Here is a 112863-nt window from a genome sequence, read left to right on the forward strand (position 1 = left end):
GCCTACTACGAGGCGATGAAGCCCGAGCTGAGCCTGACCCGCGACAGCGCTGAGACGGCCCTCTTCCTCACTGTTCCGCCGGTGCCGGCGTCGTGGGGCAGCCGTCCGCTGCGCCTCGGGCTGACGCTCGGGCCGACACGCTGGGCATACTTCGGCATCGCCGCCACGGCGATCGGCCTGCTCCCGCCTTGGGCGCGCAAGATTTATGGCGGTCTCGGCTGGGCGACCACCGACCTGTCGGCCGACCTCTCCGTGCGGGGACTCCGCCTGCTGCTCAAGGCCGGCATTTCCGCCCTACCCGAGCGCTACCGCGTCGCTCCCAAACGCCGCGAAGCCCTCACCCGCGCCGGCCTCGCCTAACCACCCACGGACAGCGCAGGCCCGGACGGAGTCCAGTCTGAAGAGGCCAGCCAGCAAAGGACCCAGCCCGCGAAGTTCAGCGGCCCGGAAAGCTGCCTTTACTCAGCCCGCTCCAGATGCTCCACGGCCGCCCACGGCTCCTTGCCCTGCGCCTCCGCGCCTCCCGGACAAACCCGCCGGAAGTCACACCACCCACATAACGTCCCGGGGTTCACCGGGAACTCCGCGTCCGGATCCGCCCCCGCAGCGACCGCCTTCTCCGCGGCCATGATGTCTCGGGCAGTGTCTTCCGCCCGGCTGAGCTGACGGGCCAGTGACTCGTCCGTGTGCTCATGCGCCGCCACCGTGCCGCTGGGCAGATGGTGCAGCTCGACGCGGCGGCACGGGCGGCGGAACACGCGCTGTGCCGCGTACGCGTAAAGGGCTAGAGCTTGGGAACCGCGGGCATCGTCCGCGTCGAGGCCGGAACGGCCGGTTTTGTAGTCGACGATCACGGCCTCGCCGGCGCGGGCGTCGATACGGTCAGCGCGGCCGTTGAAGGCGAGGACGCCGGTCTTGGTGGCGACCACCCGCTCCACGCCTAGTGGCTCGTCCTCCGGGTCGATGCCGGCGACATAGGTGTCGAGCCAGTCGAGAGCCTTGCGATAGGCGACGCGTTCCTGGTCGACGTCGCGGTAGCCCTCGCGCACCCAGGTTGCCTTGAGAAGTCCGGGCAACGCATCGGTGCCACGGCGGGCGGCCGGCAGGGCATACCAGTTTTTCAGGGCGGTGTGCACGCTCGCGCCGAGCGAGTTGTGCGCCCAGGGCGGGCCTTTCTGCGGGCTGGGCCGGTCGACATACGTGTAGCGGTAGCGCCGGGGGCAGTCGGCGTAGGAGCCGAGTTTGCTCGGCGTGCAGACGAAGAGGCGCTCGGGCATGCCGGCGAAGCCCAACTGTTCGGGCACGGCGGCGGTTCGCTGCGAGATCCTGGGCACGGCTCCATCCTGCCAGGAGGGTCCGACAACCCGATCAGGCGTAATGCTTGACGAACGCCGCCACGGAGTCCGCGACCAGTTGCACGGCGATCGCGGCCAGCAGCAGACCGGCGATTCGGGTCAGCACCTCGATGCCGGCCGGGCGGAGCAGCTTGACGATGCCGCCCGAGAATCGCAGGACGAGCCACACCGTGAACATGACCGCGAGAATGGCGAGTCCGATCACCGTGTAGTCCATCGCCGTGTCGGTCTTCTCGTCTTGGACGAACAGCATGGTCGCCACGATCGCGCCGGGTCCGGCGAGCAGCGGGGTGCCGATCGGGACGAGCGCCACATTGGCCGTTCCGCCCTGGTCCGAGGCCTCGTCGACCTTGCCGGTGAGCAGTTGCAACGCCACCAGGAGCAGCAGCAGACCGCCGGCACCCTGCAGGGCCGGGAGCTCCACGTGCAGATAGTCGAGCAGCGTCTGCCCGGCGACGGCGAACACGACGATCACGCCGAGCGCCAGCAGCACTGCCTGGGTGCCGGCCCGTGTGCGTTCCTTGGTCGGCATGGTGCCGGTCAGCGCCAGGAAGACGGGGACCATGCCCGGGGGGTCGACGATCACCAGGAGGGTCACGAAGACCTCGCCGAACAATTTAAGATCCACGCGCCCAACCTAGGCGGCGCGCCGATTTCCCGCGTTGAACTGCGAGGACCGTCACCCCAGGACGGGCACTCCGGTCGCGGCAGCGACGATTTTTTCGTACGCGGCAAGCTCAGTCGTGAACGCCCCGAGCCGGACGGTCTTGTGCGTGCCGTGGAAGTCGGACGATCCCGTGACGACGAGGCCGAGCTCACCGGCCAGTGCCCGCATGTGTGCGCGCTGTTCCGGGGTGTGGTCCTCGTGGTCGGCTTCGAGCCCGAACAGTCCCGCAGCGGCCAGGTCCACGATGAGCTGGTCCGGCACGATCCGGCCCCGTTTGGTGGCGTTCGGGTGGGCGAAGACGGTCACCCCGCCTGCGGCCCGCACCGCCTGCACCGCTTCGAAAACATCAAGATCAGCCTTGGGTACGAAGTAGCGCGAGCCCAGCCATCGGGACGCGAACGCCTCGTCCGTGGTGCGGACCAGCCCGGCCCGGATCAGCGCCTGGGCGATGTGCGGGCGCCCCACCGACCCGCCGGCCGCATAGCCGCTGACCTCGGGCCAGCTGATGTCCACGCCGTCGGCACGCAACCGGTCGACGATCTGTTCGGCCCGCTGTTCCCGGTCGCGGCGCATGCGGGCGAGGTCGGCGGCCAGCCGCGGCTCCGCCGGGTCGAACAGGTACGCGAGCAGGTGCAGCGGGATCGCCGGTTCGACGCCGTGCCAGCGGCAGGACAGCTCGGCTCCCCGTACCAAAGTGAGGTTGGCCGGCCGTGCCGCTGCGGCCTCGGCCCAGCCACCGGTGGTGTCGTGATCGGTGATGGCCAGCACGTCGAGACCTGCTTCGGCGCCGGCACGGACCAGTTCGGCCGGGGTCAGCGTGCCGTCGCTGGCGGTCGAGTGGCAGTGCAGGTCGATTCGGGTCACCCGGAGAAGTTAGCGGGTACGCGCCAGAATCCCCGGACCGACGTCAGGCGTCGTCGCCCGCGTCACCGTCCTTGCCCAACCGGGCCTCGACCGCCTGCGGCTCGTACATCTCCTCGACGACCCGCAGGTAGAGCTCGTTGGGGTTGGGCAGGTGTTTCACCTCGCGCAACGCCTGGTCCTGGCCCGCCGACTCGAGCACGAACGTGCCGTAGCTCAGCATCCGGCCGAGCGCGGACTGTTCGTATTTCATGTCGGTGACCCGGAGCAGCGGCATCATCGCGACCCGACGGGTGATGATTCCGTTCACCACCATCACCCGTTTGTTGGTGAGGATGAACCGATCGAAGTACCAGTCGCCGACCTTCCACGCGACCCAGCCCATCACACCCAGCCAGATCAGCACGGCCGCGGTGACCAGGCCGTCGATCTCTTGGCGGGTGAGGAAGCCGGCGAGGTAGCCGAGCAGCAGGGTGGCGCCGATGCCGATCAGCAGCGGTGTGGACAGATGGATCCAGTGCCGCTTCCACTCACCGCGGTACCGCTCGGTCGGGAAGAGGTAGCGAGAGACCAGTGTGGTCGGCTCGTCTTCGAGCGGCAGCACGCGCCGGGGTCCACCCGGGACACCGCCAGCGCCTCCGTCACCACCGCCGAGGCCTTGCAGCTCTTCCTCGGTGAAGACCGGCGCCTCGTATTCGCCGGGATCCCGGTAGCGCTCCTGCTCACGGGTCTCGTAGTCGTCGCCGTAGCCCGCGCTGGGCGAGTAACCGGCGTCCGAAGAGTATCCAGCGCTGGGTGAGAAGCCGGGACCGCTCGTCGAGGCGCGGCCGGGCCGATACTCCGGACCGTCGTCCGTGAAGGCAGGATCGTTGTACCCGAAATCGTCGTCGTCGTCCCGAGGGCGGCGCGCACCCTCACCATCAGGCTGCTGCGGCTCACCAGGACCCATACGGCGATGTTAGGCGACGAGGTTGGTGAAGAACGTTCCGAAACCGCGGGCGATGTCTCCGATGGTGGAACCGAGCGACTCGAAGACCGCGGCGGCCGAGTTCGGGTTGAACGCAATGAAGAAGATCAAGAATGCGATGCCAAGCCAGGTGAGAACCTTCTTGATCATGGCGGGCCTGCTCCTCCGTTGCGGGTACGGTCGACGCCGCAGCAACACTCACGGTATCAGTTTCGCTGCACAGTGTGAACAATGTGGCCGAAAAGCCGATACCGTTCCCGCAGGTCAACCGGGGTGAGGGTCAGACCCGACCGTGCAGATACGGCGACGGCGCTCCGAACACGAGCTCGGGCGGAATCCCGTCGGACAGGTCGTGCAGCACGACATGCTCGGCGAGGAAGTAGCCCGCGCTTGCCGGCCACGCTACCGCATAGAGCCACATTCCTTTGGCCTCACTCACATAGGCGCTTCGGTCCTCCGGGGACTTGACGCACCACAGTGGAGTGGGGTGACCGCCCACTTTGATCTTGGCATGCGGCCCCGGGCGGCTCCCGCCCTCACCCAGCGCCTCGGCGATCAGGTAGCCCGGATCGATGCCCGGAATGCCGGCGAAGCGGGTGCCCAACCCCACGCCAGGCTGCTCCGCGATCAACACCAGGTCGGCAGGCCCGCCACCCAGTGGGTCCGGACCGGTGCAGGACAGTGCGGTCGCTCCGACACCCGATCGGTCGTCACCCGCCCACCCCACGCCGGTGACCATCCAGCCCGGCGGCAACGGCCAAGGACACCACCAAGGAATCCGTTCGACCGTACGGACCGGCTGCCGCAGGGCACTCTCGAGGATTTCCGGCCCGATGTGCTCAGCCACATGGAAAGGATGGACGTCGCCACAGTTGTCGCAGCGCCATTCACTGTGCATCAGGTCCGGCGGCCGGACCTGAGCAGCACAACGGGGGCAACTCACCGTGACACCCACCCTCTAAAGGTGCGGGTCCGGGCGGCCCCCGTCAAGCGGATCGGCAGAACCCGAGCGGATGGAAAGCTATCCCCCGCCGCGAGCGTCAAGCGGCGGGCTGGCGGCGCGGTCCCTACGGCCCGATCGGCTCCCGCCCAGTCAGGTGCTGCACCCTGCGACCCAGTCGGCTCGCGGTTCAGGCAGGCGGCGGGCCAGCGTGGGCTCGCACCCACGAATGCATGGCTATGCCGCTCGCGACGCCCGCGTTGATCGAGCGCGTGGACCCGTACTGTGCGATGGAGAAGAGTGCGCTGCACGCAGCGCGGGCGGAGTCGGACAGGCCCGGGCCCTCCTGGCCGAAGAGCAGGACGCACCGCGCCGGCAGCGTGACCGTTTCCATCGGGCGCGCACCCGGCAGGTTGTCGATCCCTACGATCGGCAGGTCGGCGCCCGTCGCCCAGTCGGCAAACTCCTCGATCGTCGCGTGGTGCCGGACGTGCTGATAGCGATCAGTGACCATCGCACCCCGCCGATTCCACCGCCGGCGGCCCACGATGTGCACCTCAGCCGCGAGAAAAGCATTCGCGTTGCGCACCACGGTCCCGATGTTGAAATCATGCTGCCAGTTCTCGATCGCCACATGGAAGCCGTGTCGCCGCAGGTCGAGATCGGCCACCACGGCTTCTCGCCGCCAGTACCGATATCGGTCGACGACATTGCGACGGTCTCCGCACTCGAGCAGTTCGGGGTCGTAGTGCTCGTCGTCCGGCCAAGGTCCCGACCACGGTCCGACACCGACCTCGGTCTCCGCCAGCGCGCTGCCGGCTGGCAGGACTTCGCCGCCGTTGCTGGTTTTCGTGCTCGCGGGAGCGCCGCCTGCCAAGTCGTTGTCGTCCGCCGCCATGCTCGAGGACGGTAGTTGCGGAGACTGAGCGGCCTTCGGGCAGCCCTGCTCGTTTGCCGGGCGCAGCGGAGCCGGGTGAGCCAAGGTAGCCAAATGCTGGAAAAGGGTGGGCCGGTGATGTCACGGCCTGAGTCGTCGATTCGACGGGAGACGCAATGAGCGGCGGGGCCCTCCCCGGCACCCGCCGCCCACGCTCTGTTGGGAATGAGTTTGCCTTACCGTCCGTGCACATGTGAAGAGTTTTCAAAGTGACCCAAGTCACAGAAAGGTTTGTTATCTATTACCAGACATTGCGACCTTGTTGTTACCCAGGTCAGGTAGGCATGCCTTGCACCGGAGTAAACACACAGTGGACGCCGGCGATTTCGCAACATCTGAAAGCGGCTCCCCTACTTTCGGTTACGATCGGGGTCGCGCGTCCGCCGACGGGCTGAGGGAAAATCGTGCCGTAGACCACGTGTCCCCCCGCCTTCACGTGGGAATTGCCGAGGTGGACGATCGGTTGTAAGGCCACGTAGCCCCAATCCCGTGGACGGAGAGATCATGGCGACCGTTGCGCTGACTGCAGAGAACTTCGACGAGGTGACCAGCCAGGACGGCATCGTGCTGGTCGACTTCTGGGCAAGCTGGTGTGGGCCGTGCGTGCGCTTCGCCCCCACCTATGAGCGGTCTTCGGAGAAGCACACCGAGATCACCTTCGGCAAGGTCGACACCGAGGCGCAGCAGGAGCTCGCCGCGAAGTTCGACATCCGCTCGATCCCGACGATCATGGCCGTACGGGACGGCGTCATCGTCTTCTCGCAGCCGGGCGCCCTCCCGGAGTCGGCCCTGGAGTCCCTGATCGACCAGGTGGAAAAGCTCGACATGGACGATGTGCGCAAGCAGCTGGCAACCAGCAGCGCCGAGTAACCACACCTCAGCAAGCAGCTTGCCGAAGCGCCACGGATCGCCCTCGATCCGCGGCGCTTCGCCGTTTCCACAGGTCGAGTGAACCGGCTGGACAGTCGACTCGTACATGTGTTCGAATCTTCGCCATGCGATGGTCTCACCTGTCGGCATCGGCCGGCGACGACTCGCTCTCGGACGCGGCGCTGGCGGCCTCACCCCTGCCGCTGGCGCTGCCCGAGGCGACCGTCCGCACCTTCGACACCCCGGACTTTGCCGGCATGACCTTCTTCGAGATCCGGGCCAAGTCGATCATCAACCGGGTGCCGGGGACCGCACGCGTTCCGTTCCAGTGGACCCTCAACCCCTATCGCGGCTGTTCCCACGCCTGCTCCTACTGCTTGAGCGGCGATACGCCGATCCTGCTCGCTGACGGGTCCACCAGACCGTTGTCGCAGCTGCGGCCCGGCGACGCGGTGCTCGGCACCAGCGGCACCGGCGCACACCGGCGATACGTGCAGACCACGGTCCTCGACCACTGGACCACGGCAAAGCCGGCCTACCGGGTCATCCTCGCCGACGGCACCCGGCTCGTGACCAGCGGCGACCACCGGTTTCTCACCGACCGCGGCTGGCGCCACGTCAGCCCGGCGGCACCACAGCTGCCCGCGCTGGCCGTCGGAGATCGGATGTCCGGCGTGGGGCACTTCGCCGACCCGCCCAAAGAATCGCCCGACTATCAGACCGGTTACCTCTGCGGCCTCATCCGCGGCGACGCCGGCGCCGCGGCCACCCCGTTTCCTCGCGAGGGCGACCCGTGGATCCGCGCTGACGCTTACTTGGACGACATAGCGCTGCATGAGGCCCTGCACTGGCCTGAGCTGCCCACCGGCGCGTGGCACCGCGGCTTCCTCGCCGGCGCGTTCGGGGCCGCCGGCTCGGTGGACGGCCTGGGCATCGTCTTCACCAGCCGTGACCACGCTTTCCTTGATCGGGTGACCGACGCTCTCACGAACCTGGGGCTGCCCAGCCGACGCCCACCCCACCCGCAGCTCGGCGGCGTTCACTCCGTCGAGATCGCCCGCGACCTGTGGGCGGCTCTCCGCTTCCGGCACCTCACCGGCGTCTGCGATGCGCCGCTGGATGCCAGCGGGGTCGATGTCCGCAGCGACGCCCATCTGACGGTCGCGGACATCGAGGAGCTGGGCCTCACCCTGCCCCTCTTCGACATCACCACTGGCACCGGCGACTTCATCGCCGACGGAGTGGTGAGCCACAACTGCTTCGCCCGTAACACCCACACCTACCTCGACCTGGATGCCGGCCACGACTTCGACTCCAAGGTGATCGTGAAGGTCAATGCCGGCGAGCTCATCCGGGCCGAGCTCGCCGCCCCGGCCTGGACCGGCGCACCCATCGCCATGGGCACCAACGTGGACGTCTACCAGCGCGCCGAGGGTCGCTACCGCCTGATGCCCCAGATCCTGTCTGCGCTGCGGGACTTCGCCAACCCCTTCTCCATCCTGACCAAGGGCACGCTGATCCTGCGGGACCTCGCGCTGCTCCGCCAGGCGGCCAAGGTCACGACCGTCGGGCTGGCGTTCTCCGTGGGCTTCCTCACCGAGTCCGTCTGGCGAGCGGTCGAATCCGGCACGCCCAGCCCCCGACGCCGGCTCGATGCCGTCCGGCGCCTCACCGATGCCGGCTTCTCCGTGAGTGTGTTGATGGCCCCGATCCTGCCTGGCCTCACCGACACCGAGGAGTCCATCGACGAGACCGTCCAAGCGATCGCCGCCGCCGGCGCGACCAGCGTGAGCCCCCTCGCCCTCCACCTGCGACCCGGCGCCCGCGAGTGGTACGCCGCCTGGCTCACCCGAACCCACCCGCACCTCGCTGCACGCTACCGGGAGCTGTACGCCAACGGCTCCTACCTGCCGCAGTCATTTCAGAAAGAACTCGCCGCCCGCGTCCGCGTGGCCGCCCGACGTCACGGACTCCACCGGGCCACCCCGACCGCAGCCCGGCAGGTGCCTTTCGACGGCGAAAACGGCCCGCGGCCCCACTCCGCGTCCTCGACTGGCCCTGAATCACACCAACTCACCCTGCTGTGACAACTCCGCACAGACCCGCTGCGCTAGCCACCCCGGGCTCCGGCAGCCCCCATCGATAGAGTCGAAGCATGAGGAATGCACAACAGATCCTGGCGGAGGCCGACGTCATCGCGGTCGTTGGCGCGTCCCGAGACCCCCGCAAGCCCGCGCATTCCGTGCCACTGGAGCTGCTCCGGCACGGCTGGAAGATCATTCCGGTCAACCCGTTCGTCGACGAGGTTTTCGGCATCAAGACCGTGCCGACGCTTGCCGACCTGCCCGGTTCGGTCGACCTGGTCAACGTCTTCCGCCCCGCAGCCGACGCCATCGAAGTCGTCCGGCAGGCCGCCGCGATCAAGGCCCCTGCGGTCTGGCTGCAGACCGGCATCTTCTCCGCCGAAGCCCGCCGCATCGCCACCGAAGCCGGCATGGACTATGTCGAAGACAGCTGCCTCGCAGTCGAACGCGCAGTTGGCCGCCTCACCAAGCTCACCTGATCTCGCCCGCCACTGAATGCCGGCTGTACCGAAATAACGCCTCTTGGGCGGTTCGGGTCGGGTGACTTGCGCCGAAGGGGTGACTAGACACGCAGTATCGGGGGTCACCCGATACCGCGCCGGCTAGTACGGTGCCGGGTGAACTAGGAGGACCTTTAATGACCTACCCGCCGCCCGGTGGCACCCCGGACCCGTACCAGCCGCAGCAACCGTACGGGCAGCAGCCGTCCTACGACCCCACCTCGCCGTACTCGCAGGACCCGTACGCGACTCCGTCCAGCGGTGCGCCGTCGAGCGGCCAGCCGTACGGGCAGCAGCCCCCGTATGGCGCGCCCTCCAGCGGTCAGCCCTACGGGCAGCAGCCGTACGCCCAGCCCGGCTACGGTCAGCCCGGCTACGGTCAGCCGTACGCCCAGCCGGGGTACGGGGCGATGCCGGCGCCGACCAACACCATGGCCATTCTCAGCCTGGTCCTTGCCTTCTTCTTCGCGCCGGCCGGGATCGTGTGCGGCCACATCGCCAAGAAGCAGATCCGCATGACGAACGAGTCCGGTGAAGGGTTGGCGACCGCTGGCCTGTGGGTGAGCTACATCATCACCATCTTCTACGTGCTGATCTGCACCTTCGCCATTCTGGTGCCGATCATCGCGGCGGGCAGCTCTTCGACCTACTGACCGGCCAGCGAGCAGCTTCTCGGCCTACTGACCGACCAGCAAGCGGCGCCTCGCCCTGCTGACCGGCCAATGAGCAGCTTCTCGGCCTACTGACCGACCAGCAAGCGGCGCCTCGGCCTGCTGACCGGCCAGCGAGTGGCTGCTCGGCCTACTGACCGACCAGCGAGCTGCTCGTCGATCGTCACGGGCGGCGCCGGCACGGCGGCCTTCTCGACCTGCTGAATGACCATCGCCCGGTGGACCTCTGGTGTCCACCGGGCGAACGGGATGCGCGGCGGCCTCAGCGAAACTCTGCCTCGCGGACGCTGTTGCCGCCGTCCACCACCAGCATCTGCCCGGTGATGTACGACGCTGCCGGTGAGCACAGGAAAGCGATCGCCGCCGCGACCTCATCGGGGGTGCCTGGGCGGCCGATCGGCGTGCCGAGGCCCTGCTTGATTTCGGTCACCGTGGAAGCCGCCGTGTAGATGGTGCCCGGGGCCACGCAGTTGACGTTGATGCCGTCGGCCACCAGTTCCATCGCGAGAGCCCGGGTGAGGCCCACCACACCTGCCTTCGCGGCCGCATAGGCGGCTTCGGTCGGCAGGGCGTTGATCGGGCCCGCGGTGGCCGCGAGGTTGACGATGCGGCCCCAGCCCTGCTCAGCCATGCCGCCCACGAAGGCCCGGCTGCACAGGAAGGCCGTGCTCAGGTTGCGGTCGATCTCCGCGCGCCACTCGTCGTACGTGAGCTGGGCAACCGGCCGGAGCACCTCCGGGCTGGTGCGGCTCGCCAGGCCGGCGTTGTTGACCAGGACTTCGACGTCGCCGAGCTGGTCGGTGATGGCGTCGGCGAGGGCACCCACCTCCGATTCGTCGGTCAGATCGGCGACGAAGCCGGTCACGCCGAGCTCGGTGGCGCGGTCGTGGATCCGGCGGGTGGTGGAGACGATAGCCACGCGGGCGCCGAGGTCGCGCAGCCGGCGGGCGGTGGCGTACCCGATGCCGTCCGGGCTGCCTGCGCCGGTGACCAGGGCGACCTTGCCATCCAAGCGCAGGGTCACCGGGGCTTCGTCCGCTTCGGGCGCGGTGTCCTCGGTCGCCACCGCTGCGGACTCCGCGGCGAGCGGCTCGGCCTCAAAGGCGGGCGCGGCGGATCGGGGCCGGCGACCGGCTGCGGGGCGCGTCGCGTCGCGCCTCGACCGGCTACCAGTAGTGGAACGGGCGTCGAAGACCATGCGGCGATCCTGCCCGCTCGCACGCAGAGGGGCAAACATAGCCCCAATCGTGGCGCAGATCAGGTACCGCCATGGCGTTATCCACAACCTCAGGCGGCCGGACAGCCGATCGTGACCAAGCCTCCTATCCTTGGGGCCGGATCGTAGGCTCCGGATGCGCCGAGCTCGTCCCAGCCGACCAGCGAAGGAAGGGCTGTTCATGACCTACCCACCGGTGCCCGGCCCAGACGGCAGCCAGCCCCCGCCGCCGGACTCGCCCTTCCAGGCCTATGAGCCTCCGCAGCCCTACGCTCCCCAGCCCCACGGTCCGCAGCCCCACGGTCCGCAGCCACTTGCGTCCCAGCCGCCTGCGTCCCAGCCGCCTGCGTCAGAGCCGTTCCCCCCGCAGTCTTACGGTCCGCTGCCACCTGCGTCCCAGCCGCTTGCGTCAGAGCCGTTCGCGCCCCAGCCGTTCGCGCCCCAGCCGTTCGGCTCGCAGCCGCCTTACGGCCCGTCGGCTTACTCGGCCCCGGATCCCTACGCTCCGATGAATTCCCAGGCCTACGGGTATGCCGGCCCGCAGGGACCAGCCGGCTACCCCGCAAGCCCGTATTCGTATCAGCAGTTTCCGCCGCCCGTCGCCCCCTCGACGGACAACATGGCGATCGCTTCGCTGGTCGTTTCCTGCGCCTCTGTCCTGGGCCTTTGCGGCTTCTGGGTCGGCGGCCTGCTGGGCATCGTCGGCGCGATTCTGGGCCATGTCGCCCGCAGTCGCATCGCCCGCACGGGGGCTGGCGGCGGCGGGATGGCGCTCGCCGGGATCATCGTCGGCTGGATCGTGGCCGCCCTCACCGTCCTCACCATGGTGGGCCTGGTCGCCCTCATCGCCAACGACTCTTCGAGGACCTTCTGACGCCCGTCCTGCTGCAGGACCATGGGGATGCCAGGGCTCGGGGGTTCTCAGCCGCCCGGCTGCGGGGCGGTGGGGATGCCGGGGCCGCGAATCGGGGTCACCGGGCCTTCTTCGACGAAGATCAACGGCGCGGTCTGGCCGTAGTGGCGGGGTAGTTCGCGGCGCGCTCGGTCGATGTCTTGGGTGCCGACCTCGACGCCGACACCGTCGTGCCGGGCGGAGATCGTGGAGATGCGGACGCCCCGGTTTTTCCACGTATCCAGGTCGGCGGTGAGGTGGGCGGACCAGCCGGCGAGCTCGGAAAGGCTGTGTTGCGCGTCGCGGACGAAGACGCAGGTGTCTTCGGCGGCGCGGCGGATGAAGGTATCGAAGGCAGCTGAGGGGATGCGGTAGACGATGGCTCGTACCCGTTCCTGGTCGACCTCGACACCCGCATAGCTGGCGGCGAAGTCTGCACGGCCGCCAGCGTCGATGCGGGCTATCGCCGCGGACAACAGCGCGGGCGTCACCGGAAGCTGTTTGCCGGCGACGTCCATCGTTTCGGGGGTACGGGCAAATTCGCAGCCCGCCGTGGTCCAGCCGCCGATGAGGCCGGGCGCGTCCGGCTCCGAGTCTTTGCAGGAGCCGGTCAAGAGCACCATCCCGAGCAGCAGTCCGCCCAGCAGACATCGAAAACGGCGCATCGCATCTTCCCTCTCTACCGCGTACAGCGGCAGTTCGACAAGGGGTTCAACGACGTTCGCCCGGCGCTGGGACGCGGCCCGGCCGCCGATCGTTGCCTGGGGGGCAACGGCGGGGCGAGCCCCAGGGTGCGTCTTTCGGATCATGTGGACGCCGAGCCGAGGTCCAGGTTTCGTCTCGCAAGTGGGCCGAGCAGGCGAATACCGGTGTTGTATTCGCCCCGTTCGGACCGCGCCGCGAGGCGGACGCTGGGGCCGGCGCAGGCCGTCATGATCCGTAAGACGTGCCCTAGTCCGGCAGCAGCGCGGCAGCCCGACGGGTACGCGCTCCCGCAAAGATCACCACTGCGACGCCGGCAACCAGCACACTCAACCCGGGCAACGCTGCCATTCGTGGGGTCTGTCCCAGCCACGCCCAGGCCAGCAGCGCCGCGCCGGGCACCTCGAGCAGGATGAGCACGCTGACCGTCGTGGCTGTGACGTGCTGCAATGCGTAGTTGAACAGCGAATGCCCGAGGAGTTGGGCGCCGACTACCAGGGCGAGGATCGCCGCCCAGGTTTGGCTGTCGAAGCCGGTCATGGGTACGCCTGCGATCACGCATACCGGCAGCAGCAGCGCTGCACAGGTCCCGTAGCAGGTCCAGGTGTAGGTGGTGGTGCTCAGCCGGGTACGCGCCCGCTCGCCGAAGGCCGTGTAGACCGCGGCCGCCATGGCGCCGAGCAGCGCGAGCAGGTCCGCCACGACGGCTTGGGCGGAGACGCCGACGTCTACGCCGGTGGCCCAGGCGACTCCGGCCACGGCGAGCAGAATTCCGGCCCAGCCGAGGCGGGACGGGGGCTTGCTGGCGGAGAGGCGGGGAAAGGCGGCAGCGAGCAGGCCCTGCCAGACCGGCTGGGTTGCCACCAGTGCGGTAGCCGTGGCGACCGAGCCGAGTTGCACGCTCGGCATCCAGGTGGCGAAATGCGCGGCCAACGCGACACCCGCCAAGACGGAGAACAGACCGTCCGGGCTCACCAGCGTGTGTACCTCTGCGCGCCGGGGTCCCACGCTGATGGGCGTCAATACCGCGAAGGCCAGCGCCGTCCGCCAGAACGCCACTGCCAGCGCGGGAGCTGCAGCGAAGGCGATCAATGGTGCGGACGAAGAGACGGACACCACAGCGATGACTAAAGCCGCGACTGTGAGGTATGCGGGTGATGCGCGCATATTCCTCCCCCACCGTCGCTTGTTGCATATGTGCACGTCACAGTTAGTTGACCTCAGTTGAGCGGAAAGTGAAGCGCTCGTTACGCTCACCGCCGATGTCCATCGGTCAATCCCCCTGGAGAGTGGTTCTCGATGCCCGCCTACCAAGCGGTGCTGTTCGACTTCTTCGGCACGTTGACGCGGTCCGTCAAGCGCGGACCGCAGCACGCCGAAATCGCGCGGGCGCTCGGCTGCGATCCCGACGCCATCCTGAGCGTCCTGGACCGTACCTTCCAGGTCCGCGCCCGGGGCCAACTGGGCTCCGCAGAGGCCACCCTGCGGTGGGTTACCGAACAGGCGGGCGGCAGCCCGCGCCAGGCACAGCTGCAGGCCGCGGTCCCCGCCCGGATTGACGCGCTGAAGGCGGACACCGAGCTGCGGGCCGATGCGGAAAGCGTCCTCGCCGCCGTGAAGCGCCGCGGCCTGCGCACCGCGCTGATCAGCGATTGCACCCACGAACTGCCGGCGTTCCTGCCCAGCATGTCGATCGCACCCCTGCTGGACGTCAGCGTCTTCTCCGTCGAGGTCGGACGCTGCAAACCGGACCCGCTGATCTACCTCGAGGCCTGCTGGCGACTCCAGGTCGCGCCGGAAGACTGCCTCTACGTCGGCGACGGCGGCAGCCAGGAACTCACCGGAGCGGCGGCGGTGGGCATGACACCGGTGCGCCTGAGCGCCCCCGACCTGGCCGACCACCTCGTCTTCAACCGCGATGACGACTTCGCCGGCCCGAGCGTCTCCTCCCTGTCGGCCATCGTCGACCTGCTCGACCGCGTCCCGGTGCTGAACTGACGGCCGGCCCGGACCGGCTAAGCCGACGGCTAGCGCGCGGACCAGCTGAACTGACGGCTGGCGCGCGGACCAGCTGAACTGACGGCTGGCGCGCGGACCAGCTGAACTGACGGCTGGCGCGAGGACCAGCTGAACTGACGGCGGCGCGGCCCGCGAATTCAGTGCGGGCACACAGGCTGGGAACGCCTGGGCGACGAACGCCGCGCCGAGCTGAGAGGATGGGCCGGTGACGACCGAGCTCGTGGCCGAGGCGATCAAGAAGGCCGGCATCGCCTGGATCAGCGTCGACGGCCAACCCGCCCGCGGCCTGTGGGTCATGCCGCACGACGGCGGCCTCGTCGTGCTGAGCGGGCCCGGCGAGCAGGCCGCGCCCAGGCTCGCCGAGGCAGCGACCGCACAGGTGCGCCTGCGGGGCGACACCGGCGGGCTCATCGTGATCACCGAGGCCCGGGTGGAGCGACTGACCCCCGGCACTGACGCCTGGACCGAGATCGCCCCGCAGGTCGCCGCCAAACGCCTGAACGCCGCCGGCACGGCCGAGGAGCAGGTCGCCCGGTGGGCGGAGGCCGGTTGCGCGCTCGTCCGACTCACCCCGGCGGACACCGCGCCGATCGCCGCCCCGGACCTACCCACGGAGGCGGGCGCGGCGCCACCCCGAGAAACCCCAGCTCGGGTCCCGGTCCGTCGCCCGTTCCGCCTTCATCGCGTACGCAAGAAGCGCTAGCCGACGAACGGCGGCACCATGATCTGGCCCTTGGCGATCGGCACGATGTGGCCCGCCACCGTCGCCGAAGTCGCCGCGCCGCCGCTGGCAGTCACCGTGCATTCCAGCAGGGACGGTCGGTGCATTTCGTAACCCTGGTGCACCGTGTACGCCGTCGTGCCCTCGCCCGGCAGCCAGCCGTTGGCGACCAGCCACACGCCCAGCCCCAGCGCCGCCGAGCCGGTCGCCGGGTCCTCCGGCACCGACACTCCCGGCGAGAACACCCGGGCGTACGCGGAGCGCGTCGAGCTGTCCCAGGCGAACACGCTGATCTGCGAAATGCCGGCTCGGGCTGCCCGGTCCGACATCGCCCACGCCCGGGCCAACGCCCGCCGCTCCACCGGCAGGTACACGAACTCGAGGCCGCAGCCGGCCGCGGTCAACGTGGCCGAAGCACCGGCGAAGTCGTCGGCGGCGAGCCCGGTGACGTCAAGCAGTACGGCGGGCGAGTACTGGCCGCTGAGTGTGGGCGTACCACCGGTCAACGTGGCCGAGTCCGCATCCGACACCACGATCGGCAGCAGTCCTGCGCCGCATTCCTGGACGAGGCGGCCAGCTGCGGCACGTCCCCGCCGTACGGAAGTCACTGCCGCGCCGATGCTGGGGTGACCGGCGAACGGCAGCTCGGTCTCCGGGGTGAAGATCCGGGCCCGGTAGGTGGCCTCGATGTCGGTCGGCGGCAGCACGAACACCGTCTCCGAAAGGTTGAACTCGCGGGCCAACGCCTGCATCTGGTCGCCGCCCAGCCCCTCGGCGCCGAACACCACGGCCAGGGGGTTCCCGGCGAACGGCCGGTCGGTGAAGACGTCGACGATCTCGTACTCCAGGCTGGACATGGCATGACGCTAACCCAGACGGGAGCGGGGGTTGGCGCAGGCCGTCATGATCCGCAAGACGTGCCCTAGGCTGGGCTCGTGACCATGGGGACGAGGGTTTATCTGGCGCGGCTCGCCGCACTGCCGGTGTTCGACCCCAACGGCGACCGGGTGGGCCGGGTGCGCGACGCCGTGGTGCGGCTGCGGACCACCAACCGCCCGCCGCAGGTCGTCGGGCTGGTGGCCGAGATGGCGCTGCGGCGGCGGATCTTCCTGCCGATCGGGCGAGTCACCTCGATGGACGCCGAAGCGGTCGTGCTCAGCTCCGGCACGCTCAATCTGCGCCGCTTCGAGAAGCGACCCAACGAGCTGCTGGTCCTGGAGGACCTGCTGGACCGGCGGGTCACCATCGGCGCCGAGAACGGCAGCGAGGCAGCCAAGTCCGGAACCGTCGTCGACCTCGGTATGGAGCTGCACCGCAACGACGAATGGCTGGTCACCCGGGTCGCCGTCCGCCAGCACACCGGCCGCCTCGCCCGCCGCGGGCACACCTACCAGGTGGAGTTCGACCGGATCCGTGGGCTGGTCGGGCCGACCGACACGCAGGGCAGCGCCAACCTCGTCGCACTCCTCGAGCAGATGCGGCCCGCCGACATGGCGAACGCCCTGCAGGACCTCTCCGACGCCCGACGCAACGAGGTGGCGGCGGCGCTGAGCGACCGTACGCTCGCCGACGTTCTGGAAGAGCTGCCCGAGCATGACCAGGTGGAAATTCTGGTCCGCCTGGACCGCGAACGGGCCGCTGACGTGCTCGAACGGATGGATCCGGACGACGCCGCCGACCTGCTCGCCGAGCTGCCGAAGGCGGAGCAGGCGGTCCTGCTCGACCTGATGGAGCCCGAGGAGGCCGGGCCGGTTCGGCAGCTCATGAGCTACACCCCGGGCACGGCCGGGTCGGTCATGACCTCGGAGCCGGTCATTCTGCCGCCGGATGCGACCGTGGCCGAGGCGCTGGCCCGGATCCGCGAACCCGAGCTGTCCCCGGTCGTCGCCGCGCAGGTTTTCGTCGCCCGGGCGCCGTCGGCGACACCCAGCGGGAAGTATCTGGGCATGGTCCACTTCCAGCGGCTGCTCCGTGAGCCGCCGTCCTCGATCCTGGGTGGGCTCATCGAGACCGACATCGACCCGTTGCAGCCGGCCACCAACCTCACCGAGATCACCCGCCGCATGGCTACCTATGACCTGGTGGCGATGCCGGTGGTCGACAGCGCCTTCCGCCTGGTGGGCGCGGTCACGGTCGACGACGTCCTGGACCACTCCCTGCCCCGCGATTGGCGTGACCGTGACGTCGAGCACCACGACACCAGCATCCTGCCCGGGGCCACCCCATGAGTGAGCAGCGCCGGGACCGCCTCGATCAGCCTGTCGAGCCGGGACGGGTCCGGCTGCCCCGGTTCGACCCGGAGGCCTTCGGGCAGTGGTCCGAGAACATCGCCCGCTACATGGGTACGGCCAAGTTCATCGTCTACATGACCGTGGTCATCGCCGCGTGGTTCGCGTGGAACACGATGGCGCCGGAGTCGCTGCGCTTCGACCCGTACACCTTCACCTTCTTGACTTTGATCTTGTCTTTGCAGGCGTCCTATGCGGCGCCGCTGATCCTGCTCGCGCAGAACCGGCAGACCGATCGGGACCGGTTGGGGATGGAAGAGGACCGGCGCCGAGCCGCGATGCAGAAGGCGGACACGGAGTTCCTGGCCCGGGAGATCGCCTCGCTGCGGATCGCGCTGGGCGAGGTCGCCACCCGCGACTTCCTACGCTCCGAGCTGGCCCGGCTCGCCGACGAACTGGACGAAGCGGCCCATCGGCGCCAGAAGCTGGAACGCAAGGAGTGGGAAGAAGAGCACTCCTGACGCCGACGTAAGCTGGTCACCATGTCAGCACCCGCCCCCACCATCGAGGAAGCCGTTCAGGCCGCCCTCGCCACGGTCGACGATCCCGAGATCCGCCGGCCGATCACCGAGCTCGGCATGGTCAAGGGTTTCACCGTCGCCGGCGGCAAGGTCATGGTCGAGCTGCTGCTCACCGTCGCCGGCTGCCCGCTGCGGGACAAGCTGACCACCGACATCACCGCCGCCGTGACGAAGATCCCCGGCATCGACACGGTGGAGATCGACTTCGGCGTGATGAACGAAGAGCAGCGCAAGGCCCTGCAGGCCACGCTGCGCGGCGGCGGCCAGACCGCCGAGCCGGTCATCCCGTTCGCCCAGCCCGGCTCCAAGACCCGGGTGTACGCGGTGGCAAGCGGCAAGGGCGGTGTCGGCAAGTCCAGCGTCACCGTGAACCTCGCCGCGGCGCTCGCCAAGCGCGGCCTGTCCGTCGGCGTCGTCGACGCGGACATCTACGGCCACTCGGTGCCCCGCATGCTCGGCGTCGACGGCAAGCCGACCCGGGTCGAAGACATGATCATGCCGCCGCAGTCGCACGGCGTGAAGGTCATCTCGATCGGCATGTTCACCGCGGGCAACGCCGCTGTGGTGTGGCGGGGTCCGATGCTGCACCGGGCGCTCCAGCAGTTCCTGGCCGACGTGTTCTGGGGCGAGCTGGACGTCCTGCTCCTCGACCTGCCCCCGGGCACCGGCGACGTGGCGATCTCGCTCGCCCAACTCCTGCCCAACGCGGAGATCCTGGTCGTGACCACTCCCCAGGCCGCGGCCGCCGAGGTCGCCGAGCGGGCCGGCGCGATCGCGCTGCAGACGCATCAGCGCCTGGTCGGCGTGATCGAGAACATGTCCTGGCTCGAGCTGCCGGACGGCTCCCGCATGGAGGTCTTCGGCGCCGGTGGCGGCGAGACGGTGGCGGCGTCGCTGACCCAGACCGTGGGGGCTTCGGTGCCGCTGCTGGGGCAGGTCCCGTTGGACACCCGGGTTCGTGAGGCCGGGGACGGCGGCACGCCGATCGTGCTCGCCGAGCCTTCTTCGCCGGCTGCCGCGGCTCTGGACGCTATCGCCGAGCGGCTTGCTGTGCGGCGGGAGTCTCTGGTCGGAAAACCACTCGGCCTGATGGTCAACAGCAAGCGCTGAGGCTTGGGAGTTTGGCGGTGATCCCCGCCCAAACGCCGGTCAGGTGGCGTCGATGTCGAAGGCCGCGGCGGCTGGCTTGGGAGCGACCGGGGCGGTCGAGGTGGAGCGGTTCTTGATGTCGGCGGAAGCGGCAACATCGTCGAGATCGGCTTTGACGGCGCTGAGGTCGTTCTTGACGTCGTCGAAGAGGCCTTGAAGCGGCTTTCGGATGGCGGCCTCGTCCTCTTCCGACATGATGTGCTTGCGGATGAAGGCCTTGGGGTGCAGGTCTTCGAGCTGGATGTCGGTGCCCAATTCCCGGCTGAGGTCCGAGGTGGCGTTCTGGGCCATGGCGCGCAGGCCGCGCAGCATGCGCAGACCGTCGCCAATCACCTTGGGCAGGCGCTCACCGAAGACGAGCAAAGCAAGGGTGAGCAGGAGGAAGATCTCCAGCCAGCCCAGGTTGTCGAACATCGCCCCTCCCCCAGCCCGTGCGGGCGTTTCACTTCGCGTCGGCTGCCAAGGTTACTGAGGCGGTCTGGGTGCTCGTGCCCCGGCGGTACTCCACGGCGACAGTGGAGCCGGGAGCGTACTTACGGACCAGGGCAATCAGGTCGGTACCGTCTTCCAACGGATGCCCGTCGATCTTGGTGATGACGTCGCCGGTCTTCAGGCCGGCGGAAGCGGCCGGGCCGGGTGACTGGACCGTGCGGAGGCGGGCGCCCCCCGCGCCGCTGGTGCCGGTGGAGCCGCCGGCGGAGACCTCGGCGCCGATGACCGTGCGGCGGGCCTTACCGGTGTCGATGATGTCCTGGGCGATGCGTTTGGCCTGGTTGATCGGGATGGCGAAGGCCAGGCCGATGTTGCCGGCCTCAGTCTCCGTGCCACCCACGGAGCGAATCACCGAGTTCACGCCGATGACGCGGCCGGCGGCGTCGACCAGCGGGCCGCCCGAGTTGCCCTGGTTGACGGCCGCGTCGGTCTGCACTGCCGCGTAGTAGCGGGTCGTGCCGCCCGGGTCGCCCGCTTGGATCGTGCGGTCCAGGGCGCTGACGATGCCATAGGTCACCGTGTTGTTGAGGGCGAGCGGGGAGCCGAAGGCCAGCACCGGGTCGCCCACGGCGATCGCGTCGGAGTCGCCGAACTGCACCGCGGGAAGATCACTCTTGGAGACTTTGATCACTGCGACGTCCGACTCGGGGTCCCGGCCTACGAGGGTCGCGGCCGCCGCGGAGCCATCGCTGAACGAGACCGACAGGGTGTCATCGGCTCCCTCCACGACGTGATCGTTGGTGATCACATAGCCGTCCCGGGTTGCCACGAAGCCGGAACCGATAGCGCCGGAGACCCGGACCGTCACCACACTCGGCTGCACCTGCTTGGCGACGCCGGACAGCGAATCGGGCGCGCGCTGGGCCGCCTCCGGGGCCGCGAGCGGGCCACCGAGCTGGGTGCCGGCGTTGCCGGTACCGTTCGATTGAGCGGCCAGGTAGCCGAGCGCACCGCCGACAGCGCCGGCAAGCAACGCCGTGACCAGGCAGATCAGCAGGACCGGGGTGAGCGGACGGCGCGGCGCGTCAGGGTCGGTGACCCGCTCGGGCTGCGGCACGCCCGCGACCGGCACACCAGGCACCACGACGGCGGACGGCGCGTACGGGTCCCGCCACGGATCGGCGAGCGCATCGGACCACCACGGTGAACCACCCGCCGGGGGCGGACCGGCCGGCGGATGATGCGGCTGGCGCCAGTTCCAGCCGTCGGTCACGTCGGAGCCTCCACTCGTCGTCGCGAAGCCCGGAGGCTCCCACCCCAGGATGACACGGATCCCCCGCGATCATCCGCGCAGTCGGTCCGGGAAGGTCCACTCGCCGCTTTCCGCCGCGAAAGCCCCGGTGCGCGAAGGGTGACCATCGCTCTACGCTCATACCCGATGTGCACCGGTTCTCCATCCGCGCATCTGGTCGAAAGGAGGTTCGTCATCGTCACCGCAGCCCGCCAGCTCGGCACCCCCAGTGCGCAGTCGATGCAGTTCGCCGAGGCATACGCCGCCGAGGACATCGTTCTGCAGACCGCCCGGAACCTCGCCCTCGAAGTCGGGCTCCCGTCCGTCACCCCCGGCGCGGGCTCTGTGCTCGCCCTGCTCGCTGCCGCGGGCAACGCCAAAGCGGTCGTGGAGATCGGCACGGGTACGGGCGTCAGCGGCGTCTGGCTGCTCCGCGGCATGCGTCCCGACGGTGTCCTGACCACGATCGACGTGGAGAACGAACACCAGCGCATCGCCCGGCGCATCTTCCAGGAGGCGGGCTTCGCCGCTTCCCGGACCCGCATCATCACCGGCCGGGCGCTCGACGTCCTGCCGCGCCTCGCCGACGGCGTCTACGACCTGGTCTTCGTCGACTCGGACGCCACCGAGTTCGGCGCCTGCGCGGAAGCCGCCCAGCGCCTGCTTCGCCCGGGCGGCAGCCTCATCGTCAACGGCGCGCTGGCCGGCGGCCGGATCAGCGACCCCGCCGCCCGCGACGCGGACACCATCACCATCCGCGAAACCGTCAAAGCCATCCGCGAAGCGGACAACTGGATCCCCGCCATCATCCCCGCCGGCGCAGGGCTGCTAGCAGCCGTCAAGAGATAAACCCGGACGGGGTCAAAAGCAACCCAAGCCCGACGGGGTCAAGAGCAACCGAAGTCGGCCCGACGCCGGCTCCTCCGGGGCGCAATCCACGCCGAGCGAAGCGAGGCCATCAGCTCAAGTACCTGATCAAGGTTCGGGCGCCCCAGCCGGTGGCGCCTTTGGTCAGGTCGGCGGTGTCGGCTTCGGACCAGGCGGGGGCGGACATGTCCAGGTGGGCCCACCGGTCCACCCGGTCGCCGAGGAACTCGCGGAGGAACAGGGCTGCAACAACCGAGCCGGCGCCCTGGGTGGGGGAGCTGTGTCGGTCGGCGATGTCGCTGTGCAGGTATTCGGTGTACTCGGCGGGCAGCGGCAGCCGCCACATCTGCTCGCCGGCAGCCTGGCCTGCGGCTGCCAGCTCGGCGGCCAAGGCGTCGTCGTAGCTGTAGAGGGCGGCAGTGCGCTTGCCCAAGGCGACGGAGTTGGCCCCCGTCAGGGTCGCGAGGTCGATCACCACGTCAGGGTGCAGCTCGGCGACCGCGTACGCCAGGACGTCAGCCAGGACCAGGCGACCCTCGGCGTCCGAGTTGGTGGTCTCGGTCGTGGTGCCGTCCCACTGGGTGATCACGTCGCCGGGGCGGTACGCGGAGCCGCTGATCGCGTTCTCGGCCAGGGGCACGAGCGCGGTGATGCGGACCGGCAGGTTCAGGTCCGCGGCCCCGAGCGTCGCGGCGACGATGGCCGCAGCGCCGCCCATGTCCTTCTTCATCAGCTTCAAGCCTTCGCGGGGCTTGATCGAGATGCCGCCGGTGTCGAAGGTGATGCCCTTGCCGACCAGCACCACGTGCCGGGTGGCGCCCTCCGGCGTCCAGGTGAGCTCGAGCAGGCACGGCGGGTTGGCGGAGCCACCACCCACGGCGAGTAGCCCGCCGAAGCCCTCGGCCCGCAACCGCTCGGGGTCACGAATGGTCACCTCGACGCCCGGGCGGGTGGCGGCCTCGGCTGTCGCCTGTGCGGCGAACCAGGCCGGGTTCTTCACCGACGGGGGCATGTTGGTCAGGTCGCGGGCCAGCCAGGTCGCCGCGGCCGTCACCCGGGCGGCTTCGAGGCTGTCGGCGTACCCAGGAGAGGTCTGCAGGGTGACCTCGACGGACCTGGCGCTGTCGGGGGCGTCACGGAAGCGGTATGCGGCCAGCCACAGGCCTTCGGCGAGGCCGCGAATCGCGGCCGGAGCGAGGTCGGGGGGCAGCACGATATGAAGTGGTTCGGTGGACGGCACCGCCCGGACAGCGGCGGCGCCGGCGGCTCGCCAGCCGGCTTCGTCGCCGGCACCGATACCGACGATCACCATCTTTGCGGGGGTACGCAGCGGGCGCGGCAACACGAGCACGGCGCCGGCCCCGCCCGGGTCGTCGGATCCGCGGAACAGCTCTGCGGTTTCGTCGTCGTTGCCGGCCAGAACGCCCGACTTGTCCGCGACGAGCACGTGCGTGCCCGCCTGCGCCGAGTCGACCAGGCGAATCACGAACACTGGAGGATGACCCTTCCTCATCAGACATGGAAAGCCCGCCGGTACGGCGGTACCGTACCGGCGGGCCACGTGAAACGTCAGCCGGCGATCGCCTTCAACGCGTCACCCAGCGCGTTGGCCTCGTCCGGAGTCATCTCAACGACGAGACGGCCACCACCCTCCAGCGGGACGCGCATCACGATGCCGCGCCCTTCCTTGGTGACCTCCAGCGGACCATCGCCCGTCCGCGGCTTCATCGCCGCCATCTTGTCTCCCCTCAGACCTACATCAGGGTCGGTGGGTTACCCCACAGCCACTTGCTTCTCGAACAGCTCGGCAGTTGCCCCGTGCTCAGCCCCACGACGCCCCGTACCTTCGTCTCCGACCGCCGGAGTCGCCCCCCGCTGGATCGACCCGAGCCGCAGCGCTGCGGGCCTCGCCGAAGGGTTTCCCGGCGCGGCCCACCGTGCCGATCAAACATTTTCCCTGATGAACACCGGCGATCCCAAACCCAACCCGGGCTGATGTGACAGCGTCTAGCATATCCTGTTTCGGGCTGTCACAATGTGCGGTCATGCAGGCGCGGTCGGCACTCTTCGACCTCTACGGCGACTACCTTCGCCCGAGAGGCGGCCGCGCGCCGGTTGCCGCCCTCGTGAAACTGCTCGCACCGCTGGGCATCGCGCCGCCCGCCGTGCGCACCGCGGTCTCCCGCATGGTCCGCCAGGGCTGGCTGCATCCGCTGCGCCTGGTGTCTGGACCAGGCTATCTGCTGACCCCCAAAGCGGCCCGCAGGCTCGACGAGGCATCCGCCCGGATCTACCGCACCGGCCGCGCGACCTGGGACGGCCGCTTCGATCTGGTCCTGCTCGGCGCGGCCGCGCCGCGGCGCGAGGCCCAACGACTCGCCTTCCTCGGGTACGGGATGCTGGACGAGCGCGCCTGGGTCGCACCCCGGGCGGCGGAGGAGATCGACGTCATCCTGCTCGAGGCCGGCATGGCGTACGAGCGGTTCAGCGCCAGCCACGCCGCGGGCTCCCCGGGCGCCGCCGACGTGGTCGGACGGGCCTGGAACCTCGACGAAATCGGTCGCGCGTACGACGAATTTGTCGAAACACAGCGTCCGGTGATGTCCGCGGTGAACGCTCGCAGTTCGGACGAAGATGCCTACGCCGCGCGGTTCCAACTCGTGCACGCCTGGCGGACTTTCCTGTTCCGCGACCCGCAACTGCCCCCTTCGCTGCTGCCCGCGCGCTGGCCGGGCGCGAGCGCGGCGAACTTTTTCGACAAGCACGCCACCCGGCTGCGCCCGGCCGCCGACCGGTTCGTGGAACACAGCCTGCTCTCGGTCTCCCGTGGGGGACGTGTGGGATTCTCAGACTCATGACGGACTCGCTGCTCGTCGACCGCACGGATGCGGTCGTCACCCTGACCCTCAACCGCCCCGACGCCATGAACGCGTTCGACGTCCCGCTCAAGGAGGCGCTGCGCGACACGCTGGCCCAGATCGAGGTCGACAAGTCCGTCCGGGCGGTCGTCCTGGCGGGCGCGGGCAAGGCCTTCTGCGTCGGTCAGGACCTGCGCGAGCATGCCGGCGTCTTGGCGAGCGGCTCGACCGACCTCGACACCGTGCGCGCCCACTACAACCCGATCGCGCAGCGGCTGGCCGCCCTGCCCAAGCCGGTCATCGCCGCCGTACGCGGCACGGCCGCGGGCGCCGGCGCCTCGCTGGCCCTGCTCGCCGACTTCCGCATCGGTGGCCCGAAGACCACGTTCCTGATGGCGTTCGCGAACGTCGGCCTGGCCGGGGACTCGGGCATCTCCTGGTCGCTGCCGCACATTGTCGGCCGCGCCCGGGCGCTGGAGCTGCTCCTGCTGGCACAGCCGGTCCGGGCCCAGGAGTGCTACGAGTACGGCCTGCTCACCCAGCTCGTGGACGACGACGAGAAGGTCCTGCCCGCCGCACAGGAGTTTGCGGCTCGGCTGGCCGCGGGTCCGACCGTGGCGTACGCGGCCATCAAGCGTGAGCTGTCGATCGGCACGGCGGGGTCGTTGTCGGACGCTCTCGCGGCCGAGGCGCAGGCGCAGGCGATCTGCGGTGCCACGACAGACCACAAGAACGCGGTGTCGTCGTTCGTCGCCAAGGAGAAGCCGGTCTTCGAGGGCCGCTGAGCAGGCTTCTTCCGAACCTCTCCTACGGGGCCGGGCCTTGGCGGCCCGGCCCTTGCTTTTGTCGGGTGCCGCCCGGTTGGCCGGATCCTCGGTCGCAGCCACTTGTTACGTAGCTATTTCCGGCGCGTGCGGTTTCGGAGAGTAATTTTTCCCGTCCACCCCTGTCCGACGGTATGAGTGTTTCGAGATGGTCGAATTCATGCGTCTAAATGTTTGACTCTCCGCAACACTTTCGTTGGGGAGGCCGGGATGGTCAAGTTGCGCAGGATTCTGGGCGGTGTGGCGGTCGCTCTCACGGTTGCCGCGATGGGCACCGTGGGGAACGTTTCGCCGGCGGCAGCCGCTCCGGACGGCCCGCAGAACGTGGTCGGCGGCACCCGCGCCAGCCAGGGCGAGTTCCCGTTCATGGTGCGCCTGTCGATGGGCTGCGGCGGTGCCCTCTACAGCCCGACCCTGGTGCTGACCGCCGCGCACTGCGTGAACCGTACGGGCAACAACACGTCGATCACTGCGACGATGGGCGTGACCGACCTCAACTCGTCGGCCAAGATCACCCGCAAGTCGAACTACGTCCTCCGCGCGCCGGGTTACAACGGCAGCGGCAAGGACTGGGCCCTGATCCGCCTGTCGAGCCCGGTCACCGGCTCCAACGTGGCGACTCTGCCGATCGCCACGACCACCGCCAACGACACCGGTAACTTCACCATCGCCGGCTGGGGTGCAGCCCGTGAGGGTGGCGCACAGCAGCGCTACCTGCTCAAGGCCACCGTGCCGTTCGTCAACGACACCACCTGCAACTCCAGCACCATGTACAACGGCGACATCATCCCCGCCGAAGAGATCTGCGCCGGCTACACCCAGGGCGGCACCGACACCTGCCAGGGCGACTCCGGTGGCCCGATGTTCCGCCGCGACGCCGCCAACGCCTGGATCCAGGTCGGCATCGTGAGCTGGGGCGAGGGTTGCGCCCGCCCGAACAAGCCGGGTGTCTACACCCAGGTCAGCTACTTCGCGCCGGCCATCGCCCAGGCGGCGGCCAGCCTCGGCGGCTGACCTCGGCACTGACCGCACATCGCGCGGGCCCCGGAGCAGTCGCCGCTCCGGGGCCCGCACCCATGTTTCCGTCGTTTGGGGGGTCAGTCGTCCTCGTCTTCCTCGGGGTCGAGGTTGGCCTCTTCGCCGAGGACGAAGGCTTGCATTGCCAGCTCATCGCCCGAGGGCGAGACGAAGGTGGGCAGTTCGGCAGGTCCAAGCTCCAGGACGTACGACCAGAACTGGCGGACCGCGTCAGCCGGGCTGGTGGCTTCGATCGGCAGGTCCAGGCTGACCAGCCACGTCTGCTTGTCCTGGTCCCGGACGAGCCGGTCGGCGAAGCGCCGGAACACCACGGCGTCGAGCTCCGCCACGGTGGCACCCAGGTCGAGACCTGCGACCGGCACCGGATCGTCGAAGGACCGGCGCGTATAAGCCACCTCGACCTCGGGAACACCGTGCGCGCCGCGCTGTCCCGCGTCCTGACCTGCCACCACACCCAGCGCGACAACGGCCGGCTTTGCACCGTCCGCCACCAGCAGCACGTCGTCTCCGGCAGCGGGCCGCACACCGGCCGACCCCGCCACGGTCAAGGTGTCGTGATGGAACAGCCGCTCGGTTGCCCATCGTTCCGCCGGAATGGTCACCACCCATTGAGCCATGCGCACTATGACATCACGACGCGCGACGACTCGAACCGTTGCCTCTGCAGATCCGCGATTCCCGTCGCCGGCATCCGGTCACGACGTCCGGCGCCCCAGCCGGTGACCTTGCCGGCGATAGTGGAGGTCCGTCGCGCGGTCTGACTCGGCAGATCCGATCAAAGGTCGCGGGGCGGCACGCAGCAGCCGGCAATGTGATCGTCGACCATGCCGGTGGCCTGCATCAGCGCGTATGCCGTGGTGGGACCGACGAACTTGAAGCCGCGCTTCTTGAGGTCCTTAGCCAAGGCCACGGATTCGGGGGTGTGGGCCGGGACGTCGGCGTGGGTCGCCGGCCGGGGCCGCGGCCGCGGCGCATAGGACCACAGCAGGTCGGACAGGCTCGGCGACAGGTCCGCAGCCACCTTGGCGTTGTGCAGGGTGGCCTCCACCTTCATCCGGTTGCGAACGATGCCGGCATCGGCCATCAGCCGCTCGGCGTCAGCCGGCCCGAAGGCCGCCACCGCGTCGATCCGGAACTCGGCGAACGCGCGGCGGAAAGCCGGCCGTTTGCGCAAGATCGTGATCCAGGACAGGCCGGACTGGAACGCTTCCAGGCACATGCGCTCAAACAGGGCATCGTCGCCATGGACTGGACGCCCCCACTCGGTGTCGTGATAGTCGCCGTAATCCGGGCTGCTCGCTCCCCAGAAGCATCGCGCACGGCCATCCACCCCGACGACCAGGCCGTCAGCGAGGACACCGATCTCATCTGTCATGGCGACCACCGTAGAGCTACCCACCGACAAGATGTCAGGGCAGCTTGCCTTCCTCCACGAGCCGGCCGAACTTCTTGAGCGCACCCTTGAAGCCCATCTTCGACCCGGGCCACAGCACCGGCCAGGCGAGCTTGCCGGCTGCGCCGCCGGGCAGGTGGAACCATTCGTGCATGACCACCTGGGTGCGGTCGCCGCCCATCGCGGTGCAACGCATCGAACCGGGGCCACGCAGCACCTTGCCGCAATGCACGACGCGCAGTTCATAGGGGGCGTCGACCCGGACGACCCGCATCTCGTCGCGGACCACCGCCGGGCCGAAGGCGGTGACCGCCTCGATGAGGCTGCCCTCGCCGCCGTCGCCCTCCACCACCCGAACCTTGGTGAACGGAATCCAGTCGCTCTGCCGCTCCCAGTCGAGGAACGCGGCGAAGACCCGCGGCGCAGGTGCGCGGACAATGACGGTCGCGGTGACCTCGCCTGTGCCCGGCTGCGCGGCGTCGCCCAGGCCGCCGACCGGCCCGGTCTCACTCATCGGCGCTCCGCCGGCTCTTCGTTCTCGGCGCCCTCGGCCTGCACCGGCTCAGCTTTCACCGACTCAGCCTGCACCGACCCGGCTTTCACCGACTTGCCTTGCGCCGACTTAGCCTGCACCGACTTGGCTTTCGCCGGCTCAGCCTGCACCGATTCGGCATTCACCGGCCCGGGCTTTGCGGCCGCGTCAGCATCCGAGGATTTCGCTGCTGACGTCACAGGTTTTCCCGCGGCCCCCTGATCCACGGCGGGCACAACCACCGCTGACGCCGAATCGTCCGGGACTGAGCCCGGCGGTGGCGGAGGAGGCGGCGCAACAGCCGCCTCTCTGGCTCGCTGCAGCACGTCAGCGTCTGCCGTACGGCCCTCGCGCAGCGCCGTGACCTCTGCTTCGAGGACTGAGATCAGTTCGCTCTTGTAACCGATGTCGTAGGCGGCCCGGTGCAGCGCCTGATCGACCTGGGCCATCCGGTAGCCGCGGAAGGCGGTGTCGAAGCGCGTGCGGGTGACGTCGTCCTCGCCCAGGGGCCGGTCGCTCGGTAGGGGCAACGCCCGACCGTCCGGCTCCACCGGTGTCAAGCCGGAATCGCCGCCGCTCACCATCACGGTCACGCCGAAGACGATGGCCGCCACCACGAGGGCGACGACGATGAAGAGCAGTAGCTGACCCATGGGCACGATCGTGGCACGAGCGCTGCGACGGGGCGAGCCCGCCACCCCGCCTGTGGACAACCTCGCCGGCCCGTACCCCACCTGTGGATAAGTCCTGAGGGTCAGGTCCAGGTGAGTATCTTCTTACGCCATGCGTACACGATGCCGAGGGCGAGGACCGCCACGAATATCCCCATTTCAGCGACGGTCACGGCGCCGAAACCCGGCCGGTCGAAGACAACGGCCCAGGGAAAGAGGAAGACGGCCTCGACGGCGAAGAGCACATACAGGTAGGCGTACACGTAATAGCGAATCTGTGCCTGCGCCCAGTCGGCGCCGACCGGGTCGATGCCACTCTCGTAGGCGATGCGTTTGCCCGCGGGCTCGGCGGGGTGGGCCGGGCTGAGCAGTTTGTTCGCCCCGAAGGCACCGACAAAGACGAGCACGCCCGCGGCCAACACCAGGCCGAGCGTGGCATAGGAACCCAGATACCCGTCCATGAGCGCAGCCTAGCGAACCACCAGGCCCGCTCCGGGGGCACGACCCGACGACCTACCAGCCCGAGAAATACGACCCGGCGAACCACCAGGCGGGATCATGGGCACAAACCTAGCGAAACACCAGACATACTCCAGTAGCTCTAGCCAGCCTTGCCTGGCTACTGTGGTCGTCGGTCTTCGATCGGACAGCCGCTCTTACCGACTGTGGTAAGGAGCGCCGACGTAGGCTGGAAGTGACGAACGCGGGCCGGCTCATCGATGTGCGTACCCGCCGGCCAGCTCTCTCAGGAGGTTGGAACGTGGGCGCTTCCGCGAAGCGAGTCGAGCAGCTGGACCGCGTGGTCATCCGGTTCGCCGGCGACTCCGGCGACGGTATGCAGCTCACCGGCGACCGGTTCACGTCGGAGACCGCCCAGCTCGGCAACGATATTTCGACGCTACCCAACTTCCCGGCCGAGATTCGGGCACCTGCCGGGACGCTACCGGGCGTGTCGAGTTTCCAGGTGCATTTCGCCGACTACGACATCCTCACGCCCGGGGACGCTCCGGATGTTCTGGTCGCGATGAATCCGGCCGCGCTCAAAGCGAACCTTGCTGATCTGCCGCCCGGCGCCGACATCATCGTCAATACCGACGAGTTTTCGAAACGCAACCTGGCCAAAGTCGGGTGGGCGGTGAGCCCGCTCGATGACGAATCGCTGGCCGAGTGGTCGGTGCACCCGGTGGCGTTGACGTCGATGACGGTGGCGGCGCTGGCCGACTCGGGTGTCGCGAAGAAGGACGCTGAGCGCGCCAAGAACATGTTCGCTCTCGGGCTGCTGAGCTGGATGTATTCCCGGCCGTTCGAGTCGACGTTGCGCTTCCTGGAGCGCAAGTTCGCCAAGCGGCCCGAGCTGGTGGCGGCCAACCACGCGGCCTTCCAGGCGGGCTGGAATTTCGGCGAGACCACCGAGACGTTCTCGGTCCGCTACGAGGTCAAGCCCGCCAAGATGGCCCCGGGGACATATCGCAACATCACCGGTAACGCTGCGCTCGCCTTGGGGCTGGTGGCGGCGGGAGTTCGGGCGCAGCTGCCAGTGTTTCTGGGCGCCTATCCGATCACGCCGGCGTCGGACATCCTGCACGAGCTGAGCAAGCACAAGCGGTTCGGCATCACCACCATGCAGGCCGAGGACGAGATTGCCGCGATCGGTGCGGCACTCGGCGCCGCGTACGGTGGCGCGCTCGGGGTGACCACCACCTCAGGCCCGGGCGTGGCGCTCAAGGGGGAGACCATCTCCCTGGCTATCGCCCTGGAATTGCCCCTGGTGATCGTCGACGTGCAGCGGGCCGGCCCGTCGACGGGTATGCCGACGAAGACGGAGCAGGCTGACCTCAACATGGCGCTGTTCGGCCGGCACGGCGAGGCGCCGTTGGCCGTGATCGCGCCGAAGTCGCCGTCGGACTGTTTCCATGCGGCGATCGAGGCGGCGCGGATCGCCCTGACCTACCGGACGCCGGTGATCCTGCTTTCCGACAACTACGTGGCGAACGGCTCCGAGCCGTGGCTGCTGCCGGAGGTGTCCGAGCTGCCGGACTTGCGGGTCGAGTTCGCGACCGCGGCGAACGGCGAGGACGGGCGCTTCCTACCGTACCTGCGGGATCCGCGGACGATGGCCCGCCCGTGGGCGGTGCCGGGCACGCCGGGCCTGGAGCACCGGATCGGCGGTCTGGAGAAGGCCGACAAGACCGGTGACATCTCTTATGACCCGGCGAACCACGAGCTCATGGTCCGCACCCGGGCCGAGCGGATCGAGTCGATCCCCGTGCCGGACGTGGACGTGGAGGACCCGGACGAGAACGCCCGCGTGCTGGTGCTGGGTTGGGGCTCCACCTACGGACCGATCGGGGCCGCCTGCCGGGCTCTGCGCCAGCGGGGGCTGCCGATCGCTCAGGCGCACCTGCGGCATCTCGCACCGCTGCCGGCGAACCTTGGCGAGGTGCTGCGGGCCTACGACAAGGTCATCGTTCCGGAGCTGAATCTGGGCCAGCTGGCCCACGTCATTCGCGCGAAGTATCTGGTCGACGCGGTTGGATTCAACCAGGTCAGCGGCCTGCCATTCACGGCCGCCACGCTGGAGAACATGCTCGAGGACGTGGTCAAGAATGGCTAGCCCGACGATTCCGCTGAAGCTGACGGCCAAGGACTTCAAGTCGGACCAGGAGGTGCGCTGGTGCCCGGGGTGCGGCGACTACTCGATTCTCGCCGCCGTGCAGGGCTTCATGCCCGAGCTGGGCATCCCGCGCGAGAACATCGTGTTCGTCTCCGGCATCGGGTGCTCGTCGCGCTTCCCGTACTACATGAACACGTACGGCATGCATTCGATTCACGGCCGGGCTCCGGCGATCGCGTCGGGTCTGTCGGCGTCCCGGCCGGACCTGTCGGTCTGGGTGGTGACCGGCGACGGTGATGCGCTGTCGATCGGCGGCAATCACCTGATCCACGCGCTGCGCCGCAATGTGAACCTGAAGATTCTGCTGTTCAACAACCGGATCTACGGGCTGACGAAGGGCCAGTACAGCCCCACGTCGGAGCTGGGCAAGATCACCAAGTCGACGCCGGTGGGTTCCAGCGATGCGCCGTTCAACCCGCTGTCGCTGGCCCTGGGCGCGGAAGCCACCTTCGTCGCACGGACCATCGACTCGGACCGCAAGCATTTACAGTCGGTGCTGCGGGCGGCGGCCGAGCACGAAGGTTCGGCGTTCGTGGAGATCTACCAGAACTGCAACATCTTCAACGACAACGCCTTCGAGCTGATCAAGGATCCGGGCACCCGAGACGACCATCTGATCCGGCTGGAGCAGGGCGAGCCGATCACGTTCGGGCCGGAGGCGCGGTTCTCGGTAGTGCATCCGGAGGGCAGTTTCGGCCTGCAGGTGCAGGAGGGCGGGACGCCCATCGTGCACGACGCGACCGTCGACGACCCGGCGTACGCGTTCGCGCTGTCCCGCCTGTCGGGTTCGGACCTGAACACCACCCCGATCGGCGTGTTCCGCAACGTCCGGCGCCCGTCCTACGACGAGCTGATCCAGAAGCAGCTGCTGGACGCGAAGGCACAGGCGACCGGCACGCCGGAGGAGATGCTCAGCGACCTGCTCAGCAGTGGGGACACCTGGACCATCATGTAAGCCGCGACGCGGAGCTCAGTGCGCGACGGCGGTGGCGGTTTCGTCGCGGATATAGATGAGCATGTCGCCGGTGTCGATGGTTTCCGCGTGTTCGCCGCCGAGCGCGACGACCTTGCCCCGGCGGATCAGGGCCACCACCAGCGTCTGCAGCTCCCGCGGGTTGCGGCCGACCTCGGCACGCTCGGCGGACCGCATGGCGAGCGCCATCCCCTGACCGGGGGTGAGCAGGTCTTCGACGACGTCGATCAGTGGCGGCGTCGTGGTGGTGAGCCCGAGCAGGCGACCGGCGGTCGAGGACGAGACGATGACGTGGTGGGCGCCGCTCTGCTTGAGCAGTGCGGCGTTCTCCTGTTCACGAACGGCGGCGATGATGCGGACCTGGCCGGCCGTCAGCTGCCGCACGGTCAGCGAGATCAGGACCGAGGCCTCGTCGCTGTCGGTCGCGATGATGACCGACTTGCAGTTCTTCACGTCGGCCTGCAGCAGTACGGCCGAGCGGGTGGCGTTGCCCTCGATCGCGACCAGCCCGTTCGCCGCGGCCTGCCGCAGGGCGACCTCGCGGCTTTCCACCACGACGATGCGGGATTTGTCGTAGCCGGTCTCCAGCAGCGCGCTGATCGCCGCGCGGCCCTTGGTGCCGTAGCCGCAGACGATGATGTGGTCTTTCAACTTTCGCCTCCACCGGCTGACCCGCAGGCTGTTCCGGTACTGGTCGGTCAGCACCTCGAGGGTCGTGCCGACCAGGATGATCAGGAAGAGCACCCGCGCCGGGGTGATGAACAGGATGTTGACCAGCCGGGCATCCGCCGTCACGGGGGTGATGTCGCCGTAACCGGTGGTCGACAGCGACACGACCGCGTAATAGAAGCAGTCCAGCAGCGTCAGGCCGTCCTCGTTGACGTCTCGGTAGCCGTCCCGATCGGCGTAGATCACGAACGCGGCGAGCAGCACCAGCACGAGTGCCGCCAGCATCCGAATGCCGAGCGCTCGCAAGGGTCCCTGCCGGACCAGCGGTAAGTGGATCACGGTAAGTCCGCCTGCACGTTCACACCATAGCGGCCGGATCCCACGGTGTTTTCCGTAGCCGTCAACCGAGGGACTGGGCGAATCGGGCCGAGCCATGTTCCAGGTCAGGGTGCTCCACAGCCAACGCCGCCGCGACGGCGCGGGTGAAACCCATCTCCGCGCCGTCCGCATAGGCCGCGTCGAAGGTCGCGTCGCCGAGCCGACTCCGCAAGTCGGCCTGTTGGGCAGACCAGAACGTGGCGAACCCTGCGGCGCGGCGCGCGCCCCGCACCGACTCCGCGCCGCCGAACAACACAGCCGCCGTGACGGGGTCGTCGCCGAGCATGCACCGCACTGCGATGGCGGCGACGGCGTCGGCAGCAGCCCCGCGGAACCCGTGCCGCAGCCGGGAACGCAGGGCAACCACCAGATGGTCGTGTGCGGCGACCAGGTCACGGCGGCGCAGGGCGACCATGCCGAGCAACCAGTCGACCGTACGGCGGCCTCGATCGTCGGGGCGGCCCGCCTCGATGACCCGTGCCCCGCCGAGCAGTTCAGCAGCCTCGTCCAGGGCTCTGCGGTGCCACAGCAGCTCAGCCAGGGCGATGATCGCGGACAGCGCGGCGGACGGCACGCCATCCCGCTCGGCGCGCGCGATGACGGCGCGGCAGACATCCTCCGCTTCGCCGTTGCGGCCGGCCTCGATCAACGAGATCCGGTGCCCGGCCAGCGCCCGGACCAGCAACGCCGGATCACCGGCGTCCCGCGCGACCCGCTCCGCCTGCCCGAGGAAGCGGGTCCGCTCGTCCCGCTCGGTGGACAGCCCGGCATGCACGATGAAGACGGACGCCAGGTCGCCGGGCGCGACGGGTACGGATTTCAGGCTGCCGTACAGCCGCTGCAGCAGCACCCGTCCCTCCCGGGCGCCGCCGTGCTCGCGCCACCACGGGTCGAGCGCCCCCACCAGCCGCAACCCCGCTCGCGGATCGCCACCGGACACGGTCCAGCGCAGCGCCGACTCCCACTCCTTCACGTACGGGGCCAGCTCGGTCAGCGACACCGTCCGCGGCTGGCCGTCGGTGTCGACGACCACCCCGTCCACCGTGTGCAGGGACCAGTCGACGTGCCTGTCCCGCGCCCGCCATTCCTCCCCCGCGGCGACCAGCCGGCGGGCTGCGTACGCCCGGACCTGCTCGGACATCCGGTATCGCGGCCCGGGCACCACCTCGATGAGCGACCGGTCGGCCAGCTCGGAAAGCGCGCCGAAGGCGTCCTCGCCGGACCATTCGACGGTGGCGAGTTCGACCGGGCCGGCGAAGACGGCGAGCCGGCGCAGCAACGCGGCAGCGGGGGTGCTGAGGCCGCGGTAGGACCAGTCGAGATTGCGGGTGAGGCTGTCGTGCCGGTCCCGAGCCGCGAACGGTTCGCGCATGGCGAGCCCCAGGTGATCGGGCCCGAGTGCCAAGGTCGACGATCCAGCCCAGCCTTTCCGCCAGTCCTGATGGGTGGTGTGGCGGACACCTGACGAATGCGAGTCGAGGGCGGCGACCGGATCGTCCAGCCGGGCAACGAGTTGTTCGGCAGAGAGCACGCGAAGCCGCTCGGCGGCGAGTTCCACGGCCAGCGGATGACCGTCGAGCCGGGCCGCCACCAGGCCAAGTCCAGCGGCCTCGTCAGCATCCGCCGGCTGGCCCCCGCGCGCCGCCGCGACCCGATCGGCGAGCAGGGCGTAGGCGTCGCCGGGTGCCATCGGCGGAAGGCGCCACACCAGCTCGCCGGGAAGCCCCAACGGCACCCGAGAGGTTGCTAGCACTTCCAGCTGGCGGCACACCTGCAGCAGCCGCCGGACCAGATATTTCGCCTCGCTGGGCTGGGCATCGCAGGTGTCGAGCAGCAGGAGCATGCGCCCGGACTGGCAGCGCTCGATGATCGAGTCCACAATCGGCCGGCCCGGCTCGGTGCGCACCCCCATCGCGGCGGCCAAGGCCGTCTCGGGTCGCCCGTCCGCAAGATCGACGACCCAGACCCCTTCCGCGTACGCCGGCAGCAGCTGTTCCGCCACAGCCAGCGCAACCCGCGTCTTGCCGCCACCCCCGGCCCCGGCCACGGTGACCATCCGGTGTGTACCCATCAACTCGCGAAGCTCGGCAACATCTCCTTGCCTGCCGACAAAAGCTGTCATCGCGGCCGGCAAGTTGTGCCGAGGCGCGGCGGCTGTCCGAGGCGGCGGGAAGGTGGGTTCGAGCCCTGGACCGGCGATTTGAAACAGCCGTTCCGCATCGTCGAAGCCGCGCAGCCGGTGCAGGCCGAGATCGATGAGATCGACAGCCACCGACGCGCCGCCCGAACCGAACCGCTCCGGCCGTGGATTCTCACCTTCCCCGGGCCGCGCGCTGCGGCCAGGAATAGCAGAGCTCAACTCCGGAGACCAGGTGGTAGCGGCGAGCGCGGTAGCTTCGGAACACAGGATCTGTCCACCGTGCGCAGCGGCGGCGACGCGAGCTGCCCGGTGCACCTCGGTGCTGGTGTATTCGCCGCCGACCGGTAACGCCCATCCGGTGTGGAGCCCCATGCGAACGCGAGGTGCCGCTTCGGGGCTCGGCCAACGATAGGCAGCAAGCGCCTTCTGTGCTGCCACACAGGCGGCTACGGCACCGGTGGCATCACCAAAAGCGACAAAGAACGAGTCACCCTCAGTAAATAGCTCGGCGCCCGAGTGATGACGAAGCGCACCACGAACCACCTCGCGATGCGCGTTCAACACGCTCCGATACGCCTCACCGAGCATCCTGGCCAACCGCGTCGAGCCTTCGATGTCGGTAAACACGAAGGTCACCAGCCCGCTCGGCAGCTCGGTCCGTCCCGTCACGGTAAGAACCTCCGCCCCCTCGGGAAGTCGCGATCAATGCTGCCGTACCGCATTTGCGCGGCACATCGTAGGAACGGTCGGTAACCGTCCACCCGCCACGGCCGACCCCGGAAGGACGACCCTCGGAAGAGTCATCGACATCCACGACGGCGCTACGGGTGACGTAACGAGCGGGTTCATGTTCGGGTCACGCGGGTCTTTGGTCATTTCCGCCGACCCGAACGGACGTACCCGCAAGGAGCACCCTGTGCGACAAGTTGTGCGACTCGCCCCACCATCGCCGGTGATCAGTCCTGATCGGACGACGTACACCCCGCCCGAACATCCCGCTCATGGCCGGCGCCGAACGGCTCGATCGTGGCCGTGATCGCGCCACCGGAACTTCAACGGCTCACCCCCGTTCGCGGTGGCGGGCGAAGACCAACCGGCACGCTGAACACTCTTCAGCCCACACAGCGCCAAGACCACGGACGGATAGTCCGATGACCAACCACGCTTGTCAGTCGTCGCCCGTCAGCGCACTCGACCGGCGAACCTTCGGCACCGCTTGGACCGCAGCTGCGGGCGCCGACAGATCTTGATTAGCCGCAGCCGCCACCACCACAGCAGCCGCCGGATGGCGGGGCCGAAGGCGCGCCCCCGCCGCGGCCCGTGACGGCGACCGTGGAAAGAAGCTTCACGGTGTCCCTGTGACCCTGTGGGCAGGTCGCGGGGGCCGAGGACTCGGCCATGGGACGGTTCAGTTCGAAGGTGTCTCCGCACGCGCGGCAGCGGAAGTCGTATCGCGGCATCCGCACAGGGTAGGGGCAGGGCGGCCTGCTTGGCTGCATCGCAAGCGCGTGGTTGTGCAGATCGCATCGGCCCGGGTGCATGGGCCGGCCGGTGGCCCCCGCCCGGTAAGGTCTTGCGGGTGGTAGACGGGCAGGGAACACCTTCGAAGCGTCCGACGGCACCGCACCGAGGCGGGCCTGTCGGCAGCTCGGGTGCGGCACCCGGCGAACCCGGCACCCAGCCGGCCAAAGACCAGGCTGAAACGTCACCCGCCGCTGCGGCCAGCCCGCAGCGAGCCGACGACACAACCCCTTCCGAGCCCAAGCCGACCAGCAAGTCCGACACGGACGCGACGGCCGGCAAGAACGAAGCAGACAAGCCGGCACCCGCAAGCGAAAGAGCCGGCAGGAACGAAGCAGACAAGCCGGCACCCGCAAGCGAAGGAACCAGCAGGAACGAAGCAGACAAGCCGGCACCCGCAAGCGAAGGAACCAGCAGGGACGAAGCAGACAAGCCGGGCGGCCCGAGCGGAAGAACCGGCCCGAGCGGTAAAGCTGACGTCGGCGGCAAGTCGCTGGCACCTGCGACGGGAAGTCCGGATGGCATGCCGGAGCCGTCGCTCACCGCCCTGGCTCTCACCTCCCGCAGCCGGGCGCTGCGAAAAGCCAATCCCGTCCGCATGGCCCGCAGCACTACTGACTGGGCCAAGCGGCCCACCGGGCGATTTATCCTGCCGGCTCTTGTGGCCGTGCTGCTGCTGGGTGCAGCGGGAACGGCCGGCGCCTACCTCGTTCCGCAGGCGTTGGAGGCTGCACCGGCGCCGAGTGCCACGCCTGCCTTCGGGGCTGAGCCCGGGGTGTCAGCCGGACCGGTGGCTCCGCTGCCCAGCATCAGCCTGCCGCCAACCTTGCCGGGCACAAGCTCCGCGCCGACGGTGGGAGGCGGGCTGCCCCCGACCGCACCGGGCGGGGTTCCCGGCGCGCGCCCCGCCGATGCGTTGGCCGGTTGGGCGCAGCAGGCCGGGACGAAAGTCGGCATCCCGGTGGTCGCCGTCCAAGCCTATGGGTACGCCGAACTGGTCGCCGCGCGCACGTCCCCGACCTGCCGGCTGAGCTGGACCACCATCGCCGCCATCGCGAAGGTCGAGTCGGCGCACGGTAGCGCCAACGGAGCCGTGTTGGGTGTCGACGGGTCCGTGGCACCGCCGATCTTCGGGTTGCCGCTGGACGGCAAGGGTGGCCGGAAACTCATCCAGGACTCCGATCAGGGCTTGCTGGACAAGGACACGCAGTTTGATCGGGCGATGGGGCCCTTGCAGTTCATCCCCACGACCTGGAACGAAATCGCGGTGGGCAACACCGTGGACGCGGACAACAACGGCATCTCGGACCCCAACGACATCGATGACGCTGCCCTCGCCGCGGCCGTCTACCTCTGCAAGGGCGGTCGCGATCTGTCCAGGGCAGACGCGTGGTGGGAGGCCATTTTGTCGTACAACGCCGTGCGTCCGTACGCGCAAAAGGTCTTCGAAGCGGCGAACGAATACGGCGTGCTCAGCCGCGGCTGATTAGCGACCCACAGTGACGAGTCGCATACATTTGCGCACCCGGCACTTCCCTGGAAGTCGCCCTACCGGCAAGCTGTACGGGTGAGGGTGCGTGAATGGGATCCCCGATCCGCGTCGGACGCGGAGATCCGATCGCTCGTGGAGACGCTGAACCACGTGCTGTCCACGGACGTCCCGGACGATCCACCCTGGCAGGCTGTGCAGGTCAGGGAGTACTTCGCCGAAACGATGCCGGGTGAGCGCCGGATCAGCTGGATCGTCGAGGACGACCGGCTCCCCGAGGGTGAGAGCACGGTCTACGGGCACGTCACGCTGCTGTTGTTGGGTGACATCGGCGTCCTCGAGGTGGCCGTCCACCCGGATCTGCGCCGGCGGGGCCTGGGCCAGCAGCTCGTGGCCGTCGCCGCACGGCGTGCCTACCTCGAAGGCTTCTCGTCGCTCGGGGTCGAGGCGATCGGGGACACCCCGGCGATCGCGTTCTACGAGTCGCTGGGCTTCGAGCGGGAGTATGTGGAGACCCGCAGCGTGCTGACCCTGTCCAGCGTGGATTGGCGTTCCCTCGGTGCGATGGCGAACGGGCTCGGCGCAGGCTACCGCGTCGACTACTACCCGGGTGGCCCGCCGGAGGCCCTGCTGGAGGCGTACGCGCAGGCGAAGTTGGAGGGCCAGGACGGCGCCGAGAACGACCTCGACCTGCGCCCCAGCTCGTCCGATCCCCAGCGCCTACGGGACAGCCTCGACACGCTGCACCGGCGTGGCATGAAGCCGTACATCGTGCTCGCGATCCACGAGGCAACCGGCGCGGTCGCCGGGCTCACCGAGGTCGTCGTCCCGGCGCAGCATCCGGAACGGGCCGATCAGTACGACACCATCGTCGTGCGGGAGCACCGCGGTTATGGGATCGATCGAGCGTTGAAGGCCCGCATGTTGTTCGAGCTGCGCCAGGCGGAGCCCGGTCTGCGCGAGGTGCAGACCTGGAACGCCCAGCACAACGAATCGATGCTGAAGGTCAATGCCGAGTTGGGTTTCCAGTCCGACCGAGACTGGTACGAATACGGCGTCGACGTCGCGCAGCTGGTGCACCGGTTGGAGCCCACCGACTGACCGGCAGATCAGTACCGCTCGCGCAGCAGCTGAGCCGCCTCGGTCGCCCAGTAGGTGAGGATGATCTGGGCGCCGGCCCGCTTGATCGACGTCAGCGTCTCGAGCATGACGCCCTGCCGGTCGATCCAGCCGTTGGCCGCGGCCGCCTCGACCATCGCGTACTCGCCGGAGACCTGATAGGCGGCCACCGGGACGTCCACGCGTTCGCGGACCGCGGCCACCACGTCGAGGTAGGGCAGGGCCGGCTTGACCATGACCATGTCCGCGCCCTCGGCGACGTCCAGGTCGACCTCACGCAGCGCCTCGCGGATGTTGCCGGAGCTCTGCTGATAGGTGCGGCGGTCGCCCTGCAGCGACGATTCCACGGCCTCGCGGAACGGCCCGTAGAAGCCGCTGGCGTACTTCACCGCGTACGCGAGGACCGCGACGTCGGTGTGCCCGGCCTCGTCCAGGGCGCGGCGGACGATGCCGATCTGGCCGTCCATCATTCCGGAGGGGCCGACGACGTGCGCGCCGGCGTCGGCCTGGGCGACGCCCATCCGGGCGTAGTGGTCCAGGGTCGCGTCGTTGTCCACCGTGCCGTCGGCGGCGAGCACGCCGCAGTGCCCGTGGGTGGTGAACTCGTCCAGGCAGAGATCACCCATGACGACCGTCGAGTCGCCCACTTCGGCGATGACGTCGCGGATGGCGACGTTGAGGATGCCGTCGGGGTCGATGCCGCCGGAGCCGGTCTCGTCCTTGTGCTCGGTGGTGGGCACGCCGAAGAGCATGAGGCCGCCGACGCCGGCCCGGACCGCCTCGTGGGCGGCCTTGCGCAGCGATTCCCGGGAGTGCTGCAGGACGCCAGGCAGGGAGGAGATCGGCCGGGGTTCGGTCAGTCCCTCCTTGACGAACAGGGGCAGCACCAGCTCGGCGGGCGCCACCCGGGTTTCGTCGACCAGCCGCCGCATGGCAGCTGTGCGCCGCAACCTGCGCGGCCGGATGTCGGGGTACGCCATGCTCACTCCCTGAGCCGGGCCGGCCCGCACACGGGAGCCGGCGATCGAGAACCAGGCGAACGAACGGACCGAAGCCCGGAAAGAGGCCGGGCCGGTCGCATCAGCTGCGCCCGGCCCGGGAAGAACTCGCTAGCGGAACCGCAACGCGGTCGGCCCCTGCACCTTCGAGCCGCGCCGCTGCTTGGCCGGCATCGCGGCCAGCTTCTCGCGGAGCTCGACCGCGTACGCGGCCAGCGCCTCGACGAGGTCCGGCACCGAGGCGTGCTGCGGCTGGACGTCCACCCGCAGGCCGAACTCCGTGGCGGTCTCGGCCGTCTTCGGGCCGATCACCGCGACGACCGTGCGGGCGTGCGGCTTGCCCGCGATGCCCACCAGGTTGCGGACCGTGGAGGACGAGGTGAACAGCACCGCGTCGAACCCGCCCGACTTGATGGCGTCGCGGATGTCGGCCGGCGGCGGGGCGGCGCGGACGGTCCGGTACGCCGTGACGTCGTCCACCTCCCAGCCGCGCTCGATCAGGCCGGCGGCCAGCGTCTCGGTGGCGATGTCGGCACGGGGCAGCAGCACCCGGCCGACCGGGTCGAGGATCTCGTCGTGCGGCGAGAACTCGGCTAGCAGGCCCTCGCTGGACTGGTCGCCGGCGGGGATCAGCTCGGGCTGGATGCCGAAGGCGCGGACGGCGTCGGCGGTGGCCTCACCGATACAGGCGATCTTGACGCCGCCGAAGTGACGGGCGTCGAGGCCGTGCTCGGCGAACTTCTCCCAGACCGCGCGGACAGCGTTCACCGAGGTGAAGACCACCCAGGCGTAGCGGCCGTCGACGAGGCCCTTGACGGCGCGCTCCATCTGGGCCGGGGTGCGCGGGGGCTCGACGGCGATCGTCGGGACCTCGCACGGGATGGCGCCGTACGCCCGCAGCCGCGCGCTCATCGCACCCGCCTGCTCCTTGGTGCGCGGCACGAGGACCTTCCAGCCGTACAGCGGGCGGTTCTCCCACCAGCTCAGCTTGTCGCGCTCGGCGACGTCCGAGCCGACCGTGAGGACGACGCGGCCGGTGAAGCCCAGAGCGGCCGCGACGAAGCTGTCCACGGTCGACGTGGTGGTGTACTGCGTCTCGCCCGTGCCGTCGCCGGTCACGCCGACCGCGGTGCCGGGCTCGACGCCCGCGGCGAGCAGGCCGTCGCGGACGGCGGCCAGGTCACCGGCGTCGACCGCCACGGCGAACGAGCCCTTCTTGGCCGAGCCGGCGAGCGCGTCGAAGTCGACAGCCGTCACGTCGTCGATGTCGGCGACCGTGCGGACGCCGGGCAGCGGGACACCCGCGTACGTGGCGACGCCCTCGGCCTGGCCCAGACCCGGCACGACCTCGAAGTGCACGGCGGTGCGGGCCACGGCCTGCACCTCGCGCACCACGACCTCGTGACCGAACGGGTCGCCGGCCACCAGGTGCACGGCGGACAGGCCGGACTTGGCGGCGGAGAGCAGCACCTTGGCGACGTCGCCGGGCGCGCCCTCGGCCGGGCTGAACTGGGTGTCGTCCTTAGCCTCCGCCTTGATCGCCGCGAGCAGCGACTCGGGGACGCCACGGTCATAGATGACCTGGTCGGCGTCGGCGAGGGTGTCGTGGGCGCGGCGGGTCAGCAGGCCAGGGTCGCCGGGTCCGGCGCCGACGAACGCGATGCGTCCGGAGCGGTTGCGGGCGGTGCGGGTGGTCATTCTGTGCTCCCCATCAGGGTGTCGGCGCCGGCTTCGAGGAGATCAGCGGCGAGTGCTTTGCCGATCTCCGCCGCGTCGGCGGGCGTTCCGGTGCGCGACAGCCGGACAGCTCGGGCCCCGTCCGGGCTGATCACCGCACCGCGCAGGTAGATCTCGTCGCCGTCCTCGCCTTCGGCGAGTTCGGCGTGTGCCGCAACCGGGGCTGAGCACCCGGCTTCGAGCGTGGCGAGCATCGCCCGTTCCGCCGTGACGGTGGAACGGGACGGTGCATGATCGAGTGCTGCCAACAGCTCGACCAGGTCTGCATCGCCGGACCGGCACTCCACCGCCAGCGCGCCCTGGGCCGGGGCGGGCAGCATGAGCATCGGGTCCAGCGTTTCGGTGATCTCGGCTGTCCGGCCGAGACGTGCCACACCGGCCCGCGCCAGGACGACCGCATCGAGGTCGGCCGAGGGGCCGAGCACCCGCGCGATGCGGCTGTCGACGTTGCCGCGGATCGGCGTGACCTGCAACTGTAGGCCCAAGGCGTGCAGTTGCGCGATTCGGCGCACCGCGCCCGTGCCGATCACGGCGCCCGGCGCGAGCTCGGCGAGGGTCTTTCCGTCGCGGGCGACCAGTGCGTCGCGCGGGTCCTCACGCTGCGGCACGGCGGCGATGTGCAGTCCGGGGTGTGCACCGGTGGGCAGGTCCTTGTAGGAGTGCACTGCGAAGTCGATCTCGTCAGCCAGCAGCGCGTCCCGCAATGCGGACACGAACACGCCGACGCCGAGCTGGGCGACCGGCGCGGACGACCGGTCTCCCGGGGTCACGATCCGCACGAGCTCGACCGGCACACCGGAGGCCGCCGTCACCGCGGAGGCAACCATCTGGGACTGCGCGAGCGCGAGAGCGCTACCACGGGTGCCGAGGCGCAGCGGGGTTCTCACGCTTGTCCTCCGATCTCGGGCACGGCGTCGGCCTGGGTGGCATGCGGGACGTCCAGGTCGAACAGCTCCCGCAACAGGGCCGCATACTGGTCGCCGCCGGGCTCCGCCGCAAGTTGGCGGACCCGTACGGTGGGCGAATGCAGGAGCTGCTGGACGACCCGGTGCAGGGTACGGGAAATGTCAGCCCGCTGCTCTTCGCTGAATTCCGGCCGGCGCGACGAGAGTTTGCGCAGCTCAGCCGTGACCACCTCGTCGGCGCGGGTGCGTAGGGCGGCAACCGTGGGCGCGATGTCGGCGCCGCGCAGCCAGGCCAGGAAGTTTTCCACCTCGGTGGCGACGATCTGCTCGACGGCGGCGGTCTCCGCGGCGGCTGGCAGGGTACGCCGGCTGCTGGCGAGCCCGTCGATGTCGACGACTGTCACGTGCGGCAGGGCGGCCACGTCGGGGGCAACGTCCCGCGGGACGGCGAGGTCGAGCACGACCAGCGGTCGATCCCGGCCGGCGAGCCGGTCGGCGGTGAGGACTGGCTCGGTGGAGGCGGTGGCGCAGACCACCACGTCGGCGTCGCGGAGTGCGGTGTCGACGTCGGCGAAGTCGACCGCGGTGGCGCCGTACGCCTCGGCAAGCCGGGCAGCCCGTTCGGCACCCCGGTTGGTGATCTTCAGCGGTCCGACGCCGGTCCGGGTGAGCGTGGCTACGGACAGGGCACCCATGGCCCCGGCGCCGATGACCAGGCCGGGACGTCCGCTGAGGTCGCCGCCGAACGCGTCGGCTGCGACGTCGAGGGCGGCGGTGACCACGCTCTGCCCGGCGCGGTCGATGCCGGTCTCGGCGTGCGCACGCTTGCCGACCCGCAACGCCTGCTGCATCAGCTCGTGCAGCAGCCGGCCGGCCGAGTCCGACTCGGTCGCGGCGTGGTACGCGTCACGCAACTGCCCGAGGATCTGCGCCTCGCCGACCACCATCGAGTCGAGCCCGGAGGACACCCGGAACGAATGCCGGACGGCAGCCTCGTCGTAGTGCACGTACAGGTGGGCGGCCAGGTCGTTGGCGCCGATGCCGGAGTGCTCGGCGAGGACGTTGCAGACGTCGCCGAGGCCGCCGTGGAAGCCGGTGACCGCGGCGTACACCTCGACGCGGTTGCAGGTGGAGACGACGACGGCCTCGCCGATGTACGGCTGGGCGACGAGCTTGGCGAGGACGGCGGGGATGTCGGTGGCCGCGATGGCGAGCCGTTCGAGGATGTCGACCCCGGCGGTGCGGTACGACGCACCGACGCTGAGCAGGTTCACGAGCCGACCGCCTCCTGGTTGCCGTTCCCGTCCACCCGCCCGCCGGGCAGCGCTGTCAGGGACGCCTTGCGGTGCTCGTGGAAGGAGAGGATCTGCAGCTCGATGGCGAGGTCGACCTTGCGGACGTCGACCCCGGCGGGCACGGACAGCACGCAGGGCGCGAAGTTCAGGATGCTGGTGACTCCGGCGGTCACCAGCTCGTCGGCGACGGCCTGGGCGGCACCGGCCGGGGTGGCGATGACGCCGATGGTGATGCCGTCCTCGACGACGGCGCGGCCGAGCTCGTCGATGTGGCGTACGGGCAGGCCGTTTATGGTCTTGCCGACCCGGTCGCCGTCGGCGTCGAAGAGGCCGACGATCCGGAAGCCGCGACTGGCGAAGCCGTCGTAGCCCGCGAGGGCGTGCCCGAGGTTACCGACGCCGACCAGGGCGACGGCCCGGCGCTGGTCGAGGCCGAGAATGTATTCGATCTGATCGATCAGCAGGGCGACGTCGTAGCCGACGCCGCGGGTGCCGTAGGAGCCGAGGTGCGAGAGGTCCTTGCGGAGCTTGGCGGAGTTGACGCCGGCCGCGGCGGCGAGGCCTTCGCTGGAGACGGTCTCGGAGCCGGTCTCCGCGATGTTGTGCAGGGCGCGAAGGTATTCCGGTAGCCGCGCGATCGTCGCTTCCGGGAGGTCCGGGAAGGCGGGCACCGCACCGGCGTTGCCGGGCGTGTTTCCATGACGCTGCTGACTCATCTGACTCCGTGCCGACGAGGTGGCGATCCTGCGGTGAGCCCCCTGCAACCTGGAAGGACCGGCTGTGATAGCGGGGCTCGTCGGAGTCACAGAGTAGGCGCTTGTGAAGGCGTGCACAAATCGCGATCTTGATAGCGGAACTGGACAGAGATCGGGTCCGCGTGCTATCCGGCGCGCCGGCACCCTGTCCGAGTATTACCCGATTCAGCAGTCCGCGGCCAGTGATACCGCTTCCAGCAGCGTGTCCGCGACCGGCAGGCCGGACGCGCGCAGCCGGGTGGGATCGGTGAAACCGCCGGTGTAGAGCACGCATTTCGCACCGACCGAGGCTGCTGCGTCCGCGTCATCGATCGAGTCACCGATCAGCACCGCCTGCTCGCCGGCGACACCCAGCTCGGTGAGATGCCGGGCGAGGTGACCCGCCTTGAAACCGCCATCGACCTCGGTGGGCCGGCCGTCGATCCGGGCGAAAACGCCGGAAAGGCCGCGGGACTCGACGGCCGGAATCAGCTCGTCGTGGAACCACATGGACAGCAGCGACTGGGTGCCGGACCAGGACTTGATCGCGGCCTCAGCGTCAGCGACCAGCGGGATCGTCGTCAGACCCAGCCGATACGCCTGGTGGAAGATCCGGTCGAGCTCCTCGAACTCCTCGTCCGTGATCGCCCGCTCGAGGATCTCGGCGTAGAACTCGGACACCGGCCGCCGGAAGCGCTGGCGGTGCTCGTCGGCCTCGACGCTGCGCCCGCCGACCGCAGCGAACGTGTCGTTCGTCGCGGATACGACAAGCGTCAGATCATCGAGCAGAGTGCCATTCCAGTCCCACACCAGATGAGTACGCGTCACGGCCGTGACGTTACAGCCGAGGTGCCCCCGGCGGTCTAGCCATATCTCGCAGCAGCCGCTCCTCCTCGACCCGCCAGTACCCGTGCTCCTTGCCGTCGAGAATCACCACCGGCACCCGGTCGCCATAGTCGCGTTCCAACTCCACCGAGTCGCCGATCGGCACCCGGGTCCACTGGCCGGGCGCGATCCGGTCGAGCACCGCCTCGGCTTGTTCGCACAGGTGGCAGCCGTCGCGGCTGATCAAGGTCAGGCGGGTCATCGCAGTTCTCCCTTGCGTACCTTGCCGATCGCGGTGTGCGGCAGCTCGGCGACCAGTTCGATGCCGGCCGGCAGTTTGAAGCGGGCGAGCTGCGCGGCGCAGAACACCTGCAGCTCCGCGGGGGTCGGCGCCGGATCCAGCGCCGGGACCACGTACGCGTACGGCGCCTGGCCGGTCAGTTCGTGCGGGACGGCGAGCACCGCCGACTCGGCCACGCCGGGGTGCGCGTCCAGCACCCGCTCGATCTCCGCGGGATAGACGTTGAAGCCGTTGACCAGGATCAGCTCGCCGATCCGGTCGACCAGCACGAGGTCGCCCTCGGCATCGGCGTAGGCAATGTCGCCGGTGCCCCACCAGCCGTCGACTCCGGGACCGCCCCGCCCGTCGGGCCAGTACCCGGAGAAGAGGTTGGCGCCGCGGACGACGATCTCGCCCGGGTCCGTGCCGTCCGCCTCGGCCAGGTCGATTTCGACGTCGTCGGCGAGCTCGGGGGCCGCGGTGCCGTCGTGCCACAGCACGGTGCCGTCCGATGCCCGCAGCAGCAGGGAGACGCCGGGCAGCGGCCGGCCGATCGAGCCGACCTTCTCGCGGTCACTCACCGCGGTCGTGGTGAGGACCGGAGCGGTTTCGGTGAGGCCGTACCCGATCAGGATCGTGCGTCCGGTCGCGGCGGCGAAGCGGGCTGCAACCTCCGGCTCCAACGGCGCTGCGCCGCACACCGAGGTGCGGACCGAGGCAAAGAAGGTCGCCGGCGATGCCGACCAGGCAGCGTACATCGAGGGCACCCCGACAACCGTGGTGACCTGGTGTTCCTTGATCAGCCCCAGGGTGAGGGCCGGATCAAACCGGTCGACGAGCACACCGCACGCGCCGTGGTGAGCCACCGCGCCCAGGCCGGTGTTCAGCCCGTACGCATGAAAGAAGGGAATCGCCAGCAGCACCACGTCGCCGGGCCCGACCACCGGCGGGTCGATCTGCTGCAACTGATCGTGGTTGGCAGCCAACGCACGATGCGTGAGCATCGCGCCCTTCGGCCGCCCACTGGTCCCCGACGTGTAGAGCAGAACCGCAAGATCCGTCGCGGCCGGCGCAGCTGCCGCGCCCGCCGGGCTCTCGGCCGCCAAGAGCGAATGCGAAGGTACGGCCACCCCCTGGCCCAACCGCAGCCGACCCAGCACCGCATCATCGGCAACGACCCGCGCCGCACCGCAGTCAGCCAGCGCATACGTCACTTCGTCCGGGGTGTAGCCGGGGTTCAGTGGCACCGCGACCCGGCCCGCGCGCAGCGTCCCGAAGTAGGCGGCGACGAATTCCGGGGTGTTGCCCAGGATGATCGCGACCCGGTCGCCGGCCTGGGTGCCCTCGGACAGCCGGGCGGCGGCAAGGTCGACGTGGCGGTCCAGGTCGGACCAGGTCAAGGTGGTGTCGGCGGCGATCAGGGCGGCAGCGTCCGGGCGGGTGCGCGCCGCGGCGCGTACCGGGTCGACGGCTGGCTCTTCGGTGAGATCTCCCACGAGGCCCGAGTCTGGCACACAGCGACCCCGAACGGGTGGGTCGCACAGAGCGTCCGCGCCGTCGCCGAGGGTGTCGTTCATCGTGGCAGAAGTTCCCGATGTCGCGTCTGCGCCACTTCGGGATAATTTTGCGCGGCGCACACGGTGTGCGACTCCCTGTGTGCAGACTCCGCAATACTTCCGATCTGTGTAACGGAGTCCACATCCGTGGGTGAGGCCGACCCGCTCTATCGGGGTCGCTTCACCCCGTTTTGTTGTGGACCGCCTTTCGGACACCCCTCATCGACGGCCCGCCGGGTCAAGGAGGCGCAGTGAGTCATGTGTACGCCGGCGATCCGTACGGCCGCAGTTTCTTTGCGGCATATGCCGATGTCCCGGAAGGGCTGAAGGCGATCCGTAAGGGCGTCGCCAACGCGATCCGCGGCGACGGACCCAAGCGCACCCGCAACCGTCCGCACATCAACGAGTCCCCGAGTCGGCACCTGCCGCCCACCGGCAACGTCAAGGGCGGCCGGGTCGCTGTGCCGGGCCGACCGCAACCCCCGCAGCAGCCGGGACCCGAACGCCGGGCCGGCGCGGAGGTCGGCGACCAGACCGTGGTCGTCCCGACCCAGAGCACCACCGGGCCGCCCAGCGAGTCCGAACCGCCCAAGTATCCGGCCCGCCCCGACCCGGGCGACGCCGCCGCCGAAGTGTGGGCCCTGGTCGAACGCGCCCAGGCCGGTGACTCCGCCGCCTTCGGCCTGATCTACGACCGGTACGTGGACACCGTCTTCCGGTTCGTCTACTTCCGCGTCGGCAACCGCCAGCTCGCCGAGGACCTGACCTCCGACACGTTCCTGCGCGCGCTCAAGCGCATCGGCAGCTTCACCTGGCAGGGCCGTGACCTGGGCGCCTGGCTCGTGACGATCGCCCGGAACCTGGTCGCCGACCACTTCAAGTCGGGCCGCTACCGCCTCGAGGTAACCACCGGCGACGTGCTCGACGCCGACCGCGAGGACCGCGGCCCCGAGGGCAGCCCCGAAGCCGCCGTCGTCGACCACATCACCAACGTCGCTCTGCTGACCGCGGTCAAGCAGCTCAACCCGGAACAGCAGGAGTGCATCGTGCTGCGCTTCCTGCAGGGCTTCTCGGTCGCCGAGACCGCCCGCACCATGGGCAAGAACGAGGGCGCCATCAAGGCCCTCCAGTACCGGGCCGTCCGGGCGCTCGCCCGGCTGCTGCCCGAAGGGTTCCAGTGGTGAGGGCAATTTCGGCGATGTCGATCTCTCTCCGTGCTGTGGTGCAGGTCGCACCCGTAACCGGCCCTGCGGTTCGCGCGTTTCTCTGGGTGCGACCCGTGGTGGACCAACGGTCCGCCGGTTCCGTCGCGTTCGTCGGCAGCACTGCCGGCGAAACACTCACGAGCGAAGGAGGGTGCCCGCGATGAAGTTCGACTTCTTCGATCGCCGGAGCGCCGAGCGCTTCGCGGAGCTTCTCGACGAGACTCACGGTGGTCGCCGACACCACGCCCGGGGACAGGCGGACGACGAGCAACTCGCCGAGCTGGTCGCCATCGGGCACAGTCTCTCCGCGGCAAGGACCGGCGCGCAGGTCGACCCCGAGTTCCGGATGGGGCTGCGGGCGATGCTCGTGGCTACCGCCGAGCGGGACGGCATCGGCGCGACTGCCATCGCGCCCGAGCCCGAGCCAGACCTCGTCGAGCCTGCCCGCAAGGCGTTCAGCCTGGCCGGCCGGCGGATCCGCGCCCGTGGAGCCATCGTCATCGGCGTCGCCGCCGGCGCGATGGCCGTTTCCGGAATCTCCGCCGCCAGCGAGAACGCCTCGCCGGGCGACGCCCTGTACGGCGTCAAGCGCTCCACCGAACGCGCCCAGCTCGCCATGGCCGGGTCGGACGTGACCCGAGGTCAACTCTCGCTGACGTTTGCCCGCAACCGGCTCACCGAAGCGGTCGCGATGGCCGGCGACGACCCCAAGTTCCGCGACGCGCTGGACGACATGGACGCCGACACCAAGCAGGGCGTCAAGCAACTGCACTCCGCGGCCGTCACCCGCCAGGACCCGAGCACCCTGGCTTCGGTCGACTCGTTCGTCGAGCGGCAACGCCAGATCCTCAGCCCCGCGCTGGGCGAACTGTCCGGGGCCAACAGCGAACGCGCCAACGAGTCGCTGTCCCTGCTCGAAGCGGTGCAGCAGCGTGCGGAAAACCTCCGCACCGGACTCGCCTGCGACACGGTGACCCAGGCCGGCAGCGACGCGCTCGGCCCCAAGCTGAAGTCCTGCCGCGCCGGCGCCGACAACTCCTCGACCTCGGAACGCCGCCAGGGCCAGCAGGGTCAGGGCGAGAAGTCACCGTCGGACGCCAGCGACGCCAAGAAGACGGCAAAGCCCGAACCCGACAACGACCCGACGGCGAAGCCGGGCACCGGCAAGACGACCGCGCCGAGCCCGTCGAGCCCGGCCGACGACCGCACCACGGAAGAACCGGCCCCGGTGATCTCCGAGGACCCGCTCAACCCGTCGACCGAAGACAAGGGACTGCTGGGCGGGCTGCTCGGCGGCATCTTCGACTGACCCGGCACGCCCGCCACATCTGGCGAGGGGCGGTGCCGACTCTGACGAGTCGGGGCCGCCCCTCAGTGCGTACTGTAAGGCCTCGCTGTCCCCTTGCCCGCCCACCGTTTCGCCGATTGCCAGCGGCGAGACGATCAGGCACCGAACGGGTCGGGACGCTTTTCCAGCAGCGAGTAGATCGTCACCTGGATGGTCTCGCGAACCTGGTCGGCGAGGTTGAACACCACCATCGGGTCGTCCGCGTACTCGGTGAGATGCGCCGTCGGGATCGGCGGGCAGAACTCGATCATCCACTTGCTGGGCAGCGGCACCAGACCCAGCGGCCCCAGCCACGGGAAGGTCGGCGTGACCGGGAAGTACGGCATGCCGAGCAAACGGGCGAGCGGCTTCAGATCCGCCAGAATCGGATAGATCTCCTCCGCGCCGACGATCGCCACCGGCACAATCGGCGTTCCGGTCCGCAACGCCGCCGACACGAAACCGCCACGGCCGAACCGCTGCAGCTTGTACCGCTCGGAGTAGCGCTTACCGATGCCCTTGAAGCCCTCGGGGAAGACGCCGACCAGTTCGCCACTGCTCATCAGCCGCTCGGCATCCGGGTTGCAGGCGACCGTCGCACCGGCCTTGCGGGCCAACTCGGACAGCAACGGCATGCGGAACACCAGGTCAGCGCCGAGCAACCGCAGGTGCCGGTCGCCCGGATGCTGATCCCACAGGGCGGTGGTGAGCATCAGAGCGTCCAGTGCCACCGTGCCGGAGTGGTTGCCGACAACGAGCCCACCGCCGTGCTCCGGCACGTTCTCGATGCCGAACACCTCGGTCCGGAACCAGTCCCGGTAGAGCACGCGCAGCATCGGATGGAACACGGCTGCCGTCAGCTCGGGATCGAACCCGAACTCGTCGACCTCATAGGCACCCGCCAGCCGCCGCCGCAGGAATGACAACCCCCGCGCGATCCGCTGGTCCCACACATCCACGACGTCCGCCGCTGCCCGGACCCCGTCCGCGGACAGCAGGCTGGGCGCTGGGCCTGCAGCAGCCGGCGCGGCTTGGGCCGACGACTCGGACCAGTGAGCGCCCTCGCTGGGCGACGCGCCCCCATCAGCGCCCTGGCTAAGCGGCTCGGTGTGCCGCGCACCCACAGCTGGCTTTCGGACGACGCTTCCCCGGCCAGCTGTTTTGCGGACCGCCGGCTTCGGCACCGAACCGCGCTGCTCCAGCTGGTCCACGGCGGCCTCCTCGGCAGGCTCAGCCGTAGCCTGCCTTTCGGCAGGCCCAGCTGTCGTTGGCCTTTCGGCAGGCCCAGCTGTCGTCGGCCTTTCTGCGGGGGCAGCTGGGTTCTCGACGGCCGCGGGTGCAGGAGTCGCGGGCTTGCGCCGCCGTCGAGCTGCGGGCGGCGGGTCTGGGATCGGGATGGGCCGTGTGCCGTTCACCGACTTGGGCGCGGGTGCCTGCGGCAGGGTGAAGTCGGCATGGCCGGGCAACGACGCGCGGTGTTCGTCCTGGCTCATGACCGCGCGCTTTCGCGTTCACGGACCGGCTCAGGCGCCCCGACCGGTCCGGCACCGTCAACCGTGGCGGATTCGGCAGCGGCGGATGGTGCAGAAGCGGATGCGAACGGCTCGGTAGCAGCGGCGCGGACTCGGCGGATGCCGTCGAGGATGGCGCGCTCGGCGGCCGCAAGTCGGTCGGCGGTCAGCGACGAGCCGTTGCTGTGCCCCTTGATGAAGTCGTCGAAGGCGGCAGCGGTCGTCCGGGGAGAGAAACCGAACTCCTTCACCAGCCGAGCCGTGTCGACCACGCGGCCGTGCACGAACAGGTCGATCTGGTCCAGCCCGATCTCGCCGATACCCACGTTGCGGGCCACCGCACCGAGGGTCGACAGGGTGCCTTCGGGCAGCGGCACAGCAACCCGTCCAGCCCGGCGTACGGCCTGGGACAGCGTGAGCACGCCGGCGCCGGCCACGTTGAAGGTGCCGGGATGATCCTCGACCACCGAGCGGTGCAGGATCTCCAGTGCGTCGTCGACGTGCACGAACTGCAGGCGGGCGTCGCGGCCCAACACGGTGGGCACCACGGGCTGCGCGAAGTAGCGGGTCAGCGACGTCTCGGCGGTCTCGCTGAGGAACGGCGCGAACCGCAGCACGGTCGCCGCGACCTGAGGCCGGCGACGGCGGAAACCCCGGACGTATCCCTCGATGTCGAGGATGTCCCGGGCGAAGGAGCCGCGGGGCACGGCCCGAGGTTCGGTGTCCTCGGTGAAGACGGCCGGGTCGCGGAACGAGGCGCCGTACGCGGCCGTGGAGGAGCGCACGACGAGTTTGCGCAGGCGGGACGCGCCCTGAGCGGCGGCGAGCAGCTGCATCGTGCCGATGACGTTCTGCTCTTTCATCGCCGCGCGCCCGCCATGCTGCGGGTCGGGTGCGCTGGTCACCGCGAGGTGAACGACAGCCTCGGCACCGAGCTCGGCGATGGCACCGGTGGCCGCACGTGCGTCGGCCCGGATCAGCTCGACGTCCGACAGCAGGCCCGACAGGGCCGGCGGCGGATCATGCGGATCCAGGCCGATGACACGCTCGATCCGCGGATCGGCGGCGAGCCGGGACGCTACCCGGGCGCCGAGAAAGCGGCTGACCCCGGTGACCACGACGACCCGCGGTGGGGCCGCGTTCTCGGACGACACCACAGGCGCGCCTCTCACGTGCGGCTTGGGGGATGGCAAGTGAGTGGGGCCGGGTCATGGACCCGGCCGGGCGTCACTTGCCGAGACGGCGACGCTGAACGCGGGTCTTGCGCAGCAGCTTACGGTGCTTCTTCTTCGCCATACGCTTGCGGCGCTTCTTGACCACGGAGCCCATACGTCATGCCTCTCGAACCATGTGGGCCGATCGCTGCGCACAGGAAGAGCACGCCGACCGGACTGACAACGGTTTGCCCCTCGACCGCGATGCGCAAACGCACGCGGGAATCAGGGGACGAACCGCTCCAGCGTACCGGCCCGACGGATGCGGGACCACAACGGCCCCGACTCCGCACCCGGCGCGCCCGGCCCGGCGGGCCATCGAGCCGCCTAAGCGGTCTGCGAGAAAGCTCCCCGCAGGTACGTGTGCACGGCGTGCTCGGGCACCCGGAACGACCGCCCCACCCGTACGGCGCTCAGCTCGCCACCGTGCACCAGCCGGTAGACGGTCATCTTGGAGACCCGCATGAGCGCGGCGACCTCGGCCACGGTCAGGAAGTGCACCTCGGCAAGGCGCTCCTCTGCTTGAACTGGACCCGTCATCTCCCCGCACCGATCCCTTATCCAGGCGCCTCCGCCGCGGCCGGTCAGGCCTTGCGCCGCGGCGGGTGGGCGCGCGTGTCATCAGTACGGTATCGAGACGGCTGTTACCAGGGCGTTGCGTTCCGTGAATTGCTCTCAGAAAGTCAAGCGGACACGCGGGTTTTATCCCGAATAGTGACCTACTTCTTACTGGTGAGCGCTTTGCTGAAGAACGCCAGATTCGCCGGGCGCTCGGCGATGCGGCGCATGAGGTAGCCGTACCACTCGTCGCCGTACGGGACGTAGACGCGGACCGTGTTGCCCTCGCCGGACAGCCGGGCCTGCTCCTCCGGGCGGATGCCGTAGAGCATCTGGAACTCGAACTCGTCGGGGCGGCGGTCGAACCAGCGGGCCCGGTCCTCGGCGATGGCGATGATCCGCGGGTCGTGCGAGGCGATCATCGGGTAGCCGTCGCCGGACATCAGGATGTTCAGGCAGCGCACGTACGCCTTGTCGACGTCGAGCGCCGACTGGTACGCCACCGACTCGGGCTCGGCGTACGCGCCCTTGCACAGCCGCACCCGTGAACCGGCACTAGCCAGCTCCCGGCAGTCGCCCTCGGTCCGCCGCAGGTACGCCTGGAGCACCGCGCCCGTGCTCGGGTAGTCCTTCCGCAGCTCGGCGAGGATCTCCAGGGTCGAATCGGTGGTGGTGTGGTCCTCCATGTCGAGGGTCACCGTGGTGCCCGCGTCACTCGCCGCGGCACAGATCGCGCGCGCGTTCTCGTACGCCATCCGGTCGTCGATCTTCTGGCCCAGCGCCGACAACTTCAGGCTGACCTCGGCCGCCGGCGTCAGGTCGGCGTCCTTGAGTCGACCGAGCAGTGTGAGGTACTGATCCTTGGTGGCCGTCGCCTGCTCCACCGTCAGCGTGTCCTCGCCGAGGTAGTCCAGAGTGATCGACAGACCGTCGTCGGCCAGCGCGCTGGTGGCGCGCAGTGCGTCATCGACGCCGGTCCCGGCGACGAACCGCGTGACGATCCCCTTGGTGACGGGGGCGGTCGAAATAAGCCGCTCCATCCGGGATGACCGGGCGGCGGCGAGGAAGACGGAACGGAGCATGAGGCGAGCGTATCGCCCGGCTCCCAGTTGATCGCGGCGGAGCCACCACCGCCGATGGCGCATCACCGGCATGCCAACCATGTCGGTCACGGACCTGGGCGGTTACGGTTGTCGGGTGAACTTCGATGCGTACGCGCGTACGGCGGTGGAGCTGGTCAACGCGGGGCTGGACGACCTCGCCGGGTTGCGGGCGCTGTTCGCCGGTGAGCTCGAGTGGATGGCCGAGGAGGTCACCGAAAAGGACCTGACGGTGTTCCGTCGCGCCCAGCGCCGACTCCGCGATGTCTTCGAGTTCGGCACCTCCGGCCGCGACGTCAACGCCGTCGACGAATTGAACGCGCTCCTCGAGGCGTACCCGGTGCAGCCGCGGATCTCCGGTCATGACGCAAGCGATTGGCACATGCACGTCACCAGCCGCGGCGCCTCGGTCAGCGCCGAGTTCCTGGCCGGCGCGGCCTGGGGTTTGTCGGTCTGGCTCTGCGAATACGGCAGTGCCCGTTTCGGCATCTGCGCCGACGACCGCTGCGGGAATGTCTATCTGGACACGTCGTCCAACAACTGCCGCCGGTTCTGTTCCGAGCGGTGCGCGACCCGCTCCCACGTCGCCGCTCACCGCGCCCGCAAGCGCGCCGCGACTCTCACTCCCGCCTGAACCGCCCGGGGGCGTCGGCCACCCTGACCAAGGGAGCCGAGTCTCGGCGGACGCCGGTGATCATTCGGCGATCCGCCGGAGGAACGCCATCAGCGCGGCGACCGTCCGGTCGATCTTCTCGTCGATGGTGATCGTCTCGTCGATGCGCCGCCCGGCGTTCTTCTTGCCGCGGACATACAGCGAGCAGTCCAGGTCGGTGCAGATGTACGCCCCGACCGAGTTGCCCTGCCTGCCCTCCCGACCAGCCTTGCGTGCGGTCATCAGGGAGACGCCGTCGCCGGTGTGGGTGGTCAGGCACAGCGAGCACATACTGCGCCGGACCCGCCCGGTCTGCTGGGCGACCCGCAGCGAGACGCCGATGTGCCCGGCAGCAGACTCGGCGACGAGATAGGCGCGTTGCGGGGCGGCCGGGTCCTGCCAGCCGAGAAAGTCGAGGTCGTCCCACCGCAACTCGTCCAGGTCACGCGGCATGGCTAGGCGCTTGACCTCACCCGCCGTGCAGTTGACGAAGGAAGAGCGAATCGCCGCCTCGGAGATCGGTCTCATAGCCAATAGCCTAGGATCTCTAGGCAAATGATTTAAAGCCCTAGGTTAGGAAGGTCACGGATGCCCCGAGCGCGGTTGACAGTCGAACGCCTCACCGAGGCGGCCGCGGACCTCGCCGACGAGGTCGGCTTCGCCAACGTCACGGTCTCGGCGCTCGCCCGCCAGTTCGGCGTCAAGGACGCGAGCCTCTATTCGCACCTCAAGAACGTCCATGACCTGCGGGTTCGTGTCGCGCTGCTGGCCCTGGCAGAGCTGGCTGACGAGGCCGCCGCGGCGCTGGCAGGGCGCGCAGGCAAGGACGCACTGATCGCCTTCGCCGGCGCGTACCGCGACTACGCGAAACGCCATCCGGGCCGTTACGCAGCGATGCAGACTGACCTGGACCCGGAGACCGCGCGAGCCAGCGCCGGCCCGCGGCATGCCGAGCTGACCCGGGCGATCCTGCGCGGCTACGACCTGCCCGAGCCGGACCAGACCGACGCGATCCGGATGATGCACAGCACGTTCCACGGCTTCGTGAGCCTCGAGAAGTCCGGCGGTTTCCGCCACCACCCGCGCTCCACGGACACGTCCTGGGCCAGCACGCTGGATGCCCTCGACCGGGCCCTCAAGAACTGGCCCCGCCGGGCGGGTTAGGCCGAGGTGACAGCGGGCGCGGTCGACCCGGCCGGGGCCAGGTGCCGACGCGCGAACTCCAGCGATTCCCGCAGGTCCTGGACCCGGACTTCACGGCTGGTCACCTTGCGGGTGGAGACCTCCAACGCCACGGAACCCCGGAATCCCCGGCCGGCCAGCGATCGCAGCAACTCAGCGCAAGGCTGGTTACCGCGGCCGGGGACCAGGTGCTCGTCGCGGCCTTCCCCGGTGCCGTCACCCAGGTGCACGTGCTTCAGGCCCGACCCCATCCGGTCGGCCATCTCCAGCGAATCGGTCCGGGCCGCCGCGCAATGCGAAAGATCCAGCGTGTACGCGTCGTAGCCGGCTTCCGTCGGATCCCACCCCGGCACGTACGGCACGAAGGTCCGCCCCGCCATCCGTACCGGATACATGTTCTCGATGGCGAAACTGATATCCGGATGCCGGGCCTGCACCTTCGCCAGTCCTTGGGCGAAGTTGCGGGCGTAGTCGCGCTGCCACGTGAACGGCGGATGCACCACCACGGTCGGCGCGCCCAACGTCTCGGCCAGCTGTGCGGCCCGGGACAGCCGCTCCCACGGGTCGGGGCTCCACACCCGCTGAGTCACCAGCAGGCAGGGTGCGTGCACCGACAGGACCGGCACGCCGTAGTGCTTCGCCAGGCCCTGCAACGCGCCGGCGTCCTGGCTGACGGCATCCGTCCAGACCATCACCTCGACGCCGTCGTAACCCACCGTCGCCGCCATCTCGAACGTGGCCGCGGTCGGCTCAGGAAAGACGGAAGAGCTGGACAGGAGTACGGGGACACGGGAAGCCACGTGCCAAGGGTAGACCCGTCCGGCACCGCTGCCACTTCCTCGGTCGGTATACATGGGGGCAAACCCGACCCGCTGAACGCGACCGGCCGGCGGGCGCGCGTACGCTGTGGCAGGTGAGTCGACGCACCCAACTCCGCATCGTGATGGACGACGCGGCAGCCGCCCGCGCCCGTGAGGTGAAGCTCGACTTTCCTCGCGAATGGATCGAGTTCACCGACCCCGCCGACGACCAGCACGTCGTCCGTGCCGATCTGACCTGGCTGCTGTCCCGGTGGACCTGCGTCTTCGGCTCCGCCTGCCACGGCATCATCGCCGGCCGCCCTCAGGACGGCTGCTGCTCGCACGGCGCCTTTTTCACCGACGCCGACGACGAGAACCGCACCAAGCGCGCCGCCGCGAAGCTGACCCCGGACAACTGGCAGCACTACCGCCGCGGCTTCAAGAACTACACCGAGATGGACACGGTCGACGGCTCCAAGCCCGCCCGCCGCACCGCCACACAGTCGGAGGACGGTCCCTGCGTCTTCCTCAACGACGCCGACTTCCCCGGCGGCGGCGGCTGCGCATTGCACGCCCAGGCGCTCCGCGACGGCGTCCACCCGCTCACCTACAAGCCGGACGTCTGCTGGCAGCTCCCCGTCCGCCGTGAACAGGACTGGACCAAACGCGCCGACGGCACCAAATACCTGCTGTCCACCCTCACCGAGTTCGACCGGCGCGGCTGGGGCCCCGGCGGCCACGACCTCGACTGGTGGTGCACGTCCTCCCCGGACGCCCACGTCGGCACCGAACCCATGTTCAAGTCGTACGGCCCCGAACTCGCCGCCCTCATCGGCCAGGACGCCTACACCGAACTGGCTCGCCTCTGCACCGACCGCCTCCAGTCAAAAATGGTCGCCCCCCACCCCGCCACGGTAAAAGCCCAAGAGGCAAACAAACCCAAAAAGCGCCCCGGCCGCGAACCCGCGACCCCACCCCAGTAGGCCCGTCAGCAAAAGGGCTAGGCCGAGTCGGCACGAAGCGCGACGGCGAAACTAGCCGCAAGGAAACGCGGCGACGGCGCCCCCGTGACTCGTCCAGCGCGGAAAAGCTAGAAACCGCCCACGGCCGTATCTGAGAAAGCAGCCGCCGCCGGGCCGCGAAAGCGCGACCAAAGTCGGCTTCGGGGGATGGAATGGCCCACGCAGGGATCAAGCCTGACCGCCCGGAGTGGGTCATTCCATCCCCCGAAGCCCCCACCGTGACCAAAGAATCACGGCTCGAACTTATAGCCCAGCCCCCGCACCGTCACGATGTACCGAGGCGCACTCGGCTCAGGCTCCACCTTCGACCGCAACCGCTTCACATGCACGTCGAGCGTCTTGGTGTCGCCGACATAATCAGCACCCCAGACGCGATCGATGAGCTGCCCGCGAGTCAGCACCCGGCCCGCGTTGCGCAGCAGCAGCTCGAGCAGCTCGAACTCCTTGAGCGGCAGCTGCACGCCGGCACCGTCCACGGTTACGACGTGCCGTTCGACGTCCATCCGCACCGGCCCCGCCGCCAGCGTCGGCGTGGAGACTTCGGCGGCCTCCGCACCCTGGCGCCGAAGCACGGCCCGGATGCGGGCGACGAGCTCCCGCGGTGAATACGGCTTGGTGACGTAGTCGTCGGCCCCGATCTCCAGCCCGACAACCTTGTCGATCTCGCTGTCCCGGGCGGTCACCATGATGATGGGTACGGCGGACCGCTGCCGCAGCTGCCGACACACCTCGGTGCCGGACATCTCAGGCAACATGAGGTCGAGCAGGACGATGTCGGCGCCGGTCCGGTCGAACTGGGTCAGCGCCGAAGTGCCGGTCGGGGCGACCGAAACCTCGAAGCCCTCCTTGCGGAGCATGTACGACAGGGCGTCGGAGAACGACTCTTCATCCTCGACCACGAGCACGCGAGCCAATGGGGGTTCCTTTCCAGTGCCGGCCGTCAGGCCGAGGGGAGCCCGGCCGCGCCGGACTCGATCTCAATCGCCGCCGGTAACGGCAGCGGGGACTCCGGGGGGCGCGCCGGTAGGCGCAGGGTGAACGTCGAACCGCCGCCGAGTGTGCTGGACACCTCGACCCGGCCGCCGTGGTTGGTGGCGATGTGTTTGACGATCGCCAGGCCGAGGCCGGTGCCGCCGGTGGACCGCGACCGGGCCTGGTCGGCTCGATAGAACCGCTCGAAGATCCGGTCGACGTCGTGCGGCGCGATGCCGATGCCCTGATCGCTGACGTCGACCTCGATCCAGTCGTCGGTCTGCCGCAGGGCCAGCGCGACCTGGGTGTCCTCGCCGGAATACGCGATGGCGTTCTCCACGAGATTGGTCACCGCCGTGGCAATCTGGCTGGCGCTCCCCCAGCCGGTCGCACCCTTCGGGCCGGAATAGACGACCTCGATCTGCTTGGCCGCCGCGGTGGTACGGGTCCGGTCGACGACCTCGGCGATGACCCAGTCGAGCGCCACCGGCTCCGGGGTGGGCAGCGGCTCGGCGCCCTGCAGGCGGGTCAGCTCGAGCAGTTCGTTGACCAGCCGGCCCATCCGGGCCGACTCGTGATGGATGCGTTCGGCGAACCGGCGGGCCGCGATCAGGTCCTCGGACTGCGCTTCCGGCGCGGTCTCCGGCATCGAGGTTGCGTCAAGCAGCGCCTCGGACAGCAGCTGCAGCGCGCCGATCGGGGTCTTGAGCTCGTGGCTCACGTTCGCGACGAAGTCTCGGCGTACCCGCGCCAGCCGGTGCGATTCGGTGACGTCGGCTGCCTCGACCGCCACATGCGTGGAGTTCAGCGCGACCGCCCGCAAGTGCAGCCCGAGCGGCGCCTGGGCGTTACCGGCCCGGCCGCGGGGCAGATCAAGTTCCACTTCCCGGCGTACGCCCGTACGGCGTACCTGGCCGGCCAGCGTCCGCAGGATCGGATGCGCGGCGAGTGTTCCGGGGGCCCCGCCGGAGCGCAGCAGGCCCATCGCCCGCGCCGCGGGGTTCACCAGGACGGGGTGGTCCTCCGCGTCCAGCACCACCACGCCCACCCGCAGCGAGTCGAGGCTCTTCCGGCCCAGGCCCTTGAGCCCGTGTTTGCCGCTCGGCCCGTCGTCGGTGTCGATCTTCGGTCCCCCCTCGTCAGGCGCGGCCACCCGGTCCCGTGCGGCCGCCTTGTCGCGCGCAGCTGCTTTGTCCCGCGCGGTCGGCGCCACCGCCCGCTTCTGCCCGAAGAACCGGGACAGCAGCCAGCCCGCCGCCCCGCCGACGGCGAGGGCGGTCAGGAGGAGGGCAATGCCGTACACCGGGTCCACGCAGCGATCGTAGGGTCATTGTTTACCTGGACAGTAGGAATATTCGGACAAATCCGGCACGCTTAGAATAATGTTCACCACCCGGCCCGGCGTCGTTCACCGCCGTTCATGTACAGGCCGCCGGACCCTCCTAGCGTGGCCCCTGCAAGCCCTGCACACCCGGCTCCCGGCCCACCCCGGCCGAGGCAGCCCACGAACAACCGGGACAGAACATGCGCGAGGAGTTTCAGGCCGACCTCCACGAGGTCAGCCGCCTGCTGGTGACCATGGCGGAGGCCGTACGCGCCGCCCTGCGCAAGGCCACCACCGCCCTGCTCACGGCCGACCGCGAAGCCGCCGAATCCGTCATCGCCCGCGACGTCGAGGTCGACGAGCTCTACCGCCAGGTCGAGACCAAGGTCGCCGACACCATCGCCCGCCAGGCCCCGGTCGCCTCCGACCTGCGCATGGTCATCACCGCCCTGCACATCTCCGCCGACCTCGAACGCATGGGCGACCTGGCCGAGCACGTCGCGAAGACCGCCCTGCGCCGCCACCCCTCCCCGGCCGTGCCCGCCGAACTCCGCCCGGTCTTCAAGCAGATGGCCGAGGTCGCCGACCGCATGGCCGACAAAATCACCAACGTCCTCGCCAGCCCCGACGCCTCCCTCGCCGCGGAGCTGGAGAAGGACGACGATGCCATGGACGACCTCGAGCGCGACCTCTTCAAGGTCCTCCTCCACGACGACTGGCCGTACGGCGCGGAGACGGCCATCGACGGGGCTCTGCTCGGACGGTTCTACGAGCGGTACGCCGACCACGCGGTGAATTCCGGCCAGCACATGATCTACCTGATCACCGGGGAGCAGGTATCCCTCGACTGAGCTTGTTCTGTCGTCCGGGGTGGGGCTTCGGGGAAGGCGATGACCGGCTCCGGACGGTCACGCCTGATCCCCGCGTAGCCCCGGCTCCCGTCGGGCCCGGATGTCAGCTATGCGCAAGCAAGCGAAGAGTCACGGTCGAAAATAGCTATGCAGATTTATTGATGCGAGCGCCGGATTCCTCTTAGAGGCATTGCAGTCCTAGGCCTGCGAGTTAACACTGCGTTTACATCTTGGTGGGCAGGTCAAGCGCCGAGCGCAACCGGCCACAAGACTGCGACCACGCTGACTAGGACGACGAATGCTCACACGATTTTTCGGCGGAGGGCGCAGCCGGCGTGCTCTCGCGACCGTGACCGCTGCCATGATCCTCACCGCTCCAGGCGCAGTTCCCGCCGCCGCCAGCAGCAAAATGCTCGGTGCCGACACCCCCGCCGCCTATAACACACCGACCGATCACGCCTTCTACTTCCGCAATTCGTACACGTCGACCGTATCGGTGAGCGTCCTGAAGGACGACAGCACGGGAGCGTGCACTACCGGCGTGCGTTATCCATCCGTCGCGCAATCGACCAAGGCGGCGGCAACCTACGTAGCGGTCAGTCCAGGACAGGTTATTCCTCTGGTGGAGGTGTTCGACGCCTCCTGCCGGGTGAAAACCAACACGTGGATGGTCGACGTGAAAGGGCCTGGGACCAACGCATCCACCAAGGCATGGGGCAGTGGCTACCTGATCGGCCGGTTCTGGTTCTTCGGTGACGGGCGGGTCAACGGACAGACGAATGCGCTGGCTACCACGAAGGCGCCCTGGGACAAGGCGGCCACGACCGCCAAGAAACTCGACGCGCTGTCGTCCGACACCCTCACCACCTGGCGGTACTCGCTGAGCGGCAACAGTTCGCTCCCCGCGAACGGGTCCTTCGCGACATTGCACGGCATCGCCACGACGACGAGCTCGGATACGGATTTCTCCTTCGGAGCGGCGGCCTCCCCGGCACGATCCAGCACGGATGCACACGCGCTGACGGTGACCAGCCTCGCGGCGAACATCGACAGCCGGCTGCTCGATGACTGGTGCGACCGGGCGAAGCATCTGCAAACCGTGCTGTCCAGTGTGAACACCGACGTGTTGCTGTTGCAGGGCCTGAACATGCGCAGCGCCGCGGCGAGCTGCGCGACCGACGCAGTCGATCTGGTGGCGAAGCTCTGGACGAACGCCACCGACGACAGTCTCATCACCAGCCCGACCACGGAAGCCGGAGCCTATGTTCAGGCCACCAGCGGCACGGGAACCAGCCCGCAACAGAGCGGACCGTTCCCGTACGTCAGCCAGCTCGCCGGCGGCCTGCCCGTACAGGACCAGCCGGCCACCACGGGCGGCGCTGTCATCCTGAGCAAATACCCGCTCACCATGCTGGCGAACAGCACCTTCACCAATCAGAGCACGGCCGGCGACGAACGCGGCTTCGTCATGGCCAGCATCGTCAAGAACGGCACCAGATATGTGGTGATCAACGCCGGGATGGACCCCAGCGGCAACGGCTCACGGGTCAGTCAGCTCGACCAGATCGCCCGCGCGGTCAAGACGAATGTGCCCGACGGTGTCCGGCTGATCCTGGGCGGCAGCCTCGGCGCCACCCTCGGCAGCTCTTTCGCGAGCAAGACCGCAACTCAGACAGCACCCACGAACTACGACCCGAGCCAGCTCGGGCTGTACAGCGGCAGCGCGGGCAGCGCCGAGGCGTACGTCGCAAGCGCGCAGGCCAGCGCCACGTATCCGTACTCCGCGAACTCGTCGTCCAACTTCTATCAAACATCCGGAACCGCGGCCCAGACGAGTTTCATCGCCCCCCTGCGGACCCTGCCGAAGACTTCCGCGGGTCCGTACACCACCGCCGACTTCACGTCGTCGCGATACGAAGCGCCCGTGACCTATCAATGGTGGAACCACCCCGTCACCTACGCGGACTTCAAATACGGGGATCTGTCGAGTGAGTACGCCGTCACCGCCAAGTTCACCTTCAGCACGACACCGTGGAGCTGGTCGGTGCGGGATCCGGTATCGAATGAACTTCTCAAAACGATTACCACGGGCATTATCAATACGTGGAACCATTGCTCCAGCGTCCTCGACCTCGGCGCCCATCGGACAGTACGTCGCTGGAGTGCCGAGGCAACGGGGGCCGACGCCGGCAATGCTCTTACCGGCACCTTCCAGGTCAGTTCGGACAACGTAACGTGGACAACGGTCGATTCATCGTCGGGCTCCGGCCTGGTCGGTGATACGAAAATCTCGGATCGTGTCATCGACTCGGTCTATACGCGTTACACCCGGTATTGCAGCGCGACGACGTCAACGAAGGTCACCTTCAGGGTGTACGGCACCGTGCTCGCACTGCGCGGACACTTCGCCTATTACCCGGCCAGCAAGGTCCGGAGTAGTACGTCCGCGTACGTGGAGGACGTCAACGACCCGGCGCGCGTCTCGTTGGACTGGAACTCCAGCGGTGCGGGCGACTGCTCGATCTACCGCCGGAACGCCGCCGGTCAGGTCACTGAAGTCAAGGTCCTGACGGTCACCGAGTGCGCGACCGGCAATAAGGTATTGGACAGCCTTCCCAGCTGGCGAGGACTGAGATACAGCTACATGTTCTGCAAGCTGGCCAAGTCCTGCACCGACTGGATCAATGTGAGTGATCCTCGGACACCGGCGATCAGCAGCGCGAGCGATCACACATGCATGATGACCTCGTCGACGTCGACCGGTGCGGCCTGCTGGGGTGCGGACGACTATTCCGTAACCACGATTCCCGCATCGGTGTCGTCGGTGAAGGCGATCTCGGCGGGCTCCGAACACACCTGCGCGATCGACAGCATGGGCAAGCTTACCTGCTGGGGATCAAGCCGGCTCGACAACTACAAACGCGCTGACGGAACGACGTCCCCCATGAGCAGGCCGCCTACCATGACGGTGTCATCCGTCAGCGTCGGGTCGTCCCATGCCTGCGCCATACGGGTGGACAACGAGCAAGTCCAATGCTGGGGACCGATGCACACAACGCCGCCGGCCAGCCTCGGCGCAGTCTTGCAAGTCAGTGTAGGCAGCCGGTCGGCATGCGCCGTGACGAAAGTCTATGAGCTCACTTGCTGGGGAGACAGCACCGGCAAGACTGTAAGCGATGCGCCCAAGAACGTGTCGTTCTACTCGGTCTCGGTCAGCTCGACGCACGCGTGCGGCGTCAGCATCGACTCCGCGGCGATATGTTGGGGTAGCGGCCTATTCTCCACCTCGCCGGATGTAGCCGATGAGGTCAGCCTGGTGAGCACGGTCGCGGTGGGTTACTACGTATCCTGCGCACGTGAGTTCGATGACTCCGTGTCCTGCGCAGGCAATTTCCTGATTCCGGCTGCACCGAGTCCGTCGAGCCGCTTTACTGCGGTCGCCGCGGGCCGCCTGCACGCATGTGGAATCCAGACCAGCGGGGTTCCGGTCTGTTGGGGATCCGGGACGAAGCAACTAGCGATTCCCGCATCCCTCACCAAATAGGCCATTCACGGCGCCCGTAGTCCTATCGGCAACAGCGGCCACCGCATTTCCCGGGTTACCTGGACCCGAGGAATGCGGTGGCCGCTTCCTGTCGAGCTTGACCGCCCGGTTGGTCGTCCCCGCCAGATGCCGGCTGAGGCTCAGCGGCCCTGGTTGGCGACGGCGGCGGCCGCAGCGGCGGCGACTTCCGGGTCGAGGTACGAGCCGCCGGCGGTCACCGGGCGCAACGAGTCGTCGAGGTCGTAGCGCAGCGGAATGCCCGTCGGGATGTTCAGGCCGGCGATGTCGGAGTCCGAGATCTGGTCGAGGTGCTTCACGATCGCGCGCAACGAGTTGCCGTGCGCGGCGACCAGGACGGTCTTGCCGGCGCGCAGGTCGGGGACGATCGCGTCGTACCAGTACGGCAGGGTGCGCAGGAGGACGTCTTTGAGGCACTCGGAGCGGGGTTTGAGCTCGGGGGCCAGGACCGCGTAGCGGGGGTCGTCGAACTGGGAGAACTCGTCGCCGTCGGCGATGGGTGGGGGCGGGGTGTCGTAGGAGCGGCGCCAGAGCATGAATTGCTCCTCGCCGTACTGCTCGAGGGTTTGCTTCTTGTCTTTGCCCTGAAGGGCGCCGTAGTGGCGTTCGTTGAGGCGCCAGTGCCGCTGGACGTCGATCCAGTGCCGGTCCGCGGCGTGCAGGGCGATCTCGCTGGTGCGGATGGCGCGGCGCAGGAGGCTGGTGTGGACGACGTCGGGCAGGAGACCGTGCTCCTTGAGGAGTTCGCCGCCGCGACGGGCTTCGGTCTCACCCTTCGCGGTGAGGTCGACGTCGACCCATCCAGTGAAGAGGTTTTTCGCGTTCCAGTCGCTCTCGCCGTGGCGCAGCAGCACAAGGGTCCCAGTCATGGTTCCATCCTGCCGCAGGTCCGGCGGTGTCGTGCGCCGACCCGTTTCCGTGGCGACCACCACGTGGAAACCGGGCTGCGCGGCGTACCGCCGACCACTAGGTTGTAAGTCCTGAGATCTTAACCGGTGCTTACATGGGGGTACGGGCGTGCGCGGGTGGTTGCGGGAAGCGGCGGGCGGGCTGCCTCGGCAGTTCTGGTTCCTCTGGACCGGGACGCTGATCAACCGACTCGGCGCGTTTGTCGTGATCTATCTGGCGATCTACCTCACCCAGGGGCTGCACTTCTCGCAGAGCCAGGCCGGCCTGGTCATCGGCGCGTACGGCGTCGGCGGCGGGATCGGCACGATGACCGGTGGCGTGCTCACCGACCGCTGGGGCCGGCGCCCGACGATGCTGACCGCCCAGTTCGGTGCGGCTGCGCTCATGCTGACGTTGGGTTTCGCCGAAGGCTTCTGGCAACTGCTGATCGGCGCGTGGCTGCTGGGCCTGTTCGCCGAGGGGGTGCGGCCCGCGTTCCAGGCCATGATGATCGACGTGGTGCCGGAGCATGATCGGCTCCGGGCGTACTCGTTGAACTACTGGGCGGTGAACCTGGGTTTTGCCGGCGCGGCGATCGTGGCGGGTTTCGCGGCCCAGTTCGACTACCTGCTGCTGTTCCTCATTGATGCCGGCACCACGGTGATCACCGGATTGATCAGCCTGATCTTCCTGGCCGAGACCCGACCGGTCCGGGCCGGCGGCACCGGCAGGGGGCAACGCCCGGGTCGGGGCGGGCCAGGACTCGGCACGGTGTTCCGCGACCGGACCTTCCTCACCTTCCTCGGGCTGAACTTCTGCATCGTGCTGGTGATCATGCAGCACATGTCGACGCTGCCGATCGCGATGAGCGGAGACGGGCTGAGCCCGGCCACCTTCGGCTGGGTCATCGCGGTCAACGGCATCATGATCGTGTCCGGTCAGCTCTTCGTGCCGAAGCTGATCCAGGGCCACCGCCGCTCGCGAGTGCTGGCCCTCGCCACCGTGATCATGGGTGTCGGCTTCGGACTCACCGCGTTCGCGGGGTCGGCCGCCTTCTATGCGATCACAGTGGTCATCTGGACCCTCGGCGAGATGTTGCAGAGCCCGTCGAACTCGGCGCTCGTCGCCGACCTCTCGCCGTCCGCGCTGCGCGGGCGTTACCAGGGCGTCAATTCGCTGTCCTGGTCGGCGGGCTCCGCGCTGGCTCCGGTGGTCGGCGGCTTCGTCATGCAGCACGCGGGAAGCACGGTGCTCTGGCTGAGCTGCGCGGTGATCGGCGTGCTGGTGGCAGCCGGCCAAGTCTTCTCGGGCTCGTCGTGGGAGCGGCGGGCGGCTCGACTGCGGGTCTCCGAACGCGAGGCAGCGGCGGGGCGCCCCGCGGCACCCAGCCCGGCAGCGACCGAGACAGCTCACGCGGAGGACGTCGCGCCGCCACAGCCCGTACGCGTGCCGGCCGACGACTGAACCGTTTGCGGGCAATTGGCCTTCCGGGCGAGTGCACCCTCATCCGTGAGGGCGAAGTTGCCAGCTGTGACCGTCGCGACAGATGGCAGACAGCCAACTCGCTTGTGACGGTTGCGTAGCCCAACTAGCGTGGTCGATGGACGCCGAGCCGTCAGTTCGGGGAACGGGTGGGCCTTTCGAGGTCGCCGCGGCACGGCGTTCGGGGACGGGTGGCATCAGCCGTTGGGGGACGGCGCGACCCGAGACCGGCGGTTAGTGCGGGCGACGCCTATGGGGATGGGTGTCGTCCGCCGCCGCCGGCGCCGACGGTCAAGACTTATCCGGGTCCGCGAAATGCGCGAAGGCTTGCAGGTTCGCCAATGATTCGCCGCGCTTGGCCCGCCATTCCCATTCCCGCCGAATTGACGTGCCGAAGCCGATCTCCAGCATGGAGTCGAACGACTCGTCGGCGTAGGTGAGCACCGAGCCGAGCAACCGATCCAGTTCGTCCTCGTCGAGGCCACGCAGGCTGACCCGGCCGGTCAAGTAGACGTCACCGGTCTGGTCGATGGAGAACGCGACGCCGTACATGCGGGCGTTGCGGCGCAGGAGCCAGGCCCAGAGCTGCTCGTGGTTCTCGTCGGGGTGGCGCATGACGAAGGCCTCGATGCGCAGGGCGTGCTCCCCCACGATCAGGTTGCAAGCGGTCTTCAGCTTGTGGGTGCCGGGCATCGTGACGACCCAGGAGGACTCGCCGGTCGACTCGCACGGCAGCTCGCGCTCCGCGCAGACGCGTTCGATGAGGGCACCGATCTCGTTGTTCACCACGAGAGAGAGCCTGTCAGACGACAGGCGATCAGCGCGCGGTGCTCTGCCATCGCCTCGCGATAAACGCGGAGCAGCCCGGCCGCCGTACGGTCCCAGGAGAAGTTTGAGGCGTGCCGGACCGCGCCGACCGAGAGCCGCAGGCGCCGCGCGGGCTCGTGCAGCAGGTCGCTGAGCACTCGAGCCCAGTCACCCGGCCGGTGGCCGTCGACGAGGGCACCGCTGATGCCGTCGGTGACCGCAGTGACCAGGCCGCCGACCGCCGCGGCGACGACCGGGGTGCCGCAGGCTTGGGCCTCCACCGCCACCAGCCCGAACGACTCGTTGTAGGACGGCACCGCGACCAGGTCGGCCGCGCGGTAGAGCGCGGCAAGTGCCTCACCGGTTTGCGGCGGCAGGAAGCGCACCTTGTGGCTGACGCCGAGGCTGGCTGCCAGGTCGATGAGCGAGGTGGGCCGGTCGAGGCCGCTGCCGCTGGGGCCGCCGCAGATGACGACGGTGAGGTCCGCGTCGCGCAGCGGCTGCTCGGCGAGCGCCCGGAGCAGCACGTCGGGGCCTTTGAGGGGCTGGATGCGGCCGACGAAGGCCACGATGTGCCCCTGTTCGGGCAGGCCGAGGCGGCGGCGGTCGGCGGTTTGGGTGCCGCGGGGCCGGAAGCGGTCCAGGTCGACGCCGGGCTGGACCACGCTGAGCCGGGTGGGTTCGGCGTCGTAGCAGGTCACCAGGTCTTGGGCTTCGAAGCGGGTGTTGGCGACCAGCCGGTCGGACTCGGCGATCACCTGTTCCTCGCCGATCACCCGGGCCTTGGGCTCGGGGCGGTCGCCGGCGGCAATGAACCGGTTCTTCACCTTGGCGAGGGTGTGCGCGGTGTGCACGTGCGGCACACCCCACCGTTCACGGGCGAGCCAGCCGACCTGGCCGGACATCCAGTAGTGCGAGTGGATCAGATCGTAGTGGCCGGGCGGGTGGGCAGCCTCGGCCCGCAGCACGCCGTTGGTGAAGGCGCAGAGCTGAGACGGCAGTTCTTCCTTGGAGAGGCCTTCGAACGGGCCGGCGGTGACGTGCCGGACGTGGACGCCGGGGTGCATCTCGACGACCGGGGGCAGCCCGCTGGCGGTGGCCCGGGTGAAGATCTCCACCTCGACGCCGGCGGCGGCCAGCCGCTTCGACACCTCGACGATGTAGACGTTCATGCCGCCCGCGTCACCGGTGCCCGGTTGTTCCAGCGGTGAGGTGTGCACCGAGAGGGTGGCGATGCGCCGAGGTGTGGGCCAATCGCAGCCTTCGGCCCGCGCGTCAACCACGTCGTGTTCCTCTCTAGAGCCCGTCGAACGTAACGGGCAACTGTTACGCCGCCGTTCATCTTCCCCGGCCGAACGTGCTGAACCTCACTCCTGGCGGCCCGGGGTGACCCACGTCATGAGGCAGGATCGGGGCATGGTGCAGAAGAACATCGCCGTGGTCACCGGCGCGTCCAGCGGAATCGGCGCGGCGACGGCCCGCCGGCTGGCCGCCGAAGGCTTCCACGTGGTCGCGGCGGCACGTCGCAAGGAGCGGCTGGAAGCCCTGGTGGGCGAGCTGGCGTCGGCCACAGCGGTGGCCTGCGACGTGACCTCGGACGAGTCGGTGGCCGAGTTGGCTGCCGCGGTGGCCGCGCTGGGCGGCACGGTCACGCTCCTGGTCAACAACGCCGGCGGCGCCCGCGGGGCGGACCAGGTCGCCGGCGGTGCAGTCGCCGACTGGCAGTGGATGTACGAGGTCAATGTGCTCGGCACGCTGCGGGTCACCCAGGCGTTACTGCCTGCGCTGGAGGCGAGCGGCGCCGGGACGGTCGTGACGGTGGGGTCGACGGCGGCGTTCGTCGTCTACGAGGGTGGTGGCGGCTACACGGCGGCCAAGCACGCCCAGACTGCCCTGGTGGGGACACTGCGGCTGGAGTTGGCGGGCAAGCCGGTGCGGGTCGTGGAGATCGATCCGGGCATGGTGCGTACCGACGAATTCGCCCTTAATCGCCTGGGTGACCAGGCGGCGGCCGACGCGGTCTATGCCGGCGTGCGCCATCCGCTCATTGCCGACGACATCGCGGACTGCATCGCGTGGGCCGCCACCCGGCCACACCACGTCAACGTCGACCGGTTGGTGGTTCGGCCGCTGGCCCAGGCCGCCCAGCACAAGGTCGTCCGCGAGTAACGGTGGCGACCAAGCCGCTCGGGGCGATCACCCGGGGCACCACGAACCCCAACCGGCTGCGCCGGGTGGACAACTACCTCGCGTTCCGCTGCGGCGAGCGACTCCGCGCGGCGAGCACCCCGCTGGTGGTCGACCTGGGCTACGGCGCGACGCCGATCACGGCGATCGAGCTGCGGGAGCGGCTGGCGACGGCGGTCCGGCCGGACATCGCGGTGGTCGGCCTGGAGATCGATCCGGTACGGGTGGCAGCCGCGCGACCCTTCGCCGACCCGCCCCGGCTGGAGTTCCGGCGCGGGGGTTTCGAGCTGACCGGGTTGCGCCCCACGGTGGTACGGGCGTTCAACGTACTGCGCCAGTACGCGGAAAATGAAGTTGCCGCCGCCTGGCGGACGATGACCGCGACCGGTGCGGTCCTGGTCGAGGGAACCTGCGACGAACTGGGCCGCATCGCCACCTGGACAGTGGTCGAGGACGGGCTGCCGCAGAGCCTCACCCTGTCGGCCAGACTGTCCGATCTGGACCATCCGGCAACCTTCGCGGAGCGGTTACCGAAGGCGTTGATTCATCACAACGTGCCGGGCCATCCGGTGCACGAGCTGCTGACCTCGTTCGGTGCGGCGTGGGAGGCGAGCGCCACCCCGTTCGGGCCGCGGCAGCGCTGGCTGGCGACGGTGGACCGGTTCCGTTCGGTGTGGCCGGTGCTGGACGGTCCGGCCCGCTGGCGTCGTGGCGAGCTAACGGTGCCTTGGCCCGTGACATGAGAGCGGGCCGGCCTCCGCGTGGGAGACCGGCCCGGTGTGTCAGGTGATTCAGTTCTTGATGGTCACGTCGAAGATCGGGTCGGCGGCGACCTTCTTGAAGGCGGCGAGGCTGGACGGGGTGGAGTTCACCGAGATGTCCCGGTCGCCCTCGTCGTCCTTGGCGGTGTCGAAGTAGACGACGGCCTTGACCTTCGGGTGCGCCTTGAGCTCGGTGATCACCGAGTTGAACGCGGGCGCCTTGTCGACCTTCACCGAGGTGCGGTGGTACATGCCCCACTCGGCGACCATGATCGGCTTGCTGGGGTGGTTGGTGACGGCCCAGTCGTACCAGCCGAGGCCACCGCCGGTGGGCTTGCGGTCGAGGATGGCGCCCATGTCGCCGTAGTGGTAGTAGCCCTTCTCGACGCTGACGTACGAGTCGAGGCCGATCCAGTCGACGACGTCGTCACCCGGGTAGATGTCCTTCCACCAGGACTGCGCCATCCACTTCTCGTTGCCCATGTAGGCGAGGACGTTGACGACGTTGGTGACGCCGTTGGCGCGCAGGCGCTGGATGACGTAGCGGTACATGTTCGCGTAGTCCTTGGCCGTCATGCCCGAAGCGGCGGCCGGGTTGACGTCGTTCTCCGGCTCGTGGTGCAGGGCGAGGAAGAACTTCTGCGTGCCGTAGTTCTTCTTCACGTACGCCGACCAGGTGTCGATCCGCTTGTCCTGCTCACCCGCGGCGACCTTGGCCCACGTCGAGCCGTACGCGATCTTCCAGTTCACCAGCAGCACCCGCGGCTTGGCGGCGTCGCGGGTCATCGCGATCTCCGCCTTGTTCGGGAACAGCTCGTTGCCCTTGTGATAGGTGTGGTAGATCGCTGCGGTCTGGCCGGTCAGCGCCTCCCACTCCTGCAGCGCCTGGTCGCGCGGGGTCTCGGTGAAGCCACCGGCGGCCGCTCCCCAGAGGACTCCGCACGTCGGCACGAGCAGGGCACCGGTGGTGCAGCCGGTCGTGGGCGCGGTGGTCGGCGGGGTCGTCACCACGGGCGGCGTGGTGGTGGGCGGGGCGGTCGTCGGGGCGGTCGTCGGGGCCATGGTGGGCGTGGTGGTCGGGCTCGTGGTCGGTGCCTTGGTCGGGCTCGTGGTCGGAGCGGTGACCTTCTTGGTGACAGTCAGGCGCAGCTCGGGGCCGCCGCTGGCGGCGTCGCCGTATTCGAGGGCCCGCAGCCGGGTGACGCCGTTGGTGGCGGCCGACTTCAGCGCGAAGGCGTACGTGCCGGCCCGGGTGACCACCTTGGACAGGTCGAAGCTCAGGGTGGTGTCGGTGACCTTGGGCTTGATCGAGGTGAGGGCCTTGCCGAGGGCCGGCGCGTTCGCCGCGGTCAGGCTCTTCTCGGTCCAGGAGGTCGCTGCCGGGTAGACGGTCAGTGTCTCGGCCAGCGGCTTGCTCTCCAACGGCAGCTTCAGCTCCGCGCCGGTCACGGTGACGCCGGCGGCGAGCTTCGGCGCGAACTTCAGGTACGCGAGCCGGGTCTCCCCGTCGGACTTGCCGACCACGAGCTTGTCGGCCTGGCCGAAGTTGGCTGTCCGGCGCGTGCTCGACGTGTACGAGTCGTCGGTGCTGAACACGCTGACGGTCTCGGTGCTCGTCGCGGCACTGGCCGTCGAGGTGAGCGCGAAGCCCGAACCCGCGGCCACGACACCCGTCACGGCGACTCCGATGATCCCCCGCCTGGCAGTCAAGTGATTCCCCCTGTATGTCAATCAATCGCTGTCTGACATCCAGGTTGTTGAGGCGCGGGTGCCGCTTCGGGGTGCGAACGGGTGCAGCCGGGGTGCCGGTTCCGCCTCCTTGGGGCAGGCGGCGGGCAGCCGCGGTAATGAAGGGTTTTTCGGTCAGGAGGTGCCGCCCGACCGGGCACACGAAAGCGCCGCCGGACCGAGGTCCGGCGGCGCGGGTGATGCGGTGCTCGCGGTGGTTAGGTGGAGGGCGCTTTCTCGGCGAGTGCCGACCGCAGCGCCCCGAGCAACAGGTCGGCGGTGAAGGGCTTCTTGACGAGTACGGCGTCCTCGCCGATCAGCCCTTTCGACACCGCCAGGTCCTTCGGCAGGCCCGAAATGAAGACGACGCCGAGGCCGGGACGCATCTGGGTGCAGTCACGGGCCACATCTCCACCCGACACATCCGGGAGAGTGAGGTCGGTGACCAGTACATCGATCACGCCGGGGTGGTCCCGGCAGACCGCGAGCGCCTGGTCGGCGTCGCCGGCGATCAGGGTGTCGAAGCCCCGTCGATCCAGCATCCGCCGCATGATGTCGCGCAGGTCGTCCTCGTCATCGACGACGAGAACGGTCGGACGTTCCTGCGTGCTCTCGGACATGACAGCCTCCCCGCAGCCGTATGCGGTTCACGCTATCCGCGGGTCACCGGTGTGGTGCCACTTTCCCCGATCAGAGAGTCAGCTTCCATTTGTCCAGGGTTCCGGTGGTGGTGCCATAGGTGTCCTTGACCTGAAGTGACCATTTTCCGGAGCGCGAAACACCGGACAGATCAATTGGGTACGACTGCACGATGTCAGCCGCTTTATCCGTCTTTTCGGCGGCCTTGAGCAGATAAGTCTTACCGTTCGGGCCGATCAGGCTGACGACCAATGAGCCGCGGTAGCCGTGCCGCACAGTCACGTGCACGGTAGATGCCGCCGAGGCGGTGCCGGTGCAGGTGACCGTTTTGCTGCTGGTGGCTGTCGACCGCTTGCCGATCGCGACGTCCGTACCCAGCACGAATTGCCCGCAGGGTGACTCGGCGACCGGCTCGGCGGTCGCGACGGTGTTGAGGAAGCCGGTGTTCAGCAGCCGGTTGGGTGAGCCGCTGCCGGGGTTGGTCACCACACCGGCCCGAGCCTGGGCCGTCAGGGCGTCGCTGATCTGCACCGGGGTCCAGGCCGGGTACGCCGCGGCGACCAACGCCGCCGCACCCGCCACGTGCGGCGCGGCCATCGAGGTGCCGCTCATCAGTGCGGTAGCCGTGTCGGACGAGGTACCGGCCGAGGTGATGCGGGAGCCGGGCGCGAAGAGGTCGACGCACTTGCCGTAGTTGGAGAACGAGGAGCGGGCGTCGGCACTGTCAGTGGCACCCACCGTGATCGCTTCGGCGGCGGAAGCGGGCGAGTAGCCGCAGGCATCCTTGTTGTCGTTGCCTGCCGAGACGGCATAGGTGACACCCGAGGCGACCGACCGGGCGACCGCGGCGTTCAGGGTCGCGCTGGCCGAGCCGCCGAGGCTCATGTTGGCGACGGCCGGCTTGACGGCGTTCTTGGTCACCCAGTCCACACCCGCGATGAACTGCGAATAGGCGCCCCGGCCCTCGCAGTTCAGGACACGGATGCCGACCAGGTTGACGTCTTTGGCGACGCCATACGTCTTGCCGCCGATCGTGCCGGCCACGTGGGTGCCGTGCCCGTTGCAGTCCTGCGCCGTCGCGTCGTTGTCGATGAAGTCCCGGCCGTCGCGCGCCCGGCCGCCGAACTCGCTGTGCTGGACCCGAATGCCGGTATCCAGCACGTACGCGGTCACTGTGGCGGCCGACCGGTAGGTGTAACCCTTCGACAGCGGCAGGGCCGGCTGGTCGATCCGGTCTAGCCCCCACACCGGGGCCGCCTGCGTACGGGTGTCGGCCAGTGCCACCGTCGCGTCCTGCTCGACGTAGGCCACGGCGGGGTTGGCGGCGAGTCGCCTGGCCTCCAACGCGGTCATGTCGGCCTGGAAGCCGTGCACGGCCGTCGAGTAGCTGGCGCCGATCTCGGCGCCGTAGCGCTGCGCGAGGGTGTGGGAGGCGGCGTCCGGGGCGCCGGGCTTGAGCACCACGATGTAGCTGTCCGGGATGGCACCGGCGGCGGCCGCGCGGATCGTGCCGAGCGGCAGCGCGCCGGGCGTAGCAGCAGCGGCGGCGTCGGCCATCCCGAGCACCGCAACGGCGGCAGAGAGGCCGGCGAGTGACAGCCGAGCCGCATGACGTCCGGTGATGCTGATCATCGTGGAAATTCCCCCCATTAGGTCACCGATTACCCCGCTGTTCAGGCATGCCGGTGGCGCTTAAGGGGAAATGGTGGGGAAGGCGCAGAGCCGTCCAGGGACCTCCCAGGTTGCCGCTGAGGTGCAGCATGCAAGGACGGGGCACATCGGCTAAGTAGCACCCCTGGGGGGCCGAACTACCCGCTGTCAGGATCGCTGCACCGCCACAGAGCAAGGAGAGCGCTATGACCACCGTGCTGTCGCCCGAGATCGTCGTCGTCGACTCGATGGCCGAGCGTTGCGACCGTTGCGGCGCCGCCGCCAAGCTTGAGCTCAGCCTCGCCGGCGGCGGAAACCTGTCGTTCTGCGGCCACCACGCCAACAAGTACGCGAACCGGCTCGTGCCGATGGCGGCGAAGGCGTCGCTGGAGACCGGCTTCGAGTGGGCCGGGCGGTCTCCGTCGGCGTGACCACTTGATCCCATCCGCCGCGATATGATCACTCCCTCACGGTTGGGCCCAAAAGCCCACATTTAGAGGGGTTCATCGGTGCAGTTCGCGGCGCACGACGTGGGCAGGATGTCCCGGATCGCTGCCGGGAGCATCGGAGTCGCGGTGGCGATCGCCGGCGGCCTCAGCCTCGTCCTTCCTCCCGCGGGGGTTCCTCCCCGCGATGTCCTGACAGACAGCCCGGCGGCCACTCTCGTGGCCGCCGGGCTTGCTCTGTCTCTGCTGGCCCTGCCCCGCCCCGGCCGCGCCACGCGCATCGCCGCCACCGGGGCAGCCGCGCTCGCCGCCGCCTTCGGCGCCGTCGTCGTGCCCCACCACCCGCCGGCCGGCGTCGCCGCGCTGCTGGCCGGCCTCGCCCTGACCTGCCTCGACCTGTACGTGCACCGGCGTCCGGGACATCCCGTGCGCTACCGGGTCGCCGACCCGCTCGTGGCAGGCAGCGCGATCATCGCCCTCGTCGCCCTGGTGCCGCGGATGTTCGCACCGGCGTTTCCGCGCGGCGGCGGACCGGACGGGCTGATGTCGCCGTACCACGCGGGGGCGTTGTTCGTGCTGGCCGTGGGCACGGTGCTGGCCCGGCCCGAGGCGGGGCCGTTGCGCACCGACGCCAAAGCCGGGCCGGGCACGAAGATTCGCCGACTGCTGCCCGCCGTGGTCGCCGTACCCGTCATCGCCGCCCTGGTCAGCGCGGGCGCCGTCCACACCGGGATCAGCCGGCCCGCCGCCGCGATCAGCACCGGGGCGATCCTCGCCATGCTGGCCCTCGTCGGCCTGGTCGGCTATCTCGTTCGGTCGCTCGAAGGGGCCGACCAGCGGCAGCGGCAACTGGTCGCGGAGCTGCACGAGCGACGCGACTTCGCGGACACGCTGCTGCAGTCGATGAACGAGGCCGTCATGGTGCTCGACGCCAACCACCGGGTCATCGACGTCAACCGGCGCTGGCGCGAGCTCACCGGCGATGCTCCGGCCGGTGACCCACCCCCGACGCTGCCGCCGGACGGCACCCAGGACTGGACAGTCCGCCGCGCCGACGGCACCGACGTGCCGGTACTCGCGACGATGGCGGCCATCCCGGACGCGGCCGGACATCCTCGCGGCTACGTCGCCACGTACGTGGACATCACCGACCGCAAACGCGCCGAGGACGAGCTGAGCAGCCACGCCGCGGAGCTGGAGGCCAGCAACGAGAAGCTCCGCGAGGCGAACGCGAAGATCGCGGCGGCGCTGGCCTTCAAGAACGACCTGACCTCGATGCTGACCCACGATGTGGCCCAGCCGATCAGCTCCATCGCCAGCCTGGCCGAACTGCTGCACGCCGACTGGGCGGACCTGCCGGACGACATCCGGCTCGAACTCGCCACGAAGATCAACAAGAACACCCACCGGCTCATCAAGATGATGAACGACCTGCAGCTGCTCTTCCGGCTGGACACCGGCACGGTCACCGCCCGGCGTACGCCGGTGCAGCTGCGCGAGGTCGTCGTCTCCGTGACCGACGAACTGCAATGCACGGACGACGTCGCCATCGAGGTGGACGACGAGGTGTCCGCACTCGCCGACCGCCAGCACGTCTGGCACGTGGTCCGCAACCTGGTGACCAACGCCCTTGCCTACGGGGAAAGCCCCGTGGAGATCCGCGCCGGCCGCGAGGCCGAGGCCATTGTGCTGGTCGTGCAGGACCGGGGTGGCGGCATCCCCGAGGACCTCGTACCGAACCTGTTCGACCGTTTCATGCGCGGCGCGGGGCTGGGCCTGTTTATCGTGCGGCACCTGGTGGAAGCGAACGGGGGCTCGGTCCGCTATGAGCGGGCCGAGCCCCGGGGTGCCCGTCTGGTGGTGACCCTGGAGGCCGCCGCCGTCTGACTGCTACCAGTCGTGCGCGCTGCCGCGCTCCTCTTCGCTGATCATGCCGTCGCCGCGGCCGTCGCGCGTGCCCATCGCCTTGCCGCCCATGTGTGCGGCGGCAGAGCGCTGACCGGCCGCGCCACCCCGGACGGTGGGCGAGCCGACGATCCGGCGGCCGGGGGCCAGCACCTCGTCGAGGTCGTGCGGGTCGTTGATGCCCGGCGCCGAGGTGATGTCCACGGCCGGGCCGGCGGCCGGCATGCCGAGCGGTGCCGTGTCGGCGTTCGGGCGCAGCGTGCCGAGGCCGTCGCGGTTCGCGTTGCTGAACTCGCCGGCGCTGGTGCCCCAGCCCGCGCCGGGCTTGGCGCGGTTGCGCGCGCGGGCGGCCACCGACGCCGGGGAGGCGAAGGCGGTCCCGGCCATGTTCTTGGAGCTGGCGCCGCCCAGGGTGCCGGCGTTGCCCAGCTTGCCGGTCTCGATCAGGCCCTTGAAGGCGTTCAGGTCGGCCCGCAGGCGGCGGCTCAGCGTGGCCTGTGCGTGCCGGTCGCTCGGCAGCAGGAACGCGGCGTCGGCCTCCAACTGGGCGACGATCTGCGTCCGGGTCTCCCCCATCGGGCGCAGGGTTATCGTCTCGGCGAGCTGTGGTCCGTCGACGGCCGCCCAGGACACCCGCTCGTCGAGCGAGTTCTCGGTGATCTGCGCGTCGAACTCGCGGCGTTCTCCTTCGACCTCCATGACCCAGTGCGTCTGATCGTTGCCGATCGGCGTGACCTGTTCGACGCCGGTCATGAAGCGCGGGTAGTTCTCGAAGGCGGCGAGCTGCTCGTACACGGTGTGCAGCGGTGCGCTGATCTCGACGGCCTGCTGAACCATACTCATCGCATCTCTCCCAAGCTGAAGTGCTGGCATGACAGAGCGTACGTACGCGATTACATACAGCGTCTGGTTTCCGGTCAGACCCGGCGCAGGTACTGCCAGTTGCCGACCTCGGCGGCGTACCGGGCGTCACTCGCGGGCACCAGCGTCACATCCGCCGCACGCAGCATCGCCACCACCCGCGGCGACGGACTACGCCACGCCTCACTGATCTCGACCACCGTGCCCGACGACCGGCAGGCCGAAGCCAACGCCGACAGCAGCTCCGGCGTCACCGCGGCATCGTCGATACCGACCTGAGCCAGCAGGTTCAACGGGCGGGCCAACTGCGAAGGCGCGTACCGCGAGGCACGCTCGACTCCCTTGATCGTGGCGGTCACGACCAGCTCGGCCACCTGGTCAGCGGAGAGCAGGCCGGCCGCGAGCATCGCCCGGACCTCCCGGGCACCCAACGGACCATCCGCCATCGGCAGCCGCGAAACGGCCACCGAGAGCGCCTCCAGGTGCCCGATGTCGGCCGGCAACGCCAGCCAGCCGTCCGGACGGACGACCTCGACCTCGGCGGCGACCCGCAGGGTGAGTTCGGTGCGCCGCTGTGCCCGGCGGACCGCATCGGCGTACGCGGACAGCCACGCCGTCTCGGGGCCCGCCTGGTCGGCGAAGGTCAGGCTGGTCAGCCCGGCGCGGTCGGCCGCGGAAACCACGACCCCGACGCTGTCCCGACCGGCGGCGAAGCCGGTGTGCACGTGCGCGTCAGCCCCCAGATCGAGAGCGGCCGCGGCAAGGGTCGCACCGTCCATGACCGATTCGCGCTCTGCACCCACGATGTCTCCCCGCCGGCTCCGCACGGACGGGCTTATCCCGTCCTGGTGAGAACTCTGCGGTCCCGGTGTTGTGGACCGGTGCTGTGCCCGGTGCAGTCCGGGTGCTTGCCGCACAGCACCGATCTTGTGGGAAACGGGCCCGCGGGCCGCGCTTGCCGGTCACGATATCGAGACACCGGCCGGGTCCAGGTCCGCAACCGTTCTGCACTCGCGGCGCACCGCTGGTGACATCTCCCACTCGGCAGCCTTGCCTTCAGCACGCCTAGAGGAAAAGGAAGTAGATGAAGCGCCGACATCAGTACGCCGCCGCCGCACTGCTCACCGCCCTGAGCGGCAACGCCCTCACTGCCAGCCCCGCCGCGGCCGCCCCGGCACCCGTTGCCGGCACCGGCACCGTCGTCACCGACGGCACGCCGCTCAACATCCGCAGCGCCCCGTCCGCGAGCGGCCTCCGGACCGGCACCGTCGCCCACGGCGCGACCGTTTCCCTCGTCTGCAAGACCGCCGGGCAGTTCATCCGCGGCACGGTCAAAAACACCGGCTACTGGGACCGGCTGAGCGACAACACCTACATCTCTGACGCGTACGTCGACCGCGGCAGCGCCGACCTGCCCCGCTGCACGACGACGACCCCACTGCCCGCCGTCTCCGGAAGCTGGATGCTGCCCGTGACGGCCGGACTGATCAGTGACTTCCGTACCCCCCAGCGGCCTACGCACGACGGCGTCGACCTCGCCGCCAAGCGCAACACGGCAATCCGCTCGGTCAGCAGCGGCACCGTCGTCACGGCGGAATGCAACGTCTCCAAAGGCAGCTGCGACAAAGACGGCGGCCCCAAGATCCTCGGCTGCGGCTGGTACGTCGAAGTCCTGCACCCGGGCAACATCGTCACCCGCTACTGCCACCTGGTCCGGCGCCCCGCGGTCACCGTCGGACAGACCGTCGCCCGCGGCACGATCCTCGGCTACGTCGGCACCTCAGGCAACTCGTCCGGTCCGCACCTGCACTTCGAGGTCCACATCGGCGCCCCGGCCACCCGCGCCAACGCGTTCAGCCCGATCGCCTTCATGAAGACCCGTGGCCTCACCTTCGGGGCCGCGTAGCGCCGGCTTGCCCCTTCCCTGAGGCGCACTCGGCTCAGTTCGGCGTGCTGGTCTGGCTCCTGGTGCTGGGATTGCAACGCAAGCCGTTACGGGCCTTTCTGCTCGGCGGCGCCGACCCGGCCCGCATGATCGGGCCGGGATTCGCCGCCGTCCTCGGTTGCGGGCTGCTGGGGAATGCCGCAGGGCCGGGCCTCCTGAAGGGAGGTCCGGCCCTGGCGGCAAACTCTTTGCTCAGTCGTCCGGCGGGGTCGCCGGCGTGGGGCGGTCGAGAAGCTCCGTGAGCGCGCGGACTGCCGCGTCGGTCGGCGATGCCGCTTCCCGGTTGGCGTTCCGGAGCTCCTGGTAGACCTCCTCACGATGCACCTGTACGTCACGCGGCGCTTGGATGCCGATCCGGATCACGTCGCCCCGCGCCTCGAGCACGGTGACGACGACGTCGTCGCCGATCATCACGCTCTCGCCGGCCTTCCTGGTCAGCACGAGCATCGTGGCAGCCCCTCACTCCATCCGTGGACAGGACACCTTCCGCGGTTCGCGGCTCAGTAGTCCTTGCGCATGATGGCGCGGACGGGAAGGTTGCTACCCGTGAGAACGACCTGCATGGCGCGGTGTGAATCGCGGTCGATGATGATCGGCGCGAGAAGGTTGGCCGTGGTCTCGTCGGTGCTGGCGGTAATGACGACCATGGCCAGCAGCCGGTCCGGGTCCTTGGTGTTCAGCGCGGCGAAGACTTCGTTCTCGATCTCCGGCGCGTAGTCCGGGAAGAACGGCTCCGGCGGAGCGACGAGGAAACGCAGCTCCGGGTTTTGAATAGACGTGAATGCGTAGAGCAATCCCTCGTCGTTCAGCCGGACCAGCACGAATTGTCGGTGCGCCGGGAAACCGGGCATCGGAACGGCCATGTCGATGATCGGCATGTCCAGTTCGGTGTCGGTCATGGTTGCCCCAATCGGCCGGGACGCGGTGCGAGTACTCATGGTCACCTCAGGAAGTCGATGAGCGAGGGCTGGATCACCTTTGCCGAGGCGGCCAGTGCCGCCTGGTACGAGGTCTGCTGAAGTTGCATCTCCATGATGGTCTTCGGCAGATCGATGTCCTCGATGTCCGACAGTTGTGCCGAGACGGACAACAATCGATCCTGAGCCGAATCCTTCATCTGATTAATTCGATTATATCTAGATCCCACTTCCGAGATAGCAGATTTCAATTTATTACCGGAGGTATCCAGTTGACTCAGGCTGGCCGTCAGGGCGGTGTTGTCGCCCGACCGGAGGCCTGCCGAAATGTCTCCCAACACTTTGAAGAGTCCGGTGGCGTCGTCGCCGAATGCCTCCGGACCGGTCAGGTCGACCCGCACCTTGACGTCCGAGCCCACGGTCCGCGACACACTTGTCTTGACCGGGTCCGCCGGGTCGTAGTTGTTACCCGTGAAGGCGCCGGTGGTCCGGTCGTAAGCGCCCTCGAGCGTGGTGTTGCCACCGAAAACCGGCCGGTCGAGGTACCGGCTGTTCGCATGGGTGATCAGGGCGTCGCGAATCTGGTCGATCTCTCCGGCCAGCGCCTCGTTGGCGATCGCTCCGTTCGTGGTGCTGTTGAGGCCTTGCACGGTCAGGTCCCGCGCCCGGTTGACCAGCGACGAGGCGCTGCTCAAGGTGTCCTCGACCGTGCCCAGCCAGGCCATGCCGTCCTCGGCGTTGCGCAGGTACTGCTCGCTGGTCCGCGTCTCCGCGCGCAACTGCAGAGCGGCGACCGTGCCGGCCGGGCTGTCCGAGGGCCGGTTCAGTTGCTTGCCGCTCGACAACTGGTCCTGAATCTGGGCGCCCTTGGCGAGATTGCGCTGGAGGTTGGCCAGCACCCGGGTATGGATACTGCCGTCGGTTATCCTGCCGCCGCCGATCATGAGTTACTCCTTACCTTCCGACCAGGCCGGTGCGGTTGATGAGCTGGTCGAGCATCGAATCGATCGTGGTCAGGACCCGGGACGCGGCCTCGTAGCCGCGCTGGTACGTCAGCAGATTGGTCATTTCCTCGTCGAGGTTGACCCCGGACTCGCTCTCGCGGGCCGCGTCGATCTGCTCCGTGACGACGGACTGGATCTCGGATCGCCGGGCGGTGCCCTGAGCGTCGACGCCGAGCCGGCCGATCATGCTCTCGTATTCCCGGTCCGGGCCACCGGACGAGTCACCGATGTCGGCGATCGCGTCGGCGACCGAATTGTCGAGGGTGCCGGCGGTCGCCGCGACCGCTACCTGGTCCGGGTCGTTGACGAGCACTTCGATCGAACCGTCGGCCTTACGGCCGAAGAAGTCGAGACCGGTGCTCCCGTCGACGCTGTGACCGTTGCGGTGCAAGGCGTTCACCGTGTTGATCATGTTGTTGGCGACCGAGTCGAGCTCCCCGGACAGGCCCGGGATGATCCTGGTCATCGTGTCGACCATGGAGCCCATCGTGCCGCCGGCCTCGATCCGACGCGCCGCCGGATCCGGGACGTTCTTCCAGACCAGTGCCACCGGGTTGCTGGCCTGGTCCTCGAGCCGGCTCGCACCGGCGAAGTCGACCTCACGGACGACGGTGCCGGTGACCAGAGGATCGCCGCCGATGAAGACGTCCATAGTGCCGTTCTCCCGCTTCGCGGCGGTGGCACCGGTGAGCTCGGCGAGCTTCATCGCCAGCAGGTCGCGCCGGTCCTCGACCTCGTTGATCGCGAGGCCGGAGGCATTCGCCTTGACGATGCTGTCGTTGAGCTGGGCGATCGACCGAGCAGTGCCGTTGACCTCGTCGACGTAGCCGGCCATCTGCACTTCGTTCTGCTTCCACTGTCGCGCCAACGACTCGTGGGCGGCATTCATCTGGTCGGCGACCGTGGCGCTCTGCTGGATCACCGCGGACCGGGGAGCGGCCAGTTGCGGGTTGTTCGCCACGTCGTTCCAGCTACCCCACATGTCGCGCAACTGTGCGGCGATCGCGGTGTCGCTCGGCTCGGCGAACGCATCCTCGATCGAGGTGTATGTCGCCTTCTGGTTCGCGAGCAACGCGTTGACACCATGTTCGGTCCGGCCGCGGTTCTCCAGGAAGTCGTCACGCAGGCGCTGCACATCGGACACGGCGACGCCGGTGCCCAGGCCGTCGGTCTTGGCATACATGGATGCCGTCGTCGCACCCACCTGGGACTGCATGCTGACGCGCTGCCGGGTGTAGCCCTCGGTGTTGGCGTTCGCGATGTTCTGACCCGTCACGTCCAACCCGCGACGTTGTGCGTAGAGCGAGGTCAGTGCGGTGTTGATGCCACCGAAACTGCTTGCCATCAGATCGCCTCATCCACCAGGCTGGGGCGGCGCACGCCGCCCGTGACGGTCTTGCCCTGCCGGCCATACGTTTCCACGGTTCCGGCGAACGCGAGCATCGTTTCCCGAGCCGCGCGCTGACCGGCGGTGAGCAGATCGCGGTTGCTTTCCGCGATCGCGCTGATCTCCGAGGTGAGCGTCAGAAACGCCCGCCGGTGTTGGTGCAACAGCTCGGACCACGGGTCCGGGGCGGTGTCCGCCAGCTCGCCCAGTGACGCTTCCGGGTTCAGTCCCAGCTCCACTGCCACAGCTTGCGCGTAGGCCGCTCGGGCCACTTCTGTCTGCCGAATCTGGTCCAGCACCACTTCCACCTCGCGGGTGGCGTGCGCCAGCCAACGGGAACGGTTCGCGGCGAGGAGCAACTGCTCTTCCTCGAGCTTGAACAGGAGAAGCTCCAACAGCTCGCGTGCGCGCCATAGGACGCTGGACAGATCGGTCAGACTCACCGGCTTCTCCGTCTCCGCGGGAGGCTCTCCTCCGCTCACCGGACAAGTCGGCACGTCTGCGGCCTCTCTGAGGAGTTGAGCCCGTTTCGGTTGGTAATCAGGTGCCACCGAGTTTCGGCGTTCCGGCCACCGACGCGGAGCCCTCCACTCAAGATCGGCGTGAGGAATTCTCAAATACTCCTCAAGACCGGTACGCCCCCGCCGAACATGGATGGCGTAAGCAAACGGCTCACGGACGGGCCGGTCTGGACCCCACTCAAGGAGGAAGTCTCATGGGTCTTCGCATCAACCAGAACATCGCTGCCCAGAACGCCTACCGCAGCCTCTCGGTCTCCGACAACCAGATGTCGAAGTCGCTCGAGAAGCTGTCGTCGGGTTTCCGGATCAACCGGGCCTCCGACGACGCCGCGGGTCTGGCCATCAGCGAGGGTCTGCGCAGCCAGGTCGGCGGCCTCAAGACCGCGACCCGCAACGCTCAGGACGGCGTCAGCGTCGTCCAGACCGCTGAGGGTGCGCTCAACGAGGTGCACTCGATCCTGCAGCGCGGTCGTGACCTGCAGGTGCAGGCCGCGAACGGTAGCAACAACCAGGACTCGCTCGACGCTATCAACTCCGAGCTGACGGCGCTGTCCGAGGAGATCACCGCGATCGGCTCGCGGACCAAGTTCAACGGGGTCGACCTGCTGGACGACGGCACCGGTACGCCGGGTACCACCACCACGGGCTCCAAGCTCACCTTCCAGGTGGGTGCTAACAGCAGTGACACGCTCGAGGTGGACATGTCGAGCCTGGACCTGGGCGCTGCGGCCAAGGCCCTGACGGACGCGGCCGCCGCGAACGTCGGTGGTGTCGGCTCCACGGCGAACATCGACCTGATCGACGCCGAGGTCAAGAACATCTCCACCGAGCGAGGAAAGCTGGGTGCCTCGCAGAACCGGCTCGAGCACACCATCAACAGCCTCAACGTGTCGGTGGAGAACCTGTCGGCGTCCGAGAGCCGGATCCGTGACACCGACATGGCGCAGGAAATGATGAGCTTCACCCGCTCGCAGATCCTGTCCCAGGCCGGCACCGCGATGCTGTCCCAGGCGAACCAGTCGCAGCAGGGCGTTCTGTCCCTCCTGCGCTGATAGCCGGGGTACGGCTCAGCAAACCGTGAGAACAACCGAATAGACGGGCGGCCGGCGTACTCGCCGACCGCCCGTCCGGTATCAGGATCGATCGCTGAGGAATCAGGATCGACGAAGCGAAGGGGCCGCCTCGATGGGTAGCGTCGACGGACTTGTCACCGGCATGAGCACCTCCAGCACTGTTGCCCAGCTCATGCAGGTCGAGGCTCTTCCCCAGACCGCTCTCAAGAATAAGGTCGCCGTCCAGAACAAAGCGGTGACCGGTCTTCAGGCTATCAACGGCAAGATGTCGGCCCTGGTCACCGCGGCCAAGGCGCTCAGCGAGCCGGGCAGTTGGACCGGCATGAAGGCGACCTCCAGCTCGGACGCGGCCGTGGTCACCGCGCTGCCCGGCGCCGCGGCCGGCTCGTTCAGTTTCAAGGTCGAGTCGCTGGCCTCCACGCACACGGCGACCTTCACCGGCGCGACGGTTTCCTCGGCGAAGGACGCCCTGCTCGCGCCCGCCATCTCGGGCAGCACCTTCGACATCCGACTGGCCGACGGGTCCATGAAGACCCTCACGCCGACGGACGCGTCGCTGTCGTCGGTGGCCGCCGCGATCAACGGCGACGCCGACTCCATGTTCAAGGCCTCCGCGGTGCAGGTGGCACCGGGCCAGTTCACGCTGCAGCTCACCGCGAAGACCTCGGGTGCCGCCGCCGCTTTCTCCGACGAGAACGACCCGGCCAAGCTGCTTGCCGACGCCGTGTCCGGCCTGACCCTCGGCACACCGACGCTCACCAACGCGGGCGCTGACGCCCAGCTCAAGGTGGGTACGACGGCCGACGCTTACACCATCACCTCAGCGACGAACACCTTCGCCGAGGTGCAGCCCGGCGTGACCGTCACCGCCACCAAGAAGCAGGATGTCGCCGACGCACCCGTCACCATCAGCCTGGAAACCGACGCCGAGGCCCTGGCCACCAAGGTCTCGACCATGGTCGAGGCCGCCAACGTGGCCCTGACCGAGATCGCGACGCAGACGAGAGGCAAGTCCGGCAACACCGCGGCCGGCGCATTGGCCGGCGACAGTGCCCTGCGTCAGTTGAGCCAGCAGATCCTCAGCACCGTGGCCGGCGGTTCCAGCACGATGGGCTCGTTCCACGCGGTCGGCGTCGCGGTGGACCGCTACGGCAAGATCACCTTCGACAAGGACGCCTTCACCAAGTCCTACACGGCCGATCCCGCCAAGACGCAGGCGTACTTCGACTCCTACACCGAAAAGCCGCATGCCAAGGCCAACGCCACCAAGTTCGACGTCGGCTGGGACAAGGCGGAGGGCATCGCCAACAAGCTGCTGGAAGTGGGCACCCTGGCCAGTACGGGGGCGAAGTTGCCCACCGACCTGCCGACCAAGGTCGTGCAGGGCACGGTGCAGGGACTGATCAAGCGCCGCAACGACTCCATCGAGTCCCTCAACGACCAGGTCGCTGCCTGGGACGTGCGGCTGGACCTGCGCAAGTCGGCGCTCGAGCGGCAGTTCTCCAACCTCGAAGTCGCGATGGGCAAGATGCAGCAACAATCCTCCTGGCTGGCGGGTCAGCTCGCCGGCCTCGGCTGAGCGGAGCGCTTTTCATGACCAATCCTTCACCGGCCATGCGCCAGCGCTACATCGCCGACGCCGTAGCGACCGCCTCACCGGCCAAGCTGCTGCTGATGCTCTTCGACCGGCTGATCATGGACCTGAACCGGGGCGAGCAGGCGCTGCTCGAGGGCAACCGCACCGAGGCCAACACCAACCTCAAGCACGCCCAGGACATCGTCACCGAGCTGCACGTGTCGCTGGACCTGGACGCCTGGGAGGGCGCGGCCGGCCTGGCCGCCATCTACGCCTTCGTCGAGACCGAGCTGGTCAACGCGAACGTGCAGAGCGACGCCGCCAAGGTGACAGCGATCCGCGAGCTGATGGAACCGCTGCGCGACACCTGGCGCGAAGCGGCGATGGCAGCCGCGGCGGCCGAGGGGTGATCCCCGTGGCCGACGACTGGCGGCAGGCCTGGATCAGCGCCCTGGACGAGCTCGAGGCGGACGTCGAGGCTGTCGAGCGGATGATCAGGGACGAACACCGCAGCCAGGAGTTGCCCATGGCGAAGCCATGGGAGCCACCGCCGGGCCTCGGTCCACTGCCCCTGGAGCTGCGGCCCCGGGCGGACTTCATCCTGACCCGCCAGTTGGAGGCTGCAAAAGCGGCAGCCCTGGCGATGACCGCCAACCGCCGGCAAACCGCTTTCGCCTCACGGGTGGAAGCCGGCGCCGCGGGCAAACAGATTCCCACCTACATCGACTGTGCCATGTGACCCACCGGCACCACCTTCACCATCTCCACCGACGAACCCGGTGCCCTGCTTGGGCGCCGGGTTCGTTGTGCAACCGGTCAGCAACCGTTCGGCGCTCAGCGGATCCGACTCCAGGCCGAAGCGAAAGGTACGAGCAAAGGACTGCTCAACCAGGAGCCACGGACAGGCACCTCGTACCGCCCGAAGGGAACCACCGCCGTGTTCGATGACGTCGCCAAGTCCTCGCTCCGCGTCGCAGTCGCCGGCCTGGCCGCCCGCCAGAACGCCATCTCCAACAACATCGCGAATATCGAGACCCCCGGCTACCAGGCTCGTAAGGTCAAGTTCGAGGAGGCGCTCAGCAGCGCCGTCGCCCAGGGCCAGTCGCCGTCGACGGTCACGCCGAGCGTGCTCAAGTCGCTCGAGCCGACCCGCCTCAACGGCAACAACGTCAACCTCGATGAAGAGACGCTCGCACACATCGACACCACGATGCGCTACCAGCTCGCCATCCGCGCTCTCGACGGCAAGTACAGCTCGATCCGCGACGCGATCAAGGGGGCCTGATCCAGATGAGCACCTTCAACGCGATCGGTACGGCCGCGACCGGCGTGACCGTCTACCGCAAGTGGCTCGACGCCGTGTCCGACAACATCGCGAACATCGACAATGTCAGCCGTACCTCCGAGAACGCCTTCCAGGCCCGTTACGTCGTGGCTCAGGAGGCTCAGGACGGCAACGGTGCACAGGTCGGCGGCATCGCCCTGGGCAGTGCCGAGGGCCGTCTCGCGTACGAGCCGGACAACCCGTTGGCCGACACCGAGGGCTACGTGCGCCGCCCGGACATCGACCTGGGCAGCCAGATGGCGCAGATGATGATGGCTCAGCGCTCCTACCAGGCGAACCTGTCGGTTGTCGACCGGGCGAAGGAGTCCTACCAGGCCGCGATCAATCTCGGGAGGGCCTGATCATGACCTCCCCGATCAGTGCGCTCGGCGCCGTCGGCGGCGTCACCGGCATTTCGGGTATCGGCGGGGCGGCCGGCGCCGAGAAGGTCAGCGGGCCGAACTCCGACTTCGCGGGAATGTTGTCCAAGGGCCTGGAGAGCGTGCAGGCGGCGCAGACCAAGGCCGGCGACCTGGCCGTGCAGGTGGCGAACGGCAGCCTGCAGGACCCGGCGCAATACACCATGGCGGCCACCGAGGCCGGCCTCGGCCTCCAGCTGACCATGGCGATCCGAAACAAGGCCGTCGAGGCCTTCCAGGAAATCATGAGAATGCAGGCCTGAGATGACGGACCGTCTCCCCGCTCCCGTACGCAAGGTCGGCGACACCTTCAAATCCTTCACCCCGGGACAGAAGGCTGTCACGATCGCCACTCTGCTCGCCCTCGCCATCGGGGGCTACTTCTTCGCGACCTGGGCGTCCACGCCGGCGTACGCCCCACTCTTCAGCAACCTGTCCAGCAAGGACGCCAGCGCGATCGTCGAGTCGTTGCAGGGGTCCAGCACGCCGTACGAGCTGGCAAACGGCGGCGCCACGATCATGGTCCCGCAGGACCAGGTGTACGACCTGCGCCTGCAGCTCTCCGGCGAGGGCCTGCCGGGCGAGGCCGACACCGGTTACGCGCTGCTCGACCAGCAGGGCATCACGACCAGCGACTTCATGCAGCACACCAACTACCAGCGGGCGCTGCAGGGCGAGCTTGCCAACACGATCAAGGCCATTGACGGCGTCGAGGCGGCGACCGTCAATTTGGTGATTCCGCAGAAGGACGTCTTCGCCGACGACCAGAACAAGACCACCGCTTCCGTACTGGTGCAGTCGTCGGCCACCAAGCCATTGTCCGGCCAGACCGTGCAGGCGATCGTGCACCTCGTCGCGTCCAGTGTGGAGGGTCTCGACCCGACCAACGTCACTGTGGCCGGGGCGGATGGCAAGATCCTTTCCACCGGCGGCGGCGCAGCCATTGCGTCCGGCAGCGACAGCGGTTCCGACGCGCAGACCGTCTCCTTCCAGAACCGGCTGAACGCGTCGTTGCAGAACATGCTGGATGCCGTCGTCGGTCCCGGTCACGCGGTGGTCACCACCACCGCCGAACTGGACTTCGACCAGACGCAGACCACCACCGAGACGTACTCGTCGGATCCGGCGGTGGCCGCGCTGTCGGAGAGCATCCAGCGCGAGGCGTACAACGGCAACGGCACCGGTTCGGGTGGCGTCCTCGGCCCGGACAACGTCCAGGTGCCGGTCGACGCGGGCACGGCGAGCGGCAGCCAGTACGAGAACAGCAATGTCACCCGCAACAACGCGGTCAACAAGACCACCGAGGCGCGCAACAGTGCTCCGGGTGGTATCAAGCGGCTCAACGTCGCCGTCCTGCTCGACGCCACCACCGCCGGTGCGGTGAACCAGGCCGACGTGCAGCAGTTGGTCAGCGCGGCGGCGGGCATCGACCCGACCCGCGGTGACACGATCGCGGTCAGCGCGATGGCGTTCGACACCAGTGCCGCGACCGCCGCCAAGGACGCGCTGGCCGCCTCGGCCGCCGCGGAGCAGAGCGTGAAGCAGACCTCGCTCATCAAGACGGCGGCGATGGCCCTGATCGTCCTGCTGCTGATCTTCATCGCGTGGCGCTGGAGCCGGAAGCAGAAGAAGCGCAAGGCGCTGACCCCGGCCGAGCTCAAGCACCTGGAGGACATGCAGGCGGCGCTGGAGAACCAGCGGCTCCTCGAGCTGAACGCGGCAATCCCGTCGCAGGCCATCGAGGCCGCGAACGTCAGCTACGAGGAGCTCGAGGGTCGCCAGCGCGAGATCGAGCAGATGGTCCAGGACCAGCCCGAGGAGATGGCCGCCCTGCTCCGCGGCTGGCTCGGCGCCGGCGCAGGCGCCGGCCGCTGACCGTCCTAGCAGAGTCCCCTGGTTCAAGGAGGAACCGCATTGTCCACCCCCGCGCTGAGCACGACATCGATGACCGGTCTGCGCAAGGCGGCAATCCTCCTGGTGCGCATGGGCAAGGAGTACTCCTCCAAGGTCATGGCCAACATGAAGGAGAACGAGGTCGAGGAGCTCTCGGCCGAGATCGCCCGGCTCGGCAAGTTGGAGCCCGAGGTGGTCGGCGACGTCATCGACGAGTTCTATGCGCTGGCGACGACGAAGCACGCCGGGGCGGGCGGCATGGCGTACGCGCGAGAGCTCCTGGAAGCCTCCCTCGGCAGTGAGCGGGCCCAGCTGATCCTGGACCGGCTCCAGGCGTCGATGACCGACATGCCGTTCAACTTCCTGAGCCACGCCGACCCCCGGCAACTCCTCTCGTACGTGCAGCACGAGCACCCGCAAACCATCGCGCTGGTGCTGGCGCACATCCCGTCGGCGCTGGCGTCCTCGATCTTGTCCGGGCTGGCACCCGAGGTGCAGTCGGACGTGGCGCACCGGATCGCGGTCATGGACCGCACCTCGCCCGACGTGATCCGTCAGGTCGAGATGGCGTTGCAGCGCAAGCTTTCCACCGTGCTGCAGCCCGACGAACTGTCCACGGTCGGCGGCCTCGGCCCCCTGGTGGACATCATCAACCGGGCCGACCGCACCACCGAGCGGCTCATCCTCGAAGCCTTGGAGGCTCGCAGCCCGGAGATCGCCGAGGAGATCCGGCGGCGGATGTTCATGTTCGAGGACATCGTGAACCTGGACGACCGGTCGGTGCAGCTGGTGCTGCGTCAGGTCGAGCCGTCCGACCTCGCCACCGCACTCAAGGGCGTCAACGACGAGGTCCGCGAGAAGGTCACCAAGAACCTGTCCGAGCGGGGCCGGGACAACCTGCTCGAGGAGATGGACCTCATGGGCCCGGTCAAGGTGAAGATGGTCGAGGAGTCGCAGCAGAAGATCGTCTCGGTGATCCGCTCGCTCGAGGACTCCGGCCAGATCGAGATCCAGCGTGGCGGCGAGGCCGATGAGCTCGTCGCCTGAGGAACGGTCGGTGCTGCGCGGTTCGGTGGCACAGTCCGCGTCGGCGGTGACGTTCGGCGTGGACCTGCGCCGCGGCGTACCCAACGACAGCGCTCCGGTGGAGCGGGCGAAACAGGAGGCCCGCACCGCCGGGTACGCCGAGGGGTGGGCGCAGGGCCAGCGGGCCGCGGCGATGGAGGCGGAGGCGGCGGCGGAGCGGGCGCGGGCGCGGGAGCACGCGCACGAGCAGCGCCGGGCCACCTCGCTCGCGCAGGCGGTCAACGCCCTGGGCCGGGCCGTCACCAACCTGGAGACCCAGCTCATGCCGACCCTGCAGGAGTTGCAGGACGCGGTGTTGGTGCACGCCTTCGAGCTCGCTGAGGCGATCGTGGGCCGGGCGATGGAGGATCCCGAGGGTCGAGCCGTGGCCGCTCTCCACCGGGCGATGGCCGCCGCGCCGGATCAGGGCGACATCACGGTGACCCTGCATCCGGAGGATTTCCGCAATCTCGTCGGTACGGCAACGAACGCCGACTACAACTACGAGGGGCGGCCGGTGCACCTGCGCCCGGATCCCGCCCTGCACCCGGGCGACGCGGTGGCCGAGACCGGCACCACGACGGTCGACGCTTCCATCGCCGCAGCCGTGTCCAGAGCGAAGGAAGCTCTGCGACTGTAAGGAGTCGACGCCGGTGACCGACGTATTCCGCAACCGCATCAACGCCGCCCTGACCGCCGCGAAGCCGTTGAGCCGCGGCAAGGTGACGGGTGCGGTGGGCCTCCGGGTGACCGTCAGCGGTCTGGAGGGCCGGGTCGGCGACCTGTTGCAGATCGGTGAGGGCGAGGAAGCAGTCCTGGCCGAGGTCGCAGCTCTGGACGGTGAACGGCTGTCCTGCCTGCCGCTCGGTCCTATTCACGGCCTCGGCACCGGCAGTCCGGTCGTGTCCACCGGCGGCCCGCTGCGCGTGGCGGTCGGCCCGGACCTGCGCGGGCGCATCCTGGACGGGCTGGGTCGGCCGATGGACGGCGGCCCGCCGCTGCGGGGCGATCTGGTGAGCATCGAGGCGGCCCCGCCGTCGGCCATGGAACGTCAACTCGTCGACGCCCCGATGCCGCTCGGCGTCCGGGTGCTCGACACGCTCGTCCCGTGCGGCCGTGGGCAGCGCATCGGCATCTTCGCGGGCTCCGGTGTCGGTAAGTCCACGCTGATGTCCATGATCACCCGGGGCACCACGGCGGAGCTCAACGTCGTCGCCCTGGTCGGCGAGCGCGGCCGCGAGGTGCGCGAGTTCATCGAGCACGACCTGGGACCGGAAGGCCTGGCCCGCTCGGTGGTGGTGATCGCGACGTCGGATACTCCACCGCTGGTGCGGCTGCGAGCCCCGCTGGTGGCGACCCGAATCGCCGAATACTTCCGGGACGAGGGCGGCGACGTCCTCATGCTGATGGACAGCGTCACCCGCGCGGCGATGGCCCAGCGTGAGGTGGGCCTGTCGGTCGGCGAGCCGCCGGCGACCCGCGGCTATCCCCCGTCGGTGTTCGCGATGCTGGCGTCGCTGCTGGAGCGGGCGGGGCCGGGCGCACGCGGCAGCATCACCGGCCTCTACACGGTGCTGGTCGAGGGTGACGATCACAACGAACCGATCGCCGACGCCGCGCGGTCGATCCTGGACGGGCACATCGTGCTGGACCGCAAACTTGCCACCGCCGGGCACTTCCCGAGCATCCAGTCGCTCGACTCGATCTCCCGGGTAGCCAACAAGATCACCACCCCGGAGCAGAAGAGCGATGCAACCGAGCTGCGCCGCATGATGGCGGCCCACCGCGACGTCCGCGAGCTGGTCGAGATCGGTGCCTACGTGCCCGGCACCAATCCAGAAGCGGACCGCGCGACCGCGATCTGGCCGCAGATCACCGCCTTCCTGCGGCAGGGCCTGGACGAGAAGGTCTCCGCCGAGCAAGCCTGGATGCAACTGCGCCAGCTGATCGCGGCTTCCTGATCCTTTTCGGTACGGACACAGCACCGCACCGCCCCCACCAGGCGGCCACGACACGTGGTCCGGGCCATCGCGCCCGCGCCGGGCGAGGGTGCGGGTCATTTCTGTCCGCACGGGCCTGCGCGGCGGCTGCTTCGCCGGGGACGCCGGGGCGGGCGCCTCGCGAGAGAGCGCCCGTGGCGGCTGCGTCGCGAGAAAGCGCCCGCGGCGGCTGCGTCGCGAGAAAGCGCCCGCGGCGGCTGCGTCGCGAGAAAGCGCCCGCGGCGGCTGCGTCGCGAGAAGGCGCCCGGGGCACGCTGGGGAGCAGGTCGGGTGCAGGCGCTCAGTGGTCCAGCCGGGAGGCCGACCGGGAAAGTGAACGGCTCTTCCTGGGAGGTCTCGTGAACCGCTTTTTCCGGCTCGGCCCCGTGCTGCGTGCCCGTAAGGCCCAGGAGGACGCCGCCCGCGGCGCGGTGATCCAGTCCCGCCAGGAGATCCGGGACGCGCAGGCACTAGTCAAGCGACGACAGCTCGATCTGGCCGGTGCGGACGCGCCCTCCGAGGGCACCGCGCGGGCGATGGTCGCGTCGATGGTGGCCCGGCAGTCGATGGCCGCCACGATCGCCGGCGCCCACCGGATGGTCGCCGAGGCCGAAGAGCGGACCAAGGAGAAGGTCGCCGAGCTGGCCGACGCAGCCAAGCGCCGCCGGGCGGTGGAGATGATGGCCGAGCGGCACGCCGAGACCGTCCGCAAGCACGACATGACCGTGGAACAGAACAACATCGACGAGATCGCGGTAACCACAAAGGCCCGCAACGCAGCCCGCGGTGTCGACGCGCAGACCGAGGAGCGCGCTAACGCGCTGCGCACCGGCCGGGGCAGCGTCGCCGACCGGCTCGCCGCCGCAGCCGCTCGCGAGGACATCGCCCGGGAAACCGCGAACTCGGTGGCAGCCCAGCGAGGGATCGACCTGGCGGACGCGCGGGTGGCGATAGACCGCGCTCGTGCGCAGTTGTCGCTTGCCGCTAAGAGCACCCCGGAACCCGCCGAACTCGAAGACGAAGGGAATGCCGACCTCGATCACGGGAGCCGCGCATGATGGGTGTGCAGGGCGTTTTGGCCCGTATCTCCGAGTTGCAGACGCAACTCAGCCCCAATTCAGCCGCCGCGAGCACCATCACCGCCGCCAACGGCAAGACCTTCGCCGGTGCCCTCGCCAGCGCCACCGGCACCACCGGCACGACCTCCTCTGGGGTCACCGGGCAGTCGATCGTCGACGCGGCGAAGAAGTATCTCGGCACCCCGTACGTGTTCGGCAGCACCAATCCGGACAAGGGACTCGACTGTTCCGCGCTGGTGCAGCGGGCGTACAAGGACATGGGCATCGACCTGCCTCGGACGTCGAGCCAGCAGGCCAAGGTCGGCACGAAGGTCGACGGGCTCGCCAACGCCAAGCCTGGTGACATCCTCGCGTTCAACTCACCCGTCGATCACGTCTCCATCTACCTCGGCAACAACAAGATGATCGCGGCGCCGAAGCCGGGCGACGAGGTCAAGATCCAGTCGGTGTACGAGAAGCCGACCCACATCCGGCGCGTTCTCAGCACCGACGCCGCCGCGGGCACCGCAGCCACGACCGCCGCCGGAGCAGCCGGTGCCGTACGCCCGGCCAGCCTGCAGAACTCCTCCTCACTCGCCGGCGTCCCGTACGCGGACATGTTCGTCCGCGCCGGCGCCAAGTACGGCGTCTCGCCGAAGCTGCTGGCCGCCGTGGCCAAGGTCGAGTCGGGCTACAACCCGAAGGCGGTCAGTCCGGCCGGCGCGCAGGGCCTCATGCAGCTCATGCCGGCCACCGCCCGCGGCCTCGGCGTCAAGAACTCCTTCGACCCTGAGCAGGCCATCAACGGCGCCGCGAAGCTCCTGCGCAACAACCTGAAGGAGTTCAAGTCGGTGGACCTGGCGCTGGCCGCGTACAACGCCGGCGGCGGCAACGTGCACAAGTACGGCGGCATCCCGCCGTTCGCCGAGACCCAGAAGTACGTGCCGAAGGTCCAGAAGGCCCTGGCCGCCCTCGGCTGAGCGCCCTGACGAGAAGAGGCACTCCATGACGAGCTCCGTCACCGGTCCGGACCGCAAGTCGGTCGTCGACCCCGGCTCTCGGACGGCGCGGTCCAGCGACGGCGGCGAGGCGTTCGGGTCGGCCCTGTCCGCCGAGCTGGACCGCCCGCAGAAGGAGCAGGTCCGGGACCGTACGCAGGCCGCGCAGGCCCGGGACCGGGCCGAGGACCGCCTCCAGAGTCGTGCCGCCGACCAGCGGGCCGCCGAGCGCGCGGACATCGCGCGGTCCGCCGCCGACCGCATCGCCGGGGACCGGGCCCGTGCGGAACGTTCCGCCGATGCGGCCGTTGCCCGCGGCTTCCAGCTGCGTGCCGCCCAGGACCGTACGGCCCAGCAGCAGCGCCTGTCCCAGGACCGGGCAGCGGCTCGCCGGGCGGCGCAGCGCCCCGAGACCACCCGCTCGGACGAGACTCGGCCGCGGGCGAGCCGTCCGGAGACCGCTCGCCCGGAGAACCGACGGGCTGTCGATTCCCGCCCTGCCGATCAGGTCGAGTCCGCTGAGCCTCGCGAGCACGAGCAGGACGAGCCGAAGACCGAGGCAACCACGACGGCGGCGCATCTCGCCCTTGCTGCGGGCGCCGCTGCGGCCCCAACGGCCACGGCCGCTGCCCCGGACACTGCTGCGGCAGCTGCGGCCTCCGCCGGCACTGCCGCCCCGCTCGACGCGGCAAAGGCTGCGGCTGCGACCGCCCAGGCCGCCACCGCCAACGCCCAGCTCAGCGCGGCAAACGCCGCACTGGTCGCTGCCGACGCTCAGGCCGCCGCTGCCACTGCTACCACCGCCGCCACTGCCGCGACCGCCGCCGCCACGACTGGTCAGCCCATCGCGGCGGCCGGGGCGCAGCCCGCCGTAGCAACCGGCGCGCTGACCGCCACCGCGAACGCGGCACAGGTTGCAACGCCTGGAGCAGCGGCCGCTCCCACCGGCGAACCCACCGCTGCGCCTGGCACTCCGGGCGCGTCCGGCGGCACCCCGGGTGGGATCCCGCTGACCGGCCTCGTAGGCGGTCCCCAGCCGACCACCACCGATGCAGCCGGGCTCACCGGCACTCCGGTGCCGGCGGCTCCGACAGCGAACGGTCCGGCCACCCCGGCTCCGCTCGGGTCCGCATCGGCCCTGCCGGGCACTGTCGCACCGGGTGCGGCCCTTCCGGGTGCTGCTGGCACGGGCCTCCCGGGTGCAGCCGGCACGGCGGCTCCGGTCGTCACGGACCCGAGTGCTGCTGCCGCCCAAGCCACCACATCGGCCGCACCCGTACCTGCGGCCCCGCCGACCACGGCCGTCACGGCCGGGCTGGTGTCCGCGACCGACGCCGCGGCAGCCGCCGCCACGACCGAGGCCGCTGTCGCCCCGCCGGACCCTAACGGCACGCCCACCACGGACACCGAGACACCGCCGCTCGCCGGCCCGACAGCGGAGGGCTCTGCCGGCGGAAACGCGGGCGGCTCGGACAGCGGCGAAGCGGCCGGCGGCAACGCCGGCGGTACGCCAGGCCAGGGAACATTTGCTCCGCAGCCGAGTCAGAGCACGTTCGGGCTACCCGGTCAGGAGGCGCCGGTCGGTATCGCCGGTGTCGCACCCACCGGCCCGGCGGCACCTGCGGCACCCACCGCACCGGTCACCCAGCACGCCCCGGCCCCGCCGCTGCCCGGTCCGATCGCGATGCAGCTGGCCGCGCGGATCACCCCGCTGCGGCTGGACGCCGAGGGGATTCACCGGCTCACCGTCAACCTGCACCCGGTCGACCTCGGTCCGGTGCAGGTCGTGGCCGAGTTCCGCAACGGCGAGATCAACGTTCAGCTCTCCAGTTCGACGGACGCGGGTCACGAGTCGCTGCGCGAGGCGATGGACGAGCTGCGCCGGGAACTGCAGCAGTCCGGGTACGGCAACGCGTCGCTGGACCTGCGCCAGGGCTCCAGCCAAGAACAGGCGCGGCAGCAGTTCGCCTTCATGAACAACGGCGAGAACAGCGGGCGGGGCCAGGGCACTGCCTCGAGCGCGTCGACTGCCGCCCCGGAACCGGTGGAGACCGCCCCACCGATCACTACCGACGCGCAGGGCAACAGCCGTCTCGACACCCGGGCATAAGCTCGCCCGTCCGCAAAATTGGGGCTAAGCGAATCGGCGAGCCCGCCGAACCTGAGTGCGAGGGTCACCACCGCGACATCAGGAGGACCGGCCAATGACTTCGCCGATCAACGGGTTTGTCAGCACCAACTACGACAACGCGAAGGCCACCTCGACGTCGATGTACACCAACAAGACGTCGACGGACGCCGGCAGCGGTAAGAACATCGCCGACCAGGACACGTTCTTGAAGCTTCTGGTGGCCCAGCTCAAGTATCAGGACCCGTCGAACCCGGCGGACTCCACCCAGTTCCTGGCGCAGACGGCCCAGTTCACCCAGGTCGAGAAGCTCGGTCAGATCGCCGAGATGATGCAGGCCCAGCAGTTGATCGGCGCAAGCTCGCTGGTCGGCCGCACGGTCACCTACCAGGACGCCAGCGGCGCCACGCAGACCGGCGTCGTCACGAAGTCCAAGCTCAACGGAGACAGCGAACCGACGATCGTGGTCGGGAACACGGATGTAGCGCTGTCCAAGGTCACGGAAGTCCAGCAGACGGGAGCCGCGCAGCCCGCAGCCGCCGCCACCAGCCCCACCGGCAGCACCAGCCCGACCGGCACGACTGGCACCGCCGCGAGCCCCGCTCCCGGCACCGCCAGCCCTGCCGCGACCACCCCGACCGGCACGACCGCCCCCGCCTCCGCGGGCGCGGCCGCCGCCGGGACGGCAGCCGCTCAGGCTGCCGCCGAGTCGGGCACCATGGGCACCGCTGGACAGACCACGAACACCGCCTCCGATTCCGCTACCACGAAGGAAATCTGACCTATGCTGCGTTCTCTCTTCTCCGGCATCAGTGGGCTCCGCGCACACCAGCAGATGATGGACGTGACGGGCAACAACATCGCCAACGTCAACACCACCGGTTACAAGTCGAGTCAGACGGTCTTCCAGGACACGTTGTCGCAGATGGTCAACGCCGCCGGTGCGCCGCAGAACGACTCGGGTGGTACCAACCCCGCGCAGGTCGGTCTCGGTGTGCGCACCGCGAGCGTCAACGCCAACTTCAGCCAGGGCGCCGCGCAAACCACCGGTAAGTCCGGCGACATGATGATCCAGGGTGACGGCTTCTTCATGGTCAAGGGTGGCGGCGAGACGCTGTACACCCGGGCCGGCTCGTTCACCTTCGACGCCAACGGCTCGCTGACCACGCCCAACGGGCAGGTCGTGCAGGGTTGGGGCGCCGACACCGACGGCGAGGTCAACACGGCGGGTGCGCCGGGGCCGATCAAGCTGCCGATCGGCATCAGCCTCAAGCCCGAGGTGACCGAGAACGTCACGCTGACCGGCAACCTTTCCTTCGAGGCGCAGGTCGGTGAATTCAAGATCATCCCGGTCCCGGTGGTCGACGCGAACGGCGCGTCCAGCACGCTGAACGTACGTCTGCGGAAGGAAAGCGCCACGGAGTGGTCGATGACCCTGCCCGACGGTGGGGACCCGCTCGACCCGTATACGAACCCCGCGACTCCGCCGTACACGATCACCATGCCGAACGGTAAGCCGGTCGACCCGCTGGACCTGACCACGCCGGTCAAGAGCGTGGCGCTCGGCGCATACACCTTCGACATCACCGACATCACCCAGTACAGCGGTCAGACCGAGGCCCGGGTGAGTGCGTCGGACGGTTCGGCGGCAGGCATCCTGAGCTCGTACACGGTGTCGAACACCGGTCAGATCGTCGGTGTGTTCTCCAACGGCATGAAGCAGACGCTCGGCCAGCTCGCCCTGGCCAACTTCAACAACGTCAACGGTCTCGAGAAGATCGGCGACTCGATGTTCCGCAGCACGGTGAACTCCGGCCTCGCCCAGGTAGGCGCCGCGGGCTCGGCCGGACTCGGCCTGATCAACAACGGCGCACTGGAGATGTCGAACGTCGACCTGGCCCAGGAGTTCACCAACCTGGTGATCGCCCAGCGTGGCTTCCAGGCCAACAGCCGCATCATCACGACCTCCGACGAGATCCTCCAGGAACTCGTCAACCTGAAGCGCTAGTAGCCGCACTCTCATCGCCGGCAGAAGCCGGGACGGGCCCCTCGCCCGCCCCGGCTTCTTCATGTCCGAGACAAGCCGGCAGCTCGCACCCGGATAGCGACCGACCCGCGCTCATCGGCAACCGGAAGTACGCCGAAGGGTCAGGTAACGGGCCACGGATGGCCCCACCAGCCGCCGCTAAGACGCCCCAAGGACGGATGTCGTGATTCTCGTAACCCGCCTCAACGGAACCGTTTTCGCCCTCAACCCGGACCTCGTCGAGCGCGCTGACTGCACGCCCGACACGGTCATCACGCTGGTGGACGGCACCAAGTACGTCATCGCCGAGTCCGTGCCCGAGTTCATCGACTCGGTGCGCCACTACCGCGCCTCGCTGATCGCCCAGGCGAGCCGGGTAGAGGCTGAGCCCGCCCTGATGATCCAGCCCGTCGAAGAGCCCGACTCGCAGGCCACCGCGAACGTGCTCCAGCTGCACCGAAAGGACCGCTGACCATGGACCTCGCCGCCATCATTGGTGTTGTCGTCGCCCTGATCATCATCTTCGTGGTGCAGATCCTGGAGGGCGGCACGCCGACCTCTATCCTCCTGCTCCCGGCGATGCTGCTGGTCTTCGGCGGCGCTTTCATGGCCTCCATGGCCGGCGGTGTCATGAAGGACGCGCTGGGCGTCGGCCTCCTGCTGAAGAAGGCCTTCCTGGCCAAGGTCGCCCCGCCGAACGAGCTGGTCGACAACATCGTGAAGCTGGCCGAGCGGGCCCGCCGCGAGGGCCTGCTGGCCCTCGAGGACGCGGTCAAGACGGTCGACCACCCGTTCCTGAAGCGTGGCCTGCAGCTCGCGATCGACGGTACGGACCCGGAGGAGCTGCACGACATCCTCCACGCCGAGATCGCCGCGAAGAAGAAGGCCGACAAGGCCGGCACGAAGATCATCGAGAACATGGGCGGCTACGCACCGACCATCGGCATCATCGGTACGGTCATGGGCCTCGTGCACGTGCTCGAGAACCTGGACAAGCCGGAGACGCTCGGCCACTCCATCGCCGCGGCGTTCGTCGCGACCCTGTGGGGCGTGCTCTCCTCCAACGTGATGTTCCTGCCGCTCGCGGCCCGCCTGACCCGGCTCTCGGGCATCGAGGCGGACGAGATGGAGCTGGTCATCGACGGTGTTCTGGCCATCCAGGCCGGCTCCAACCCGCGACTGGTCGCTCAGAAGCTGCGCAGTCTGCTCCCGCCCGACGCCGCTAAGGCCGCCGAGTCGGCCGCTACGACGAAGAAGGCTGCATAACCATGAGTTCTGGGGGAGGCGCGCGCCGCAAGAAGGGCGGCCACGAGGAGCACGAGGAGCACGTCAACCACGAGCGCTGGCTCGTGTCGTACGCGGACATGCTGACCCTCTTGTTCGTTCTGTTCGTCGTGCTGTTCAGCATGAGCAACGTCGACAAGGCGAAGTTCGCCGAGTTGGCAGCCGGTCTCTCGGCCGGGTTCGGTGCGCAGAGCGCGGCCTTCCAGGGCAGCCCGGCGGTCCTCGACGGGGCCGGCCAGGCGACCAACGTGGTCGCCATCGACCCGGGCACCAACCCGGGTGACGGCGGCACGGGCACCACCGGTATGAGCAAGGAGCAGGCCGACGCGGTGGCCCGGGCCATCAAGGCCGAGGACCGCAAGCAGGCCTCGAAGAACGCCAAGGCTGCCGCCGGCGAGGCGGAGAGCATGAAGGAGATCGAGCGCAAGGTGGCCGACGCCCTGGCCGCCGCGAAGCTGCTCGAGCACGTGAAGTTCTCGATCGACCGGCGCGGTCTGGTCATCACCGTCGTGACCAACGAGGTGGTGTTCGCGGGCAACCGTGCCGAGCTGAAGTCCGGTGGCCGGAAGATCCTCGACGCCATCGCGCCGGCGCTGGCCAAGCTGCCCAACAACGTCGAGGTCGACGGGCACACCAACCAGCTCAAGGCAGCGGTCACGTACTACCCCAGCGGCTGGGAGTTGTCCGCGGCCCGCGCCTCAGCAACAGTGCGTTACCTCGGCGACCACGGTCTGGCCAAGGGCCGGATGAGCGCGGTCGGGTTCTCCGACACCCACCCGCTCGTCGACCCGAAGGACCCGCGGTCGGTCACGATGAACCGCCGTGTCGACGTGGTCGTGCTGACCTCGCTCAACGCCGAGCAGGCGGCGCTGCTGCCGGCGGCGGCCGGCGAGGACGCCAAGTTGCACACCGGTGAGACCACGGCCGCGGCGGCCGCTAAGGCTAAGTCCGCGACCGGCACGTCCGAAACGACCACCGGGACGGCCACTACGGGGGCCACCACCGGCGAGAGCACCACCCACACGACCACGACCACCACGTCCCACGACTGATAGCGACAGGAGGAGTTCCGATGGCAGAAGAGAAGGACGCAGCGGCCGAGGCGCCCAAGAAGTCCAGCAAGATGCTCATCATCATCGTGGCGGCCGTCCTGCTGCTCGGTGGCGGCGGCGCGGGCGCGTACTTCATGTTCTTCAAGGGTGACAAGGCCGAGGCGGTCGAGGAGCCGGTCAAGGGCGCGGTCATCGCGATCAAGGACCCGCTGACCATCAACCTCGCCGAGGGCCACTACCTGAAGATGGGCTTCGCGATGCAGATGACCGAAGAGGCGGGCGAGGAAGAGGTCGACACCGCGGAGGCGATCAACCTGGCGATCGACCAGTACACCGGCATGGAGATCGCCGAGCTGGAGTCGGACAAGGGTCGCGAAGGTGCGAAGAAGGAACTGCTCGAGAAGATCGAGAAGGCCTACAACGTCGACGACAAGCACCTGGTGATGGGCATCTACTTCACCTCGTTCGTCACGCAGTAGTACAGCGATTCGAGTGGGCGGGTCCGCACGGTGCGGATCCGCCCATTCGTCGCGTTGGGCCCGATAGCACGCCTCACGGCTCAGCGGCTTCGCAACCGAGCCGATGAGGACGACGTGACCACCTCTCCGACGCGATCCCCCGGAAAGATGTCCCGCCGCGGCGGGAGCGCGGGACCCACCACGTACGACTTCCGCCGGCCGATCAAGCTTTCGCGGGATCACGTCCGGAACCTGCAGATCGCCTTCGAAACGTACGCCCGCAGCTGTGGCACCCTGCTCACCACCCGCCTCCGGACGATCAGCAGCGTTTCCCTCGTCTCGATCGAGCAGTTGAACTACGACGAGTACGTAGCCACGCTCGCCAACCCGACCGTGATCGCCGTGGTGAACCTGGATCCGCTGCCCGGCACGGTGCTGCTGGAGCTGGCGAGTTCCGCGGTGATGACGGCGATCGACCACATGCTCGGCGGGCCGGGCGGCCCCCAGCCGGAGCGGCCGCTGACCGAGGTCGAGATGCCGCTGCTGCGCGGCCTCCTGGAACGCATGCTCGGCGAGTTGCGGTACGGCTTCGAAACCCTGGTGGACATCCAGCCGAAGCTGCGCGAGATCGAGTACAACGCCCAGTTCCTGCGGGCACACCAGCCCGGCGATGCCGTGGTGATCGCCTCGTTCGAGATGAAGGTCGGCAGCGAGGACTGCGTCGCCAGCATCTGCCTGCCGTTCAACACGATCCTGCCGGTGTTGGAGAAGCAGGAGACGATCGAGCTGACGCCGGCCGAACGGCAGGCGCGGGCGACCGCGCACCGCAACCTGACGGCTGGACTTTCCGCGGCGCCGATTGACGTAGCTGTCCGATTCCACCCCATTCGGATGCGTACCGATGACATCGTGGATCTACGCCCCGGAGATGTCGTGCCGCTGGGACACGCGACCAGCCTCCCGCTCGAGGTGACCGTCAACGAGGCCGTCTTCGCCCATGCAGTCCCCGGTAACCAGGGGGCCCGGCTCGCGTGTCTCGTCGTGCCGTCGCCGCCCAGGGAGGAAGAACGTAGATGACCGCTCCCACCATCACCGACCCGCAGCTCGCGCTGGTCCGGACCGCCGCGCAGGCGGCCCTGGCGGTGCTGCCGACCAGCCGGGAGCTGACAGTCGGCGCGCCCGTGTCGGCGAGCGCCGACATGCTGGCCTCCGGCCAGGCGATCACCGCCAAGTTCAGCGGTGCGGCCACCGGCGAGGTCGTCGTCGTGGTGGGCCAGGACCTGGCCGACGCGCTCAAGGAGAGCCCGCTCGGCGAATTGGACCTGACCGCCGCTGTACGCCCGGCGTTGGAGGCCGCCGCCCGCGCGTTCGGTCCGGTAGTGCTCGATCCGGGCCAGCTGATGGAGCCCGGGGTAGCGCTCAGCGCGGTGGCCGCGAAGCCCGATTCGGTGGCAGTTCCGCTGCTCGACGGCGGTGATATCCGGGCCGTCCTGGCGTTGTCGCTCAGCCCCTGGCCGGCCGACGCGTCCGGTGGCGGCGGGGTGGCACGCCGCGGTACAGCCGAGCCGGCCGCGATGCGCGGTGGCCTGGACATGCTGCACGACGTCGAGATGGAGGTGTCGGCCGAACTGGGCCGCACCCGGATGAGCGTACGAGAGCTGCTGTCGCTGACTCCGGGCGCGATCGTGGAGCTCGACCGGGCGGCGGGCAGCCCGGCGGACCTGCTGGTGAACGGGCGGCTGATCGCGCGGGGCGAGGTCGTCGTGATCGACGAGAACTTCGGCATCCGGATCACGGAGATCATCGCGCCCGGGGCCGGGGAGTAAGCGTTGTTCGAGCTGGCCCTGCGGATCGGTTTCTCGCTTCTGGTCGTCCTCGGCCTGATGTGGGGGCTGGCGCGGATCATCCGTCGGGGCGGCATGCGGAGTGCGCACGGCAACCTGGCCGTGCTGAACCGGCAGGCGCTGAGCCGGGGTTCCTCGGTGGCGGTCGTGCAGGTGGCGGACAAGGCACTGATCGTGGGTGTCACCGACAACCAGGTCAGTCTGCTCGGCGAGACGGACCTGGATGCGTTCGCCCACGGGCCGGTCACTCAGCCCGGTTCCGTCGGCGAGAAGCGCGAGGCGGTGGACGTGCAATCCGGGGATGTGCTGCCGCCGGCGCATCCGTTGGTGCTGCCGCATCACGGCGGCAAGCTGGAGGGTTCGCTGCTGTCCCCGCGCACCTGGACGTCGACGCTCAACTTCATCAGGGATCGGACGGCGAGGCACTGACATGTGGCGTAGAGCGGTCGTGATCCTGTTCCTGGCGCTGGGGGCTCTCCTGCCCGCGGCGGCGGCTCAGGCCACGCCCGCGCCAGCGCCGGCCGCGCCGGCCGTCTACTCCGTCCCGGTCCACTACGAACTGCCGCGAGCGCCCGGGCCGACACCACCGACCGCGCCGAGCGCTCCCGGGTCCATCAACTTCAACGTCAACGGTACGAACCCGGACGGCAGTAAACCGGCCACGTCCCTGGTCATCGTGCTGGGCCTGACGTTGCTGTCGGTGGCTCCCGCGGTTCTCCTGCTGTGTACGGCGTTCACCAAGGTCTTCATGGTCCTCGGCATCACCCGTAACGCGCTCGGGCTGACCAGCATGCCCCCCAACCAGGTCCTCGCCGGGCTCGCGCTGTTCATCAGCCTCTTCATCATGAGTCCGGTGCTGTCCGAGGTGAACGAGCAGGGCGTGCAGCCGTACCTGAAGGGCGACAAGACGCAGTCGGTGGCGTTCCGCGACGGCGTGGAGCCGCTGCGGGAGTTCATGCTGAAGAACACCCGCGAGGACGAGCTCGCTCTGCTGATCAGGGTGTCCGGTCAGGAGAAGCCGGCCAACGCGAACGACGTCGAGCTGACCACGCTCATTCCGGCATTCGTGCTGTCCGAGCTTCGGGCCGCGTTCATCATCGGCTTCGTCATCTTCATTCCCTTCCTCATCATCGACATGGTGGTCTCCGCATCACTGATGTCACTGGGCATGATGATGCTGCCGCCTGTCACGGTGGCAATGCCGTTCAAGATGCTGTTGTTCGTGCTCGTGAACGGGTGGGGGCTGATCATCACCGCGCTGGTGGGCTCGTACCCGAAATGAACTACGACGTCCCGATCGCCAACCTGATCGCGATCTTCCTCGGCGCGGCCCGGGCGGGCGCGTGGTTGATGCTCTGTCCGCCGTTCAATTCGCGCCTCATCCCGGGGCAGATCAAGGTGTTGCTGTCGGTCGGGATCGCCCTGCCGATGGCACCGCACTTGCAGGGCACCTTGCCCTCGATGGAGACCTCGGCGATCATCGCCGCGACGGCTCTGCAAGTGTTCGTGGGGGCGGCGCTGGGCTTCATCACGTACCTGCTCTTCGCGGCGATCCAGGCCGCCGGTGACCTGATCGACGTCTTCGGCGGTTTCACCATGGCCGCCGCCTACGACCCGCTGTCGCAGAACCAGAGCTCGGTCTTCGGCCGCTTCTACAACCTGGTGGCGGCGACCCTGCTGTTCGCCACCGACGGGCACCAGATGGTGCTCCGCGGGTTCATGGAGTCTTACAAGACGCTGCCGCTCAACTCCAGCTTCTCGATGGAGACGCTCAACCGGCTGCTGATCGAGGGCGTGGCCGAGATGTTCGTGTCGGCGATCCAGATCGCCGGCCCGCTGATCGCCGTGCTGTTCCTGACCGATGTCGCGTTCGGTCTGCTCAACCGGGTGGCGCCGGCGCTGAACGCGTTCCAGCTCGGCTTCCCGGCGAAGATCTTCCTGGTGCTCACCCTCTCGGGTACGGCGATCGCCCTGCTGCCCCGAGTGTTGGACGGCGTGATCGACAAGGCGGTCAGCGCGGTCGTCCACCTCAGCGGCGGGGGGTGATCCGTGTCCGGGGAGAAAACCGAACAACCGACACCACAGAAACTCAAGAAGGCCAAGCAGGAAGGCCAGATCGGGCGGAGTCAGGACGTCGGCGCCTGGTTCGGCATGCTGGCCGCCAGCATCATGTTGCCGCGCACGCTGGGCTCCGCGATGGACCACTCACGGGAGCTGATGGCGAAGATCCCCGAAGTCATCGCCAACCCGGATCCGCAGGTCGCGCTCGGCATCCTGAAGGACGGCCTGATGAGCGCGGGCTGGGCGGTGCTGCCGCTGGCGTTGACGATGATGGCGGTCGGCATCGCGGCGGCCGGCGCCCAGGGCGGCATCCGGGTGGCTACCAAGCTGTTCATCCCGAAGTTCAACCGGCTGAACCCGCTGCCCGGCATCAAGAAGATGTTCGGCCCGCAGTCGTTGTGGGAGGGCACCAAGGCTTTGATCAAGACCGGCGTCCTGGCGGGCGTGCTCTACGCGACCATGAAGGACATCGTGCCGGTGTTGATGACCGCGGGTCGGTTGCAGATCGGCTCGCTGCTCGGCGTGGTGTCCGACGCCGCCCTCTCGGTGATCCGGGCCGCCTCGGTCGCCGGCATCGTCATGGCCGCTGCCGACTACTTCGTCGTCCGTAAGCGCACCAACAAGCAGCTGCGCATGACGAAGGAAGAGGTGAAGCAGGAGAACAAGAACTCGGAAGGCGACCCGCACCTCAAGGGTCACATCCGGGCCAAGCAGATGGCGATGGCCCGCAACCGGCAGATGGCTGACGTGCCGACAGCCGACCTGGTGCTGATCAACCCCACGCACGTGGCGGTGGCCCTGCGCTATGACCCGGAGAAGGGTGCGCCGCGGGTGTTGGCCAAGGGCCAGGGCGCCATCGCGCAGAAGATCAGGGACCTCGCCACGGAGCATCGCATCGCGCTCATCCAGGACGTCGCGCTGGCCCGGGCCTTGGAAAAGGGCGTGGAGGTGGGGCAGGAGATCCCGCCGGAGTTCTTCGGGGCGGTAGCGAAGGTCCTGGCCTTCGTGATGAGCATGAAGTCGCGTGGGTCAGCGGCGGGTGTGCATCGCAACCCGAACGCCACGGCAACGGCCGCTTAGTCCGAATCTGGGAGATTTCCTCACATCACGGCCGCCACTGCGGGACTATCAGCAGGTGGAAGGGGGGCCGTGAAGAGTCGTAACCTGAGCAAGTTCGCCGTCCCCATCGGGGTCATCGGCATCATCGTCATGATGGTCGTGCCCCTGCCGACCTTCCTGCTCGACCTGCTCATCGCCACCAACATCACCGGCGCCCTGCTGATCCTGCTCGTCGCGATGTTCGTGCAGCGCCCGCTGGATTTCTCCGTCTTCCCGGCCCTGCTGCTGGTCATGACGCTGTTCCGGCTCGCCCTGAACATCAGCGCGACCCGGCTCGTGCTCCGCGACGGCGACGCCGGCAAGGTCATCCACGCGTTCGGCGACTTCGTCGTCGGTGGCTCGCTGGTCATCGGCCTGGTGATCTTCCTGATCCTGATCATCGTCCAGATGGTCGTCGTCACCAAAGGTGCCGAGCGGGTCGCCGAGGTCGGCGCCCGGTTCACCCTCGACGCCATGCCCGGTAAGCAGATGGCGATCGACGCCGACCTCAACGCCGGCCTGATCGACGAGGCCGAGGCCAAAGTCCGCCGGGCCGACGTGGCCGCCGAGGCCGACTTCTACGGCGCCATGGACGGTGGCTCCAAGTTCGTCAAGGGCGACGCCATCGCCGCCATCATCATCACCGTGATCAACCTGGTCGGCGGATTCGCGGTCGGCATCCTCCAGCACGGCCTCTCCCCGGCCGACTCGATGAACCAGTACAGCCTGCTGACCGTCGGCGACGGCCTGGTCTCGCAGATCCCCGCCCTGCTGCTGTCGGTCGCCACCGGTCTGATCACCACCCGCTCCGCGACCTCCGGCGACATGGGCTCCAGCGTCACCGCCCAGCTCGGCCAGAACAAGCTCGCCCTGCGCATCGCCGGCGGCGCCGCGCTCGGCCTCTGCGTCATCCCCGGCCTGCCGAAGGTCCCCTTCCTGATCATCGGCGCGGTCACCCTCTTCATCGCCCAGCGGATCAAGGACCCCGAGCCCGAGGCGGTCGGCGCCGGCGCTGCGGGAGCCCCCGAGGTTGAACGACCTCCGCCGGACTCTCCCGAGCAACTGCTGGGCGAAATGCGCGTCGACCCGCTGGAACTGGCCCTGTCGCCCGACCTGGTCGACCTGGTCGACACCAACGGCGGCGACCTGCTCGACCGGGTCCGTGCGCTGCGCCGCAAGATGGCCCTCGAGCTGGGCGTCATCATGCCGCCGGTCCGGACCCGCGACGACCTGGACCTGCCGCTGTCGTCGTACGCGATCCGGATCTCCGGGGTTGACGCCGGCAGTGGGCAGGCCCCGCCCGGCACCGTCCTGGCGATCGGCGACAGCCTGCAGGCGCTGCCCGGCCGGGCCGGCATCGAGCCGGTCTTCGGTCTGGCCGGCAAGTGGGTCCCGGCGGAACTGCACTACCAGGCCGAGCTGTCCGGCGCGACGGTCGTGGACCGGGCCTCGGTGATCATCACGCACCTCGCCGAGATCGTCCGGCAGAACGCCAGCCGCCTGCTCGGCCGCGAGGACGTCCGGAACCTGACCGAGATGGTCAAGCGCACCCACCCGGTGGTGGTCGAGGAGCTGACCCCGACCCTGCTGAGCCTCGGCCAGATCCAACGGGTGCTGCAGGGACTGCTCGACGAGGGCGTACCCATCCGCGACCTGGTCCGGATCTTCGAGTCCCTGTCGCTGCGCGCCAAGATCTCCGTCGACCACGACGGCCTGGTCGAAGCCGCCCGCGCGGCACTGGGCCCGGCGATCGCCGCCCAGTACGCCGCCGACGGCCGGCTCACGGTCATCACCCTCGAACCGATGCTCGAGCAGAGCCTCCTCGAATCGTTGCGCCCCAGCGAGACCGGCGCCTTCATGGCGATCGACGGGATGCGCGCCGAGGCGATCGTGACCGAGGCCGGCCGGCTGGTCGAGGCCGCCGAACAGTCCGGCATCACCCCGGTGCTGGCCTGCTCACCGCAGCTGCGGCTGCCGCTGATGCGTCTCCTGCGCGCCGGTTCGCGCCGCGTGCAGGTGCTGTCCTATTCCGAAATTTCAGGTTCCACCGCACAGATCGAGACCATGGGGGTGGTGAACGGTGCCTACGCGGGTGCTGCTTGAGGGTCCGGCCATCGAGCCGTTGCTGGCGCAGGTGCGCGACGAGTACGGCTCCTCGGTGCGGATCATCTCGGCGGACAAGGTCCGAACCGGGGGCTTCGGCGGGTTCTTCGCCAAGCAACACTACGAGCTGTCCGTCGAGGTCCCCGACCCCGGCGAGCGGGGGGAAGCGCCACTGCGCCGGCCGCCCGCGCCGGTCGACGACGGTCCGCAGACGCTGGAGCAACTGCTGGCCGGCGCGGAGTCGCGGGACCGGATCGCACCGGCCGGACCGGGCATCGGCGACCGTGCAGCCGGCCGGGACGCGGGATTCGGCGACGTCGACGCGGCGGTGGGCGGTCGCGGGCCGGCCCTCGACGGTCCGGGACCGGGCCGGGCGCTGTCCGATCCGGGATCGGCATTCGCCGAGTTGATGGCGAACCTCGACAAGGCGGAGGCCTACAACCGGCCGCCCGCCCCGATGCCGGAAGCCGACCGGCCGGACAACCCTGCGGTGAAGCCGTTCCGGCCCGCGCAGGCCAGCGGCACGGCCGTCAACAGCGGCGCCAACGCCGGCCTGGGTGGGCTGGGGAACAGTGGAATGGGGACAGGTGGCATGGGCAACTCCGGCTTGGGCGGCGGCGCTGCCGGCGCTACCGCGGCGGGGGGCATCAGCTCGCTGCCGTCCGTACCGTCGCTCGCGGAACTGATGGGCGGCCTCGGGGTGAACGACCACCCACCGTTCCAGGCGAACACGGCGGCCAACCGGGCCGCGCAGAACCCGGCACCGCCGCGCACCCCGGCTGCCGCGTACGGCCTCGCGCCCACCTCGCCGGCGCCGGCCCCCACCTCGCTGGCCGAGTCGTTGGGCGGGCTGGGTCTCGCACCCACGTCCGCGATGCCGGCGACGACGGCCCACGTGACCACGGCGCCGCCGGCCGTGTACCGGCCGCAGCACTTCGACACGGTGCAGCAGAACCTGATGCGGGTCGGCATGCCGGAGGAGATGGCCGCGGAGATCACCGGCGGGGACACCTACGCGGGTGTGCTCGGTGTGCTGGCCAGCCGTCCGTCCGCACCCGGGGTGCCGGACGCGCCGGGCGAAATCCTGATCCTCGCGGGCGACCTCGACCACGCCGTGCCGATCGGCCGCAAGCTGTGTGAACAGGCCGGACTCGACCAGGCGCACCTGCTGCTGGGTGGCCCGTCCGCGGCGGGCACCGGCATGCACTCGTCGCGGATCCTCGGCGATCCGGGCACGGCGGTGACCAAGGCCGAGAAGCTGCAGAATGCCGACCATGCGTGGATCGTGGTGGTCGACGCGGCGGTGGGGCGTACCGATCCGATCTGGGTCAGTGACATGTGCGATGCGCTGAAGGCGACGGCGGTGTGGGCGGTGGTCGACGCGACCCGCAAGACCAAGGACACCGCCCGGCACCTGCGCGCGCTGGGCGATGTCGAGGCGCTGGTGGTGCACAACGTGGACATCACCTCGGACCCGGCCACCGTGCTGGGACTGGACGTGCCGATCGTCTCGCTGGACGGCAAGCCGGCGACGCCACACTCGTGGGCGGCCCTGCTCTGCGCCCGGATCGCCGCGGATGTGGTGCCGATGGCCGCCCTACCGCGCCGGCCCGCCAACCGGGGGTAACCGGTGATCCGGCCCTCCGTCCTGCTGTTCGCGCTGCTGATGAGCGCGCCCGCGGTGTATCGCTACGTGCTCGACGAGATCGACGTCACCGAGGTGCTGATCCGGTTCCTGATCGCAGTGCCGATCGCCGCGATCCTCCTCGCCGGGCTGCGCTACGTCACCGCGGGCTACGGCAGGAGGGAGGAGCCGGGCACCCGGGTCACCCCCACCCCCGACACCGGCGACCCGAAACCCGAGCAGACATAACCGACACGCGTTGACAGTTCGTTCATAATCCGCCTTTAGTGGCGTATGTTACTTCCGGTGCGCGACTGCCCACCGGAGGTGAACTGTGCCCACTGACCGTCCGATCATCGTGGTCGGCTGCCCGCGTTCGGGCACGACGATGCTGCAGCTCATGCTGCACGCCCATCCACGGATCGCGATCCCGCCCGAAACCCGCTTCGTGCTCGCCGCATTCCGCGAATACAAGCAGTTCGGGGACCTGCGCGTGCCGGACAACCGGCGCGCCCTCGCCCGCCGGATCGTCGACCAGCGCGAAACCCGATTCTGCGACCTCGGCCTCGACGCCGACGAGATGGTCGAGCACATCGCCGCCGGCCCCGGCACGCTCGGCTCGGTGCTGGCCACGATCTTCCAGCGGTACGCGGCCCGTTTCAGCAAGCCACGCTGGGGCGACAAGCGGCCGGCGTACCTGCACAACGTCGACATCCTGCTGCGGCTCTTCCCCGACGCCCAGTTCATCAACATCGTCCGCGACGGCCGGGACTGCGTGGCCTCGCTCAAGGAGATGTCCTGGTACCGCAAGGACCTCTACGCGATGGCGGCCG

At 69.0% G+C, this 112863-nt stretch carries 114 protein-coding genes and 1 pseudogene (2 of these 115 running past the window's edge); 62 read left to right on the forward strand and 53 right to left on the reverse strand.

Annotation, left to right across the window (positions count from 1 at the left end; translation table 11 throughout):
- Window positions 1-360: the 3' portion of an oxygenase MpaB family protein gene (locus ACIA1L_RS11140; protein WP_396072514.1), read on the forward strand. 501 nt of this gene lie to the left of the window's left edge; only the last 360 of its 861 coding nucleotides appear in the window; its start codon lies beyond the left edge, outside the window; it ends in the stop codon at window positions 358-360.
- A gap of 98 nt (window positions 361-458) precedes the next feature.
- On the opposite strand, the gene ACIA1L_RS11145 is transcribed toward ACIA1L_RS11140, so the two are convergent.
- The 7 genes from ACIA1L_RS11145 to ACIA1L_RS11175 form a co-directional block, all read right to left on the reverse strand.
- Window positions 459-1277: a RecB family exonuclease gene (locus ACIA1L_RS11145; RefSeq protein ID WP_396073038.1), complete on the reverse strand. Its 819-nt coding sequence runs from the start codon at window positions 1275-1277 to the stop codon at window positions 459-461.
- Window positions 1278-1368: 91 nt separating this feature from the next.
- On the reverse strand, window positions 1369-1983 hold the full coding sequence (locus ACIA1L_RS11150) for a MarC family protein (RefSeq protein ID WP_396072515.1): 615 nt from the start codon (window positions 1981-1983) through the stop codon (window positions 1369-1371).
- 51 nt (window positions 1984-2034) lie between these two features.
- Window positions 2035-2886 carry a PHP domain-containing protein gene (locus tag ACIA1L_RS11155; RefSeq protein WP_396072516.1) on the reverse strand — a complete coding sequence of 284 codons (852 nt, stop codon included), beginning with the start codon at window positions 2884-2886 and terminating at the stop codon, window positions 2035-2037.
- A gap of 43 nt (window positions 2887-2929) precedes the next feature.
- Window positions 2930-3832 carry a PH domain-containing protein gene (locus tag ACIA1L_RS11160; protein WP_396072517.1) on the reverse strand — a complete coding sequence of 301 codons (903 nt, stop codon included), beginning with the start codon at window positions 3830-3832 and terminating at the stop codon, window positions 2930-2932.
- A 9-nt stretch (window positions 3833-3841) separates the two neighbouring features.
- The gene (locus ACIA1L_RS11165; protein WP_023562582.1) at window positions 3842-4000 is read right to left on the reverse strand and encodes a hypothetical protein; all 159 of its coding nucleotides are present in this window, start codon (window positions 3998-4000) and stop codon (window positions 3842-3844) included.
- Between the two features lie 130 nt (window positions 4001-4130).
- Window positions 4131-4805, reverse strand: coding sequence for a DUF6758 family protein (locus ACIA1L_RS11170; RefSeq protein ID WP_396072518.1), 675 nt, complete (start codon window positions 4803-4805; stop codon window positions 4131-4133).
- A 175-nt stretch (window positions 4806-4980) separates the two neighbouring features.
- The gene (locus ACIA1L_RS11175) at window positions 4981-5688 is read right to left on the reverse strand and encodes a TrmH family RNA methyltransferase (RefSeq protein WP_396072519.1); all 708 of its coding nucleotides are present in this window, start codon (window positions 5686-5688) and stop codon (window positions 4981-4983) included.
- A gap of 543 nt (window positions 5689-6231) precedes the next feature.
- Here ACIA1L_RS11175 and trxA point away from each other — a divergent pair.
- From trxA to ACIA1L_RS11195, 4 genes are all read left to right on the forward strand, one after another.
- Window positions 6232-6597 carry a thioredoxin gene (gene trxA, locus ACIA1L_RS11180; RefSeq protein WP_396072520.1) on the forward strand — a complete coding sequence of 122 codons (366 nt, stop codon included), beginning with the start codon at window positions 6232-6234 and terminating at the stop codon, window positions 6595-6597.
- A gap of 125 nt (window positions 6598-6722) precedes the next feature.
- The gene (locus tag ACIA1L_RS11185) at window positions 6723-8684 is read left to right on the forward strand and encodes an intein-containing Rv2578c family radical SAM protein (protein ID WP_396072521.1); all 1962 of its coding nucleotides are present in this window, start codon (window positions 6723-6725) and stop codon (window positions 8682-8684) included.
- A gap of 68 nt (window positions 8685-8752) precedes the next feature.
- On the forward strand, window positions 8753-9160 hold the full coding sequence (locus ACIA1L_RS11190; protein WP_396072522.1) for a CoA-binding protein: 408 nt from the start codon (window positions 8753-8755) through the stop codon (window positions 9158-9160).
- A gap of 158 nt (window positions 9161-9318) precedes the next feature.
- Window positions 9319-9834: a DUF4190 domain-containing protein gene (locus ACIA1L_RS11195; RefSeq protein ID WP_396072523.1), complete on the forward strand. Its 516-nt coding sequence runs from the start codon at window positions 9319-9321 to the stop codon at window positions 9832-9834.
- 280 nt (window positions 9835-10114) lie between these two features.
- On the opposite strand, the gene ACIA1L_RS11200 is transcribed toward ACIA1L_RS11195, so the two are convergent.
- Window positions 10115-11050: an SDR family NAD(P)-dependent oxidoreductase gene (locus ACIA1L_RS11200; protein WP_396072524.1), complete on the reverse strand. Its 936-nt coding sequence runs from the start codon at window positions 11048-11050 to the stop codon at window positions 10115-10117.
- A 526-nt stretch (window positions 11051-11576) separates the two neighbouring features.
- Between ACIA1L_RS11200 and ACIA1L_RS11205 the strand changes: the two genes are divergently transcribed.
- Window positions 11577-11942: a DUF4190 domain-containing protein gene (locus tag ACIA1L_RS11205; protein ID WP_396072525.1), complete on the forward strand. Its 366-nt coding sequence runs from the start codon at window positions 11577-11579 to the stop codon at window positions 11940-11942.
- Window positions 11943-11989: 47 nt separating this feature from the next.
- On the opposite strand, the gene ACIA1L_RS11210 is transcribed toward ACIA1L_RS11205, so the two are convergent.
- Together ACIA1L_RS11210 and ACIA1L_RS11215 are read right to left on the reverse strand one after the other, a co-directional pair.
- Complete coding sequence (locus ACIA1L_RS11210; protein WP_396072526.1) at window positions 11990-12625, reverse strand: hypothetical protein; 636 nt, start codon at window positions 12623-12625, stop codon at window positions 11990-11992.
- Between the two features lie 286 nt (window positions 12626-12911).
- Complete coding sequence (locus ACIA1L_RS11215) at window positions 12912-13829, reverse strand: DMT family transporter (RefSeq protein WP_396072527.1); 918 nt, start codon at window positions 13827-13829, stop codon at window positions 12912-12914.
- A 132-nt stretch (window positions 13830-13961) separates the two neighbouring features.
- Here ACIA1L_RS11215 and ACIA1L_RS11220 point away from each other — a divergent pair, with 132 nt between their 5' ends.
- Window positions 13962-14660: an HAD family hydrolase gene (locus ACIA1L_RS11220; RefSeq protein WP_396072528.1), complete on the forward strand. Its 699-nt coding sequence runs from the start codon at window positions 13962-13964 to the stop codon at window positions 14658-14660.
- Between the two features lie 226 nt (window positions 14661-14886).
- Window positions 14887-15384: a hypothetical protein gene (locus ACIA1L_RS11225; RefSeq protein WP_396072529.1), complete on the forward strand. Its 498-nt coding sequence runs from the start codon at window positions 14887-14889 to the stop codon at window positions 15382-15384.
- Here the strand turns inward: ACIA1L_RS11225 and ACIA1L_RS11230 are convergent.
- Window positions 15381-16259 carry a PhzF family phenazine biosynthesis protein gene (locus tag ACIA1L_RS11230; RefSeq protein WP_396072530.1) on the reverse strand — a complete coding sequence of 293 codons (879 nt, stop codon included), beginning with the start codon at window positions 16257-16259 and terminating at the stop codon, window positions 15381-15383. The two genes, ACIA1L_RS11225 and ACIA1L_RS11230, sit on opposite strands and share 4 nt — an antisense overlap.
- Window positions 16260-16337: 78 nt before the next feature.
- Between ACIA1L_RS11230 and ACIA1L_RS11235 the strand changes: the two genes are divergently transcribed.
- Genes ACIA1L_RS11235 through ACIA1L_RS11245 form a run of 3 tightly spaced genes read left to right on the forward strand, consistent with a single transcriptional unit; the run spans window position 16338 to window position 19321 of the window.
- Complete coding sequence (locus tag ACIA1L_RS11235; RefSeq protein ID WP_396072531.1) at window positions 16338-17630, forward strand: magnesium transporter MgtE N-terminal domain-containing protein; 1293 nt, start codon at window positions 16338-16340, stop codon at window positions 17628-17630.
- Window positions 17627-18151 (forward strand): DUF1003 domain-containing protein, encoded by a 525-nt coding sequence (locus ACIA1L_RS11240; RefSeq protein WP_396072532.1) that lies wholly within the window; start codon window positions 17627-17629, stop codon window positions 18149-18151. Before ACIA1L_RS11235 ends, ACIA1L_RS11240 begins: the two co-directional genes overlap by 4 nt.
- Window positions 18152-18172: 21 nt before the next feature.
- Window positions 18173-19321, forward strand: coding sequence for an Mrp/NBP35 family ATP-binding protein (locus ACIA1L_RS11245; protein ID WP_396072533.1), 1149 nt, complete (start codon window positions 18173-18175; stop codon window positions 19319-19321).
- 39 nt (window positions 19322-19360) lie between these two features.
- Here ACIA1L_RS11245 and ACIA1L_RS11250 read toward each other — a convergent pair whose 3' ends face one another.
- Both ACIA1L_RS11250 and ACIA1L_RS11255 read right to left on the reverse strand, forming a co-directional pair.
- A complete protein-coding gene (locus ACIA1L_RS11250) occupies window positions 19361-19774 on the reverse strand; it encodes a preprotein translocase subunit TatB (RefSeq protein WP_396072534.1) in 414 nt (137 codons plus the stop codon).
- 28 nt (window positions 19775-19802) lie between these two features.
- Window positions 19803-21065 carry a S1C family serine protease gene (locus ACIA1L_RS11255; RefSeq protein WP_396072535.1) on the reverse strand — a complete coding sequence of 421 codons (1263 nt, stop codon included), beginning with the start codon at window positions 21063-21065 and terminating at the stop codon, window positions 19803-19805.
- A 258-nt stretch (window positions 21066-21323) separates the two neighbouring features.
- Between ACIA1L_RS11255 and ACIA1L_RS11260 the strand changes: the two genes are divergently transcribed.
- Window positions 21324-21932: an O-methyltransferase gene (locus ACIA1L_RS11260; RefSeq protein WP_396073039.1), complete on the forward strand. Its 609-nt coding sequence runs from the start codon at window positions 21324-21326 to the stop codon at window positions 21930-21932.
- Between the two features lie 109 nt (window positions 21933-22041).
- Here ACIA1L_RS11260 and ACIA1L_RS11265 read toward each other — a convergent pair whose 3' ends face one another.
- Together ACIA1L_RS11265 and ACIA1L_RS11270 are read right to left on the reverse strand one after the other, a co-directional pair.
- Window positions 22042-23442: a leucyl aminopeptidase family protein gene (locus ACIA1L_RS11265; protein ID WP_396072536.1), complete on the reverse strand. Its 1401-nt coding sequence runs from the start codon at window positions 23440-23442 to the stop codon at window positions 22042-22044.
- A gap of 77 nt (window positions 23443-23519) precedes the next feature.
- Window positions 23520-23687, reverse strand: coding sequence for a DUF3117 domain-containing protein (locus ACIA1L_RS11270; RefSeq protein ID WP_015625691.1), 168 nt, complete (start codon window positions 23685-23687; stop codon window positions 23520-23522).
- A gap of 308 nt (window positions 23688-23995) precedes the next feature.
- Here ACIA1L_RS11270 and ACIA1L_RS11275 point away from each other — a divergent pair, with 308 nt between their 5' ends.
- The 3 genes from ACIA1L_RS11275 to ACIA1L_RS11285 all read left to right on the forward strand — a co-directional run bounded on the left by ACIA1L_RS11275 (window position 23996) and on the right by ACIA1L_RS11285 (window position 26646).
- A complete protein-coding gene (locus tag ACIA1L_RS11275) occupies window positions 23996-24808 on the forward strand; it encodes a PaaX family transcriptional regulator C-terminal domain-containing protein (RefSeq protein ID WP_396072537.1) in 813 nt (270 codons plus the stop codon).
- Window positions 24805-25593, forward strand: a complete 789-nt coding sequence (locus tag ACIA1L_RS11280) for an enoyl-CoA hydratase-related protein (RefSeq protein ID WP_396072538.1) — start codon at window positions 24805-24807, stop codon at window positions 25591-25593. Before ACIA1L_RS11275 ends, ACIA1L_RS11280 begins: the two co-directional genes overlap by 4 nt.
- Window positions 25594-25842: 249 nt before the next feature.
- Window positions 25843-26646 (forward strand): S1 family peptidase, encoded by an 804-nt coding sequence (locus tag ACIA1L_RS11285; protein ID WP_396072539.1) that lies wholly within the window; start codon window positions 25843-25845, stop codon window positions 26644-26646.
- A gap of 83 nt (window positions 26647-26729) precedes the next feature.
- Here ACIA1L_RS11285 and ACIA1L_RS11290 read toward each other — a convergent pair whose 3' ends face one another.
- The 5 genes from ACIA1L_RS11290 to ndhC form a co-directional block, all read right to left on the reverse strand.
- Window positions 26730-27287, reverse strand: a complete 558-nt coding sequence (locus tag ACIA1L_RS11290) for a hypothetical protein (RefSeq protein ID WP_396072540.1) — start codon at window positions 27285-27287, stop codon at window positions 26730-26732.
- A gap of 158 nt (window positions 27288-27445) precedes the next feature.
- The gene (locus ACIA1L_RS11295; RefSeq protein ID WP_396072541.1) at window positions 27446-28045 is read right to left on the reverse strand and encodes a DNA-3-methyladenine glycosylase I; all 600 of its coding nucleotides are present in this window, start codon (window positions 28043-28045) and stop codon (window positions 27446-27448) included.
- Between the two features lie 34 nt (window positions 28046-28079).
- Window positions 28080-28577, reverse strand: a complete 498-nt coding sequence (locus tag ACIA1L_RS11300; RefSeq protein ID WP_396072542.1) for an SRPBCC family protein — start codon at window positions 28575-28577, stop codon at window positions 28080-28082.
- Entirely contained in the window at window positions 28574-29248 is a 675-nt protein-coding gene (locus tag ACIA1L_RS11305) for a DivIVA domain-containing protein (RefSeq protein ID WP_396072543.1), read from the reverse strand. Before ACIA1L_RS11305 ends, ACIA1L_RS11300 begins: the two co-directional genes overlap by 4 nt.
- A gap of 101 nt (window positions 29249-29349) precedes the next feature.
- Complete coding sequence (gene ndhC, locus ACIA1L_RS11310) at window positions 29350-29727, reverse strand: NADH-quinone oxidoreductase subunit A (RefSeq protein WP_396072544.1); 378 nt, start codon at window positions 29725-29727, stop codon at window positions 29350-29352.
- Window positions 29728-30026: 299 nt separating this feature from the next.
- Here ndhC and ACIA1L_RS11315 point away from each other — a divergent pair, with 299 nt between their 5' ends.
- Complete coding sequence (locus tag ACIA1L_RS11315) at window positions 30027-31880, forward strand: 2-oxoacid:acceptor oxidoreductase subunit alpha (RefSeq protein WP_396072545.1); 1854 nt, start codon at window positions 30027-30029, stop codon at window positions 31878-31880.
- Window positions 31873-32895: a 2-oxoacid:ferredoxin oxidoreductase subunit beta gene (locus tag ACIA1L_RS11320; RefSeq protein ID WP_396072546.1), complete on the forward strand. Its 1023-nt coding sequence runs from the start codon at window positions 31873-31875 to the stop codon at window positions 32893-32895. Before ACIA1L_RS11315 ends, ACIA1L_RS11320 begins: the two co-directional genes overlap by 8 nt.
- Before the next feature lie 15 nt (window positions 32896-32910).
- Here the strand turns inward: ACIA1L_RS11320 and ACIA1L_RS11325 are convergent, their stop codons facing one another.
- The 3 genes from ACIA1L_RS11325 to ACIA1L_RS11335 all read right to left on the reverse strand — a co-directional run bounded on the left by ACIA1L_RS11325 (window position 32911) and on the right by ACIA1L_RS11335 (window position 37560).
- Window positions 32911-33921: a potassium channel family protein gene (locus ACIA1L_RS11325; RefSeq protein WP_396072547.1), complete on the reverse strand. Its 1011-nt coding sequence runs from the start codon at window positions 33919-33921 to the stop codon at window positions 32911-32913.
- A 61-nt stretch (window positions 33922-33982) separates the two neighbouring features.
- Window positions 33983-36769, reverse strand: coding sequence for an adenylate/guanylate cyclase domain-containing protein (locus ACIA1L_RS11330; protein ID WP_396072548.1), 2787 nt, complete (start codon window positions 36767-36769; stop codon window positions 33983-33985).
- A 581-nt stretch (window positions 36770-37350) separates the two neighbouring features.
- Complete coding sequence (locus ACIA1L_RS11335; protein WP_396072549.1) at window positions 37351-37560, reverse strand: zinc ribbon domain-containing protein; 210 nt, start codon at window positions 37558-37560, stop codon at window positions 37351-37353.
- Window positions 37561-38144: 584 nt separating this feature from the next.
- Here ACIA1L_RS11335 and ACIA1L_RS11340 point away from each other — a divergent pair.
- Window positions 38145-39107 carry a murein transglycosylase gene (locus tag ACIA1L_RS11340; RefSeq protein WP_396072550.1) on the forward strand — a complete coding sequence of 321 codons (963 nt, stop codon included), beginning with the start codon at window positions 38145-38147 and terminating at the stop codon, window positions 39105-39107.
- A gap of 81 nt (window positions 39108-39188) precedes the next feature.
- Window positions 39189-40211, forward strand: coding sequence for a GNAT family N-acetyltransferase (locus tag ACIA1L_RS11345; protein WP_396072551.1), 1023 nt, complete (start codon window positions 39189-39191; stop codon window positions 40209-40211).
- Window positions 40212-40219: 8 nt separating this feature from the next.
- Here the strand turns inward: ACIA1L_RS11345 and hemB are convergent, their stop codons facing one another.
- The 8 genes from hemB to ACIA1L_RS11385 all read right to left on the reverse strand — a co-directional run bounded on the left by hemB (window position 40220) and on the right by ACIA1L_RS11385 (window position 48499).
- Window positions 40220-41209: a porphobilinogen synthase gene (gene hemB, locus ACIA1L_RS11350; RefSeq protein ID WP_396072552.1), complete on the reverse strand. Its 990-nt coding sequence runs from the start codon at window positions 41207-41209 to the stop codon at window positions 40220-40222.
- Between the two features lie 129 nt (window positions 41210-41338).
- Window positions 41339-42925, reverse strand: coding sequence for a uroporphyrinogen-III synthase (locus tag ACIA1L_RS11355; protein ID WP_396072553.1), 1587 nt, complete (start codon window positions 42923-42925; stop codon window positions 41339-41341).
- Window positions 42922-43851: a hydroxymethylbilane synthase gene (gene hemC / locus ACIA1L_RS11360; RefSeq protein WP_396072554.1), complete on the reverse strand. Its 930-nt coding sequence runs from the start codon at window positions 43849-43851 to the stop codon at window positions 42922-42924. Before hemC ends, ACIA1L_RS11355 begins: the two co-directional genes overlap by 4 nt.
- Window positions 43848-45143 (reverse strand): glutamyl-tRNA reductase, encoded by a 1296-nt coding sequence (locus tag ACIA1L_RS11365; RefSeq protein ID WP_396072555.1) that lies wholly within the window; start codon window positions 45141-45143, stop codon window positions 43848-43850. The genes hemC and ACIA1L_RS11365 overlap by 4 nt, the downstream gene beginning before the upstream one ends.
- Complete coding sequence (locus ACIA1L_RS11370) at window positions 45140-45880, reverse strand: redox-sensing transcriptional repressor Rex (protein ID WP_396072556.1); 741 nt, start codon at window positions 45878-45880, stop codon at window positions 45140-45142. The genes ACIA1L_RS11365 and ACIA1L_RS11370 overlap by 4 nt, the downstream gene beginning before the upstream one ends.
- A 204-nt stretch (window positions 45881-46084) precedes the next feature.
- A complete protein-coding gene (locus ACIA1L_RS11375) occupies window positions 46085-46726 on the reverse strand; it encodes an HAD family hydrolase (RefSeq protein WP_396072557.1) in 642 nt (213 codons plus the stop codon).
- 10 nt (window positions 46727-46736) lie between these two features.
- Window positions 46737-46985, reverse strand: coding sequence for a glutaredoxin family protein (locus ACIA1L_RS11380; RefSeq protein ID WP_396072558.1), 249 nt, complete (start codon window positions 46983-46985; stop codon window positions 46737-46739).
- Window positions 46982-48499: an AMP-binding protein gene (locus ACIA1L_RS11385; RefSeq protein WP_396072559.1), complete on the reverse strand. Its 1518-nt coding sequence runs from the start codon at window positions 48497-48499 to the stop codon at window positions 46982-46984. The genes ACIA1L_RS11380 and ACIA1L_RS11385 overlap by 4 nt, the downstream gene beginning before the upstream one ends.
- Before the next feature lie 311 nt (window positions 48500-48810).
- On the opposite strand from ACIA1L_RS11385, the gene ACIA1L_RS11390 reads away from it, so the two are divergent.
- Both ACIA1L_RS11390 and ACIA1L_RS11395 read left to right on the forward strand, forming a co-directional pair.
- A complete protein-coding gene (locus ACIA1L_RS11390; RefSeq protein WP_396072560.1) occupies window positions 48811-49743 on the forward strand; it encodes an ECF subfamily RNA polymerase sigma factor, BldN family in 933 nt (310 codons plus the stop codon).
- Window positions 49744-49924: 181 nt separating this feature from the next.
- Window positions 49925-51073, forward strand: a complete 1149-nt coding sequence (locus ACIA1L_RS11395; protein WP_396072561.1) for a DUF5667 domain-containing protein — start codon at window positions 49925-49927, stop codon at window positions 51071-51073.
- A gap of 134 nt (window positions 51074-51207) precedes the next feature.
- Here ACIA1L_RS11395 and ACIA1L_RS11400 read toward each other — a convergent pair whose 3' ends face one another.
- The 5 genes and pseudogenes from ACIA1L_RS11400 to ACIA1L_RS11420 all read right to left on the reverse strand — a co-directional run bounded on the left by ACIA1L_RS11400 (window position 51208) and on the right by ACIA1L_RS11420 (window position 55456).
- Window positions 51208-52302 (reverse strand): lysophospholipid acyltransferase family protein, encoded by a 1095-nt coding sequence (locus tag ACIA1L_RS11400; protein ID WP_396072562.1) that lies wholly within the window; start codon window positions 52300-52302, stop codon window positions 51208-51210.
- A gap of 398 nt (window positions 52303-52700) precedes the next feature.
- A pseudogene (locus tag ACIA1L_RS11405) lies at window positions 52701-53759 on the reverse strand (NAD-dependent epimerase/dehydratase family protein); the annotation flags it as partial.
- A 70-nt stretch (window positions 53760-53829) separates the two neighbouring features.
- A complete protein-coding gene (locus ACIA1L_RS11410) occupies window positions 53830-53931 on the reverse strand; it encodes a 30S ribosomal protein bS22 (RefSeq protein ID WP_007465623.1) in 102 nt (33 codons plus the stop codon).
- 212 nt (window positions 53932-54143) lie between these two features.
- Window positions 54144-54356: a helix-turn-helix domain-containing protein gene (locus ACIA1L_RS11415; RefSeq protein WP_396072563.1), complete on the reverse strand. Its 213-nt coding sequence runs from the start codon at window positions 54354-54356 to the stop codon at window positions 54144-54146.
- A gap of 179 nt (window positions 54357-54535) precedes the next feature.
- Window positions 54536-55456, reverse strand: coding sequence for a proline dehydrogenase family protein (locus ACIA1L_RS11420; RefSeq protein ID WP_396072564.1), 921 nt, complete (start codon window positions 55454-55456; stop codon window positions 54536-54538).
- Between the two features lie 79 nt (window positions 55457-55535).
- Here ACIA1L_RS11420 and ACIA1L_RS11425 point away from each other — a divergent pair, with 79 nt between their 5' ends.
- The gene (locus tag ACIA1L_RS11425; protein ID WP_396072565.1) at window positions 55536-56108 is read left to right on the forward strand and encodes a CGNR zinc finger domain-containing protein; all 573 of its coding nucleotides are present in this window, start codon (window positions 55536-55538) and stop codon (window positions 56106-56108) included.
- A 60-nt stretch (window positions 56109-56168) separates the two neighbouring features.
- Here ACIA1L_RS11425 and ACIA1L_RS11430 read toward each other — a convergent pair whose 3' ends face one another.
- On the reverse strand, window positions 56169-56654 hold the full coding sequence (locus ACIA1L_RS11430; RefSeq protein WP_396072566.1) for an FBP domain-containing protein: 486 nt from the start codon (window positions 56652-56654) through the stop codon (window positions 56169-56171).
- 60 nt (window positions 56655-56714) lie between these two features.
- On the opposite strand from ACIA1L_RS11430, the gene ACIA1L_RS11435 reads away from it, so the two are divergent.
- The gene (locus ACIA1L_RS11435; RefSeq protein ID WP_396072567.1) at window positions 56715-57290 is read left to right on the forward strand and encodes a TetR/AcrR family transcriptional regulator; all 576 of its coding nucleotides are present in this window, start codon (window positions 56715-56717) and stop codon (window positions 57288-57290) included.
- Here the strand turns inward: ACIA1L_RS11435 and ACIA1L_RS11440 are convergent.
- Window positions 57287-58108 carry a sugar phosphate isomerase/epimerase family protein gene (locus ACIA1L_RS11440; protein ID WP_396072568.1) on the reverse strand — a complete coding sequence of 274 codons (822 nt, stop codon included), beginning with the start codon at window positions 58106-58108 and terminating at the stop codon, window positions 57287-57289. The genes ACIA1L_RS11435 and ACIA1L_RS11440 overlap by 4 nt on opposite strands.
- A 143-nt stretch (window positions 58109-58251) precedes the next feature.
- Here ACIA1L_RS11440 and ACIA1L_RS11445 point away from each other — a divergent pair, with 143 nt between their 5' ends.
- A complete protein-coding gene (locus tag ACIA1L_RS11445; protein ID WP_396073040.1) occupies window positions 58252-59091 on the forward strand; it encodes a hypothetical protein in 840 nt (279 codons plus the stop codon).
- Window positions 59092-59360: 269 nt separating this feature from the next.
- Here the strand turns inward: ACIA1L_RS11445 and ACIA1L_RS11450 are convergent, their stop codons facing one another.
- Together ACIA1L_RS11450 and ACIA1L_RS11455 are read right to left on the reverse strand one after the other, a co-directional pair.
- Window positions 59361-60044 carry a response regulator transcription factor gene (locus tag ACIA1L_RS11450; protein WP_106127927.1) on the reverse strand — a complete coding sequence of 228 codons (684 nt, stop codon included), beginning with the start codon at window positions 60042-60044 and terminating at the stop codon, window positions 59361-59363.
- A 26-nt stretch (window positions 60045-60070) separates the two neighbouring features.
- Window positions 60071-61414 (reverse strand): sensor histidine kinase, encoded by a 1344-nt coding sequence (locus ACIA1L_RS11455; protein ID WP_396072569.1) that lies wholly within the window; start codon window positions 61412-61414, stop codon window positions 60071-60073.
- A 212-nt stretch (window positions 61415-61626) separates the two neighbouring features.
- On the opposite strand from ACIA1L_RS11455, the gene phoU reads away from it, so the two are divergent.
- Together phoU and ACIA1L_RS11465 are read left to right on the forward strand one after the other, a co-directional pair.
- Window positions 61627-62277, forward strand: coding sequence for a phosphate signaling complex protein PhoU (phoU, locus tag ACIA1L_RS11460; protein ID WP_396072570.1), 651 nt, complete (start codon window positions 61627-61629; stop codon window positions 62275-62277).
- Between the two features lie 349 nt (window positions 62278-62626).
- The gene (locus ACIA1L_RS11465) at window positions 62627-65821 is read left to right on the forward strand and encodes a hypothetical protein (RefSeq protein WP_396072571.1); all 3195 of its coding nucleotides are present in this window, start codon (window positions 62627-62629) and stop codon (window positions 65819-65821) included.
- A gap of 140 nt (window positions 65822-65961) precedes the next feature.
- On the opposite strand, the gene ACIA1L_RS11470 is transcribed toward ACIA1L_RS11465, so the two are convergent.
- Window positions 65962-66708, reverse strand: coding sequence for a phosphoglyceromutase (locus ACIA1L_RS11470; RefSeq protein WP_396072572.1), 747 nt, complete (start codon window positions 66706-66708; stop codon window positions 65962-65964).
- Between the two features lie 148 nt (window positions 66709-66856).
- On the opposite strand from ACIA1L_RS11470, the gene ACIA1L_RS11475 reads away from it, so the two are divergent.
- Window positions 66857-68191: an MFS transporter gene (locus ACIA1L_RS11475; protein ID WP_396072573.1), complete on the forward strand. Its 1335-nt coding sequence runs from the start codon at window positions 66857-66859 to the stop codon at window positions 68189-68191.
- 309 nt (window positions 68192-68500) lie between these two features.
- Here the strand turns inward: ACIA1L_RS11475 and ACIA1L_RS11480 are convergent, their stop codons facing one another.
- Together ACIA1L_RS11480 and mshA are read right to left on the reverse strand one after the other, a co-directional pair.
- Entirely contained in the window at window positions 68501-68998 is a 498-nt protein-coding gene (locus tag ACIA1L_RS11480) for a YbjN domain-containing protein (protein WP_396072574.1), read from the reverse strand.
- Complete coding sequence (gene mshA / locus ACIA1L_RS11485) at window positions 68992-70299, reverse strand: D-inositol-3-phosphate glycosyltransferase (RefSeq protein WP_396072575.1); 1308 nt, start codon at window positions 70297-70299, stop codon at window positions 68992-68994. The genes ACIA1L_RS11480 and mshA overlap by 7 nt, the downstream gene beginning before the upstream one ends.
- Window positions 70300-70414: 115 nt before the next feature.
- Between mshA and ACIA1L_RS11490 the strand changes: the two genes are divergently transcribed.
- Window positions 70415-71185, forward strand: coding sequence for an SDR family oxidoreductase (locus ACIA1L_RS11490; protein WP_396072576.1), 771 nt, complete (start codon window positions 70415-70417; stop codon window positions 71183-71185).
- A 2-nt stretch (window positions 71186-71187) separates the two neighbouring features.
- On the forward strand, window positions 71188-71946 hold the full coding sequence (locus tag ACIA1L_RS11495) for a class I SAM-dependent methyltransferase (RefSeq protein ID WP_396072577.1): 759 nt from the start codon (window positions 71188-71190) through the stop codon (window positions 71944-71946).
- A 48-nt stretch (window positions 71947-71994) separates the two neighbouring features.
- Here ACIA1L_RS11495 and ACIA1L_RS11500 read toward each other — a convergent pair whose 3' ends face one another.
- From ACIA1L_RS11500 to ACIA1L_RS11510, 3 genes are all read right to left on the reverse strand, one after another.
- The gene (locus tag ACIA1L_RS11500; RefSeq protein ID WP_396072578.1) at window positions 71995-73641 is read right to left on the reverse strand and encodes a DNRLRE domain-containing protein; all 1647 of its coding nucleotides are present in this window, start codon (window positions 73639-73641) and stop codon (window positions 71995-71997) included.
- A gap of 269 nt (window positions 73642-73910) precedes the next feature.
- Entirely contained in the window at window positions 73911-74312 is a 402-nt protein-coding gene (locus tag ACIA1L_RS11505) for a response regulator (protein WP_396072579.1), read from the reverse strand.
- A gap of 70 nt (window positions 74313-74382) precedes the next feature.
- Window positions 74383-75963, reverse strand: coding sequence for a S8 family serine peptidase (locus ACIA1L_RS11510; RefSeq protein ID WP_396072580.1), 1581 nt, complete (start codon window positions 75961-75963; stop codon window positions 74383-74385).
- Window positions 75964-76187: 224 nt separating this feature from the next.
- On the opposite strand from ACIA1L_RS11510, the gene ACIA1L_RS11515 reads away from it, so the two are divergent.
- Window positions 76188-76412, forward strand: coding sequence for a hypothetical protein (locus tag ACIA1L_RS11515; protein WP_396072581.1), 225 nt, complete (start codon window positions 76188-76190; stop codon window positions 76410-76412).
- Between the two features lie 78 nt (window positions 76413-76490).
- Window positions 76491-78314: an ATP-binding protein gene (locus tag ACIA1L_RS11520; protein WP_396072582.1), complete on the forward strand. Its 1824-nt coding sequence runs from the start codon at window positions 76491-76493 to the stop codon at window positions 78312-78314.
- A gap of 3 nt (window positions 78315-78317) precedes the next feature.
- On the opposite strand, the gene ACIA1L_RS11525 is transcribed toward ACIA1L_RS11520, so the two are convergent.
- On the reverse strand, window positions 78318-79175 hold the full coding sequence (locus tag ACIA1L_RS11525) for an SRPBCC family protein (protein ID WP_396072583.1): 858 nt from the start codon (window positions 79173-79175) through the stop codon (window positions 78318-78320).
- Window positions 79176-79249: 74 nt separating this feature from the next.
- The gene (locus ACIA1L_RS11530) at window positions 79250-79996 is read right to left on the reverse strand and encodes a hydrolase (RefSeq protein ID WP_396072584.1); all 747 of its coding nucleotides are present in this window, start codon (window positions 79994-79996) and stop codon (window positions 79250-79252) included.
- A 281-nt stretch (window positions 79997-80277) separates the two neighbouring features.
- Between ACIA1L_RS11530 and ACIA1L_RS11535 the strand changes: the two genes are divergently transcribed.
- Window positions 80278-81099 (forward strand): peptidoglycan DD-metalloendopeptidase family protein, encoded by an 822-nt coding sequence (locus tag ACIA1L_RS11535; RefSeq protein WP_396072585.1) that lies wholly within the window; start codon window positions 80278-80280, stop codon window positions 81097-81099.
- Window positions 81100-81330: 231 nt separating this feature from the next.
- On the opposite strand, the gene csrA is transcribed toward ACIA1L_RS11535, so the two are convergent.
- The 5 genes from csrA to flgN all read right to left on the reverse strand — a co-directional run bounded on the left by csrA (window position 81331) and on the right by flgN (window position 84889).
- Window positions 81331-81585, reverse strand: a complete 255-nt coding sequence (csrA, locus tag ACIA1L_RS11540; RefSeq protein ID WP_396072586.1) for a carbon storage regulator CsrA — start codon at window positions 81583-81585, stop codon at window positions 81331-81333.
- A gap of 53 nt (window positions 81586-81638) precedes the next feature.
- Window positions 81639-82016, reverse strand: a complete 378-nt coding sequence (gene fliW, locus ACIA1L_RS11545; protein ID WP_396072587.1) for a flagellar assembly protein FliW — start codon at window positions 82014-82016, stop codon at window positions 81639-81641.
- Window positions 82017-82078: 62 nt separating this feature from the next.
- Window positions 82079-82999, reverse strand: coding sequence for a flagellin (locus tag ACIA1L_RS11550; RefSeq protein ID WP_396072588.1), 921 nt, complete (start codon window positions 82997-82999; stop codon window positions 82079-82081).
- A gap of 10 nt (window positions 83000-83009) precedes the next feature.
- Window positions 83010-84404, reverse strand: coding sequence for a flagellar hook-associated protein FlgK (gene flgK / locus ACIA1L_RS11555; protein ID WP_396072589.1), 1395 nt, complete (start codon window positions 84402-84404; stop codon window positions 83010-83012).
- Window positions 84404-84889 (reverse strand): flagellar export chaperone FlgN, encoded by a 486-nt coding sequence (gene flgN / locus ACIA1L_RS11560; protein ID WP_396072590.1) that lies wholly within the window; start codon window positions 84887-84889, stop codon window positions 84404-84406. The genes flgK and flgN overlap by 1 nt, the downstream gene beginning before the upstream one ends.
- Window positions 84890-85161: 272 nt before the next feature.
- Here flgN and ACIA1L_RS11565 point away from each other — a divergent pair, with 272 nt between their 5' ends.
- The 30 genes from ACIA1L_RS11565 to ACIA1L_RS11710 all read left to right on the forward strand — a co-directional run.
- Window positions 85162-86019, forward strand: a complete 858-nt coding sequence (locus tag ACIA1L_RS11565) for a flagellin (RefSeq protein WP_396072591.1) — start codon at window positions 85162-85164, stop codon at window positions 86017-86019.
- Window positions 86020-86152: 133 nt separating this feature from the next.
- Window positions 86153-87619, forward strand: a complete 1467-nt coding sequence (gene fliD, locus ACIA1L_RS11570) for a flagellar filament capping protein FliD (protein ID WP_396072592.1) — start codon at window positions 86153-86155, stop codon at window positions 87617-87619.
- Window positions 87620-87633: 14 nt separating this feature from the next.
- Window positions 87634-88026, forward strand: coding sequence for a flagellar export chaperone FliS (gene fliS / locus ACIA1L_RS11575; protein ID WP_396072593.1), 393 nt, complete (start codon window positions 87634-87636; stop codon window positions 88024-88026).
- A gap of 5 nt (window positions 88027-88031) precedes the next feature.
- Window positions 88032-88355, forward strand: coding sequence for a hypothetical protein (locus ACIA1L_RS11580; RefSeq protein WP_396072594.1), 324 nt, complete (start codon window positions 88032-88034; stop codon window positions 88353-88355).
- Between the two features lie 198 nt (window positions 88356-88553).
- Complete coding sequence (locus ACIA1L_RS11585) at window positions 88554-88901, forward strand: flagellar basal body rod protein FlgB (RefSeq protein WP_396072595.1); 348 nt, start codon at window positions 88554-88556, stop codon at window positions 88899-88901.
- Window positions 88902-88906: 5 nt separating this feature from the next.
- Complete coding sequence (locus ACIA1L_RS11590) at window positions 88907-89302, forward strand: flagellar basal body rod protein FlgC (RefSeq protein WP_396072596.1); 396 nt, start codon at window positions 88907-88909, stop codon at window positions 89300-89302.
- Window positions 89303-89304: 2 nt separating this feature from the next.
- Window positions 89305-89622 carry a flagellar hook-basal body complex protein FliE gene (fliE, locus tag ACIA1L_RS11595; protein ID WP_396072597.1) on the forward strand — a complete coding sequence of 106 codons (318 nt, stop codon included), beginning with the start codon at window positions 89305-89307 and terminating at the stop codon, window positions 89620-89622.
- Window position 89623: 1 nt separating this feature from the next.
- Window positions 89624-91234: a flagellar basal-body MS-ring/collar protein FliF gene (fliF, locus tag ACIA1L_RS11600; RefSeq protein ID WP_396072598.1), complete on the forward strand. Its 1611-nt coding sequence runs from the start codon at window positions 89624-89626 to the stop codon at window positions 91232-91234.
- Window positions 91235-91273: 39 nt separating this feature from the next.
- Entirely contained in the window at window positions 91274-92299 is a 1026-nt protein-coding gene (gene fliG / locus ACIA1L_RS11605; protein WP_396072599.1) for a flagellar motor switch protein FliG, read from the forward strand.
- Window positions 92283-92957, forward strand: coding sequence for a FliH/SctL family protein (locus ACIA1L_RS11610; RefSeq protein ID WP_396072600.1), 675 nt, complete (start codon window positions 92283-92285; stop codon window positions 92955-92957). Before fliG ends, ACIA1L_RS11610 begins: the two co-directional genes overlap by 17 nt.
- A gap of 13 nt (window positions 92958-92970) precedes the next feature.
- The gene (locus ACIA1L_RS11615; RefSeq protein ID WP_396072601.1) at window positions 92971-94278 is read left to right on the forward strand and encodes a FliI/YscN family ATPase; all 1308 of its coding nucleotides are present in this window, start codon (window positions 92971-92973) and stop codon (window positions 94276-94278) included.
- 377 nt (window positions 94279-94655) lie between these two features.
- Window positions 94656-95354 carry a flagellar export protein FliJ gene (locus ACIA1L_RS11620; RefSeq protein ID WP_396072602.1) on the forward strand — a complete coding sequence of 233 codons (699 nt, stop codon included), beginning with the start codon at window positions 94656-94658 and terminating at the stop codon, window positions 95352-95354.
- Complete coding sequence (locus ACIA1L_RS11625) at window positions 95351-96334, forward strand: transglycosylase SLT domain-containing protein (protein WP_396072603.1); 984 nt, start codon at window positions 95351-95353, stop codon at window positions 96332-96334. Before ACIA1L_RS11620 ends, ACIA1L_RS11625 begins: the two co-directional genes overlap by 4 nt.
- Before the next feature lie 25 nt (window positions 96335-96359).
- Window positions 96360-98462 (forward strand): flagellar hook-length control protein FliK, encoded by a 2103-nt coding sequence (locus tag ACIA1L_RS11630; protein ID WP_396072604.1) that lies wholly within the window; start codon window positions 96360-96362, stop codon window positions 98460-98462.
- Window positions 98463-98556: 94 nt separating this feature from the next.
- The gene (locus ACIA1L_RS11635) at window positions 98557-99261 is read left to right on the forward strand and encodes a flagellar hook assembly protein FlgD (protein ID WP_396072605.1); all 705 of its coding nucleotides are present in this window, start codon (window positions 98557-98559) and stop codon (window positions 99259-99261) included.
- 3 nt (window positions 99262-99264) lie between these two features.
- Entirely contained in the window at window positions 99265-100488 is a 1224-nt protein-coding gene (locus ACIA1L_RS11640; protein ID WP_396072606.1) for a flagellar hook protein FlgE, read from the forward strand.
- Window positions 100489-100690: 202 nt separating this feature from the next.
- Window positions 100691-100978: a flagellar FlbD family protein gene (locus ACIA1L_RS11645; RefSeq protein WP_396072607.1), complete on the forward strand. Its 288-nt coding sequence runs from the start codon at window positions 100691-100693 to the stop codon at window positions 100976-100978.
- 2 nt (window positions 100979-100980) lie between these two features.
- The gene (locus ACIA1L_RS11650; protein ID WP_396072608.1) at window positions 100981-101772 is read left to right on the forward strand and encodes a motility protein A; all 792 of its coding nucleotides are present in this window, start codon (window positions 100981-100983) and stop codon (window positions 101770-101772) included.
- 2 nt (window positions 101773-101774) lie between these two features.
- Window positions 101775-102842 (forward strand): flagellar motor protein MotB, encoded by a 1068-nt coding sequence (locus ACIA1L_RS11655; RefSeq protein WP_396072609.1) that lies wholly within the window; start codon window positions 101775-101777, stop codon window positions 102840-102842.
- Window positions 102843-102862: 20 nt separating this feature from the next.
- Window positions 102863-103321, forward strand: a complete 459-nt coding sequence (fliL, locus tag ACIA1L_RS11660) for a flagellar basal body-associated protein FliL (RefSeq protein WP_396072610.1) — start codon at window positions 102863-102865, stop codon at window positions 103319-103321.
- A 114-nt stretch (window positions 103322-103435) separates the two neighbouring features.
- Window positions 103436-104377, forward strand: coding sequence for a flagellar motor switch protein FliM (locus ACIA1L_RS11665; RefSeq protein ID WP_396072611.1), 942 nt, complete (start codon window positions 103436-103438; stop codon window positions 104375-104377).
- Complete coding sequence (gene fliN / locus ACIA1L_RS11670; protein WP_396072612.1) at window positions 104374-105126, forward strand: flagellar motor switch protein FliN; 753 nt, start codon at window positions 104374-104376, stop codon at window positions 105124-105126. Before ACIA1L_RS11665 ends, fliN begins: the two co-directional genes overlap by 4 nt.
- A 3-nt stretch (window positions 105127-105129) precedes the next feature.
- Window positions 105130-105573 carry a flagellar biosynthetic protein FliO gene (gene fliO / locus ACIA1L_RS11675; protein ID WP_396072613.1) on the forward strand — a complete coding sequence of 148 codons (444 nt, stop codon included), beginning with the start codon at window positions 105130-105132 and terminating at the stop codon, window positions 105571-105573.
- A gap of 19 nt (window positions 105574-105592) precedes the next feature.
- A complete protein-coding gene (fliP, locus tag ACIA1L_RS11680) occupies window positions 105593-106426 on the forward strand; it encodes a flagellar type III secretion system pore protein FliP (RefSeq protein WP_396072614.1) in 834 nt (277 codons plus the stop codon).
- Window positions 106423-107190: a flagellar biosynthetic protein FliR gene (fliR, locus tag ACIA1L_RS11685; protein ID WP_396072615.1), complete on the forward strand. Its 768-nt coding sequence runs from the start codon at window positions 106423-106425 to the stop codon at window positions 107188-107190. The genes fliP and fliR overlap by 4 nt, the downstream gene beginning before the upstream one ends.
- A gap of 3 nt (window positions 107191-107193) precedes the next feature.
- Window positions 107194-108285 carry a flagellar biosynthesis protein FlhB gene (locus ACIA1L_RS11690; RefSeq protein WP_396072616.1) on the forward strand — a complete coding sequence of 364 codons (1092 nt, stop codon included), beginning with the start codon at window positions 107194-107196 and terminating at the stop codon, window positions 108283-108285.
- Window positions 108286-108354: 69 nt separating this feature from the next.
- Window positions 108355-110406 (forward strand): flagellar biosynthesis protein FlhA, encoded by a 2052-nt coding sequence (gene flhA, locus ACIA1L_RS11695; protein ID WP_396072617.1) that lies wholly within the window; start codon window positions 108355-108357, stop codon window positions 110404-110406.
- A complete protein-coding gene (locus ACIA1L_RS11700; protein ID WP_396072618.1) occupies window positions 110384-112033 on the forward strand; it encodes a hypothetical protein in 1650 nt (549 codons plus the stop codon). The genes flhA and ACIA1L_RS11700 overlap by 23 nt, the downstream gene beginning before the upstream one ends.
- A 3-nt stretch (window positions 112034-112036) precedes the next feature.
- Window positions 112037-112279 carry a hypothetical protein gene (locus ACIA1L_RS11705; protein ID WP_396072619.1) on the forward strand — a complete coding sequence of 81 codons (243 nt, stop codon included), beginning with the start codon at window positions 112037-112039 and terminating at the stop codon, window positions 112277-112279.
- A gap of 85 nt (window positions 112280-112364) precedes the next feature.
- On the forward strand, window positions 112365-112863 hold the 5' end (the start) of the coding sequence (locus ACIA1L_RS11710; protein ID WP_396072620.1) for a sulfotransferase family protein. Its footprint extends 563 nt past the window's final position; the window shows 499 of its 1062 coding nt (coding positions 1-499); its start codon is at window positions 112365-112367; its stop codon lies off the right edge, out of view.

This window comes from Actinoplanes sp. NPDC051859 (genome assembly GCF_044452725.1).
Lineage (GTDB): Bacteria > Actinomycetota > Actinomycetes > Mycobacteriales > Micromonosporaceae > Actinoplanes.

Coding starts and splice junctions, on each gene's coding strand:
- ACIA1L_RS11420 (WP_396072564.1), bottom strand. CDS start 55,456: ATGCTCCGTTCCGTCTTCCTCGCCGCCGCCCGGTCATCCCGGATGGAG.
- ACIA1L_RS11610 (WP_396072600.1), top strand. CDS start 92,283: ATGAGCTCGTCGCCTGAGGAACGGTCGGTGCTGCGCGGTTCGGTGGCA.
- ACIA1L_RS11490 (WP_396072576.1), top strand. CDS start 70,415: ATGAGGCAGGATCGGGGCATGGTGCAGAAGAACATCGCCGTGGTCACC.
- ACIA1L_RS11290 (WP_396072540.1), bottom strand. CDS start 27,287: ATGGCTCAATGGGTGGTGACCATTCCGGCGGAACGATGGGCAACCGAG.
- phoU (WP_396072570.1), top strand. CDS start 61,627: ATGCGCGAGGAGTTTCAGGCCGACCTCCACGAGGTCAGCCGCCTGCTG.
- ACIA1L_RS11260 (WP_396073039.1), top strand. CDS start 21,324: ATGCAGTTCGCCGAGGCATACGCCGCCGAGGACATCGTTCTGCAGACC.
- fliN (WP_396072612.1), top strand. CDS start 104,374: ATGACCGCTCCCACCATCACCGACCCGCAGCTCGCGCTGGTCCGGACC.
- ACIA1L_RS11215 (WP_396072527.1), bottom strand. CDS start 13,829: ATGCGCGCATCACCCGCATACCTCACAGTCGCGGCTTTAGTCATCGCT.
- hemB (WP_396072552.1), bottom strand. CDS start 41,209: ATGGCGTACCCCGACATCCGGCCGCGCAGGTTGCGGCGCACAGCTGCC.
- ACIA1L_RS11395 (WP_396072561.1), top strand. CDS start 49,925: ATGAAGTTCGACTTCTTCGATCGCCGGAGCGCCGAGCGCTTCGCGGAG.
- ACIA1L_RS11190 (WP_396072522.1), top strand. CDS start 8,753: ATGAGGAATGCACAACAGATCCTGGCGGAGGCCGACGTCATCGCGGTC.
- ACIA1L_RS11505 (WP_396072579.1), bottom strand. CDS start 74,312: ATGTCCGAGAGCACGCAGGAACGTCCGACCGTTCTCGTCGTCGATGAC.
- ACIA1L_RS11145 (WP_396073038.1), bottom strand. CDS start 1,277: ATGCCCGAGCGCCTCTTCGTCTGCACGCCGAGCAAACTCGGCTCCTAC.
- fliL (WP_396072610.1), top strand. CDS start 102,863: ATGGCAGAAGAGAAGGACGCAGCGGCCGAGGCGCCCAAGAAGTCCAGC.
- ACIA1L_RS11250 (WP_396072534.1), bottom strand. CDS start 19,774: ATGTTCGACAACCTGGGCTGGCTGGAGATCTTCCTCCTGCTCACCCTT.
- ACIA1L_RS11210 (WP_396072526.1), bottom strand. CDS start 12,625: ATGCGCCGTTTTCGATGTCTGCTGGGCGGACTGCTGCTCGGGATGGTG.
- ACIA1L_RS11655 (WP_396072609.1), top strand. CDS start 101,775: ATGAGTTCTGGGGGAGGCGCGCGCCGCAAGAAGGGCGGCCACGAGGAG.
- ACIA1L_RS11415 (WP_396072563.1), bottom strand. CDS start 54,356: ATGACGGGTCCAGTTCAAGCAGAGGAGCGCCTTGCCGAGGTGCACTTC.
- ACIA1L_RS11445 (WP_396073040.1), top strand. CDS start 58,252: ATGGACGACGCGGCAGCCGCCCGCGCCCGTGAGGTGAAGCTCGACTTT.
- ACIA1L_RS11550 (WP_396072588.1), bottom strand. CDS start 82,999: ATGATCGGCGGCGGCAGGATAACCGACGGCAGTATCCATACCCGGGTG.
- ndhC (WP_396072544.1), bottom strand. CDS start 29,727: ATGGACGGGTATCTGGGTTCCTATGCCACGCTCGGCCTGGTGTTGGCC.
- ACIA1L_RS11195 (WP_396072523.1), top strand. CDS start 9,319: ATGACCTACCCGCCGCCCGGTGGCACCCCGGACCCGTACCAGCCGCAG.
- trxA (WP_396072520.1), top strand. CDS start 6,232: ATGGCGACCGTTGCGCTGACTGCAGAGAACTTCGACGAGGTGACCAGC.
- ACIA1L_RS11510 (WP_396072580.1), bottom strand. CDS start 75,963: ATGATCAGCATCACCGGACGTCATGCGGCTCGGCTGTCACTCGCCGGC.
- ACIA1L_RS11200 (WP_396072524.1), bottom strand. CDS start 11,050: ATGGTCTTCGACGCCCGTTCCACTACTGGTAGCCGGTCGAGGCGCGAC.
- ACIA1L_RS11625 (WP_396072603.1), top strand. CDS start 95,351: ATGATGGGTGTGCAGGGCGTTTTGGCCCGTATCTCCGAGTTGCAGACG.
- ACIA1L_RS11380 (WP_396072558.1), bottom strand. CDS start 46,985: ATGACCCGCCTGACCTTGATCAGCCGCGACGGCTGCCACCTGTGCGAA.
- fliS (WP_396072593.1), top strand. CDS start 87,634: ATGACCAATCCTTCACCGGCCATGCGCCAGCGCTACATCGCCGACGCC.
- ACIA1L_RS11175 (WP_396072519.1), bottom strand. CDS start 5,688: ATGGCGGCGGACGACAACGACTTGGCAGGCGGCGCTCCCGCGAGCACG.
- ACIA1L_RS11305 (WP_396072543.1), bottom strand. CDS start 29,248: ATGGGTCAGCTACTGCTCTTCATCGTCGTCGCCCTCGTGGTGGCGGCC.
- ACIA1L_RS11185 (WP_396072521.1), top strand. CDS start 6,723: ATGCGATGGTCTCACCTGTCGGCATCGGCCGGCGACGACTCGCTCTCG.
- ACIA1L_RS11590 (WP_396072596.1), top strand. CDS start 88,907: ATGAGCACCTTCAACGCGATCGGTACGGCCGCGACCGGCGTGACCGTC.
- ACIA1L_RS11245 (WP_396072533.1), top strand. CDS start 18,173: ATGTCAGCACCCGCCCCCACCATCGAGGAAGCCGTTCAGGCCGCCCTC.
- ACIA1L_RS11525 (WP_396072583.1), bottom strand. CDS start 79,175: ATGAGTATGGTTCAGCAGGCCGTCGAGATCAGCGCACCGCTGCACACC.
- ACIA1L_RS11220 (WP_396072528.1), top strand. CDS start 13,962: ATGCCCGCCTACCAAGCGGTGCTGTTCGACTTCTTCGGCACGTTGACG.
- ACIA1L_RS11425 (WP_396072565.1), top strand. CDS start 55,536: ATGTCGGTCACGGACCTGGGCGGTTACGGTTGTCGGGTGAACTTCGAT.
- ACIA1L_RS11370 (WP_396072556.1), bottom strand. CDS start 45,880: ATGAGTCAGCAGCGTCATGGAAACACGCCCGGCAACGCCGGTGCGGTG.
- ACIA1L_RS11630 (WP_396072604.1), top strand. CDS start 96,360: ATGACGAGCTCCGTCACCGGTCCGGACCGCAAGTCGGTCGTCGACCCC.
- ACIA1L_RS11640 (WP_396072606.1), top strand. CDS start 99,265: ATGCTGCGTTCTCTCTTCTCCGGCATCAGTGGGCTCCGCGCACACCAG.
- fliR (WP_396072615.1), top strand. CDS start 106,423: ATGAACTACGACGTCCCGATCGCCAACCTGATCGCGATCTTCCTCGGC.
- ACIA1L_RS11285 (WP_396072539.1), top strand. CDS start 25,843: ATGGTCAAGTTGCGCAGGATTCTGGGCGGTGTGGCGGTCGCTCTCACG.
- fliF (WP_396072598.1), top strand. CDS start 89,624: ATGACGGACCGTCTCCCCGCTCCCGTACGCAAGGTCGGCGACACCTTC.
- fliD (WP_396072592.1), top strand. CDS start 86,153: ATGGGTAGCGTCGACGGACTTGTCACCGGCATGAGCACCTCCAGCACT.
- flgK (WP_396072589.1), bottom strand. CDS start 84,404: ATGGCAAGCAGTTTCGGTGGCATCAACACCGCACTGACCTCGCTCTAC.
- ACIA1L_RS11270 (WP_015625691.1), bottom strand. CDS start 23,687: ATGGCGGCGATGAAGCCGCGGACGGGCGATGGTCCGCTGGAGGTCACC.
- ACIA1L_RS11650 (WP_396072608.1), top strand. CDS start 100,981: ATGGACCTCGCCGCCATCATTGGTGTTGTCGTCGCCCTGATCATCATC.
- ACIA1L_RS11240 (WP_396072532.1), top strand. CDS start 17,627: ATGAGTGAGCAGCGCCGGGACCGCCTCGATCAGCCTGTCGAGCCGGGA.
- ACIA1L_RS11205 (WP_396072525.1), top strand. CDS start 11,577: ATGAATTCCCAGGCCTACGGGTATGCCGGCCCGCAGGGACCAGCCGGC.
- ACIA1L_RS11355 (WP_396072553.1), bottom strand. CDS start 42,925: ATGACCACCCGCACCGCCCGCAACCGCTCCGGACGCATCGCGTTCGTC.
- ACIA1L_RS11565 (WP_396072591.1), top strand. CDS start 85,162: ATGGGTCTTCGCATCAACCAGAACATCGCTGCCCAGAACGCCTACCGC.
- ACIA1L_RS11340 (WP_396072550.1), top strand. CDS start 38,145: ATGCCGGAGCCGTCGCTCACCGCCCTGGCTCTCACCTCCCGCAGCCGG.
- ACIA1L_RS11470 (WP_396072572.1), bottom strand. CDS start 66,708: ATGACTGGGACCCTTGTGCTGCTGCGCCACGGCGAGAGCGACTGGAAC.
- fliW (WP_396072587.1), bottom strand. CDS start 82,016: ATGCCGATCATCGACATGGCCGTTCCGATGCCCGGTTTCCCGGCGCAC.
- fliE (WP_396072597.1), top strand. CDS start 89,305: ATGACCTCCCCGATCAGTGCGCTCGGCGCCGTCGGCGGCGTCACCGGC.
- ACIA1L_RS11635 (WP_396072605.1), top strand. CDS start 98,557: ATGACTTCGCCGATCAACGGGTTTGTCAGCACCAACTACGACAACGCG.
- ACIA1L_RS11295 (WP_396072541.1), bottom strand. CDS start 28,045: ATGACAGATGAGATCGGTGTCCTCGCTGACGGCCTGGTCGTCGGGGTG.
- ACIA1L_RS11275 (WP_396072537.1), top strand. CDS start 23,996: ATGCAGGCGCGGTCGGCACTCTTCGACCTCTACGGCGACTACCTTCGC.
- ACIA1L_RS11410 (WP_007465623.1), bottom strand. CDS start 53,931: ATGGGCTCCGTGGTCAAGAAGCGCCGCAAGCGTATGGCGAAGAAGAAG.
- ACIA1L_RS11430 (WP_396072566.1), bottom strand. CDS start 56,654: ATGAGACCGATCTCCGAGGCGGCGATTCGCTCTTCCTTCGTCAACTGC.
- ACIA1L_RS11515 (WP_396072581.1), top strand. CDS start 76,188: ATGACCACCGTGCTGTCGCCCGAGATCGTCGTCGTCGACTCGATGGCC.
- ACIA1L_RS11300 (WP_396072542.1), bottom strand. CDS start 28,577: ATGAGTGAGACCGGGCCGGTCGGCGGCCTGGGCGACGCCGCGCAGCCG.
- ACIA1L_RS11280 (WP_396072538.1), top strand. CDS start 24,805: ATGACGGACTCGCTGCTCGTCGACCGCACGGATGCGGTCGTCACCCTG.
- ACIA1L_RS11535 (WP_396072585.1), top strand. CDS start 80,278: ATGAAGCGCCGACATCAGTACGCCGCCGCCGCACTGCTCACCGCCCTG.
- ACIA1L_RS11230 (WP_396072530.1), bottom strand. CDS start 16,259: ATGTCCAGCCTGGAGTACGAGATCGTCGACGTCTTCACCGACCGGCCG.
- csrA (WP_396072586.1), bottom strand. CDS start 81,585: ATGCTCGTGCTGACCAGGAAGGCCGGCGAGAGCGTGATGATCGGCGAC.
- ACIA1L_RS11320 (WP_396072546.1), top strand. CDS start 31,873: ATGGCTAGCCCGACGATTCCGCTGAAGCTGACGGCCAAGGACTTCAAG.
- ACIA1L_RS11335 (WP_396072549.1), bottom strand. CDS start 37,560: ATGCCGCGATACGACTTCCGCTGCCGCGCGTGCGGAGACACCTTCGAA.
- ACIA1L_RS11435 (WP_396072567.1), top strand. CDS start 56,715: ATGCCCCGAGCGCGGTTGACAGTCGAACGCCTCACCGAGGCGGCCGCG.
- ACIA1L_RS11165 (WP_023562582.1), bottom strand. CDS start 4,000: ATGATCAAGAAGGTTCTCACCTGGCTTGGCATCGCATTCTTGATCTTC.
- ACIA1L_RS11160 (WP_396072517.1), bottom strand. CDS start 3,832: ATGGGTCCTGGTGAGCCGCAGCAGCCTGATGGTGAGGGTGCGCGCCGC.